General features: G+C 61.9%; 102 protein-coding genes, 5 pseudogenes and 1 riboswitch (1 of these 108 cut by a window edge). Of the genes and pseudogenes, 47 read left to right on the forward strand and 60 right to left on the reverse strand.

Going from position 1 to position 113,620, the window contains the following annotated elements:
• Positions 1-208 precede the first annotated feature (208 nt).
• Entirely contained in the window at positions 209-781 is a 573-nt protein-coding gene (locus AC0L2V_RS08460; RefSeq protein WP_473519896.1) for a DUF6931 family protein, read from the reverse strand.
• Positions 782-971: 190 nt separating this feature from the next.
• On the opposite strand from AC0L2V_RS08460, the gene AC0L2V_RS08465 reads away from it, so the two are divergent.
• Positions 972-1,502 carry an OmpA family protein gene (locus tag AC0L2V_RS08465; protein ID WP_473513104.1) on the forward strand — a complete coding sequence of 177 codons (531 nt, stop codon included), beginning with the start codon at positions 972-974 and terminating at the stop codon, positions 1,500-1,502.
• Between the two features lie 437 nt (positions 1,503-1,939).
• Here AC0L2V_RS08465 and AC0L2V_RS08470 read toward each other — a convergent pair whose 3' ends face one another.
• The 8 genes from AC0L2V_RS08470 to tagH (AC0L2V_RS08505) all read right to left on the reverse strand — a co-directional run bounded on the left by AC0L2V_RS08470 (position 1,940) and on the right by tagH (AC0L2V_RS08505) (position 15,201).
• On the reverse strand, positions 1,940-4,273 hold the full coding sequence (locus AC0L2V_RS08470) for a M23 family metallopeptidase (RefSeq protein WP_473519897.1): 2,334 nt from the start codon (positions 4,271-4,273) through the stop codon (positions 1,940-1,942).
• Positions 4,270-4,776 (reverse strand): DUF1036 domain-containing protein, encoded by a 507-nt coding sequence (locus tag AC0L2V_RS08475; protein WP_473519898.1) that lies wholly within the window; start codon positions 4,774-4,776, stop codon positions 4,270-4,272. The genes AC0L2V_RS08470 and AC0L2V_RS08475 overlap by 4 nt, the downstream gene beginning before the upstream one ends.
• A gap of 11 nt (positions 4,777-4,787) precedes the next feature.
• A complete protein-coding gene (locus AC0L2V_RS08480; RefSeq protein ID WP_473519899.1) occupies positions 4,788-7,394 on the reverse strand; it encodes a serine/threonine-protein kinase in 2,607 nt (868 codons plus the stop codon).
• Positions 7,395-7,399: 5 nt separating this feature from the next.
• Positions 7,400-8,167: a PP2C family protein-serine/threonine phosphatase gene (locus AC0L2V_RS08485; protein WP_236388281.1), complete on the reverse strand. Its 768-nt coding sequence runs from the start codon at positions 8,165-8,167 to the stop codon at positions 7,400-7,402.
• On the reverse strand, positions 8,164-8,346 hold the full coding sequence (locus tag AC0L2V_RS08490) for a hypothetical protein (RefSeq protein ID WP_473519900.1): 183 nt from the start codon (positions 8,344-8,346) through the stop codon (positions 8,164-8,166). The genes AC0L2V_RS08485 and AC0L2V_RS08490 overlap by 4 nt, the downstream gene beginning before the upstream one ends.
• A gap of 1 nt (position 8,347) precedes the next feature.
• Positions 8,348-11,905 (reverse strand): type VI secretion system membrane subunit TssM, encoded by a 3,558-nt coding sequence (gene tssM, locus AC0L2V_RS08495; protein WP_473519901.1) that lies wholly within the window; start codon positions 11,903-11,905, stop codon positions 8,348-8,350.
• Positions 11,906-11,927: 22 nt separating this feature from the next.
• Entirely contained in the window at positions 11,928-13,442 is a 1,515-nt protein-coding gene (tssL, locus tag AC0L2V_RS08500; protein ID WP_473519902.1) for a type VI secretion system protein TssL, long form, read from the reverse strand.
• Positions 13,443-14,148: 706 nt separating this feature from the next.
• Complete coding sequence (gene tagH / locus AC0L2V_RS08505) at positions 14,149-15,201, reverse strand: type VI secretion system-associated FHA domain protein TagH (protein WP_473519903.1); 1,053 nt, start codon at positions 15,199-15,201, stop codon at positions 14,149-14,151.
• 200 nt (positions 15,202-15,401) lie between these two features.
• Here tagH (AC0L2V_RS08505) and AC0L2V_RS08510 point away from each other — a divergent pair, with 200 nt between their 5' ends.
• Genes AC0L2V_RS08510 through AC0L2V_RS08520 form a run of 3 tightly spaced genes read left to right on the forward strand, consistent with a single transcriptional unit; the run spans position 15,402 to position 18,499 of the window.
• A complete protein-coding gene (locus AC0L2V_RS08510) occupies positions 15,402-17,729 on the forward strand; it encodes a type VI secretion system Vgr family protein (RefSeq protein ID WP_473519904.1) in 2,328 nt (775 codons plus the stop codon).
• Between the two features lie 9 nt (positions 17,730-17,738).
• The gene (locus tag AC0L2V_RS08515) at positions 17,739-18,164 is read left to right on the forward strand and encodes a DUF6484 domain-containing protein (protein ID WP_128172603.1); all 426 of its coding nucleotides are present in this window, start codon (positions 17,739-17,741) and stop codon (positions 18,162-18,164) included.
• Positions 18,164-18,499, forward strand: coding sequence for a hypothetical protein (locus AC0L2V_RS08520; RefSeq protein ID WP_128172604.1), 336 nt, complete (start codon positions 18,164-18,166; stop codon positions 18,497-18,499). The genes AC0L2V_RS08515 and AC0L2V_RS08520 overlap by 1 nt, the downstream gene beginning before the upstream one ends.
• A gap of 86 nt (positions 18,500-18,585) precedes the next feature.
• Here AC0L2V_RS08520 and AC0L2V_RS08525 read toward each other — a convergent pair whose 3' ends face one another.
• From AC0L2V_RS08525 to tssA, 17 genes are all read right to left on the reverse strand, one after another.
• Positions 18,586-19,485 (reverse strand): hypothetical protein, encoded by a 900-nt coding sequence (locus tag AC0L2V_RS08525; protein ID WP_473519905.1) that lies wholly within the window; start codon positions 19,483-19,485, stop codon positions 18,586-18,588.
• Between the two features lie 66 nt (positions 19,486-19,551).
• Positions 19,552-20,619: a PAAR-like domain-containing protein gene (locus AC0L2V_RS08530; protein WP_128172606.1), complete on the reverse strand. Its 1,068-nt coding sequence runs from the start codon at positions 20,617-20,619 to the stop codon at positions 19,552-19,554.
• On the reverse strand, positions 20,616-21,641 hold the full coding sequence (locus tag AC0L2V_RS08535) for a beta-ketoacyl synthase N-terminal-like domain-containing protein (RefSeq protein ID WP_128172607.1): 1,026 nt from the start codon (positions 21,639-21,641) through the stop codon (positions 20,616-20,618). Before AC0L2V_RS08535 ends, AC0L2V_RS08530 begins: the two co-directional genes overlap by 4 nt.
• Positions 21,638-22,735 (reverse strand): DUF2169 family type VI secretion system accessory protein, encoded by a 1,098-nt coding sequence (locus AC0L2V_RS08540; RefSeq protein ID WP_473519906.1) that lies wholly within the window; start codon positions 22,733-22,735, stop codon positions 21,638-21,640. The genes AC0L2V_RS08535 and AC0L2V_RS08540 overlap by 4 nt, the downstream gene beginning before the upstream one ends.
• On the reverse strand, positions 22,735-23,262 hold the full coding sequence (gene tagF, locus AC0L2V_RS08545) for a type VI secretion system-associated protein TagF (RefSeq protein WP_473519907.1): 528 nt from the start codon (positions 23,260-23,262) through the stop codon (positions 22,735-22,737). Before tagF ends, AC0L2V_RS08540 begins: the two co-directional genes overlap by 1 nt.
• Positions 23,259-26,798 (reverse strand): type VI secretion system membrane subunit TssM, encoded by a 3,540-nt coding sequence (gene tssM / locus AC0L2V_RS08550; protein WP_473519908.1) that lies wholly within the window; start codon positions 26,796-26,798, stop codon positions 23,259-23,261. Before tssM (AC0L2V_RS08550) ends, tagF begins: the two co-directional genes overlap by 4 nt.
• Position 26,799: 1 nt before the next feature.
• The gene (gene icmH / locus AC0L2V_RS08555; RefSeq protein ID WP_473519909.1) at positions 26,800-28,122 is read right to left on the reverse strand and encodes a type IVB secretion system protein IcmH/DotU; all 1,323 of its coding nucleotides are present in this window, start codon (positions 28,120-28,122) and stop codon (positions 26,800-26,802) included.
• A gap of 4 nt (positions 28,123-28,126) precedes the next feature.
• Complete coding sequence (gene tssK, locus AC0L2V_RS08560) at positions 28,127-29,461, reverse strand: type VI secretion system baseplate subunit TssK (protein WP_023801305.1); 1,335 nt, start codon at positions 29,459-29,461, stop codon at positions 28,127-28,129.
• A gap of 39 nt (positions 29,462-29,500) precedes the next feature.
• Positions 29,501-29,953: a type VI secretion system lipoprotein TssJ gene (gene tssJ, locus AC0L2V_RS08565; protein WP_473519910.1), complete on the reverse strand. Its 453-nt coding sequence runs from the start codon at positions 29,951-29,953 to the stop codon at positions 29,501-29,503.
• Positions 29,954-29,956: 3 nt separating this feature from the next.
• Positions 29,957-31,423: a type VI secretion system-associated FHA domain protein TagH gene (gene tagH / locus AC0L2V_RS08570; RefSeq protein ID WP_473519911.1), complete on the reverse strand. Its 1,467-nt coding sequence runs from the start codon at positions 31,421-31,423 to the stop codon at positions 29,957-29,959.
• Positions 31,420-32,505, reverse strand: coding sequence for a type VI secretion system baseplate subunit TssG (tssG, locus tag AC0L2V_RS08575; protein ID WP_473519912.1), 1,086 nt, complete (start codon positions 32,503-32,505; stop codon positions 31,420-31,422). Before tssG ends, tagH (AC0L2V_RS08570) begins: the two co-directional genes overlap by 4 nt.
• Complete coding sequence (gene tssF / locus AC0L2V_RS08580; protein WP_473519913.1) at positions 32,469-34,343, reverse strand: type VI secretion system baseplate subunit TssF; 1,875 nt, start codon at positions 34,341-34,343, stop codon at positions 32,469-32,471. Before tssF ends, tssG begins: the two co-directional genes overlap by 37 nt.
• A 1-nt stretch (position 34,344) precedes the next feature.
• Entirely contained in the window at positions 34,345-35,100 is a 756-nt protein-coding gene (gene tssE, locus AC0L2V_RS08585) for a type VI secretion system baseplate subunit TssE (RefSeq protein WP_473520029.1), read from the reverse strand.
• The gene (locus AC0L2V_RS08590) at positions 35,087-35,542 is read right to left on the reverse strand and encodes an Hcp family type VI secretion system effector (RefSeq protein ID WP_023801311.1); all 456 of its coding nucleotides are present in this window, start codon (positions 35,540-35,542) and stop codon (positions 35,087-35,089) included. Before AC0L2V_RS08590 ends, tssE begins: the two co-directional genes overlap by 14 nt.
• Positions 35,543-35,591: 49 nt before the next feature.
• Entirely contained in the window at positions 35,592-37,097 is a 1,506-nt protein-coding gene (gene tssC, locus AC0L2V_RS08595) for a type VI secretion system contractile sheath large subunit (protein WP_236378436.1), read from the reverse strand.
• A 2-nt stretch (positions 37,098-37,099) separates the two neighbouring features.
• On the reverse strand, positions 37,100-37,639 hold the full coding sequence (gene tssB, locus AC0L2V_RS08600) for a type VI secretion system contractile sheath small subunit (protein ID WP_027154109.1): 540 nt from the start codon (positions 37,637-37,639) through the stop codon (positions 37,100-37,102).
• A 6-nt stretch (positions 37,640-37,645) separates the two neighbouring features.
• Positions 37,646-38,842, reverse strand: coding sequence for a type VI secretion system protein TssA (gene tssA, locus AC0L2V_RS08605; RefSeq protein WP_473520030.1), 1,197 nt, complete (start codon positions 38,840-38,842; stop codon positions 37,646-37,648).
• A 333-nt stretch (positions 38,843-39,175) separates the two neighbouring features.
• Between tssA and tssH the strand changes: the two genes are divergently transcribed.
• The 3 genes and pseudogenes from tssH (at position 39,176) to AC0L2V_RS08620 (ending at position 43,608) form a co-directional block, all read left to right on the forward strand.
• Positions 39,176-41,941, forward strand: coding sequence for a type VI secretion system ATPase TssH (gene tssH, locus AC0L2V_RS08610; RefSeq protein WP_473519914.1), 2,766 nt, complete (start codon positions 39,176-39,178; stop codon positions 41,939-41,941).
• A gap of 263 nt (positions 41,942-42,204) precedes the next feature.
• Positions 42,205-43,286: pseudogene (locus tag AC0L2V_RS08615) on the forward strand (sensor histidine kinase).
• An 82-nt stretch (positions 43,287-43,368) separates the two neighbouring features.
• Entirely contained in the window at positions 43,369-43,608 is a 240-nt protein-coding gene (locus AC0L2V_RS08620; protein ID WP_473519915.1) for a hypothetical protein, read from the forward strand.
• 321 nt (positions 43,609-43,929) lie between these two features.
• Here the strand turns inward: AC0L2V_RS08620 and AC0L2V_RS08625 are convergent, their stop codons facing one another.
• Entirely contained in the window at positions 43,930-44,853 is a 924-nt protein-coding gene (locus tag AC0L2V_RS08625; RefSeq protein ID WP_473519916.1) for a glycoside hydrolase family protein, read from the reverse strand.
• A gap of 408 nt (positions 44,854-45,261) precedes the next feature.
• Here AC0L2V_RS08625 and AC0L2V_RS08630 point away from each other — a divergent pair, with 408 nt between their 5' ends.
• Together AC0L2V_RS08630 and glf are read left to right on the forward strand one after the other, a co-directional pair.
• Complete coding sequence (locus AC0L2V_RS08630; protein ID WP_473519917.1) at positions 45,262-46,434, forward strand: glycosyltransferase; 1,173 nt, start codon at positions 45,262-45,264, stop codon at positions 46,432-46,434.
• Positions 46,435-46,436: 2 nt separating this feature from the next.
• Positions 46,437-47,612: a UDP-galactopyranose mutase gene (gene glf / locus AC0L2V_RS08635; RefSeq protein ID WP_473519918.1), complete on the forward strand. Its 1,176-nt coding sequence runs from the start codon at positions 46,437-46,439 to the stop codon at positions 47,610-47,612.
• A gap of 83 nt (positions 47,613-47,695) precedes the next feature.
• Here the strand turns inward: glf and AC0L2V_RS08640 are convergent, their stop codons facing one another.
• Entirely contained in the window at positions 47,696-48,841 is a 1,146-nt protein-coding gene (locus AC0L2V_RS08640) for a glycoside hydrolase family 1 protein (RefSeq protein ID WP_473519919.1), read from the reverse strand.
• 705 nt (positions 48,842-49,546) lie between these two features.
• Between AC0L2V_RS08640 and AC0L2V_RS08645 the strand changes: the two genes are divergently transcribed.
• The 5 genes and pseudogenes from AC0L2V_RS08645 to AC0L2V_RS08665 all read left to right on the forward strand — a co-directional run bounded on the left by AC0L2V_RS08645 (position 49,547) and on the right by AC0L2V_RS08665 (position 55,049).
• Positions 49,547-51,007 carry a glycoside hydrolase 5 family protein gene (locus AC0L2V_RS08645; RefSeq protein ID WP_473519920.1) on the forward strand — a complete coding sequence of 487 codons (1,461 nt, stop codon included), beginning with the start codon at positions 49,547-49,549 and terminating at the stop codon, positions 51,005-51,007.
• Between the two features lie 1,261 nt (positions 51,008-52,268).
• Positions 52,269-52,628, forward strand: a complete 360-nt coding sequence (locus tag AC0L2V_RS08650; protein WP_473519921.1) for a hypothetical protein — start codon at positions 52,269-52,271, stop codon at positions 52,626-52,628.
• Positions 52,629-53,057: 429 nt separating this feature from the next.
• Positions 53,058-53,537, forward strand: a pseudogene (locus AC0L2V_RS08655) (chemotaxis protein CheB); the annotation flags it as partial.
• A 260-nt stretch (positions 53,538-53,797) separates the two neighbouring features.
• On the forward strand, positions 53,798-54,076 hold the full coding sequence (locus AC0L2V_RS08660) for a hypothetical protein (protein WP_473520031.1): 279 nt from the start codon (positions 53,798-53,800) through the stop codon (positions 54,074-54,076).
• A gap of 448 nt (positions 54,077-54,524) precedes the next feature.
• Entirely contained in the window at positions 54,525-55,049 is a 525-nt protein-coding gene (locus tag AC0L2V_RS08665; RefSeq protein ID WP_473519922.1) for a YciE/YciF ferroxidase family protein, read from the forward strand.
• 106 nt (positions 55,050-55,155) lie between these two features.
• Here AC0L2V_RS08665 and AC0L2V_RS08670 read toward each other — a convergent pair whose 3' ends face one another.
• The 3 genes and pseudogenes from AC0L2V_RS08670 to AC0L2V_RS08680 all read right to left on the reverse strand — a co-directional run bounded on the left by AC0L2V_RS08670 (position 55,156) and on the right by AC0L2V_RS08680 (position 56,722).
• Entirely contained in the window at positions 55,156-55,566 is a 411-nt protein-coding gene (locus AC0L2V_RS08670) for a hypothetical protein (RefSeq protein WP_473519923.1), read from the reverse strand.
• Between the two features lie 459 nt (positions 55,567-56,025).
• Positions 56,026-56,440, reverse strand: a pseudogene (locus tag AC0L2V_RS08675) (DUF983 domain-containing protein).
• A 129-nt stretch (positions 56,441-56,569) separates the two neighbouring features.
• Positions 56,570-56,722, reverse strand: a complete 153-nt coding sequence (locus tag AC0L2V_RS08680; protein WP_473509751.1) for a hypothetical protein — start codon at positions 56,720-56,722, stop codon at positions 56,570-56,572.
• 112 nt (positions 56,723-56,834) lie between these two features.
• Here AC0L2V_RS08680 and AC0L2V_RS08685 point away from each other — a divergent pair, with 112 nt between their 5' ends.
• From AC0L2V_RS08685 to AC0L2V_RS08705, 5 genes and pseudogenes are all read left to right on the forward strand, one after another.
• Complete coding sequence (locus AC0L2V_RS08685; protein WP_128247528.1) at positions 56,835-57,014, forward strand: DUF3606 domain-containing protein; 180 nt, start codon at positions 56,835-56,837, stop codon at positions 57,012-57,014.
• A gap of 275 nt (positions 57,015-57,289) precedes the next feature.
• On the forward strand, positions 57,290-57,793 hold the full coding sequence (locus AC0L2V_RS08690; protein ID WP_473509753.1) for a DUF2243 domain-containing protein: 504 nt from the start codon (positions 57,290-57,292) through the stop codon (positions 57,791-57,793).
• A gap of 97 nt (positions 57,794-57,890) precedes the next feature.
• Positions 57,891-59,286, forward strand: a pseudogene (locus AC0L2V_RS08695) (cytochrome B6).
• Positions 59,287-59,332: 46 nt separating this feature from the next.
• The gene (locus AC0L2V_RS08700) at positions 59,333-59,938 is read left to right on the forward strand and encodes a DUF4142 domain-containing protein (RefSeq protein WP_287216971.1); all 606 of its coding nucleotides are present in this window, start codon (positions 59,333-59,335) and stop codon (positions 59,936-59,938) included.
• 158 nt (positions 59,939-60,096) lie between these two features.
• Positions 60,097-60,591 (forward strand): hypothetical protein, encoded by a 495-nt coding sequence (locus AC0L2V_RS08705; protein WP_287216970.1) that lies wholly within the window; start codon positions 60,097-60,099, stop codon positions 60,589-60,591.
• A 69-nt stretch (positions 60,592-60,660) separates the two neighbouring features.
• On the opposite strand, the gene AC0L2V_RS08710 is transcribed toward AC0L2V_RS08705, so the two are convergent.
• Together AC0L2V_RS08710 and AC0L2V_RS08715 are read right to left on the reverse strand one after the other, a co-directional pair.
• Positions 60,661-61,353: a DUF899 domain-containing protein gene (locus tag AC0L2V_RS08710; RefSeq protein WP_473509758.1), complete on the reverse strand. Its 693-nt coding sequence runs from the start codon at positions 61,351-61,353 to the stop codon at positions 60,661-60,663.
• Positions 61,354-61,355: 2 nt separating this feature from the next.
• Complete coding sequence (locus tag AC0L2V_RS08715; RefSeq protein WP_473509760.1) at positions 61,356-61,646, reverse strand: hypothetical protein; 291 nt, start codon at positions 61,644-61,646, stop codon at positions 61,356-61,358.
• Between the two features lie 859 nt (positions 61,647-62,505).
• Between AC0L2V_RS08715 and AC0L2V_RS08720 the strand changes: the two genes are divergently transcribed.
• The 4 genes from AC0L2V_RS08720 to AC0L2V_RS08735 all read left to right on the forward strand — a co-directional run bounded on the left by AC0L2V_RS08720 (position 62,506) and on the right by AC0L2V_RS08735 (position 65,671).
• A complete protein-coding gene (locus AC0L2V_RS08720; RefSeq protein WP_473509761.1) occupies positions 62,506-62,742 on the forward strand; it encodes a hypothetical protein in 237 nt (78 codons plus the stop codon).
• 159 nt (positions 62,743-62,901) lie between these two features.
• On the forward strand, positions 62,902-64,188 hold the full coding sequence (locus tag AC0L2V_RS08725; RefSeq protein WP_473509763.1) for an SDR family oxidoreductase: 1,287 nt from the start codon (positions 62,902-62,904) through the stop codon (positions 64,186-64,188).
• On the forward strand, positions 64,188-64,661 hold the full coding sequence (locus AC0L2V_RS08730) for a DUF2269 family protein (RefSeq protein ID WP_287216964.1): 474 nt from the start codon (positions 64,188-64,190) through the stop codon (positions 64,659-64,661). The genes AC0L2V_RS08725 and AC0L2V_RS08730 overlap by 1 nt, the downstream gene beginning before the upstream one ends.
• 59 nt (positions 64,662-64,720) lie before the next feature.
• A complete protein-coding gene (locus AC0L2V_RS08735) occupies positions 64,721-65,671 on the forward strand; it encodes an NAD(P)/FAD-dependent oxidoreductase (RefSeq protein ID WP_473519924.1) in 951 nt (316 codons plus the stop codon).
• A 59-nt stretch (positions 65,672-65,730) separates the two neighbouring features.
• Here the strand turns inward: AC0L2V_RS08735 and AC0L2V_RS08740 are convergent, their stop codons facing one another.
• On the reverse strand, positions 65,731-66,348 hold the full coding sequence (locus tag AC0L2V_RS08740; protein ID WP_473519925.1) for a TetR/AcrR family transcriptional regulator: 618 nt from the start codon (positions 66,346-66,348) through the stop codon (positions 65,731-65,733).
• A 258-nt stretch (positions 66,349-66,606) separates the two neighbouring features.
• Here AC0L2V_RS08740 and AC0L2V_RS08745 point away from each other — a divergent pair, with 258 nt between their 5' ends.
• From AC0L2V_RS08745 to AC0L2V_RS08755, 3 genes are all read left to right on the forward strand, one after another.
• The gene (locus AC0L2V_RS08745) at positions 66,607-67,068 is read left to right on the forward strand and encodes a GFA family protein (RefSeq protein WP_473519926.1); all 462 of its coding nucleotides are present in this window, start codon (positions 66,607-66,609) and stop codon (positions 67,066-67,068) included.
• A 32-nt stretch (positions 67,069-67,100) separates the two neighbouring features.
• Positions 67,101-67,223 carry a hypothetical protein gene (locus AC0L2V_RS08750; RefSeq protein WP_473519927.1) on the forward strand — a complete coding sequence of 41 codons (123 nt, stop codon included), beginning with the start codon at positions 67,101-67,103 and terminating at the stop codon, positions 67,221-67,223.
• Positions 67,224-67,539: 316 nt separating this feature from the next.
• The gene (locus tag AC0L2V_RS08755) at positions 67,540-67,827 is read left to right on the forward strand and encodes a GIY-YIG nuclease family protein (RefSeq protein ID WP_473519928.1); all 288 of its coding nucleotides are present in this window, start codon (positions 67,540-67,542) and stop codon (positions 67,825-67,827) included.
• Between the two features lie 205 nt (positions 67,828-68,032).
• Here the strand turns inward: AC0L2V_RS08755 and AC0L2V_RS08760 are convergent, their stop codons facing one another.
• Positions 68,033-68,353, reverse strand: coding sequence for a hypothetical protein (locus tag AC0L2V_RS08760; protein ID WP_473519929.1), 321 nt, complete (start codon positions 68,351-68,353; stop codon positions 68,033-68,035).
• 182 nt (positions 68,354-68,535) lie between these two features.
• Between AC0L2V_RS08760 and AC0L2V_RS08765 the strand changes: the two genes are divergently transcribed.
• From AC0L2V_RS08765 to AC0L2V_RS08775, 3 genes are all read left to right on the forward strand, one after another.
• A complete protein-coding gene (locus AC0L2V_RS08765; RefSeq protein WP_473519930.1) occupies positions 68,536-69,357 on the forward strand; it encodes an SIR2 family NAD-dependent protein deacylase in 822 nt (273 codons plus the stop codon).
• Between the two features lie 85 nt (positions 69,358-69,442).
• On the forward strand, positions 69,443-69,691 hold the full coding sequence (locus tag AC0L2V_RS08770) for a hypothetical protein (protein WP_023801331.1): 249 nt from the start codon (positions 69,443-69,445) through the stop codon (positions 69,689-69,691).
• A gap of 145 nt (positions 69,692-69,836) precedes the next feature.
• Entirely contained in the window at positions 69,837-70,151 is a 315-nt protein-coding gene (locus tag AC0L2V_RS08775; protein ID WP_473519931.1) for a hypothetical protein, read from the forward strand.
• 18 nt (positions 70,152-70,169) lie between these two features.
• Here AC0L2V_RS08775 and AC0L2V_RS08780 read toward each other — a convergent pair.
• Positions 70,170-70,566, reverse strand: a pseudogene (locus AC0L2V_RS08780) (thiamine pyrophosphate-dependent enzyme); the annotation flags it as partial.
• A 627-nt stretch (positions 70,567-71,193) separates the two neighbouring features.
• Positions 71,194-72,516 (reverse strand): NAD(P)/FAD-dependent oxidoreductase, encoded by a 1,323-nt coding sequence (locus AC0L2V_RS08785; protein ID WP_473519932.1) that lies wholly within the window; start codon positions 72,514-72,516, stop codon positions 71,194-71,196.
• A 704-nt stretch (positions 72,517-73,220) separates the two neighbouring features.
• On the opposite strand from AC0L2V_RS08785, the gene AC0L2V_RS08790 reads away from it, so the two are divergent.
• Positions 73,221-73,466, forward strand: coding sequence for a hypothetical protein (locus tag AC0L2V_RS08790; RefSeq protein WP_128247512.1), 246 nt, complete (start codon positions 73,221-73,223; stop codon positions 73,464-73,466).
• Positions 73,467-73,482: 16 nt separating this feature from the next.
• The gene (locus tag AC0L2V_RS08795; RefSeq protein WP_473519933.1) at positions 73,483-73,698 is read left to right on the forward strand and encodes a hypothetical protein; all 216 of its coding nucleotides are present in this window, start codon (positions 73,483-73,485) and stop codon (positions 73,696-73,698) included.
• A gap of 204 nt (positions 73,699-73,902) precedes the next feature.
• Here AC0L2V_RS08795 and AC0L2V_RS08800 read toward each other — a convergent pair whose 3' ends face one another.
• Positions 73,903-74,607 (reverse strand): phosphoribosyltransferase, encoded by a 705-nt coding sequence (locus tag AC0L2V_RS08800; protein WP_473519934.1) that lies wholly within the window; start codon positions 74,605-74,607, stop codon positions 73,903-73,905.
• A gap of 223 nt (positions 74,608-74,830) precedes the next feature.
• Here AC0L2V_RS08800 and ku (AC0L2V_RS08805) point away from each other — a divergent pair, with 223 nt between their 5' ends.
• Together ku (AC0L2V_RS08805) and AC0L2V_RS08810 are read left to right on the forward strand one after the other, a co-directional pair.
• Entirely contained in the window at positions 74,831-75,634 is an 804-nt protein-coding gene (gene ku, locus AC0L2V_RS08805; protein ID WP_473519935.1) for a non-homologous end joining protein Ku, read from the forward strand.
• A gap of 41 nt (positions 75,635-75,675) precedes the next feature.
• The gene (locus AC0L2V_RS08810) at positions 75,676-76,716 is read left to right on the forward strand and encodes an ATP-dependent DNA ligase (RefSeq protein ID WP_473519936.1); all 1,041 of its coding nucleotides are present in this window, start codon (positions 75,676-75,678) and stop codon (positions 76,714-76,716) included.
• Positions 76,717-76,748: 32 nt separating this feature from the next.
• On the opposite strand, the gene ligD is transcribed toward AC0L2V_RS08810, so the two are convergent.
• Together ligD and ku (AC0L2V_RS08820) are read right to left on the reverse strand one after the other, a co-directional pair.
• Positions 76,749-79,298 (reverse strand): DNA ligase D, encoded by a 2,550-nt coding sequence (ligD, locus tag AC0L2V_RS08815; protein ID WP_473519937.1) that lies wholly within the window; start codon positions 79,296-79,298, stop codon positions 76,749-76,751.
• 3 nt (positions 79,299-79,301) lie between these two features.
• On the reverse strand, positions 79,302-80,171 hold the full coding sequence (gene ku, locus AC0L2V_RS08820; protein WP_473519938.1) for a non-homologous end joining protein Ku: 870 nt from the start codon (positions 80,169-80,171) through the stop codon (positions 79,302-79,304).
• Between the two features lie 177 nt (positions 80,172-80,348).
• On the opposite strand from ku (AC0L2V_RS08820), the gene AC0L2V_RS08825 reads away from it, so the two are divergent.
• On the forward strand, positions 80,349-80,564 hold the full coding sequence (locus tag AC0L2V_RS08825; RefSeq protein WP_473519939.1) for a hypothetical protein: 216 nt from the start codon (positions 80,349-80,351) through the stop codon (positions 80,562-80,564).
• A 6-nt stretch (positions 80,565-80,570) separates the two neighbouring features.
• Here AC0L2V_RS08825 and AC0L2V_RS08830 read toward each other — a convergent pair whose 3' ends face one another.
• Positions 80,571-80,951 (reverse strand): KTSC domain-containing protein, encoded by a 381-nt coding sequence (locus AC0L2V_RS08830; RefSeq protein ID WP_473519940.1) that lies wholly within the window; start codon positions 80,949-80,951, stop codon positions 80,571-80,573.
• On the opposite strand from AC0L2V_RS08830, the gene AC0L2V_RS08835 reads away from it, so the two are divergent.
• From AC0L2V_RS08835 to AC0L2V_RS08845, 3 genes are all read left to right on the forward strand, one after another.
• Entirely contained in the window at positions 80,945-81,592 is a 648-nt protein-coding gene (locus tag AC0L2V_RS08835) for an alpha-ketoglutarate-dependent dioxygenase AlkB (protein ID WP_473519941.1), read from the forward strand. The genes AC0L2V_RS08830 and AC0L2V_RS08835 overlap by 7 nt on opposite strands.
• Positions 81,589-82,026, forward strand: coding sequence for a GFA family protein (locus tag AC0L2V_RS08840; protein ID WP_473519942.1), 438 nt, complete (start codon positions 81,589-81,591; stop codon positions 82,024-82,026). Before AC0L2V_RS08835 ends, AC0L2V_RS08840 begins: the two co-directional genes overlap by 4 nt.
• A gap of 150 nt (positions 82,027-82,176) precedes the next feature.
• Complete coding sequence (locus AC0L2V_RS08845) at positions 82,177-83,451, forward strand: DUF763 domain-containing protein (RefSeq protein ID WP_473519943.1); 1,275 nt, start codon at positions 82,177-82,179, stop codon at positions 83,449-83,451.
• Positions 83,452-83,493: 42 nt separating this feature from the next.
• Here the strand turns inward: AC0L2V_RS08845 and AC0L2V_RS08850 are convergent, their stop codons facing one another.
• A complete protein-coding gene (locus tag AC0L2V_RS08850) occupies positions 83,494-83,937 on the reverse strand; it encodes a PPC domain-containing DNA-binding protein (protein WP_473509791.1) in 444 nt (147 codons plus the stop codon).
• Between the two features lie 226 nt (positions 83,938-84,163).
• On the opposite strand from AC0L2V_RS08850, the gene AC0L2V_RS08855 reads away from it, so the two are divergent.
• Positions 84,164-84,952, forward strand: a complete 789-nt coding sequence (locus AC0L2V_RS08855; RefSeq protein WP_473510082.1) for a TIGR02587 family membrane protein — start codon at positions 84,164-84,166, stop codon at positions 84,950-84,952.
• Positions 84,949-85,392 carry a TIGR02588 family protein gene (locus tag AC0L2V_RS08860; protein ID WP_473509792.1) on the forward strand — a complete coding sequence of 148 codons (444 nt, stop codon included), beginning with the start codon at positions 84,949-84,951 and terminating at the stop codon, positions 85,390-85,392. Before AC0L2V_RS08855 ends, AC0L2V_RS08860 begins: the two co-directional genes overlap by 4 nt.
• Positions 85,393-85,554: 162 nt before the next feature.
• On the opposite strand, the gene AC0L2V_RS08865 is transcribed toward AC0L2V_RS08860, so the two are convergent.
• Together AC0L2V_RS08865 and AC0L2V_RS08870 are read right to left on the reverse strand one after the other, a co-directional pair.
• A complete protein-coding gene (locus AC0L2V_RS08865) occupies positions 85,555-87,267 on the reverse strand; it encodes an HAD family hydrolase (protein ID WP_473509794.1) in 1,713 nt (570 codons plus the stop codon).
• 88 nt (positions 87,268-87,355) lie between these two features.
• Positions 87,356-88,327, reverse strand: a complete 972-nt coding sequence (locus AC0L2V_RS08870) for an SDR family oxidoreductase (RefSeq protein ID WP_023801357.1) — start codon at positions 88,325-88,327, stop codon at positions 87,356-87,358.
• 279 nt (positions 88,328-88,606) lie between these two features.
• Between AC0L2V_RS08870 and AC0L2V_RS08875 the strand changes: the two genes are divergently transcribed.
• Positions 88,607-90,139: an FAD-dependent oxidoreductase gene (locus AC0L2V_RS08875; RefSeq protein ID WP_473509796.1), complete on the forward strand. Its 1,533-nt coding sequence runs from the start codon at positions 88,607-88,609 to the stop codon at positions 90,137-90,139.
• 39 nt (positions 90,140-90,178) lie between these two features.
• Here AC0L2V_RS08875 and AC0L2V_RS08880 read toward each other — a convergent pair whose 3' ends face one another.
• From AC0L2V_RS08880 to AC0L2V_RS08895, 4 genes are all read right to left on the reverse strand, one after another.
• The gene (locus AC0L2V_RS08880; RefSeq protein WP_473509798.1) at positions 90,179-90,949 is read right to left on the reverse strand and encodes a TIGR01458 family HAD-type hydrolase; all 771 of its coding nucleotides are present in this window, start codon (positions 90,947-90,949) and stop codon (positions 90,179-90,181) included.
• A 98-nt stretch (positions 90,950-91,047) separates the two neighbouring features.
• Positions 91,048-92,001, reverse strand: coding sequence for a dihydrodipicolinate synthase family protein (locus tag AC0L2V_RS08885; protein WP_473509800.1), 954 nt, complete (start codon positions 91,999-92,001; stop codon positions 91,048-91,050).
• A complete protein-coding gene (locus tag AC0L2V_RS08890) occupies positions 91,991-92,986 on the reverse strand; it encodes a Gfo/Idh/MocA family protein (protein ID WP_473509802.1) in 996 nt (331 codons plus the stop codon). Before AC0L2V_RS08890 ends, AC0L2V_RS08885 begins: the two co-directional genes overlap by 11 nt.
• The gene (locus AC0L2V_RS08895) at positions 92,983-93,954 is read right to left on the reverse strand and encodes a Gfo/Idh/MocA family protein (protein WP_473519944.1); all 972 of its coding nucleotides are present in this window, start codon (positions 93,952-93,954) and stop codon (positions 92,983-92,985) included. The genes AC0L2V_RS08890 and AC0L2V_RS08895 overlap by 4 nt, the downstream gene beginning before the upstream one ends.
• A gap of 110 nt (positions 93,955-94,064) precedes the next feature.
• On the opposite strand from AC0L2V_RS08895, the gene AC0L2V_RS08900 reads away from it, so the two are divergent.
• The 7 genes from AC0L2V_RS08900 to AC0L2V_RS08930 all read left to right on the forward strand — a co-directional run bounded on the left by AC0L2V_RS08900 (position 94,065) and on the right by AC0L2V_RS08930 (position 101,303).
• Positions 94,065-94,814: a FadR/GntR family transcriptional regulator gene (locus AC0L2V_RS08900; RefSeq protein ID WP_023801363.1), complete on the forward strand. Its 750-nt coding sequence runs from the start codon at positions 94,065-94,067 to the stop codon at positions 94,812-94,814.
• Between the two features lie 40 nt (positions 94,815-94,854).
• Positions 94,855-96,441, forward strand: a complete 1,587-nt coding sequence (locus AC0L2V_RS08905; protein WP_473509806.1) for an ABC transporter substrate-binding protein — start codon at positions 94,855-94,857, stop codon at positions 96,439-96,441.
• Positions 96,442-96,523: 82 nt separating this feature from the next.
• The gene (locus AC0L2V_RS08910; protein ID WP_027154064.1) at positions 96,524-97,483 is read left to right on the forward strand and encodes an ABC transporter permease; all 960 of its coding nucleotides are present in this window, start codon (positions 96,524-96,526) and stop codon (positions 97,481-97,483) included.
• Positions 97,483-98,385, forward strand: coding sequence for an ABC transporter permease (locus AC0L2V_RS08915; protein ID WP_128247498.1), 903 nt, complete (start codon positions 97,483-97,485; stop codon positions 98,383-98,385). Before AC0L2V_RS08910 ends, AC0L2V_RS08915 begins: the two co-directional genes overlap by 1 nt.
• Positions 98,386-98,404: 19 nt before the next feature.
• A complete protein-coding gene (locus tag AC0L2V_RS08920; protein ID WP_473509807.1) occupies positions 98,405-99,322 on the forward strand; it encodes a dihydrodipicolinate synthase family protein in 918 nt (305 codons plus the stop codon).
• Positions 99,323-99,324: 2 nt separating this feature from the next.
• Positions 99,325-100,332, forward strand: a complete 1,008-nt coding sequence (locus AC0L2V_RS08925; protein WP_473509809.1) for an ABC transporter ATP-binding protein — start codon at positions 99,325-99,327, stop codon at positions 100,330-100,332.
• Positions 100,333-100,334: 2 nt separating this feature from the next.
• Positions 100,335-101,303, forward strand: a complete 969-nt coding sequence (locus AC0L2V_RS08930) for an ABC transporter ATP-binding protein (RefSeq protein WP_473509810.1) — start codon at positions 100,335-100,337, stop codon at positions 101,301-101,303.
• Between the two features lie 116 nt (positions 101,304-101,419).
• Here AC0L2V_RS08930 and AC0L2V_RS08935 read toward each other — a convergent pair whose 3' ends face one another.
• From AC0L2V_RS08935 to AC0L2V_RS08990, 12 genes are all read right to left on the reverse strand, one after another.
• Positions 101,420-102,184: a hydroxymethylpyrimidine/phosphomethylpyrimidine kinase gene (locus AC0L2V_RS08935; RefSeq protein ID WP_473509812.1), complete on the reverse strand. Its 765-nt coding sequence runs from the start codon at positions 102,182-102,184 to the stop codon at positions 101,420-101,422.
• Positions 102,175-102,780 carry a thiamine phosphate synthase gene (locus tag AC0L2V_RS08940; protein ID WP_473509814.1) on the reverse strand — a complete coding sequence of 202 codons (606 nt, stop codon included), beginning with the start codon at positions 102,778-102,780 and terminating at the stop codon, positions 102,175-102,177. Before AC0L2V_RS08940 ends, AC0L2V_RS08935 begins: the two co-directional genes overlap by 10 nt.
• Positions 102,777-103,550, reverse strand: a complete 774-nt coding sequence (locus AC0L2V_RS08945; protein WP_473509816.1) for a thiazole synthase — start codon at positions 103,548-103,550, stop codon at positions 102,777-102,779. The genes AC0L2V_RS08940 and AC0L2V_RS08945 overlap by 4 nt, the downstream gene beginning before the upstream one ends.
• Positions 103,551-103,554: 4 nt before the next feature.
• Positions 103,555-103,752 carry a sulfur carrier protein ThiS gene (gene thiS / locus AC0L2V_RS08950; RefSeq protein ID WP_023801373.1) on the reverse strand — a complete coding sequence of 66 codons (198 nt, stop codon included), beginning with the start codon at positions 103,750-103,752 and terminating at the stop codon, positions 103,555-103,557.
• Positions 103,721-104,722 carry a glycine oxidase ThiO gene (thiO, locus tag AC0L2V_RS08955; RefSeq protein ID WP_473519945.1) on the reverse strand — a complete coding sequence of 334 codons (1,002 nt, stop codon included), beginning with the start codon at positions 104,720-104,722 and terminating at the stop codon, positions 103,721-103,723. The genes thiS and thiO overlap by 32 nt, the downstream gene beginning before the upstream one ends.
• A complete protein-coding gene (gene thiC / locus AC0L2V_RS08960; RefSeq protein ID WP_473519946.1) occupies positions 104,719-106,548 on the reverse strand; it encodes a phosphomethylpyrimidine synthase ThiC in 1,830 nt (609 codons plus the stop codon). Before thiC ends, thiO begins: the two co-directional genes overlap by 4 nt.
• Before the next feature lie 101 nt (positions 106,549-106,649).
• Positions 106,650-106,766, reverse strand: a riboswitch (TPP riboswitch).
• 101 nt (positions 106,767-106,867) lie between these two features.
• Complete coding sequence (locus AC0L2V_RS08965; RefSeq protein ID WP_473519947.1) at positions 106,868-108,508, reverse strand: ABC transporter ATP-binding protein; 1,641 nt, start codon at positions 108,506-108,508, stop codon at positions 106,868-106,870.
• A complete protein-coding gene (locus tag AC0L2V_RS08970; protein ID WP_473509824.1) occupies positions 108,505-109,428 on the reverse strand; it encodes an ABC transporter permease in 924 nt (307 codons plus the stop codon). Before AC0L2V_RS08970 ends, AC0L2V_RS08965 begins: the two co-directional genes overlap by 4 nt.
• Positions 109,429-109,431: 3 nt before the next feature.
• On the reverse strand, positions 109,432-110,346 hold the full coding sequence (locus AC0L2V_RS08975) for an ABC transporter permease (protein WP_473509825.1): 915 nt from the start codon (positions 110,344-110,346) through the stop codon (positions 109,432-109,434).
• Between the two features lie 81 nt (positions 110,347-110,427).
• A complete protein-coding gene (locus tag AC0L2V_RS08980) occupies positions 110,428-111,936 on the reverse strand; it encodes an ABC transporter substrate-binding protein (RefSeq protein ID WP_473509827.1) in 1,509 nt (502 codons plus the stop codon).
• Positions 111,937-112,040: 104 nt separating this feature from the next.
• A complete protein-coding gene (gene kdgD, locus AC0L2V_RS08985) occupies positions 112,041-112,946 on the reverse strand; it encodes a 5-dehydro-4-deoxyglucarate dehydratase (protein WP_473509828.1) in 906 nt (301 codons plus the stop codon).
• 63 nt (positions 112,947-113,009) lie between these two features.
• Positions 113,010-113,620 carry the 3' portion of a FadR/GntR family transcriptional regulator gene (locus AC0L2V_RS08990; RefSeq protein WP_473509830.1) on the reverse strand. It continues 142 nt past the right edge of the window, so only the last 611 of its 753 coding nucleotides appear in the window; the start codon falls outside the window, past its right edge; the stop codon is at positions 113,010-113,012.

Genomic DNA, 113,620 nt, shown 5'->3' on the forward strand with positions numbered 1-113,620 from the left:
GAACTGGCGGGAGCGGCGGGAGCGGCGGCGGAGGCGGCGGCGGCTGGGGATAACGGTGAATGGCGGCTGCAGGTTAGCCAGGCAACTAATTCAGAGAATTCTGCAGCCAAGTGGAATCACTTGGCGTCGCAGGAATGCGAATCAAAGAGATAGAGCCGGATGCTCAGTTCAATTTGAACGTATCCCGCTCGAGGATCCGGGCCACGGTCTAATTCGCATCCGCTGATTGGCGCAGCGCCTCTGTCTCTGCCAACTGGATGCCCATTTCGACAAACGCGGTAAGAACTGAAAAGCGGTCCTCGAGCGCAACGCGTGCCAGTCCGGCCAGAACCCCCGCACTCACCGCGCGGGCGGCTGGCGGCAAGGCCGATAGTGCTGGCGCCTCCATGGCTGAACCGTTGCCATGCCGTCCTGCAGCCAGGGCAATCCAGGCGGCCGGCGTTGTTGGCGGCATTGCCGCAGCCTTGTCCACTTCCGGGCGATGGTGAGGGCTCTCCGGTTCGCTGACCCAGTCACGAACAACCGCGAGCAATTCCTGATCCCTGCTGTCGAGCAGAACGATGAGGTGGCTCAGGCATTCATGTGCCCACCACACCGCAGCCCGCTCGGGAAGCAGATAGGCACAGAACGTAATCGCCTCCTCTGGCACCCGCCCGGCCAGCAGGGCGCGGCAAAATTCGATTGAAGGCTGTTCGGTGGGGAGTGCCACCATGTCCATGGAAACAGCAGGGCAGGCCATGAAAAGATCCCGTGCCGTTTTGAATCGAAGCTCATTGGCCATGGCGCCACGCTCTCCCCAGGGAACAATCGACACTGAAGCCCTGGGCGGGGCGGGTCAAGTCTCCAGTCCCCGGCAAGATGCAACTGCCCTCCACCACTCGTATGCTTGACGTTTATTGACAGACAACCGCTTCGCAATTTGGTATTGTCCGCAGTCGATGAAATCGATGCTCAAGACAGGAGTAACCGTTATGCGGTTGGGCAGTTTAGCCTTCGTGTTTACGGTCGCGTTTTATTCGACCCACGCTTTTGCTGATCCACTTCAGAAATCAGAAGACATCGTGAAGTTTTTTGACGCGGCGAGCGAGCTCGGCCCGCCGCGTGGAATTTGCGTGGGCACCGAAGAAGAGTGCAACAGCAAGAGCAAGGCAGCGCCTGCCGAAAAAACCAGCCTCGACATGCTGATCAATTTCGGCCTTGATTCCGCGGAACTCGATGCGACTGCGCGTGCGGAACTGGACGAGTTCGCCAAGGCACTGAAGGACAGCCGACTGAGCACTCTGAACTTCGTTGTCGAGGGTCACACAGATGCAACCGGCTCGGAGCGCTACAACGAGGGGCTGTCGGAACGCAGGGCCAGATCGGTAACGACCTTCCTCACCTCCAACGGCATCGATCCTGCTCGCATCAAAGCGACAGGCCTGGGCGAAGCCAGTCCGCGCAACCCCAATCCGTTCGATCCGGTAAACCGCCGGGTGGAAATGCGGATACGGACCGAGTAGCTGGAGCAGGTGCGCTGGAGCATTTTGCAGCCAAAGCGATTTGGCTCCCCCTTCTCCCCTTGTGGGAGAAGGTGGCCGCGAAGCGGCCGGATGAGGGGTGTTCCAGCTTGGCACCGACAGCACTCCGGGCAACACCCCTCTTCCGTCTTGGCGCTGCGCGCCAATCCACCTTCTCCCACAAGGGGAGAAGGCAAGAGCGCTCACCGCTGCGGTTGCAAACTCCGGTCGCCGACGTAAGCGATTTGGCTCCCCCTTCTCCCTTGTGGGAGAAGATGGCCGCGAAGCGGTCGGATGATGGGTGTTCCAGCTTGGCACCGACAGCACTCCGGCCAACACCCCTCAACCGTCTTGGCGCTGCGCGCCAATCCACCGCCCGGGGCGAGTCACGGGCCTCGCCCGCCCTTCGGGCCCCACAAGGGGAGAAGGCAAGAGCTGGCTCACAGCGCATTCTGAACGGAACTCACCATAGCCGTGATCGCCTGCTTGTATTTTTCGAACTCGGGCGATGTCTGCCGGACTTCCGTCGTTGTCGTTGTCTGTTGGCTCACTTCAACCATCGCCGGGCTCAGCTTCCGCCCCATTTTCCTTTCGGCCCAGCTCACGACATAGCTGGCGGACTTGCCGGTGAGAAACGGGTTGGCTTGAATGACGCCCGATCCGAGCACGGCGCTCAATTGCGCCGAGCCCGGCGACGACAACACTTGATGGGCTCCTTCCATTCCCAGGAAATGACAGAGATAAAGCCGGCCGGCTGTGATCTGGTGGCCGCGTGCCCGAAGATAGGCTTCGCCTTCGCGCGCCAGATTGCTGACCATCTCGCGCGAGATGGTGGCGTCAAAACGCAGAGCGAGCAGGTCGGCGGTTGACAGTGTCCGTGCCAGTTCCGGGCGGTAGGTGTTCATCATCCGGATCCACGTCTTGGTTATGAACTGACCGGCGCCGGTCGCCGAAGAAAGCGGGTTCTTGGCGCGGGCCTTGCCGCCGCTTTCGACTTGAACGATACGCTCGGTCAGCGTTTCGACAGCGGAAGCGTCCGTCGCGATTGCCGTAACCGTGCCCAGCGGATCGATCGCCTGCCCATTGCGATAGAGTTCGAAATGCAGGTGCGGCCCGGTCGAAAGACCGGTGGTGCCGATATAGCCAATGATATCGCCTGCCTTCACCTTCGCGCCGACACCGCCCTTGTCCGCGAATTTCTGCATATGCGCATAGCGCGTCTCGCTGCCGTCCCCGTGCGAAATCTTCACCAAATTGCCGTACCCGCTTCCATCGCCCTGAAAGACGATTTCGCCGTCGAAGGCGGCGGCTATCGGCGTGCCCAGGGGCGCCGCCCAATCGACGCCCTTGTGGATACGAACGGTTCCGAGGATTGGGTGCTTGCGTGGGCCGAAAGTCGAGGTCATGACCCCGTTGACCGGGGTGACCATGCCGCTGGCCACTGTCAGCGAGCGAACCTGATCGTCGCCGCTGACGCATGCAAACTGGCCGTCGGCCTGCTGGAACACGAAACAGTCAAGGCTTTTCTCGCTACCCTGGACGCCGACATACAGCACCCGTCCGGCCGTCTCTTCCTTGCCACGTGGCTTTTGCGAATAGATCAGGACCAGACGCTGGTCTTCGCTGGCGAAGGCATCCAGATCCTGTCCTCGCGACAGATACATGATCGCTTCTCCGATCACGCCGGTTGGAACTTTGTTGCGCGCTGCTGTCGAGTAGATCGCGTCGAGCAGCCGGTATTGCCTTTTGTGCGTGCCTTGCGCCTGTGCGCCCGAGTAGTTGAACAAATCTTCGCGGACCCAGGGGTCGACACCAGACACAAACACACCGGCGGCATTGCGCGTCAGCGTGCCGACAAATACGTTCCTGGCGTAGATCGAAACCTGCATGAGGGACATGGTTGTCGTCTCGCGCGCCGGCCTGAAACCGCGCATGGCGACGACATGACCTGGCTCAAGGCTCTCCCGATTGAAAAGCGCCTTCAGGGCCTCGCCTGCCAGCCTGGCATCCTCGGCGGAGAAATGCGCATCGAGCGCAACGCTGTCCAGGCTGCGGTCGTTGAGGATCTTTACGAAAATGTCCTCGGTAGCCTGGTATCGTTGATGTTCACTGACGACATTTGCAACGCTTGTGTTGTTTTCGATCTGGGTTTTCTGGAACGCGGGAAGGGCTGCCTCGCCTGAATCGATTGTTTCGCCCCACCCTGCTTCGGCATCATCGACACCCCCCTGCGGGTCAGAAACAATCGGAGCCTCGTTTGGAACGGGCGGGGGCTGAACATCGTTTTGCAGCTCGTTGGATGGCGCCGGCGCGGTCTGCCGCTGCGCCTGGAAGAAGGCGAAATCTTCTTGCGTCGACGGTATCGTCGTCATGAACTTTTCGCTGGCACTAAGCATCACGTCGGACAGAATTTCGATCTGCGGAGAAACGCCGGCCTGATCGAGTTCTGCCGGCCGCGGGATCACTTGGCTTTTTGTTGCGCCGCCGGTGTCGGGCGCAAGGGTGATCCACATCGGGTCGCCTGCGAGATCAATGATGGCAGGCACATAGACAGATGCGTCGGCTGGCACATCGTCGGTTCCCTCGACGGCGTGCAACTCCTCGTCTTCGTCGCCAAACGACCAATAACCCGCGGTGAGATAGAAGCCGGCAGCGATCGACAACAGGACAGCCACAGCAAGACCGGCAAGAAGCCTGCGCCAGAGCCTGCGTCTGCGCAGGGCGGCGCGCGCCTGCTTTTTCAGCCTGAAGCTTGTGTCGATACTGTGCGTCACGGATTGCTTCCGGTCAGAAAAAAGGTCCACCGCACTTGTTCAAGCGTATCGACTTCGAGAAATCGTGCGGCGATATGGCCGCGCTGCCAGCATTCATCGATGCCGCGTATCGAGAAACGCCGCCGGTCGATGCACATTTCGGTCGACCCGGTCAGGGTCGCATGGCCAAAAACGTCGGTCGCATAGATGTAGATGTAGCGGTTGGTGAGTTCCTCGCGGATGACGTTCACGCACTGATTTGCGCCGATGGTCCACCAGCCATCGGTCTGGTCCGCATTGTCGACCTTTTGGCCGACAGCGAGATTGACGACGTCGAGCGTCTGATTGCAGACGGTGAATTCGGCGCGCACTTCGTGGGACGACAGGAGAGCCAGCAATGTCGCGCCCAATATCACCGTAAGTCTGATACGGCCTGTCAGGGCAAGCAGGCCGCGAAGCCAGTCACGCTGATTGTTGGGCGGGACAGCGGTCAGGAAGGAAAAACGCGAGCTGCGGAGGTCCATCGGCGTCCATGCTACCCGCCGAGCCGAAAATACTTTGCCGTGGCGGAGAACTCAGATCGGTTGGCGTCGATCTCGTCGAGAATTTTGGGCAACAGCAGCGCGGCTGGTGTCGGCTCGGAGAACGCCGCAGCCTGAATATCCTGTGGACCCGTGATCACCATTATGATCTGCGGCACGACCTTGCCGGCCGCCTTGTCGGCTGCGCCAAGATCGATCGGAATGTTGAAGGTCGCCTTGTCCGCTTGCGCCAGGATAAGATCGTCGAGGCTGAATGCCATGCCCCTGTGGTCGATCAGCAGCACGCTGGAAATAAGGCCGCGATGCGTCACCAGCGAGCCACCGATCGGCGAGCCGCTCGGCACCGTCGTTCGATCGAGAACAAGCTGCGGCTTGTCAGCCGGCATCTGGTCCAGAAAGCGCAGAAAGTTGGTGACTTCGCATTGAGCCGGCTCAATGAGGCGGACGCTGATGTCCGGTTCGACACGGAATCTTGCCTGGAAATCGGACAGCATTCGTTCGAACGGCTGGACCTCCGTGCCCAATCCTTCGATGGCGACGGCGGCCCCGGTTACCGACGTCAACGTCGCATAGAAACAGTCGCCGCCGTTGAAGTCCCGCACCCAGGAGACCCGTTGCGCAGCGGGGTCGAGGCCATTTTTCGGCGGCAATTCCAGGTCCGGTTTCGGCACGTTCAAGGCAACAGTGGCTTCGCCCGGCTGTTTGCCTGGCGCCGGCTCGTACTGCTGCCGTTTTGCGTTCGCATCATCCGCCTGGCTTTCGGCCCGCGCGTGCTGGCTGGCCGGCCGATCGGGCTTCCGGCTCTCCATCATTTCGGGCTGGACCGCTGGGGGTGAAGCCTTGTCGGCCGGCGGCATTGGCGCGACCTTGATGCGCGGCGCAACCGGTTCCGGGGGGTCCTCGGTTGGCGAAAGGACTTCGGCGGGCCGTGTCGGCTCCAACTTTTGATCCGCCGCGGCATCTGCCCGATTTTCAGCCGGCGATGGCGCCTCGGCTGCCGCCTGCTCTGAAATGTCCTCGGTTGGCGATAGGACTTCGGCGGGCCGCGTCGGCTCCAAGCTTTGATCCGCCCCGGCATCTGCCCGATTTTCAGCTGGCGGCTGCGCTTCTTCTGCCGCCGGCTCCGAGCTTTCCTCGGATGCCAACCGCTCCGGGGTTTCCGCGGATGGTGAGAGGACTTCGGCGGGCCGTGCCGGCTCCAACTTTTGATCCGCTACCGCACCTGCCTGGCTTTCAGCTGGCGGCGCGCTGGCTTCTGCCGGTGACTGCTCAGGTAAAACTGCCTTTGCCGGCTCGTCGCCCGGCGAATTTGCAGCGCTGTCCGTCGCGGCCGGTTTTGATATTTTTGGCGACAAAAGCGCTGTATCGTCGGCGGGCGGCGTGGAAGGCGTCATCACGCCGCTGAGATAAACGCCTGCACCCGACGCGACAGCCAGTGTCGCCAAGGCAGCGATCGCGATCGAACGGGTCCTGGCGGACTTTGCCGGGGCCTTTGGCAAGACCGCCCGAGCAGGACCGGCAACTGGCGCAGGCCTTGGCTCGGACAGAAGTGCGGGCCGGACATGCGGAACGAAGCGCTGCTCACCGGCAGCCGCCGGAGGCTGACTTGCCAGCTTGGGACCGGCCATCTTGGGACCGGCAAGCTTGGGGCCGGGAAGCCTGGGGCCAGGCGCGGCGGTTCCCCCCGTTCGCGGCGTCCGGTCGCGCGGTGTGATCGACGTTGGCGGCCTTGTCTCCTCGTCCGTGTCGTCACGTGTCGCCCTGGCGATATCCGCCATGCTGGTCGGCCGATCCTGTGGATCCGGCTGCAGCATTGCCTCGACAATTCCACGAAAATCGGCGTCGATGTCGGATAGGTCCGGAACGGTTCGGCGTTTTTCGATGATCTCGAACTGGGAGCCGCTCATGTCGATCGGTTTCCCGCGCAGGGCAGCGGCCAGCACCAGGCCCAGGCTGTAGATGTCGGATTGCTCGCTGACATCGCCGCTGTACAGCCCGAGCTGTTCTGGAGAAACGTAGTTGTACTTTCCCGCGAACTTTCCGCCGATCAGCGTCTCGCCGCCGACGGTCGCCGACCGCGCGATGCCAAAGTCGATGATCTTTGCGCGATCGACCCGGCCTCCCGGCAGGATGATGTTATCCGGGGAGAGGTCGCGGTGTATCGCTCCCGCCTGGTGCACGGCGCTCAGGCCGGAAGCCAGACGATGGCAGAGCTTGCGCACGTCTTCCGTCGGCATCGGGCCACGTCGCATGACATCGAACAGCGATTGGCCGTCGACGAATTCCATGGCGAGGTAGGGGCGTCCGATACCGGGGTCGATCGTGAAGACGTGATATCGCACGACCGCGTCGTGCGACAAATGATTGAGGATCGACGCTTCCTTGCGGAACAGCGACAGGATCGTCTGGTCACGGGCGAACTCGGGCAATACAATCTTGATGGCGACATGGTCGCCGGTCTGGATGTTGTGGCCACGGTAGACTTCGCCCATGCCACCGAATGCGATCCGCTCGTCCAGTTCATAGATGCCGCTGAGTTGCGTGCCTACGGCTGTGGTAGCCGCGTCAGGCGATATCCGCGTCTTGTCGTCGGCGCTCATCAGCCTCAGCCTTCCGCTCTGGAAGGACCGGGATAGGCCCCATTGCGCCCGTCTCCGATCTTGACGAGCACGATCGTGACATTGTCCGTTCCCCCGCGCGCCAGCACCATTTGCAGCAGGTTTTCACATGCCGCCTGAGGTGTCGCCGACACCGCCGCCGCCTCGATCTCGGCGTCTGTGACATGCGCTGTCAGCCCGTCGGTGCTCAGCACGAATATGTCGCCCGGCATGATTTCGCCTTGCTGGAAATCAATGACGATCTCATCGCTGACACCGACCGCATGGGTGATGACGTTGCGGCGCGGCCAGGCGAGCGCTTCGGCTGCGCTGATCATGCCCTTGTCGAGAAGCTCCTGGACTTCGGTATGGTCCTTCGAAATCTGCGAGATCGAGCCATTGCGGATCAGGTAGACGCGACTGTCGCCTGCCCACAGGCAGGCAAACCGGCCATCCATCGCCAGCAGGGCGGCGACAGTGGAGCCAATGGTCACCCCGCGGGATTGCGATATCCTGCGGATTTCGGCGTTGGCCCGGCTCAGCCGGTCCTCGAAGCGCGCGCGAAGATCCGGTGCAGAGCTTGCAATGCCGATCGTTGCCAGATGATCGACAATGCTGGCCGAAGCGACTTCCCCGGCATCATGTCCACCCATTCCATCGGCCACCACCCACAGGCCGGTTTCCGGCTCGACCAGGTAGCTGTCTTCGTTGAGCTCACGGACACAGCCTTTGTGGCTGACGCCGAAGCTTTCAAAGGGGAGGGCGACATTGTTCACTTTGCCACCAAGCGCTTCTCGAGCGTCCTCTGCGGCGCGCCGTCAGGCGCTCGCTCGCGCCAGTTTGCCACAGGCTCGAACGTTAGAGTATCGAAATAAACGTCTGCCCATCGGTTGCCGATGGACAGCCGCCCCATATTTGAAAATTCAAGGTCATCATTGGAAAATTCAAAGGTCATCTCAAAACGCCTTTGGACAGCTGAACCCGGAAAGCGCAGGAAGGAAGAGAGGGATCTGGTCCGAACTGGCCTGGATCGTATAGGCGACATCGCGTCCGCCGATCACGAAGCGGGCTTGCGTGTTGCCGCCGGTGCCGGTGATATCGGCCTTGTCCAGCAGGCGCTTCAGTGCCCACGGACCGTCGAACTTGATCGCGGATTCACGGCCCGGCATCTCCGGAATGAGGCTCAGGCTCGCCGACGCGGAAGCCATGCCGCTCGGCCAGGTCACCGTGCTTGGCGCGTTGCCGGCCTGGTTGCTTTGGACGATCTGGCCATCGACGTCGAGTACCGCCGTATCGGCATCGCCATGCAGTGAAAACGGCGTAAAGGTGATACTGACCGACGGCACCGAACCACCTGAAGGAAAGAAGGCATTGCGGATTTCCGCCGCCAGCTGGAAGCTTTTCAAGGTCGACTTCGACAGGTCACGCCCGAAACGCGCATCCTGTTTCCAGCTCCAGTCCTGGCCGGTCATGTCGATCAGCGATGCGAGATTCTGTGCGAAGAACCGGTCCATCAGGCCGCCTGGAGCGAACAGTTTCGCGAAATCCGCCATCGCAATATCCTCCGGGCCATCGCTGGCGAAGGGATAACGGCCCTCGACCATCTCCTCGCAGGCGCGCGTCACCGTCTGGTCGAGCAACTGGTTCAAATTCGTCTGCGAGGTTTCTGCGACGTTGCCGTCAAGCTCGTCGGCGGTCGCAGTAACCATTCGGGCGAGTTGCTTGGGCAGCCGCGAGACATTGGCGCGAAGCGTGGAAATCTGCAGCTGCAGATTCATGTTGGCGCGTTCCGTTTGCGAAGGGACATCGGCCGCCAATTGCAGACTTTGATGGATGTCGCGGAAATTCTGGGTCAGTGCATCGATGGGGCGGCGCCCAGTGGGACCGTTCACCAAAGCCTGGAATGATCTGAATTGCGCTTCGATGTTCGCCCCGGGGTTCTGGTTTTGCGCGCGAGCGGACCCCGTGCCGGCCCGGCTTTGCGATTTGCCGCTGGCGATTTGAATGCCGATGCGGGCCAATCCGCTGGCGATATCTGCAGCGTCTTGCGACTGGGTTTGAAGCATGCCGGCTTCGGCCTCCGAGCCCGACTCTTCGCTGGAACCAGCTCCTCGCGTCAGCGCTGTTTCGTCGGCTATTGCGGTAAAAAGCTGGTCGATTGGCGAGCTTGGTGACGCGGCGGCGGAGAGCGCGATATAGTTGTCCTCCAGCATTGGCTTGAACTTCAGCCTGTCGAGAACGCCGTTCCACGCCGCGGCGAACTCCCTGCCATAGCGCTCGACAAGTTCGGGACCGAGTTTTGGCAATTCCTGGTCGATGCCGCCTTGCTCGGCGCCGCCGCCGAGAACCCACTGGTCATCGAAAAGCATCTGCGCAATGCGCGAGAGTTGTCCGAGATAGAAGGTGTTGAAGCCGCCATAGGTGTAGATACCGGCAACGCGAAGGCCTGACAGATCGCCGCCATCGACACGCTCGAACAACAGCTGCGCTTCCGGGCCGCCTTTGACGGAGACGGAAAAATCGTCCAGCGCCGCGGCGTATACCGCCGACTTGACCAAGGCAGAGGCACGATCGGCAAGGCTCATGCGTCCGAGCGAGCGTTGGGCGGCTTCGACAAGTGGCTGGTTGAGTTCGAAAACCGGATCATAGGCGTCGTCCAGTGCAAGCATGGCCCGCAGATGCTTTTCGAGTTGCGCCCGTCCCTCGCGGTTGTTTTCACCCGGATACCGGTTCTGCTCCCAGTCCTGCCTCATCCAGGACACGATCAGCTCGTCGTCGACCTTGGGCGCCTTGCCGCCAAGCATCATGTAGATCTTCAGCGGTTCGTAGAGCGCGGTGGGATCAGCCATCCTGGCCTTGATCGTCCGTTCGGCCTGAAGCAGCAGGCGCGAGCGGAACATGCGCTCCAGCGCCTGCCGGTAAGCTGTCTTTGATGCCGAAAGAAGTCTTTGCCGCTGACTGAGGCCGAACGTCTCCTGGATCGGGGTCGGCAAGGCACCGGTGTCGAACCCGGCCGGCAGCTCACGCAACTGGTCGAGCGGGCCGATGACGTTTTCGAGATCGACATCGGCGACCGTGGTGCTTTTGAGGAGCGGGTCTGCCGTCTCGCGATACTGGCCTGCAGCTTGCGTGGTGGAAGCGATCAGCGACCTGTTGGCTGAAAAGCTCAGGGCCAAGGTGCCCAGAGCCGCGGCAGCCATCAATGCTATTGCGCCAAGGCCGCCGTACCTGGCGATCGCTGCACGCCTTTCAGCCGATTTGTCGTATGAAACCCAGCCGGATTCCGCGAAAATGACGCCGGTCAGCAGATCATGCAGGAAGAAGCTTTTGCCGGTGCCGGAAAGATGGGCGCGAGAAGCGCTGCCGAAACTGCGACCGATGGCGCCCAGCACCTGGTCGATCGGCGTGCCCTCCTGCGTGCCTGACGAAAAATAGAAACCACGCAGGCTTACATTCACCTGGCTGCGGGCCGGATCGAAGATGCTGGCGACGAAACCGGCAATACGGCTTTTCAGCGCGTCGAATTGAGCTGGAAAGCCAAAGATGGCTATGCGCGCGACCGGATCGGCCTCTTCCTGCAGGCGGTCGGCCATCTCCTCCGCCAGGCGCTTTGCCAATGCGTCGAATTCGGCCGGTGCCTCACCGGCCATGTTCCTGCTGCGATCGGCGGTCTGGAATGTCGCGCCCCACACTTTGCGGCGGCGCTGCTCGTCGAAACCGCCAAAACAATCCATGAAACCGGAGACAAGGTCGGCCTTGGTGAAGAGCAGGTACACCGGGAACTGGATTTTCAGTGTTTCGTGAATTTCGCGCAGACGGCTGCGTATTTCGACGACATGGGCGTCAAGCTGCCGATCATCGAGGCTGATGAGATCGGCAAGGCTGATGGCCAGGATAACCCCGTTTATCGGTTGCCGGGTGCGGTATCCCTTGAGCAGCGACAAGAAGGCGAGCCAGCTCTTCTTGTCGCTCTGCGCATTGGAATCCTGCGTGGTGTAGCGCCCGGCGGTGTCGATCAGCACCGCCTGGTCGGTGAACCACCAGTCGCAGGATCGTGTGCCGCCAACGCCGGCCACCGGCTGGGCGTCGCCCGAACCGGCAAGCGGAAAATTCAGGCCGGAATTGACCAATGCCGTTGTCTTGCCCGCACCAGGCGGGCCGATGACGACGTACCAGGGAACCTCGTAGAGGAAATTGCGCTTGCCGCTCGACCGCTTGAGCGCAGCGATGGCTTCATTCATCCGAGTCTCGAGCACCTGCGAGTCGTCGTCCCTGTCGTCATTGCGGGCGACTATCGTCTCGAGCGCCTTTTGCGCCTTTCGCTTTTGCCAGAAACGCACTCCGTAAAACAGCGTCGCGATCGCAACGATCACGCCGATGATCGTCACGCGCAGCCAGAGGGGCGCCAGCGGACGCGTGTCGGCAAAGCGGATCAATGGTCCGGCGAACCAGACGGCTGCCGCGAAACCGGCCAACGCGATCGCGCTGAATATCCGCAGCAGCCAGCGCGTCATGGGCGCTTCCAGATGGCCGTGCTCACAGTGTTTCCTCCTTGGGGATCATCAAGTCGACACGGCGATTCTGGGCGCGGCCTTCCGGCGTCGCATTGTCGGCGATCGGTTCGTCTTCACCCTTGCCGTCGACGGTGATCCGGGAAGGCTTGCTGAACCGTGGCGCCATGACAGCTGCGACGGCCTTCGCCCGGGCGATGGAAAGGTCGAAGTTGGATTTGAACTCGCTCGATTTCCGCGGCTTCACATTGTCTGTGTGGCCGACGATCATGATCGGTCCAGGCTCCGGTTCGAGTGCTGCGGCGATCTCCGCGGCGATTGGTCCAAACTCCGGTTTTATCTCGGCCCTGCCGGACGGGAACAGCAGGACATTGTTGATCTCCACGATGATGAACCTGCCCTGCGTGCCGACGCTCAGCCCGCCGCGCGCGATAGTCTTGGCCAGTGCGGCATGAATGCGATCGATCTGGGAACGGGTAGGGGCGACAGGCGGAGCGACTTTCACCGGCGCAGCCGACGGCACCACGCTGGCGCGTTCGATGGCGATCGGCGTCGACGGATCGAGCGCCAGCAGCCTGCCGGCAAGGGCATCGCCCTCGTTGGTGATGAAGACCCGCAATGCGAAGAATGCCGCCGTCAGCAGCGCCGACGCAGCCGCCGCAATTACCCAGAGCGGCAACCGGGCCGACGACTGTGGGCTGGACACCGCCAGGCTTTGCCAGTGGGGCGAGATGTCGTCGTCGGAGCGCGGCCTGAAGTAACGAAGCGTCTCGTAGACGTCGCGTCGAACGCGTTCGAGATTGTTGTCCTCGCGCGCAAGGCCTCGATACTGGCCTTCGAACCCCAGCGACAGGCAGGCATGCATCAGTTCAAGCAAATCGTAGTGTGCCTCCGGCGCCGCCAGTATCTTGTTCAGCGCTTGGTAGAAGCCTGAGCCGGTGGGCACGACGCGGAAGAACTGTGACAGCATGCTGTGCTGCGCCCAGGCGTCTGTCTTGGGCCAAGGCAGGTTGCCGATGAGGTCGTCAGCGGTTTCGCAGAGAGCAAATTTTGCGATCCGTGCATCTTCTTCGGGAACACCGGCTTTCTCCATTGACCGGTCGAATTTTTCGATCGCCTCGGCGACATGTTCCGCCAGCTGCTCCGCCTGTCTTTCGACAGCCATAAGCCTGAGCTGGCCAAACAGCATCAGCAAAGGCGCGGCCGCGGCGAGGATCTGATTTGCTGCGCAATATCTGACGCTGTCCGTGGCATGCAGCAGGATGTCCTGCTGAATGCCCGGCGCCGCCGCAACTGAGCCGGCTGTCGCCGCTGCGCCGGGGTCTGCGCCCTGATAAATCACGGTTCCGGAGGTCCAGCCCGGCGGTGCATGCCGACCGACACCGGGATCGAAAACCGTTGAATCCTTGACCGGCGAGGGACCGGGGCGCCCGCCGTCGGGAACGGCCTCCTGGGGATCGGGCGCTGATTTCTCAGCCCGGCGCGGTGCGCGAATAACGGTCTTGCCCGCTGGGCCGAAAGGATCGTCCTTCGAGCTCATCGCCAAACGTCCGTCCACGCGGGGGTGCCGCGTGTGCGCCACATCAGGGCAAGACGGTCCCCGGCCGGGCGCAGGGACTGCAGGCGCAGGAACTGCAGGCGCTGCTGACGAGGGCAGTGTCTGGAGGAAGATCGACTATATCTTTCTAACCCGCCGTAACATGACATGTGCCGCAGACCCCCAGGTCAATCAGCCTTACCCGCTGGCGAACTGTCGAAAATGATCGTAAGCTTAGAAACGGTCGATTGGAACCAGATGCAGCGCTGCGAAAGGATTTTTCTTCGCCAACGACAGCGCCGTATCTTTGGGCTCGCCAAGGACGCCCTAGTCCTCTGCACAGAGGACTTGGTTGAGAGCGAGCCTGAAAGGGATTGTCGACGGTCCAGCTGCACGAATCTCCAACGTCTGCGATTAGCCGCAGGCCACCACACCTTCGTCATCCCAGGGTCTGCGCGCGTCGCTTCGCTCCTTGCTTGCCCTGGGATGACGAAGTGGAGGGGTGTTTCGGCTAATCTCCAATGTTTGCGATCTGCCACTGAGATTTGCCACCGACGGGAATCATTGACGTTCGCTGACGATCGGCTCGACCTGTCAAAACTACTGTGTCGAGGAACGAGTACTTTCCACCTGGTACGTGATCCGCTCCGCAGCCGAAGCTAAGCGCAGCAACCGATCCGATTTTCGGGGCACCTGCCAGGTTTCCGGTCTACTTTTGCTTGTCGGCTTTGGCGTAGGCTTCGCTGAAATAGGCCAGGAATATGTCCAGCATGCCGTTTTCGTGTGCTTCCTCCATGGTCCGCCATTTGGCGACGAAGGCGTCCCAGGCCAGGCCCTTCTTCGATGTGAACGACGTCGGCGGGAGTTTTTTGCTGATCGCCTCAGGCGACAAATCGTCAAGCAGCCGGGAGAGCGCAGCTTGCATGGCTGCATAGGTGGCAAATTCGTGGGTCTTGAGATCGCGGAACGCGTCTTCGACACTGTGCCTGGCATCAAGGTAGCCGGATCTGCGCCGCGCAAACATGATTTCGAGGATGTCGTCGGTTCCCGGGACGAACTTCAGGGGATTGTTGTCGGCAGCGCTGATCATCGTCCGGTGCGTGCTCTTGGCCAGTATTTTCGCAGCCGCACGAGCCTTCAGCAGCTGGGCCAGTTCCTCGACAACCGTCCGCAGCACCGCGCCGATTTCGGCGCCCACTTCATGCGGATCACGCGATTGAAGCAGTTCCGGCGCGATGCCGGCTGCGATCGCGATGTCCCGCAGCACCTCGTCTCTGGTCGTAGCGAGAGGCGCGGGCGGCGAAGCCACCGGTGCTCTCTGCCCGGGCCGTTGCTCCACCGGCTCGAAGAAAGCCTGGTCTCCGAAATTCTGCGGCCGGCCGGTTGCGACAGGCATTTGTCGCTGCGTCGAACCGTGGCTGCTTCGAGGATCACTTGTCGCGGCGCGCTCGTCATCGATCGAAACCAGGACGACATAGCGGCCGATCAGCAACCGGTCGCCTTGACCGAGCCGGTGAGGGCCGGCCATGCGCTGCGTCGAGCCGTTGATGAATGTGCCGTTGCGCGAGATGTCGTGCAGCCAGAACGCGCCTGCCTGGTAACGCACTTCGCAGTGTCTGGCGGAGATGAACTTGTCGGGATCGGGCAAGGTCCAGTCACAGGCCTCGCGGCCGATTTCAAAGCTGCGATCACGAGCGGAGTAGCCGGTCGACATACCGGCGGGCAGGGAGACGACATTGTTGATCTGCAGCCTGATGAACATTCAAAATCGCCGTCGATCCTGTCGGGAAACTCGCCCAGGACACCCCATTATACCAGCAATTTCTGAGCGCGGCGGCACAGAAGCGTTCAAGTCGATGATTCCACAGGCGACCAGGCTGCAGCCGCCAAGGGTCCCCTTTGGTCGGTGCAAGACATGTGCTAGGCTCAGGCAGAAACGAGCGGCGGGAGGGGGCACGACCCATGCCGAACGAACGTGCCACGGTTGTGCAGACGCCGGTTGGCGCTGAGCTGTTGACCTTCACGCATCTTGTCGGGCGCGATGAGATCAGTCGTTGTTTGACTTATACGGTCGGGTTCGTCAGCAGCAGCCCCGATATCGATCCGCTGAAGATGCTGGGCGGCGCGGTTTCGATCGAAGGTGAATCCGACCCGAAACGCTGGTTCAGCGGCCTTGTCTCCGAGTTTCGGCTGACCCGGATCGAGGACCGTCTGGCTTACTACGAAGCCATCATCAGGCCATGGCTCTGGTTTCTCGGCAATACCACTGACTGCCGTATTTTCCAGAACATGAGCGTCATCGAAATCGTCGAGGAGGTTTTCTCGAAATACAGCACGGCAAAATTCGAGAAGCGCCTGCAAGGGTCTTATCCGCCGCGCGAGTACTGCGTCCAGTATGACGAGACCGATCTCGATTTCGTGCAGCGGCTGCTCGAGCACGAAGGCATCCTGTATTTCTTCGAGCACGACGAGGGCAAGCACACGCTTGTGCTGGCCGATGCCATGAGCAAGCTCAAGCCGGCGCCGGGCTATGAAAAGGTGCCCTATCACTTTGAAGGGCAGGGCTCCCGGCGCGATGTCGAATACATCACCGAATGGATTCCGGGCAGCTCGGTGCGGCCGGGCGCCTATGTCCATACCGACTATGATTTCGAGAAGCCGGGCGCCGACCTGATGGCCAAATCCGCCCAGCCGTTCGGTCACAAGCTGGCCGCGGGCGAGAATTACCGCCAGCCCGGTGCGCATCTCGACGTCGGTCGCGGCGACAGCCTGGCCGCGATACGGCGCGAGGAAATCCAGGCCGTGCACCAGCGCATCGCTGCAGTCGGCACCGTGCGCGGCCTGTATTCCGGCTGCACGTTCAAGCTGGACGGCTTCCCAAGGGAAGACCAGAACCAGGAATATCTGGTGGTCAGCGCCGAATACAGGCTGTTCGATCCGGGCTACAGAGCCCTTGCCGACGTCGAAAGCGAGAACTTCAAGGTGATCCTCGGCGTGGCGCCGACCGCCTTGGCCTATCGCCCGCCGCGGGTCACGACCCGGCCGATCATGCGCGGTCCGCAGACGGCGACGGTGGTCGGTCCGTCCGGTGAGGAAATTTTTACCGACAAATATGCCCGGGTGAAGGTCCAGTTCCACTGGGATCGTCTCGGCAAGAAGGACCAGAACAGTTCTTGTTTCGTGCGGGTTTCGCAGACCTGGGCCGGCAGCGGCTGGGGTTTCATCCAGATCCCGCGCATCGGCCAGGAGGTGATCGTCGATTTCATCGAGGGCGATCCGGATCTGCCGATCATCACCGGCCGCGTCTACAACGCCTCCCAAATGCCGCCCTACGGACTTCCGGGCAACGCCACGCAATCCGGCTGGAAGTCTGACTCGTCGAAAGGTGGCGGTGGCTACAACGAGCTGATGTTCGAGGACAAGGCCGGCTCCGAACTGGTCAATTTCCAGGCGCAGAAGGACCACAACCTTCTGATCAAGAACGACCGCACCAAGCTGGTGCAGCACGACCAGTCCGACCGCATCGACCACGACGCCAAGCACTCCGTCGGCCACAACCTCGACGAGGACGTCGGCAACAACAAGACGGTCAAGGTCGGCGTCGACCAGACCACGGATATCGGCAACAACGACACCGAGACGGTGGGGGTGAACAGGTCGCTGACGGTGGGGTCGAACGAGACGATCGGCATCGGCTCAAACTCCACTGAAACCATCGGCGCCAATCACACGCAGACGGTGGCCCTCGTTCAGACGGTGACCGTTGGCGCGGCTCGGGTCGATTCAGTCGGAGCATCCGAGACCCGAACCGTGGGCGGCCCTCAAGCGAACACGATAGGGGCAACGAGATCGGTCAGCGTGGGTGCGGCACAGAGCCATCAGATCGGTGCCGACGACAGCTGGAACATCGCTTCAAATCAGGACGTGACGATCGGCGGCGGCCAGACCTTTAACATCGCCGGCGACCAGAAGTCGAAGATCGGCAAGGGAAGGCGTACTGAAATCGCCACCGACGACGGAACCAAGGTCGGGGGCGCCTACGAGCTGCGGATCGCCAAAGCGAGCATGGTTCAGATCGGCGAGGACGGAAAGATCAATGTCGGCAAGACGTTCCTGATCGAGGCCGGCGACGCTATTGCACTGAAGTGCGGCTCTGCGAGCATTTTGATGAAAAAGGATGGAACGATTACAATCGAGGGCAAGGACATCAGTATCAAGGGATCGGGCAAGATCAACATAAAGGCCTCGAGTGACATCACGATGAAGGGGTCGGAAATAAAGCAGAACTGAGGGCCGGCGATGACACGGATTGCAGAACGAATAGAAGGCGTTGTGATCGGGATATTCCTGGGTTTCGGCGAGGACGGCCCGCTGGTTGTCTTTCCGGGGAATCCTCGGGAAACAGCGGTTTCGGCGCGCAGCCTTGCGGAGCTATCTTCGGACATGATTGGCTCTGAGGTGGCGCTGTTGTTTCAGGATGGCGATCCGGCCCGGCCGCTCATCGTTGGACGGATCGTCGAGCCGGCACGCCCTGCTTCTAAACCGCAAATCATCCGCGACGGCGAGCGAGTACGGATCACGGGCGACGAGCGGATCGAGCTTCGCTGCGGTAAGGCGACGATCATCATGGAGAAGGACGGCCGCATAACCATCCGCGGCACCTACGTTACAAGCCATGCCAGTGCCACGAACCGGATTCGTGGGGGATCGGTGAACCTGAACTGATGCCGAAGGTTATTCTGCGCGAGATTGTTCGACAGCATGCGGAAATGGCGGCATTTCTATGGACCGTCTACGATCACCATCTGCTGCATCCCGACGAGAATCCCGATATGGACGAAGAGCGCCTTGCGCGTCTCGTGGAGCGGCTGGACGCTCATCTTGATGGCCTTCGTATCGCCGGCGAAGTGGGACGTGAGATCGCGGGAGCGCTTTATGCGGAGTACCCGGAAGCCGGGGAAATGTTCGTGTTGCGCATGTTGGTGAACGGCGCGCCGAAACGGATTGCCGAACTCGAACTGGCTAGGGTACGGGCATATCTGTCGGAAAACGGGCATTAGCGAACAAAAACGGGCATTAGCGAACAGTTGCATCGGCCCTGCTTGTCGTTGGAGGGAATGGTGACCCGCTCGGCCAACCTGATATATCAAACAAGCCGAAGGCCATGGTCATAGACGAGCGTGAGTCTCTTCCATCTGTGGCTATCGAAGCGCCAAGCTGTGTCGATGCCGGCAACGTAAAGGAATTCCCCGTCGGTGCGGAGATCCGACGCGATGCCTGTATCCTCGAAATTCTGGAGCGCGTCGGCAGTCTCGACATTGACGCCGGCCTCGTCGCCCCAGTAGGCCCTGCCCTTGAAAGTGCGCACCGCGAGATATGTCATCTCAGTGGTGGCGGCGATCTCGGTCACTTCCTCATTCATGATCCGGAGACAGACACCTTCATCACCCGCGACCCGTATCTTGCCGTCAGGCGCCACGTCGATGCCGCGCAACCGATCGTGTCGATGTACTTCCAGCGGCTGCCAGCCTGTACCTACCAACTGGTGAATGGTGCCCATCTCACCGCAGGCGTAAATGCCATGCTTGGGGTGCCCGTGAACGTCCAAATACTCGGTAGATCCAAGCGGAGCGGTAGGTTGCCATTGCGACCTGACCAACCGGTAGGCCACGCCGTCAGTGCCAACCGCAATCGGTCCACCGGAATCCTCGGCCCAGACTTGCCTGAGGCTTTTCTGGCTGACCTTGTCCCGTGTCCAATCAGTGCCGGCGTGGCGCCAAATCCAAGTGGTGGCTTCCAGCGCGAACAGTTCGCCCGATGGTGCAGCCGAGAGTGCCATCAGCCATTCGGTGGTCACCAGGATGCCGCGCGCTGTCTTGGGGTCGAAATTGTCGACAATGAATATCACTGATACCGTGGTGGCATAATCCGCATCGCTGAGCAGGAACAGGATCGCCACCTTTGCACCACCCATAGGCGCGACCTGCAGACACTCGATATCGGTGTCCGGATCGGTTGCGAAACCCTCGAGGTCTTCCTTGTCCATATTCATCCGCTTCATCCTCTTGAGAGATATTGCTGCGGCCGTTGAGGTTTCACCTCGTCTGTTCGGCTAACAGGATACTTTCGAGGGGGCCACATCCGCTGCCGTCACGACGACGGGCTCCCCTCCCGCTGCTTTTCTCAGGCGTTTTTTTGCAACTTGCACGAGACGGGCCTGATCCTTCGCTTTCGGGCAACTCCCGTGGCAAGCCTTCTTGTCCTTCACCTCCTTTTCGGACTTGTTCATGCTCTTCTTCATGTATTCCATGTTCGCGGTCTTCAGGCATTCGGTGGCAGCGGACTGTACCGCTGGTGGAATTTTTGGATCGTCCAGGTTCTTTACCGTGCTGTTCACGCAGGTGTCGGAAAAATCGCCGAGCTTGCCTGCCGGATTGTCGCTGATCCAGTTGCGTGCATCCGCCGACTTGAGGTTGTGCGGGGTTTTGCGCTTCTTGCCGATTATCTTTTTGGTGGGCACGCCCGCCGCCTTGGCCTTCGCTCCCTCGCCGGCGAGCCATTTTGCCTTCATGCAAATACAGGGCGCTTCCTTGTCGTCATAGTCCTTGCAACAATCCAGCGTCAGGTCGCGAACCCCCTCGGCGGTGAAGAACTGTACCTCAACCGTATGTTCCTTTTCGTAGCCGTCCGGGCATTCGAGGTCCTTGTACGGCTTGATCTCGAGGTCGGAGCATTTGAAGGTCCCAGCCGTGGCTGAAGCGACCTTCGGCATCGGAGGTCCGCCAGCGGTGGGGGAAGCATGATCGTTCGACGAAATGTCGGAGAAACGGCTGATCGGCTCTGCGTCCATCTTGACGTTGCCCGACCAGGCGTGGGCGTATTCCTTGCCCCGGTTCACCGAGGTGATAATGTTCTTCTTGGGGGCGCAACCGGCCTCGTTGCCTGTGCACTTGGTATAGTATGACTTGTTCTTCTGAGTGACTGTCTTCCCGCCAATCTTGACTGTTCCGGTGCCGTTATCCGTGTCACTGTCCATCCCAAATGTCGGGTAGGGAACCGGGACGCCGGGCGGAGTCGCCGGAGTTTGAGGCGGTGTAAAGCAAACGTACGGGAAAGCAGCGATGACTTGGTTCGCCTGTGCCTTACAGGCGACCTCAAGGCCATTGGCAAAGACTGTCATGCTTTTCTCCTGGCAGCGAACACAGCGGCGCCACAGGCACCTGTATCGGATGAGGCCTCGATGAGCACAGGGTTGCCAGCGGCGTAACCTTTGGCGGCGGCGGTCCAAGCCATGCCAACCATGGTCGGAACGGCGGCAGCGCCGATATTGCCCAGGGACTCGGCAGGAGACCACAGATCCTGAAATTCATGACGGCCGCGGAGAAGGCGGATCGAGGCAAGTGCGGTCTGCTTGAACCAGTACTGCTCGCCGATCAGGTCAGCGATGCGGTAGCCGAGCCGGGTCATCTCGATGCCCGTTTCGCGGAACGCCGCACTATAGGCCGCGGTCATGCCGTCCGCCTGCAATGGCAGATCCTGCTTGTTGTAGATCGACGCTTCCTCGCGCGAGAGACCAAGTCCGAAAAGCCTCAACACGCCGCGTTCCGATCGCGTGCAGAGAACTGCGGCCGCAGCTTCGCCGGGAATGAAGCCGTTAGAGTTGTCGGCTGTCAGCAAGCGGCCCTTGCTGAGGTAGTGCGAAATTGTTGGCCCTGTCAGATAGCTGTCCACACCGGCAATCATCACGTACGGGGCTTCGCCAGATGCAATCAATCTGCGAGCCTGGTCGAATGCGATATGTCCGGAAGGACGACCGTGAGCCACGATGCGGGAACGCAGATGGGGCTTGATTTCAACGATCTCGCTGATCCGGCGGAGCAGGGCGGAGTTGTCCCTTACTGGGCGGCCAGGCCGATCCTCCTCCGACAGGCAGAGGATGAGAGCCGTTTGTTCTCGCGCCTGCGGGACGGTTTCGAACGCTTCTGAGATCGCGCCGCCGGCGAGATGGGCGATACGCTTCGCACCGATCCAGTTGCGCGGCAGCGGTACAGGCGCGCCCGTCAGCCATCCTGCAGGAGACCCCACGAAGCGCGTTTCCTGGAAGCCGTCGAGGCGGGCACGCATGGCCGCGCAAGCTGAAGGCGCGTCAAGACCGACGGCGGTCACCATGCCAATCGAAACGATGTCGATCGGTGTGGTCATGCTTCCTCCTCGTCTGGCGCTTGGCCGTTGCCGCGGATGTAGGTGCGCCCGGTAGCGCGGGCTCGCAGCATGGCTTGTGTCGGGGGGCCGACCCAGCACTCGCTGAAATCGAGGATGGTCCGATGGATACGCTGCGAGACGCGCCAGACCAGCGAGAAGCGATGCATCTCGGGGTCAAGAAGAACAGTGTCGGGGAAGACATCTCCTTCGTAGGCCTTCTCCCTTCCCTTGAACAACGTCATGGGCAGCGCCGTTGAAGGCAGCCGAAAGCTAACCCGCCCTTCCGGCGTCAAATTGATTAGCACCACGTCCTCGCCACCTCTCGGCGGGTCGATCTGCTGGTCAGGCGGCGCCATCTGGAAATAGCGCTCGTCGAAGTCCGGCGGCAGAAACGGAAAGATGTTCTTCGTCCAGTTGTCGTCATAGGTGCCGCCATATTCGATGCGGCCCGGCCAGCCGCGGCCCATCGGGCCGAAGCTCATCGGCTTGTATTCACCGAAGGGCGAGCGAACTTCTTCATCGACAGCTTGCGTGTTCGGTAGACGCAGGCCGGGAATGAGGCGCTGGTTCCTGGTTCGCGACCAGCCGGTTCCAACTGGATTGTATTTATAGCTGGCGGGGAGCTTGTCCTCCGGGTCCAGCCTGTCGACGCCACCCCAGGCAACATCATAGGAGATGGGCAGTTTCAGGAACGGCTGCGGCGGGGTGGAAGTGAACACCGGCCCGATGGCGCGCCACTCGCGGTGGCCGACGACCTCGAAGAGTTTCGACCAATTGCCCACCTTGATGCCGACGGGTACACGCTCGGCCGGGCGGCCGCCAGGCGCATAGGCGCAGCCATTGGCAACTACGTCACAGCGCGGCTTGCGGAATGCGAAGTCGGTCTCCCACAGCGTGGCCGAATAGCCAGGCGCGCCGGTGTGCGAGTCTGCCATCACCAGCGGAACCTGCTCGACCGATTTTTGCACCAGTCCGCCGGGTTTGTCCGGAAAGTCGAAAGTGCCCTTCACCACCATGACGAACCACTCATGCCCGGCCTTGTCCATGCCCATGGTGAATTGATGCGGATACCCCATCTGGTTCCAGATCTGCATCAACTGGTCTCCCAGCTTGCCACAAAAATCTGCTCCAGCGTTGCTTGCGGCGACAGCGGATCAATATCGAAAATATCGGAACGGTCGGTCCACATCACCATATCGCTGATGACCTCTTCGCCCGGCTCAACCGGCGGCACCGGCAGCACGCTCAAAGCGGCATCCAGTTCGTCCGGCGTCAGCTCGCCGCGCTGGGCCGCGATGGCCGCTTCTTCAATCCGGGCAAACCACGCATCGGCGTCGGCCAGCCGAACGGGCGCCTCAGGAAGCTGCGCGACGACGCTCAAAGGGAATTGTCGGCCGACCCTGTCGGCGCTCTGCAGAATGATGCCTGCCGATGGCCCGAACGCGGCCGGACCGGCCAGGAAGCGCAGGGCGGTGCTGCGCGGCCAAGATTCCGAACCCATCAGCGGCACGATGTGCTGCGCCAGCCAGCGGTCCCAGATGCGCACAAAATCCCCCGGCAGCCGCCGCGAGACGAAATCGCCGGTGGCAGGCATCTTGCCGTAGAAGCCGGGCAGGATCATATCTGCGGCGGACATGAGAATTTCTTGAACATTTGCAAATTATAGGGATTTTCGACGCTTGCCGCCTTGAGCTCGAAATCGGCGTACATGCCTTGCGTGCCCAGCCGCAGGCTGTAGACGTCGGACAGCGAGGTGCCGGTGAAGCGGCCGCTGCGCAGCAGCCTCAGCCACGCCCAGCTGCCGGTTTCGTTCAACATGACTTCGGGCGAGCCGTCGATCGGCTGGAAGGCGAGCGAGATGACGCCGGTGCCGTCCTTGCCGGGCCAGGTCATCGGTTGCGGCCGCGTCGCGTTGTTGTAATAGACGAGGTTCTGGCCATCGAGATTGAGCGTCACGCGCGTGACGTTGGGCGATAGGTCCTTCGGCTGCAGCGTAAAACTCATCACCGGGCCGGTACCGCCTGGAAACAGATCGTCGCGAATCCGCCTGGCCTGTTCGAACGCCGCCAGAGCCGCCGCATCGAGGCCAAAATCGGCGCGCCATTTCCATGGCTGGCTGGCGGTGTCGACATAGCTGATCAAATGGTCGTTGATGAAGGTGTCGATCATCCCGGCCGGCCCGAACAGGCGGGCGAAATCGCGGACATTGACGTCGACCGCGCTTTCGGGGCTGAACGGATAGCGGTCGTTCAGCGCCGCCTGGCAGAACGGCAGGATGTCGGCGCGCCAGATGGCGTTGAGCTCCGAGGTGACCGCCTTCTGTGTCAGGCCGCTGGTGTCGCCGGCAATGCCGCCGAGCCAGTCGTCGACCGGATCGGGCAGGATCTGCGCTTGCCTCGCGACCGCTCCCGTCAGTTCGGCCAGCCCACCCTGTTTCTTGATGGCGTCCTGCGGGTCGGGATTGGCCGTGACCGTCTGCAGCACGTTCGAAAGTGCGGTCAGCGCCACCACCGCGGCATCGAGTGCCGGCGGTTGGCCGTCGACCTCGGCGATCGCCCCCTTGAGCGGCTTGAAATGCTCGGCCACCAGAGTGCCGGTAAGATCCACCTCGTTGGCGGAGCCTGCGCGCGGCAGCAGTTTTGCCCCTGTCTTTACGATCTTTCCCAGCTTCCCCAGCTTGCCGAGAAGTTTCGATGTGCCCTTGGCTGCCGCCTTGTTGTCGGCGGCCGGCGCTTCATCGGATCGGGTCAGCTCGGTCTCCTGAACCACCGCCGTAAGCAGGCGTTTTAGCGCGGAGTCGGCGCTCGAAAGGTCCTTGAGGTTCTCGCTGGCGACATTCAGGTCGGCCAATGGCGCGAGCCTTATATCGCGCAGGATGCTGTCCCATTGCGCGATGTAGTCTTCGTAATAGAGTTTCAGGATATCCTCGGACAGCGCCGAGACCGAGGTTTCGGAATTTTCCGAACAGCCTCCGGCAAAGACCGCCCGATCCAGCGCGGCCTGGGCGGCGACGTCCTCGACCCGTTCGAGAATGGCATCGTGGAAGCCGGAATAGGTGAACGCGCCCGAAATGCCGACGCGCAGCGTTTTGTCGGAACGCCGTGCAAAGACCTTGGCGCCGTTGGGACCGGCGAAATTCGCCGGGATCCATTCCTTGAGGCCGGCCACCGCCGGGTCGGCCAGCAACTGCCTGTAGGCACGCGCCGGCAGCGAAATCGTGCAAACCGTTTTCAGCGCCTCGGCAACCAGCGCCTGATCCGCTGATATGTAGCTGTCGTCGACCGTCATGCGGCGGATCGCGGCAAGCTGGTGCTCTTCCGCGTCGGCGGTCGGAAACGGCGCCGCAGGTGCGAATTCCGGCAAGTCGTTGACCCACCAGCTCTGGACGTAATCGGTGTCCATCTGCGATAGGCCGGTCATCATGCGATAGGTTTTTAGCGCCCCCAGCATGAAATCCGGATCGCGGATCTGCCGCCACATCGTCGCCTCGAGCAGAGCGACCATGTGCGGCTCGAGGACATTGCGCAAAGCGTGCTCGTAAGTGTCGGCCTGCGCCCGCAGCAGCTCCGCCGATGCCGACGGCCCCAGCAGATCCTGTGCACTGCTCGGCGGCGCGGTCCGGGCGTTTGCGACCTCGGCCATCGCATAGAGCGCGCTGTCGATGGCGGGCTGCTCCACCGATGCCGGGCTCGCGGCTGCCGCGGTCAGCGGCGCCTGCAGCGCTTCGAACTGGCCCGCCTGCGCTGCGATCGCATTGCGGTTGTCATAGTAGGACCAGGTGAACATCGCACCGGCCAACAGGGCGGCGGCGGCACAGGCGGCCGCGGCGCCACGCCAGATCCAGGCGCGGCGGCGCTGCGCCAGCGGATCGAACGTCCCCAGGCCGGCTTCCCTGAAAATGACCTCGGTCAGCAGGTTCTTCAGGAAAAAGCTGCGTTTTTCAACACGCGGCGCCGGCATTGCCCGCCGCGGCGGAAGACCGAAGGATGACGACAGCGCCGCAGTCAGCCGGTCGATGGGCGCCCCTTCCTGGGTCGCCGACGTCAGATAGAGGCCGCGCAGCCAGGCGGCTTCCTCGTAGCGGCTTTCGCCGAACATCGCCTCGACCAGCACCTGGATCGGCTCGGACAGGCTTGTGAGCTGGGCGGGAAACCTGAAAATCTCGGCGCGGGCGGCGAGTTTGTCCTCGTCCTCCAGGCGCGGCACCAGCCGCCGCTCGAGTTGCGTCGCAAGGGTGGCGATTTCCCGTTCAATGGTCTTTGCGTCGACACGCGCATCCAGCGCGAAGGTCGTGCCCCAGACCTGCTCGCGCGAGGCCGTCGACAGGCCGCCGAAGAAAGCCTCGAAACCCTTGATCAGATCGGCCTTGGTCAGCATCAGATAGACTGGAAGGCGGATTTCGAGCCGGTCGTTGAGCTCGGCCAGGCGACGACGGATCTTGCGGCCATGCGCCTTGATGGCTTCGTCGCCCTCTGAAAGCACATCGATCGAAAGCGCGACGATCACGCCGTTCAGCGCCCGGCGGCCGCGATGTTTTTTCAACAGGTCGAGGAAGCCCAGCCATTCCGCCGCATCGACGTCGGGCTGGCTCTCCTGCTGCACGTAGCGGCCCGCCGTGTCGATCAGAACCGCGTGCTCGGAGAAAAACCAGTCGCAGTTGCGCGTGCCGCCAACCCCCTGCAGGTCGTCGGTGAGGTCGATCGGAAAGTTCAGGCCGGACTGGCGCAAGGCCGTGGTCTTGCCGGTGGCCGGCGGCCCGACGATCACATACCAGGGCATCTCGCGCAGGAACTTGCGTCCGCCGAGCTTGCGGCGCTTCAGTTCGACCATAACCTCGGCGAACTTGGCGCCGACGGCGGCGACGTTCTCTTCGCCGGGGCTCAGCGGTTTTTCCACCACGGGCGCAGCGATTTCGGCGACGAACATGCGGTTGGCCCGGATCGCCCGGCGCTGCGCGACGATCAGCCAGATCAGCCAAAAAATGACCAGCAGCGCAATGATGACGATGCGGACATTTTCCGAGGCGAAGGGTTCGTAAGCACCGACCCTGACGATCGGGCCGAACACCCAGATAACCAGGGAAAGCAGCGCGATGCCGATCAGCGTCCACAGCCAGCGCGATGTCAGAACCGCCCAGAGGAAGCGCAGGATGAACATCTCACAGCCTCTTTTCGACCAGCACCTCGACGCGGCGGTTCAAGGCCCGTCCCGCGCGGGTGCTGTCGTCGGCCACTGGATCGGTAGCTGCACGTCCTTCGAAACGAATGCGGTCCTGCGGCACGCCGTTCTGGACCAGCATCTCGGTAATGGTTGCTGCGCGCGCTTCCGACAGCCGCTGGTTGGTGGAAAGCGGATTGGACCGTTGCAAAGGAATACTGTCGGTATGGCCGACCACGGTGATGTTTCCGATCAGTTCCTGATTGGCGAGGATCACTTTGGCGATTGACCCGATCAGCGGTTCGAAGCCTTCCGTCAGTGTCGGCCGCGACGACTGGAACAGTTCGGGGTTGGAGGCCTGAATGATCAGCCTGGCCAGCGAAACGCTCTCGGTGCCGCTGAGCGCGGCCCTGAGGTTGTCCGGCGCTCCGGCCTGAAACTCCGGCACCAGCGCGAAATCCACTGCCTCCGGCGGCGGCGCGTCGACCTGTGGCGATGTCCGGCTGATCTCGCCGCGGGCCGGCGGCGGCAAAGCACGAACCAGCGTCGAAAGTTCGACCGCCTGACTGCTCAGTCCCATCGACAGCCCGAGATAGATTGCAGTGGCGAGAACCGCCGCGCCGAGCCCCATCACCCAGATCGGCACGATGAAGCGCTGCGGCTCGTCGGATGCGATCACGCCTTTCCAGTTCGGCGACAGCGGCGCGCCGTCGGCATCGGCATCGCGCAGAAAGCGCGCCGCAGCAACGCGAACCGCATTGAGCGAGCGGTCGCCCGACCGGCCTGGCACACGATATTTGCCGCGGAAGCCGAGCGCCAGGCAGTGATATTGCAGTTCGAGCAATTCGCGATCCCGGTTCGGATGCCGCTCCAGTTCGTCGAGACGCGTGAAGAACTGCGTGCCGGCATCGACATCGCCTCGCAGCATCACCACAAGCGGCTGGCGCGGCCATGCGCTGGCCCCGCCCCATGGCGTGTTCAGCGCCAGATCATCGAGCAATGCCGCCACCACCCAGGCTGCCTGGTCGGCGCGCTCGAGAGAGGACCCCGCCGCCATTGCCGCGTCACGCGCCCGAACCAGCTCATCGAGCAACCGGGTGCGCAACGCTTCCGGGTTTTCCGGCGCCAGCGCGCTTTCAAGCTCGGGCGCGAACTCGAGCAGCGGCGCGAATGCGTTGACGAGCGTGTTCGGATGGGTGCGCGAGCGTTTGATTGGCACGCCCGACAACAGTGGCGTCATCGGTCGCGGCATCGGCGCGCCGGTCAGTCGTATGCGCGTGCGTTCGCGATCCTCCGACAGTCCGAAAGGATCATCGCGGCTCATCATCTCACCTGTTTACCGAATAGCAGTCGACCTGCGGCTCGCTCGGCAGCACGCCCGACACGCCAATGACGAAGCCGGGGGCATCGAGCAGCGAGGCCCAGTGCTCGCTTTTCTGATCGAGCTCAAGGCACAGCCGATCGCCGTCGTAAGGGATTTCGCGCGGCTGCGAATGCAGCGGTTTCAGTGGAATTCCGGGCAGACGGGATTTCCACAGGCCCTCGAACTGATCGGCCGAACCGACTGTCGCCTGGTTGACGAAAATCTTGCGCAACGCATCTTCCGACAGCTCGGAGCCGACCCGGATGACGATCCGGCTGGCCACCAGCAGCTTCGGGTTGTCGATGCGGATTTTCCAGACATTGGTCGAATGCCGCATGACCGGCAGTGCGCGTGATTTAGGCTCGATGTAGCGCAGGCTCAGGATGAGCGAGCGCAGGGCGTCGGCCAGCGCCGAATAGGCGGGGCCGGGCGCCATGTGATCGTAGGCGGGCAACTCGCTTAGCCGTCGCGCGCTCGAGCCATAGGTCGCCATTGAACCGGCAAGACCGGCAAGCTCCAGGTAAAGCTCGGCCGGATGGAAAACATCCTGCGCCAGCATGTGCGCCAGTCGCGGACGCGCCGCATTGGCGAGATTGAGCATCAGCAGGTCTTCGACGCTGCGCCCTGGCCCGCCCATGACCATTTTGCCATGCGCCTCGGCGATCTGGTCGAGGCCGGTGACAACTTCCAGAAGCAGCTGCCGGTACCAGGCCACCGCTCCGGTAACCAGTGTCGGCGGCAGGAACGTCTCGTCCAGCGAGACGCCGCCGTCGGCTCGAACCCCTTTGATATCGGCTATCGGCAACGCGGTGTAGCCGCCAACCGATTTTCCCGGTGCAATCAGCAGCGCCTGCGGGCGGGCGATTTCGATTTCTTCAGGATCCGAACCGCCCTGGACGGCGTCACGCACCGAAACGATCCGCCCATGATAGCGCGCGCCTGTCGATGCGGCGTGCGCCGGATCGAAGCCGACACCGCCGGCAGGCTCGAGCGGCAGGGCGACCAGCACCGGTCCGGCGCCGGTATCGGCGGTGACCGGCAACGGTCGTGGCGCGTCCATCAGGTCCGGGATGGAGAAGGGGGTTCCATCCGGAAAGATGCCCCGTGCCGACAGGATCGAGACCTGGCCGGCATCGAGCATCGCCTGGTCCAGCGTCAGCTGCTGAAAGCCGAACGTATGCAGCTGCCCGGCCTGCAACGCGCCGCGCACGGTCGCCTCGAAAAAGCGATCCTGCTGCTGAAAATGCTGGGTCCGGAGAAACAGGCCCTCGGACCACAGCACCCTGTTTGCATCGCTCATGCCGCTACTTCCTGCATCGAGCACCCCTTGCCTTGGCCGCTAGGCGGAAATGCCGCCGCTGCCAAGCGTGACGTTGACGGTAACTGTTGATCCCGACGACACCGACTTGGTTGTACGCCAGGTCCGGCCGCCGGGCTCGCGAACGAGGGCAACGAAGCCCAGGGCAGCCGCGTCCGGCTCGACCGTGATGGTTTTGGATGCGGTCTTTCCAGGCCCGACGGAGATCTGGTCGGATCCGATGAGATCGCCTGAGAGTGCGGAGCCGGCATCTCCCTGCAGCGCGAAATAATCGGCCGAATTGAATTTACCGGTGCTACGCAGCCGCATCACCAGGACTGTCACCGGCCGGTCGCCGCCGCCTGGTCCCGGGTTCATGCCGGCCGCGCCGGTCAGGTTGACGGTCACCGCGGATGGTTTCGGCGGACCGCTCTGGCAAGCAGCAAGCAGCCCGGTTGCGCCCAGGGCAACGATAAGTTCGCGGCGATCGATCATGTTTCACTCCTCCTCATATGCATCCCGAAAATCAGCGCCGATTTCGCCCAAAAAGCTCGATTCCGCACTCTGGGCGATGTCACGATGGCGTTTCTGGTAAAGCTCCCACAGTTTTGCGCGGCGCCCGCCCGAAAGCACGGTGGCGATCGCGGAACTCGATTTGAGCTCTTTCTCGATCTCGGCCGGGTCAAAACGGTCGATCATTCGCCGCAAGGCGGACTGCACGCCTCGCCAGGCGCGCACATGATGTTGCGCGAGATCGCGGACCGCGTCGGCGATTGCCGCTTCACCGGCCAGAAATCCGGGGCTGCGCTCGGCGATGAGGGTCACGATGGCGTCGTCGACCGTCGGCAGAAATTTTAGCGGATTGACTTCAGAGGCCCCAACCACCGTCTGGGCGACGCGAGCGTTGCCCTTTTCCTCGGCCCGCTTGCGCAGCAGCTGCATCAGGCCTTCCATCATCAGCCGATACTCGCGACCGAATTTTTCCATTTCCGCGACGCTGTCGCGTCCGGGAAAATCGGCTTCCTCAATGCCCATGCCTCGCAAGAACGCGCTGCGAAGGGCCATGTTCGCCGGTTGCGCCGGGGAGGGGGCGGGCCTGGCGGCAACGCCAGCCCGTGGCGGAGCAGGGATAGCTGCCGCGGGGCCAGGCAAATCCCAGGGATTGGCCGGCTGCGGCTCTGGGGCGCTATGTTTGCGTTGACCGGTCGAGCCGGCGCCGTTTCTCAAATCGGGCGACGCGGCCGGCCCGAAACCGAAACCGTCATCGAATTCGGATGACTTTCTTGAAACGGGCTGGGCTGGGACGGGCTCGCTTGCACCGGAAGGCGCCGGATCGAAGCTGAATGGGTCTGCGGCGTCCGGCGCACCACGAGGTTCGGAATAGCCGGCGCCGTTCGGCGCCGGCGTCGCTACCGGGTCGAGGCTGAACGGGTCGTCGAAGGCAGGCGAACTGCGCTGGTTGGCGCGCTCGAACGCTCCTGGAACGGGTTGCTCGAACGGGTTCGGCAGATCGGCGGGACGCGGTCGGCGCGGCTCTTCTTCGACCGTGGCTGAAAAGAAGTCATCGCGGCCGATGCTTACCGGCGCTCGCGATGCCGGCGGTGACCGCTCTGCGAACGTTTGGCTGGCCGCTGGTGCGTGAGCGACCGGCGCCTGCAGATCGACGCAAACGATGTAGTCGCCCAGCCTCAGCCGCATGCCGTTCTGAAGACGGGCCGACGTGCCGGTGCCGAGCGGGCTGTCGGCCCCGTTTATGAACAATCCGCTGCTTGAGGTGTCGGTGACGAAATATCCATCCGGCCCGCCGGTGATCCTGCAATGGGCGCGTGAAACGAACATGTCGGGATCGTCGATCTGCCAGTCCGCGTCCGCGCTACGGCCGATCACCAGTTCACCCTCGTCCAGCCGGGTCTGCCGTACCGCCTGGGCGCGTGGCCCGTGCTCCAGCGTCAGCAGCAGACTCATGCCGCGACCTCCGCCATTTCCGGCCGCCATCCGACGATCGTCCGCAGCCGCATATCGTCAGCATCGCCCCTTTCGGCGGGCCGCGCAAGCCAGGTGGTTCGGCCGAGCTGTACCGCTCCGATACGCGGCGGCGGCACAGCTTCGCGCGCCAGCACGATCCGCAGATCGACGTCGAGCGATTCCCCGACCATGTCGCGAACCGCCTGCTTGAACAGCTTCAGACGTTGGCCGCCCGGCAGGAACGTCTTGAACTCCTCATAGCCGAGTGGGCCGACGCGCAGCTCGATCCTGCTTTGGCGGTTGAAAACGCGCGGGCCGATCGTCGCTCCGCGGCCCAGCACTGCGTAAGCCTGGGTAAGCCGGGTCTGCAGCGCCGCCGGTATGGTCATCCAGGTGGCGACGAACTCCTTGATCGCGACCGGCACCTTGAACGCTTCCGCCAGGAACAGCGTCAGCCGCTCCGGGCCGTCGACCTGGCTGGCGAGCGACGCAGCCTGGCGAAGTTTTACGGCGTCGAGATCGGAATTTTGGGTGCCGGGAAGTCCGGTTCCCGCCATGGCTTCAAGCATGGCCCTGACCCGGCCGCCGACCGCACGTTCGACCTGTACCGCCGGATGCGCGTCCGCCCAGGCCCGATAGTACAGGGCGATCATCCGGTGTTGGAGAATATTGACGAAATCCACGAACGTCGTGTCGACGGTCTGGTGTGCATCAGCGCCGGTGAACCAGCGCTGCGACAGACGATCGAGCACCCAGCGTGTCAAATGAAGCGGCATCGGGCCTTCCGGTCCCATCAGCCCGAGATTTGCAACGGTGACCCGGGCCGGTGTCCCGTCCGTCCCCGGCGTCTTGTCCTTCGCTTCGCGGAATTCAACCACGTCCTTGGCGGAAAAGCTGAGACGCACATGCTGTCCGAGCCTTGCCGGCTCGCGATCCGCGCGGCCGGAATAGCCGAACAGCCCGCCGCGTTGTTCGAGCCGGCGCAACAGTTCGAAAAAGTCGAACGTATCATCCAGCGCTTCGGCCCGGCCCGGGTCGAGCTTGCCTAGATCAGGTAGCGATTGCCGGGCGTCATCGGCCATGGCACATCCTCCTGCTTCTGCAGCAGCCGCGTGCGGGTCCGCACAAAGCCATTTATTCCGGCGTGACGGGCAAACAGCCGTGCAAGCAAGGCCGAAAGCAGCAATGTGCTTTGCCCGGCCAGGACCGATTGGTCCACATGCAATGTCACTTCCGTGCCCCGTCCGAAGCACATCGGCCCATCGATCTGCAGCCGTTCGATGACGGAGCGCGAGTCGATGCGAACGATCGAGTGCACGTTGCGAGCCAGGCTCGGATCTCCCCGGTCGGCGTAAAGATCGAGCAGCGCATGCAGCGGATCGACACCGCGGCCTTCCTTGGCGAGGCTGAGAAAGTTGAGGGCCAGCTGCGCCACAAGCCGCCATGCGAGATTGTCGGCTCGGGATTCGCCTTCGGCACCGGCGGGCAGCGCCGCCGGGATAGCCGGCTGCGGCGGGCGCAAAGCACCGGTAAGTCGGACCGTTTCGACCGGATCGCCCGTCTCCAGCGTCAGGGTAGGGTTGTCGTCGAGGATCGGCAGATCGCGGTTGGTGCAAAGCGCCATGATGTCGAGACGCTTCAGCGGCCGGTTCGCCGGGCTTCCGGCCGGCCGTGAAACCGAAAGGAAAACGTCGTCTCCGGTGTAAGAAGTCCGCGTCAGTCCGTCGCGCCGTTCATCTTCGGTGGCCCGGCGAGGGCGCCGTTCGGTGGAATAGACCCAGCCATTGCTGCGGTTTTGCCCCAGGCTGAAGAGTTCTGGAATTTCGGCGTCAGGACCCTCGGCATCGGCGTCCTCGACGCGGGTCACCCGATAGATTTCGAAGTCGCGCGCCCGCGTGCGGTCGGCATGCAGCACCTGCCGCGTTCTGCGCGGATCAAGTTCGATGACGTTGCAGTCACGCTCGAACAGGTTGATGATCGGCGTCGCGAAAAGTTCGAAATCCGCCGGCGTCACATCGGCAAGCTCGGGCACCGGGCGCCGGAACATGAAGATGATCTCGACCCCGGCCTCGCATCGGCGCACGACCGGTTGCAGTCCTGAAACCCGCACGTAGTGAAAGCGCTCGGGCATCATGAAATATTCACGCAGCAGGCGGTAGCCTTCGAATGTCGGCCGGGTACGAGGCATCAACGCCTCGTCGTCGCTGATGCCGACCATTTCGGGATCCGGCAACCGCGATAGCGGATTGGCCTTGCCCTCGGCGCGGGCGCCAACCGCCGAGCAGGCGCCGAAAATCGCGTCGAACAGCAATGGCGCCTTGGTGCGCCCGGCAAAATAGAAATCAAGCCGGTCGAGCGCCAATTCGCCGAGCTTGCCTTTTCCGGTTCGACCCAGCGTGATGCGCAGCGCCGCCTCGCCGGCTACGCCGCCGATCGGTGTTATGCCGGCCGCCGCCAACCCGCTGCGATCCTGGAAATAGCTGACCGAAATGATGGTTATCGGCCACAGCGTGATTTCCTGCGCGGTGGTGAATGTGCAGCGCGTCGACAGGCCGGGTTGCAGGCTGGACACCAGCCGCGTGTTCCGCTTGATGACATGGCCGGCAATCATCGACTGGACCTGCTGGCCGGGTTTCAGCACTGCCATCGCCGTTGCCGGCGCCGGGGTGACCAGATCGGGATAAAGCACATCCAGCACGCTGCGTGAAAACCGCGAACGCTCGGCGTCGACTTTCAACCGGGTGCGCGCTGCAAGGAAAGCGACGCCGTCAAGCAGCCGCTCGACATACGGATCCGGGCAGGGGACGGTATCGAGAGATAGATTGCGTGCCACCGCCGGATGCATGTCGGCAAATTCCGCCGCTAGGCCGCGGATATGGGTCAGTTCCTCCTCGTAATATTCTACGAAGACCCGATCCATCTCAGCTTTCCCTGAATTCGGTCCGCGCCAAACCGTTGTCGAGGTTGACTGTCGTGCGCAGGCGCATGCGTTCCGGCGTCGGCGTCATGATCAGCACAGCGTCTATCTCGATCTTCAGGCCCGCACTTTTGTCACCAAGGGTCACCGCTACCTTGGTTGCGCTTTCCTTGAGACGCGGCTCGAACGTGGCAAGAACCGAGCGGATCTCGCGCGCCAGCGCCTCGCGATCAAAGTCGCGCGACGAACGGCCCGAAAACGACGGCACGCCGTAGTTGACCACGCTTCGGCGCACTTCGGGAAAATCGGCCAGCGATGGCGGATTGTCCACAACCTGTTCGTTTTCGAAATCGGAAAGAAGCGGGACAGCTTCGAAGCGCTCGGTGTTGAACAAGGCCTCGATGTCGCGCCGCACCGCCTCCCTGAGGACGCGGGCCGATACGACCACGCCACGGCTTTCGATCTCGGCGCGGTGTTGGGTCTGAAAGCCCAGGCGGTGCAGACGCCGCTTCTGATCGGACGTCAGCTCCGCGTCGGCGTCGATAAGCCGCGCGCTGCCGGCAAGCAGCGTGTCCAGCCGGTCAGCGCCCAGCTCGTCCTGCAAGGTCTGGCGCAGCCCGTCGATCTCGGAGGTGACGCCCGGCAGGTCGTTGACGAGGCGGTCCCAAAGAGAGGGCTGGACCGCCTCGCGTTTCGCCCGCGAACTGCCGGTAACCTGCAGCTTGTCGGCGCCGGGCCGCCGCGCCTCACTTGCCGACATAGACATCCATTTCGATTTCGTCATCCTTGTCATAGACGAACTTGATCTTCTTGTAGGCGAAGCTGACCTCCTCCTCGATCAGGTCTTCCTCGTCCTCGGCCTGCGACATGTCGTATTCCATGATCGAGGCGTCGGTCAGGGTGACGACCAGATAGTCGCTGGTCTCGCCATCGATGGTCCGGCGGGCGGAGAACACCACTTCGTCCAGCGCCTTGTTGTCGAATAGCGCCTTTTTCAGATAGGGCGAGGACTTGTCATAATGCTTGGTGAACTTGATCATCCCCAGCGACACGCGACCGCGGCGTGAGAGCGAATTCGGATCGTATGGCGCGATTATCTTGTAATCGACCCCGTGGACTTCGATCTCGTCCTCATGGCCGTCTCGAACGCTTGGCCCTTTGATATCCGGAACTTTTAGAAAACCATCAATTTTCACGGGCATTGTCTTCCTCCAGCGTTTTCAAAACAAAACAGGATTATGTTGCTGCAAATCAAGCCTTTACGGACGGAAGTTCCGACACCAGCCGAAGCGAGGCGTTGATGCCCTCCAACTGGTAATGCGGGCGCAGATAGAAGCGGGCGTTGTAGTAGCCCGGCCGCCCCTCGACGCTGTCCACCTGGACTTCTGCGGCGGCAAGCGGGCGCTTGGCGCGCGCCTTGTCGTCGGCAAAGGCCGGGTTGGCCAGCACGTATCGGTTGATCCACTCGGTCAACCAGATCTGCATGTCCGACCGCTCCTTGAACGACCCTATCTTGTCGCGCGCGATAGCCTTGAGGTAATGCGCAAACCGGGAAACCGGGAAGAGATAGGGCAGGTTGGCGCTCAGCCGCTCGTTCGACTGCGCGTCGGGATCGACCAGCCGGCCGGCGCGGGTCTCGTCGTCCTGCAGCGAATGCGCGCCGATGAAAGCCGCCAGATCCGTGTTCTTGCGGTGCAGGATGGGCATCAGGCCGAGCTTGGCCAGTTCCGCCTCGCGCCGGTCGTCGATGGCGACTTCCGTCGGACATTTCATCGCCACCGATCCGTCGTCGGTGGGAAAGGAGTGCACCGGCAGGTTGATGACCGTGCCGCCATTCTCGACGCCGCGGATCTGCGTGCCCCAGCCATAGAGCTTGTGGCTGCGGTTTATGTTCACGCCCATCGGGAAGGCGGCGTTCATCCAGACATATTTGTTGTGGTCGCCCTGGACCTCTTCCTCGAAGGTGAAACCCTTCACCGGAACGGTATCCGTGCCGTAGGGAAGCCGTGCCAGGACACGGGGCATCGTGAGGCCGATATAGCGCGCATCCTCGCTCTCGCGCAGCGATTGCCACGAGGCGTAGGCGGCGTTGGAGACGATCTGCTGCAGATCCTGCGGGTTCGGCAGTTCCTGCCAGCTGTCCATGCGGAACAGGCGCGGCGAGGCCGCCGCGATGAACGGCGTGTGCGCCGAGGCGCAGACGCCCGAGATGTTGCGCAACAGGCCGACGTCACGCGGGTGGTTGGAGAATTCGTAGGCGCCGATCAGGCAGCCGATCGGCTCGCCGCCCAGCATCGAATACTCGTCCGTATAGACCTTCTTGAAGATCGGGCTCTGGTCCCACATCTGGCCTTCATAGTCTTCAAGCGTGTCGGCGAGCTGCTCCTTGGAAATGTTCATCACCCGGATCTTCAGCTTCTGATCCGTCTCGGTGTTGTTGATGAGATACCAAAGGCCGCGCCATGTGCCTTCCATTTCGCGCACTTCCGGCGCGTGCAGGATCTCGTTGACCTGCTCCGACAGCATCTTGTCGATGCCCGCGATCAGCGACTTGATCGACTTGATCGCGTTGGACGAGATGGTCGTGGTGTCGGATCGCGACTGTGCCGCCAGCGCGAGATTGCGAACGAGTTGCTGCAGCTTCTCGCTGTCGTCCTTCTTGACCTTGAAATCCTTTTCCAGGAGCCCGCTGAATTCTCCGAGATCGATGGTCTCCGCCTCGGCGGCGACGGCTGCGGTCTTTTGCTGTTCGGCCATGACTACACCTCAACCTTGTCTTCGTCCGACAATGCCTGGCTGGCGATTTTGCCAAGAAGCGGCTCGTTGTTCAAAAGCTGCGCTATGCGCTTTTCGGCGTCGACGCGGCCATCCATGAAGCCGAGCAGTTCTTCGAGCTGGCGACGCATCTTGAGGATCTCGGCCAGTTGCGGGACTTGCTCGGCAATCTTGTCCGGGGCGAAGTCGCCCATCTTGGTGAAGGTAAGATCGAGTGCCAGCTCTTCGTCCCGCTCGGCGCCCTCCGCCTGGGGCAGCGTATTCTTCACGCGGGCTTTGACGCGCGGCCCAAGCGCCTCCATGAAACGCGGGAAGCGGTTCGCGTCGGTCTCGACAAAGGAGCGGTCCAGCACCGACTTCATCGCTTCCTTGGTCTGTGAAGCGCCGGAAAGATCGGCCATCACTCCCATGACGAACGGCAATTCGATCGTCGTCGGGCTGCCATAGGTTTCCACGTCATAGGCGATCTGCACGCGCGGAGCGCGGTTCCGTTCGATGACTTTCGCTTTGCTTTCAGCTGCCATGGCTCGTTACCTTTCATCCTTCTGGGCCGTCTTCTTGGCATCGGGAACGCCGGCAAGCAGCCGGAATTCCTTCAGCCCCGACGGGGCGAGATCTTCCATCAGTTCAACGAAATCCATATGCACCATCCGGCGCACCCGGCGGGCCAGGTGCGGGATCGGGCTCGACGGTTCGGTGCGGTCATAAAAGGCGACGACGAGGTCGAGGCATTTCACGACGTCGTCGCGCGAGGAAATCCGCTCCGGCAGCCCCGTGCCCGGTTCCGCGTAACTCGCCATACTTGCCATAGTATCGGCTCCATGACCCTTTTGAGCAGGCATTTGACCGTTTCGAGCAGGCATTTCCGGATCTGCAGTCGTGGGGGCTGGCTCGGCCGCGCCGTTCGTCGCGGTCTCGATTGCCGAATTCCGTTCGAGGGTCGACAGCAAACGCTGCAGAAACCGTTTCAATTCCGGAACAGCGGCGCCACCGCCCTGCAGACGGCCGTTGAGAGCCGTCTCGACCGCATCAAGAGCCGTGATCGCCGCATGAGCATCGGCAATGAGCGACATCATCTCCGCATTGGCTTGATCGGCCTGCGCCTTGCACCCGCTATGAACCCGGTTCAGCAGTTGACCGTGCGCGCTGGCCAGCGTTGCCTTTTCCGCCGCATTCAGTCCCGAAGCCGCTTCCAGAAGCATGACCCGCTCGTCGAGTGCGGCTTGTTCCAGATCGCGTCCGCTGATCGGTCCCATAGGGCGCGGCGCGAAGAAAATCATTCGCCGCAAGTCCGCCAGCAGCCCGTCCTGGCCGTTCTGGAGGTCGAGCAGGGCGTTGATGCGACGCAAGGCGGCTTCGCGTGGTGAAGCACTGGGCCGCAGGGCCGGGTGCATGGTCTCCCAATGCTGATCGAAGCTCCGCGCAACAAGGGTCAGGCCATGTGCGAGCCCGGCGAGCCGCTGCTCATTGGCCAGCGCGCGCGTGACAATGACGAGCAGGCGCAGATCCCGGCCATGCGCACGCAATTCCTCCGCCTTGTCGAGGACGGCAGGCCAGTCGACCGGAATGGTGCTTTGCGACGAGGGCTGGTTGTGGCCGCCATGGACGACCTTGACCTGCGGCTCGGTGAGACGCTCCAGCTCATGAAAGGCTGGATCGTTGCGCAAATCCTCCCCTGACGGATTTTCACCGTCCAGCGGATTCAGCCAGAGTGCGAGATCAAGCACACCATCCCCCAGCGCGCGGCTCGTGGGCCGTGCCTGACCCAACGTTACCACGCTGCGACACTTTACCACAATTTAGTTGATGCTCAATCTTAATACGAGCCTGCAACCGGCGCGCTGGGCTCAAAAGTGCTGGCGGATTTGTCGAACCCTGTCGGTGAACGCATCGCCAACAGGCGCGGCGTTCGATGGCGTTGCAGCCGATGGCGCCGGCGCCTGCCGGGACGGAAGAAATCGACTGAATCGCACACCCGGACGCCCCGCTCATAAACGCTCTTTGTCAAGTCGCTGCTTATGTGGCAGTTTGTTGGCTGGCAGATTGGAGGGGCAAGTTCGATGGAACAGCGCCGGTCGTCGCAGAGCTTTAAACGCAAGGAACTGGTCGGCAAGCTCAACCCCATCTGTTTGCGCGCCTTCAAGGCTGCGGCCGACACCGCCAAGCTGCGCGGCAATCCTTATGTCGAGCTCGTTCACTTCATCGAGCAGCTGGTGCTTTCAGAGCGATCGGATGTGCAGCTGATACTGGCAGACGCCGGGGTGGATGCGAGCCGGCTCACGGCCGATATGACCCGCGCCGTCGACAAGCTGCCTTACGGCGCCACTTCGATCGAGGAATTTTCCGATCATATCTTTCACGCCATCCAGGAGGCCTGGGGCCTGGCGGGACTGGAATTCAGCGTCGAGGAAGTGCGCAGTGCGCATATTCTGCTCGCCTGCCTGAAGACGCCGGTGCTGGAAGGCCTGCTGTCGAAGATCAGCGGCGAATTCGACAAGATCGATGCGCAGGCCGTTATTGCGCGGTTCGCGGACGTCATGGAGGGTTCGCTCGAAGCCGGCGCCTCGACTGCGGTTGCCGCCGCCGAAACACCGCGGCGGGCTCCGGGCGCGGATTCGGCGCTGGCCAAATATGCCACCGACCTGACCCAGCGCGCCCGCGACGGCAAGATCGATCCGGTCGTCGGCCGCGATCCCGAGATCAGGCAGATCGTCGATATCCTGATGCGGCGCCGGCAAAACAACCCGATCCTGACCGGCGAGGCGGGGGTCGGCAAAACCGCGGTCGTCGAGGGCTTTGCCTTGCGCATTGCCGAGGGCGACGTGCCGCCGACGCTGCAGGGCGTCAGCGTGCGCATGCTCGATGTCGGCCTGATGCAGGCGGGCGCCAGCGTAAAGGGCGAATTCGAAAAACGGCTGAAGGCGGTCATTGACGAGGTGCAATCCTCGGAAACGCCGGTCATCCTCTTCATCGACGAAGCGCACACCTTGATCGGCGCCGGCGGCGCGGCAGGAACCGGTGATGCGGCCAATCTGCTGAAGCCGGCGCTGGCGCGCGGTGAGCTTCGCACCATTGCAGCAACGACCTGGGCCGAATACAAGCAGCACATCGAGAAGGACCCGGCGCTTACCCGTCGCTTCCAGGTCGTCAAGATAGATGAGCCGTCGGAAGCGGTCGCCGTTCTCATGCTGCGTGGTGTCGCCGGTGTTCTTGAGCAGCATCACAAGGTGCAGATACTCGATGAGGCGATCGAGGCGGCGGTCAGCCTCTCCCACCGCTACATCCCGGCGCGGCAACTGCCCGACAAGGCGGTGAGCCTTCTCGACACCGCCTGCGCCCGTGTCGCCATTTCGCAGCATGCCACCCCGGCCGAGGTCGAGGACATCATGCGCCGCCGCCAGGCGCTGGAGGTCGAGCGCGCCATCATCGGCCGCGAGGCAGCGATCGGCATCGACGTGGCCGACCGGCAGGCTCGGGTCGAAACCGGGCTTGCCGAGACCGAACTCACGCTTGCTGCCGCGCAGCAACGCTGGGATCGGGAAAAGGCGCTGGTTGGCGAGATACTCGAACTGCGCGCCAGGCTGCGCGGCGAGGGTGTGCCGCTCGACGCCGTGGAGCCTTCGGGGGCGGTGGCCGAAACCGCAGATGCCGAAGTATCTGAGATCAAAGCGCCCGAACCCGATGCGCCCGAAACCGATACGGAAGCAACGGCCGCTGCCGGTCCTTCTCCACCCGACCCGGCTGCCGATCTCGCGCGGCTGCGCGAGCTCATGGCCGAACTCGCAGAAGCGCAGGGCGAGACGCCGCTGATCCTGCCGTCTGTCGACCGCAACGCCGTGGCGGCGGTGGTGCAGGACTGGACCGGCATCCCGACTGGCCGGATGCTGTCGAGCCAGACCGAAAAGGCGCTGCGGCTCGCCGTCACGCTGTCCGAGCGCGTGGTCGGTCAGGATCACGCCATGGAAATGATTGCCAAGCGCGTGCAGACCAGCCGCGCCGGGCTCGGCGCGCCCGAAAAGCCGGTGGGGGTGTTTTTGCTCTGCGGTCCCTCGGGCGTCGGCAAGACCGAAACCGCGCTGGCCCTGGCCGAGACGCTCTATGGCGGCGAGCAGAACCTCATTTCGATCAACATGTCCGAGTTCCAGGAGGCGCATACGGTCTCAACCTTGAAGGGCGCGCCACCCGGATATGTCGGCTACGGCAAGGGCGGCATCCTCACCGAGGCGGTCCGGCGCAAGCCCTATTCGGTGATCCTGCTTGACGAGGTCGAGAAGGCGCATCCGGATGTGCACGAAATCTTCTTCCAGGTCTTCGACAAGGGAATGATGGACGACAGTGAAGGCCGCCGGATCGATTTCAAGAATACGCTGATCCTGCTCACCTCGAACGTTGGCTCCGAAGTCATCATGGACCGGACCAGCAGCGGCACCGTGCGGGCGGGGCTCGACGATCTCGACACAGCATTGCGCGCCCCGCTGCTGAAGGTTTTCCCAGCGGCCTTTCTTGGCCGGGTGGTGACCATCCCTTATTACCCGCTCTCGGACATGATGATCGAAGCGATCACCCGCCATCAGTTCGCCAAGATCGCCCGCCGCCTGCGCTCGAGCAACGATGCCGAGTTGGTGATCGGTGACGGTGTCATGGATCTGGTCAAAGCCCGCTGCACCGAGATCGAATCCGGCGGGCGAATGATCGACGCCATTTTGACTAACACGCTTCTGCCGGAGTTGAGCCGTGGCGTGCTGAACCGGTCGCTCGAGGGCGAGAAGATGACGAAGGTGACGGTTGGAGCCTCCGAAGGAGGTTTCACCTATTCCTTCGAATAGCTGGGCAGCAATCTCTGGCTGATCCGAGCCGTAGGACCCCGATTCACTCGGCGGACCGGAGCGGCTGCGCGGTGGGTTTCGCGGAGCCACTGGCCCGCCGTCAGCATGCCGGAGCCGCCGATCGGAAGATGTCGTTCTACCCACGGCCGTTGCGCGAGGCACGTCTTATGGTCAGATGCCTGACACCGTTCGATGCAGCTCCAGCTTTGGCGATGGCGGGCGCACTGCATTATTGATATTGTACGCCCAGAACAGGCGCGCAAATGACATCCACTTCAGAGAAGGCCGATGCGGTCGAGCAGTTGCTTGACACACCTGAACTCGCAACCGCACTGGAAAGCGAACAGTTTAAGAAATTCCTTGACCAGGTGCCGATCGCCATAGCCGTTGCGGATCTGGCCGCTGAGGAGCGTGTAGTCTACGCCAATCCGGAGTTCGAGAAACTGTCAGGCCTGACGGTCGCTAGGCTAACTCGAGAAAACTGGTCGGCCCTTTCGGGCACAGGCCTCTATCAGCAGAAGGACCGCCCGTTGGCCGAGGCCGTGGTCCGGGAGACCGATTTGGTCGGCACCTACAGGCTGGAGCACAACGAGGACAAGCTGCCGATCGTCGACGTTTATTCCAATGTCATCGAGGACGACAACGGCAAGATCTGCTTCCGGTTGGTGGCGCTGGTCGACGTATCCGCCCATGGCGAAGCGGCGGATCAGCCCTCGGTGGAGGAGCGTGTCAGCGAGAAAGACACGCTGCTGCGCGAACTGCAGCACCGGGTGAAGAATAACCTGCAGATGATCACCGCCCTGATACGGCTTGAAAGCCGCAATGCGACTGAGGCCGACCGGAGACGGTTTGAACGGCTCGCCGGTCGCGTCGACGCCCTGGCGATCCTCTACCAGACGCTGACGGCCGACGAGCAGAAGGAAGAGGTCGATCTTGGCGTCTATCTCAGCCAGATCGCGCCGCGGTGATGAGCTCGCATGCAGTCGAGGGGATCCGCCTCGATATGAGGGTGGACACATATCCGGTGTCAATCAACGTCGCCATGCCGGCTGGACTGGTGGTCAACGAATTGCTGACCAATTCGCTAAAACATGCTTTCCAGGGGCGCGAAGGCGGCACGATAACGCTGCACAGCATCGTCGATGGCGACGGCTGCCGGGTCATAGTGGCTGACGACGGAATTGGACTGCCGGAAGGCGAGACGTGGCCCAAGCCAGGCAAGCTTGGAGCCCTGATCGCGCACTCGCTGACCGAGAACGCCAAGGCGCGGCTCGCGGTCGACTCGAGCGCCGGCAAAGGGACGAAGGTCACCATCGTCTTTAAACGATCAGTGGCAGCAAGCTGAAAATTCCCATTTCGCGCGTCGGTTGCATCGCCGCCCCAGACACGCTACTATCACCTTCTCGCATTCCCGGGGGGGAAGGTGGATGAGCATCGTCCATAGGGTCGGCCCAGTTCTAGATCAGGCGATTGCCGCAGTCCTCAACAGGGCCGGCTATGGCGACACCGTCTCGGTCACAACGGCATTGAACCAGGTTCGGCAGGCTGCACCTGGATTGGTCGCATCCAATGACGATCTGACCGAAGCTATCCTCGAAGTCGCTGCTGCCCTGGGCCTGTTGGTGGCTTTCGATGAGCACGAGCAGTATCCGCTCAATCCCGCTTAGTAATCCGATCACCGCTCGGAAGGTCTAGCGAAATAATCCGCCCCCTAAGGGAACCCTTTAGCAATCGGCGAGTTGCGTTCAGAGCTAAAGGTGACCGTCATGGCAACTCGAGAGAGCGAACGCGGCTTCCGAGAGCTGGTCCGTTCGGAAGACAATCGTCGCAGACTACGCAAGCGATTAGGACTGGACGGAGATGAAACCCTGTCGCCGAGGCTTGCCGCACTAGCTTTGAAGCTTCAGAAGGAGCTTGAGCTGCGAGAGCAAGAGCTGGCCGACGAGAACCCCCAATCGCCCTGAAGTTCGTCATGGCACCTCGTCCTGCTAGGCCACTCGCGAAACCGCTTGCTGATCCAGGTCGCATCTAGCCAGTCCGAAACGCCAGCGATGGTTCGTTGCCTCACGTCTGCTCTGGTAGAACAAGGTCAGTTTCCCGCCCTCGATCATCACCGTCGAATGGCCGTTTTCCCCAGGCTCACCAGGATCGAGCACGGGGCCGATCGAGACGTAGGGACCCTGGACGTCCTCGGCTATGGCGAAGAATACGCGCTGACGACTTCCGCGCGGACCGTCGGGAAGGAAGCAGGTGGCGTTGAGAAGCACGCGACCGTCAGGCAATTCGACCAGTTGGGCGCCCTCGATCCCCCATTCGTAGTCCGGATGCTCGCGCGCATTGTGATGGGGAACGTCGAGATGATCCAATATCTTGCCGAGACGTCTCCATGGCCCGAACCAGGAATCGGATTGGCTGCGCGCCAGATAGACGTCAGGCTGCGGCACCCTGGTGAATTTAGGCATGCCTGAATAGACGATGTAGCGCCTGCCGCCGATAACCGCCGGATGGGGATCGTAGATACCGTCCTCATCGGTGTCCGGCAGCGACAATATTGCCGGATTCAGCACCACCCAGTTGAAGCCATCATTGGAAACCGCATGTTCGCAACGTCCGCCCGACTTCATGAATTCGGTCTGGATAAACATATGGAAGACGCCGCATTCATGAATAACGCCGGGTGCCGCTATGCCTGATCCGGTTACCGCCAAGTCGAGCGCCTCATGCTCAGTCCACGGCCCATAAAGGTCCGGAGCCGTGGCATGCAGTATCCTCCAGCTCTCGGTCGTGACGGTGCCGCTTGAGCCGAAGACATGCCAAAGCGTGCCGTCGAACACCGGACAAGGATCCTTCAGGTCATCCACGACCTGCGGGTGAAACAACGGAAAGACGTTGGTTTCGAAGTTAAATTTCATCTCTTGGCTCGCTCACGGTGTGTTTCGTCGGCGGTCGCGGGCCCGTGCGCCACTCGGCCGAATCGATTCACAGACAGTTAACTTATAGCTCCCCCGATTAACGCTTGTTGAACGAGCAAACGTTCTCAACCGTTTTGTGGCAACGCGCCACATTTGTTGAGTTCACGCGTGGCCGAGGCGCCCGCGTGGTCAGGATGGTTCGGGCATCTGTGGCTGGCCGCTCCATTCATCGGTGGATCAATCGCGCAAGTGCGGCGTCACTGCTCGGACACGCACGCAGTTCAACTCTGTGGAACAACTTACTTCAATGAAAGTTAGATGTGTGCCTACGGGCCTCAGGTCGAACGAGCCTCGATTAACATATGTTACTTCGAGTGGATAGCGCACTATAACGAAGGGATAACTTGTATGGAAATGGCGGGCGGAAAGCAAATAGCACCTAACATACTCGTAAAATCGTCAATCTTACTTTGCTTTTCTCACCTAAGATGGAATTTCGTACACCAACGCCCACAGCACATTCTGACGCTCGCTTCAAAACAGCAGCAGCTAATTTACTTTGAGGAACCGGTCTTCGAGGAAAGACACTACCCCTTCATGCGGGTGAAAGATGAGACGCCGATGATCCGAACCGTAACCCCGGTTCTTCCGGCCGGCATCTCCGCAACAAAGGCGGACGCCATCCAGCGCAGGTTCGTCGACCAGATCCTCACCTCAGCCCCGCACGACCGGCTCACCGTATGGTACTACACGCCGATGGCGCTGCGTTTCAGCGATCATCTTCGCTACGACGTTTGCGTCTATGACTGCATGGATGAACTCTCCGCCTTCAAGAACGCGCCGGCAGAGTTGACGCAGATGGAAAAGGCGCTGTTACAGCGCGCGGATGTCGTCTTCACGGGCGGACAGAGCTTGTACGAGGCCAAACGATGCCTCCACAAGTCGATTTTTCCGTTCCCAAGCAGCATCGACGTGGCGCATTTTCACAAGGCAAGACAGCCCGGCGATGACCCTGTAGACCAGGTCGACATACCTCACCCGAGAGTTGGCTTCTTCGGCGTGATCGACGAGCGGCTCGACATCGAGATGATCGCACAGGCGGCTGCGGCAATGCCCGACGTGCATTTCGTCATGCTCGGACCGGTGGTCAAGATCGACCCGCTCAGCCTGCCGCGCGCAGCTAACTTGCATTGGCTGGGTGCCAAGTCCTACGCCGATCTGCCTCGCTATCTCAGGCACTGGAGCGCCGGTTGGATGCCCTTCGCGCTCAATGAGGCGACACGCTACATCAGCCCGACCAAAACTCCCGAGTTCCTGGCGGCCGGACTGCCGGTGGTGTCCACGGCGATTGTGGATGTCGTGCGCACCTATGGTGCGGAAGGCCTGGTCGATATCGTCGACGCCGAAGATCTCGAACCCAAGCTTCGGTCTGTTTTATCGCGCCCGCGCGACTTCCTGCTGAACAAAGTCGACGCCTACCTCGCCAACATGTCGTGGGAGCGGACGTGGGAGGCAATGGCTGCCCACATCCAGCGCGCCTATGCCATGAAGAGCATTGTGCCGTTGCGCCGGGGAGCCTGACCATGTTCGAGTGGCTCATTGTCGGTGCCGGCTTCGCCGGCAGCGTGCTTGCTGAACGCATCGCATCGCAACGGCATGAAAGCGTTCTGCTCATCGACCGGCGAAATCACGTCGGCGGCAACGCTTATGACTGTTACGACGAGGCGGGAATTCTGATCCACCGCTATGGGCCGCATATATTCCACACCAACGCCCAATCGATCATCGACTATCTCTCGCAATTCACCGAATGGAGGCCTTACGAACATCGCGTACTGGCTTCGGTCGACGGAAAACTGCTGCCGATACCGATCAACCTCGACACCATTAATCGCCTGTACGGCCTTGAATTGACATCCGAGCAGTTGGAGGAGTTCTTCGTTTCTCGGCGGGAAACGGTCGAAGAAGTTCGCACCGCCGAAGACGTGGTTGTGAGCACCGTCGGCAGGGAACTCTACGAAAAGTTCTTTCGCGGTTATACGAGGAAGCAGTGGGGTGTCGATCCGGCCCAGTTGAGCAAGTCGGTGACGGCGCGGGTCCCTACCCGGACCAACCGCGATGACCGCTACTTTGGCGACCGCTTCCAGAATATGCCGGCTGGCGGGTATACACGCATGTTCCAGCGCATGCTGGACAAGCCAAAGATCAAGATCATGCTGCAAACCGACTATCGCGAAATTCGCGACACGATCCCCTTTCAGCGCATGATCTACACCGGGCCGATCGATGAATATTTCGATTGGAGCCTTGGTCGTCTACCTTATCGGTCACTGCGGTTCGAGCACGTGACGCTTGACTGCGAGCATTCTCAACCGGTCGCGGTAGTCAATTATCCGCAGACGGAAAACTATACCCGCATCACCGAGTACAAGCATCTGACCGGCCAGCAGAACCCGAAAACCAGCCTGACCTACGAATATCCAACCGATATCGGAGATCCCTATTATCCGGTGCCACGGGCGAAAAACGAGGCGCTATACAAACGTTATGAAGCACTGGCTGCCGCGTGCCCCGACGTCTGGTTCGTCGGGCGCCTGGCGACGTACCGCTATTACAACATGGATCAGGTCGTCGGCCAGGCCTTGGCGACGTTCGCGCGAATTCAACAAAGCCTGCCGGCAAATGGCGTGGCGCAGCTGCCAACGCAGCGAGCGACGCTCGAATCGTCGGGCAGGGCTCGCGGCGAACATCCATACTGATCTCGGATAGTGGTAGCCAAGGCGTGCCTTGCCGCGATCCGCCGCGAGAAGTGGCCAACGTCGCGCCTTTTTTTCGACGGCTACTAAACACCTGCCGTGAACAATGCGCGCTGGCGCTCCAATTCATTTGCAACCGGCTGGCGAAGACTGCGCGAACCGTCGGCATGTATCGTCGAGAACAAGCCAACTTCCGCGTGGCGCGAATTGTCCCAGCCGGGATACGCGGTCACCGGGTAAAGGCATATGCCCTGGACCGGCGTACCAAGGCTCATCGCGCCGCGGACCTCATCGCAAACATAGTGGAGCCATGCCGGCCGGCCTGATCCTTCAGCACCCGTCTCGGCGATAAACATAGGTTTCCTGTAGCGCTCAGCGACCTCGACCAACATGTCCGAAAGTGCCCGGTATTCGTGGTGACCCATTGGTATCGTTGGCCCCTGAAAGTACCATTGATTGTGGGGATAAAAGTTGAGCCCGATGACGTCGATACAGTCCTCGCTGCCGCCCAGTTCTGGCTCGGCACGGCCCGTCAGCATGTCATAGGCTTCAAACTGGCCCTGACGAACACTTTCTGCGCGCCGCTGCTCGGCGCGAGTGCGGTCGCGAGGAGCGACATGGATTAGCGGTTCAGCCCAGATGAACCTGCAATCAGGTTCGGCATCCCGCATGGCTTTAACGCCCGCAACCGCTGCCCTCACAAGCTGCCGCTTGAACCATCCCCGCTTCTTAGGCCCCACGCGCGGGAAATAGCCGACCTCTATCGCCCATGAAAAGAATGAGATTTCATTGATGGGACATACCAGGGGAGCTGTCCCTGCAACTGAGCGGTGAACCCGGACAGCCTCAGCGGCGAATCGCACATAGGCCTCGGTGAAGCCTGAGCCACCCTGGTCGACATGATCCGGCGAGCCGTAGTGAAAGATATCCCAGATGACCTGCACACCGGCGGCCTGAGCTGCTTCGATCATCGATATCCAACCCGACCAATCGAAAACTCCTGGCGCTGTTTCAATCAGGTGCCAGCGCAAGCCGTCGCGAATCGTGCGAAGTCCAAGGGCAGCACAACTGCGATAGTCGCCGAGGGCGTGCGTGTCGTGTGCAGTCGCGCGGATCAAATCGAGGCGCACTCCGTCGCCGCGCCGATGCGATGAGCACTCGAAACCAGCCATGAAGAAGCTGGCAAACACGGACCGGTACTCGCCTGGCGGACGCGCCGGATTGCTGCTCATACGTGCAACCCCTCGGCCAGGGCTCGCGCCGGCGCTCCCGCCGGGCGGCCGGCCATTGCCAGTCTCGACCGCCACAATTTCCTTCGGGCCTCCATCACGTCGTCCCCTGAGCGGTAAATGCCGTGCAAGCGTAGACTGTTGACCAAGCAAGCGTGAGCGGAGCCGAGTCCAGGTGTTGTCGGTGAGCAGACGTTGACCTCAGGATGAAAGACTGGCGCTCTGAATCCGCGCCTCGCCAATCCGTTGTCGGGCTGGATGATGGAATCCGAGGAAGGAGAAGATCGCACGCACGACAACTATAAAGCTGATGAAATGAAAGCACACGCAATCTCCCCCACAATCTTACCGAACTTGCCTGGGACCGTGAGGTTCCCCTTCGGCTGAAGTTTGTCTGGTCGGGCAGACGACCGCCAACCTGGAATTCTGCCCTTGTCGACGAAGCGACGCACGACACTTCCGCTCCCTCGTCATGTCCGCAGCGATGGTTCTCACATCGCTATCAGAACCGAGCGTGCGTTCTGCGCCTGCAACTTCTCTGGGTGATCGGTCGACATCACCAGCTCCGCGCCGCTCTTGAGGCAAGGCGCCGCTGCGTCGAGACAGGGCATCGATTTACTGCAAAATGGGGCGAAGCCTGCCAAGCCCGGCGAAACATTTTGCCACCGCGGCAGTTATACTGCTCCGCGGACGAAATTCGAGCATGCCTTGAACGACATTAGATTGGCGATACCGCTGGTCGGCGAAGTGGAAGACTCCGCGCCGAGATCGGCTGCGGGCCTGCCTTGGATCAAGATAGCCGGTTCCTATTTCGTCACCGAGGACGGCGAGGCATGGACGCCGATCGGGCAGAATGATGCGGTAAGCTGGCCCGAACTCAATGGTCTGTTCCGGCGCGCCGATATGGCCGGCGTGGAAAATCATCTCCGTTGGCTGAAGGAAAGCGGCGTCACATGCCTCAGGCTGATGCTGGAATATGCCCAGGTTCGCCACCGCTACTTCGAGAAGCCGCAGGGCCGCTTCGTGCCGGCGATGGTGCAATTGTGGGACGACCTCTTTCGTCTTTGCGAAAAGCAGGGCTTAAGAATCCTGCTCACTCCCTTTGATACGTTCTGGCAGTGGCTCCATTGGCGCCACCACCCCTACAACCGCAATAACGGAGGCGTGCTGGACCACCCGTCGCGATTCCTGGTCTGCGCCGAGACGCGCCGCGCGATCAAGGCAAGGCTGGAATTCGTGGTTCGCAGATGGAGCGGCAGCGGAGCCTTCTTCGCATGGGACCTCTGGAACGAGATCCATCCCGAGCAGGCTCAGGGCAGCGCGGATGGATTCGGCGCCCTCATCCATGATCTCAGCGATTTTGTGCGCCGGCTGGAAACGTCACTTTACGGTCGCTCTCACCCGCAGACCGTCTCGCTTTTCGGACCTGAGCTTCGCTGGCGGCCTCACATGCCGCTGCCCGGGCCGATCTTCCGCCACCCCGACCTCGACTTCGCCTCCCTCCATCTCTACGAGGAGGGCACGATCGACGACCCCAGTGACACGGTGGCGCCGGCGCTAGGCATGGCGCGAATCGTCGGACAGGCGCTTGGTGAAATTCTTGACGGCCGCCCTTTTCTCGATTCCGAGCACGGCCCGATCCACTCGTTCAAAGACAAGAAGATCACGCTCCCCGAACCTTTCGACGATGAATACTTCCGCCATTTGCAATGGGCTCACCTGGCGGCGGGGGGTGCCGGTGGCGGCATGCGGTGGCCGAACCGCTCCCCGCACGTGCTCACCCCCGGAATGCGGCGGGCGCAGCGTTCGCTGGCCGACTTCCTGCCTCTGATAGATTGGGTTTCGTTCCGGCGTGTCCATCTCGGCGACAAGATGCGGGTTTCCGGTCCCGACATCGCGCCGGTCGCCTGCGGCGACGATTCCCAGGCAGTGGTCTGGCTGGTTCGCAGCGACACGATCGGGCGAAACGGCATGCTGCGTGCCGGCACTGCGCCCATTCCTGCCGTCCTGGAGTTGCCCGGGTTGGCTCGCGGCACCTATCGCGTGATCGCCTGGGACACCGCGGCCGGCAGGCAAACAGCGGAATGGCAGGCGAATTCGGATGGCTGGCTGAAGCTTGATGTGCCGCCGTTCTCCGCAGATGTCGCACTTGCCGTCCGCCGGATTTAGGCAAGCAACTTCGCGCCGATGCCGATTTCAGTGATCTCCCAAGGCCTGGAGTCTCGTGCCGGCAATGCAGCCGGTCGCGAGGAAGGCGTGTTGCAAACGACGGAGTCGTTTAGGCGGTGAGCTCGCCTAATTGTTGCGCCGTGGTTGCGACCTGAGCCACGCGTATCCAAGGCGCAGGTAGGGCAGGGAAAACATGGCCGGGCCCGAAGTTGGGGTGCCAAAGGAGAGAGGGATGGCGACCACGGCGTCGCAGCATCGGCGTTTCCGCGCCCTCCGATATTCACGGCGCAGAAGGTAAGCGCCCGGCACGCTCGAGGCCGCCCGCAACCGCAGGATTTCGGTGACCGCAGCGGCTTCCCTCGGGGTCTTCAGTCTGCGCGGGGCCTTGCGCGGTCAGCCGCCCGCAGTCTGATCTGGTCGGCCAAGTCCTTTCTTTGTAGCGAGTTTTTGCTTTTCTTTCAGCAGCCGAACGATTGCGTCGACGGGCGGCGCAAGGTCGGGCGCCGACTTGCTGTTCGAGCGCCACAAGTATCCAAAGAATGTTCTCAGTATGCGCATTGTCGTTACCTCCTGGACCACCAAACTTGGCTTGGGCGTTGTTGTTCCTGAACGACGGGCCAAGTCCAAAGGCGAACTCACCACGTGGCAAGCAGGCGGCTGGAGTCTTGGACGGGATAGCCGTTCTGGAACTCGTTCCTCCAGAACTCAGCCGTGATCGCTCCCGGTTGCGGACGCTCTTTTATTCTTCCGACCTGGAATTCGGGGAGACGGTCGAGGAGGCTTGGCTGAATAGTCCGAGGGCAGGTTGTGGCGGTTGGCAGGGGCGCAGGTGCCTTGGCGATCACCGAAAGCTGAAGGAGCGGTGCGTCCCGCCCCTCCGAATGGCGCTACTGGGCCGCATGTTCGACTGGCCAAAGGTCGAGGCTCAATCTGGAAAACGACGTGAAGTGCTCGCGTCTCGGATTGTGGCAAATTGCATGGCAGAAGGGCGGACGAGTAGAGCTTCTTTGCGAGACGACCGTTAGGACGGGCTTGTCAGTGTGTCTTTCGTTTGGGTCGGGCAGCACTTTGACCTTGTGATGAACCCCTCTCCGATCAGCCCGCGTCCTTCCCATTCCCTCGGGGCGCGGGCTTCTTGTTTTTGTTGGGTGGCCCGTGGAGCGGCGCGGCTAAATGCGCGGCGGGCCTTTTTTGTTTCTGTGTGGAACTTCGGCGCGGACTGAAAGTTTCATTCGTGCAGCTGCGACATGGATGACTCCCGATGAGCCCGCGTCCTTTTTTCCCGAAGGGCGCGGACTTTCTTTCGTGCACAGACACCGGGCGGGTCACGTTTCGCGACATGCAGCGAAATGGCCGCTTGCGCGCCGCCTCAATCGCTCGCATTCCTCCGGAAAGTGCTGAGCAAAACGCACGATGGCAACTTGATGGCAAGTGTATCCCCTCACGAAGTTGCCGGCCGGTTGCGCCACTGCTGGACGAGGCTTATTGGGCGTCACTTCCGGTGATTATCGCGTGCGCTTCGCCCAGCCACAGCTTCCAACCTGTAGTGAATGGATTGGAACACAATCTTGCTGTCCTGGATGACGAAGCTGCCAGCGCCGTCGGTGGCGTCGAATCTTGACGAAGTGGCAGACCAGGTCAGCAGGGCAAAAGGACAACGAACTTATTTGAGACGTGGTTGAACTCACCTTCGGGCAATTGGTCGCGCAGGTAATGGATGACAGTCGGACGGCATCATGGCCAACCAGATTCGAATTGGCAGTCAAGAGGACGATCCTCAGCATGGTTGCGCCTGGGATCCTCCTCGAGATCGCCTGCGGCGCGGGGCCTCAGATGGTCTTCGAAAACCTGCTCTACGGATCGGGCAATTTAAACGCTCCGTTTGTCTCCGCTGTCAAACTGAAGGTGTTGCGGCTTGTTCCTTTACGTCGACAACGGAACGCAGTCACTCTCGGATTCGTTGCAGTGTATGAGCAATGTTGGACACAGGTCGGGTCAAGCTTCGAACGATCAGGGCCGCATTTCAGAATTGCCCGAGAAGATCGAAGGGATGAGCTCTCGAAATCGCTGCATCATCGTGGTCGGAGCCTCGGCCGGCGGCGTCGAGGCACTGAAGCGGCTCGCGACTTATCTACCGCCCGATCTTACCGCTGCTGTCTTCGTGGTGCTCCACGTGGGCCAGACGAGCTATCTCCCGGAGATCCTTGGTCGGGCTGGCCCTCTCAAGGCGATCAAGGCGAAGAGCGGGGAGCAGTTCGAGCGGGCGCGCATCTATGTGGCTTCACCCGGTTTCCATCTGCTGCTTCACCACGATCACATGCTGCTCCGGCGGGGCCCTCGCGAAAATCTCGCCCGGCCGGCGATCGATCCTCTCTTCCGGTCGGCCGCATGCAGCTATGGAGCTCGGGTCATTGGCGTCCTCCTCTCCGGCAGCTTGTCCGACGGCACTTCGGGTCTCCGGGCAATCAAGGCCGTCGGGGGAGTAACAGTGATCCAGGACCCGCAAGACGCGGCCGTCCCAGACATGGTTCGGAGCGCCCAGCGCCATGTCGAAATCGATCATTGCGTGCCGATCGTCGGAATGGGCGACCTGTTGGCCCGGTTGGCCTCCGAGCCCGCCGGCGAGACGCTTCCTATTCCACCGGGAGTCCGGCTGGAGGCGGCCGTTGCAGCTCAGGAGCACTCCGCTATGTCGAATGAAGATCGTCTCGGCGAACGTTCGTTGTTTGTTTGTCCGGAGTGCCACGGTCCTCTGTGGGAGATCGAGGACGGCGACATGCTTCGCTACCGATGCCACACTGGCATGCCTTCACGTCGGACGCGGTGCTCGAGGCCCAGTCGGCCGAGACTGACCTTTTATTGTGGAGCTTGCTGCGCGCGCATCAGCAGCGGGCGGCATTCACCCGGCGAATGGCCGACCGGGAAAGTGAGTTGGCGCGCGTTGACATGGCGGCAAAGCTGCAGGAACGGTCGAGAGAATACGAAGCGGACGCCGAAGTGATCGAACGAATTCTCGAAAGCAGGCGTGGCATAGTTGCAGAGAATGGCGCGACGACGAAGCAAAACTGATCCGGCCTCGCCAACACGCTGCAGGGAAGGATGCTCGGTGTCCCGTTTTGTCGGATAGGCGCATCGGCCGGCGGCATAGCCGCACTTCCGAAATTCATTCCCGACGCGCACCCGACAGCGGACTCGTCTATGTTGTCAGCATCCCGATGCCGAGCACAAGAGCGAACTGGCGAGCATGATTCAGTGTTGCGCACAGTTGGAATCGGAAGTCGTGAAGGCGATCAAACGGAACCGGATCTATGTGATCCCCGGTCAGCTCGCTCAATCGACCCGGGCGATTGGACCCTCCACCCGCTCGAAGACGGTTACTGCCGTGGTCTAAGAAAGTTTCGTGTTCGGCACTATGAGGACCGTGGATTGCCGATCGGCCCGAAGGAACAAACAGCACCCACTTTGGTTAAAGCTGCGCGTGCCACCAGACACGCGTTTCTCACACTCGGAGACGACGATGGCTACGAAAAAGGAATCGCAAAGCAAGGCCAAGGGCCTCGAAGATCTTTTCCACGACGGACTGAAGGACGTCTACTACGCAGAGCGCAAAATCCTGGCTGCGCTGAAGAAGATGGCGAAGGGTGCCGAATCCGACCAACTGACCGCCGCATTCGAAAAGCACCGCGACGAGACGGAGGCGCAGATCGAACGGCTGCAGCAGGTCTTCGAGATTTTCGGCAAACGGGCACAAGGCAAGACATGTCCCGCGATCGACGGCATCATTGAGGAAGGACAGGAGATACTGGAGGAATTCAAGGAAGCTCCAGCTCTGGACGCTGGTCTTGTGGCGGCGGCGCAAGAGGTTGAACACTATGAGATCGCCCGCTATGGCACCCTGATCACCTGGGCCGGACTGCTCGGCCTAAAGGATGCCGTGCCGCTGCTCGAGGAGACGCTCGAAGAGGAAAAGGCGACTGACGAAGCGCTAACGCAGCTTGGAGAGACCAGCGTCAACGAGAGAGCGATGCAGGAAGCTGCCTAGTTGAGAGAGAACGCGCCTTCGGACAACGGCGGCGCGCCTTTGTCGCCGGTGCTGGCCGGACGGGCGCCAAGCCCGCGGCAGCTCCTGTTCGAGCCTAACATCTCTGTCACGTGAAAATCGATTGAACGAAAGCACGATCGCGTTCGTGCGCTTTGGGAATGGATGTAGCCCGTGTGGGAGGAGGCGGCTGTTTTTTTGCTGTCCGGTGGAACCCGATCTGGCGACAATAGTTCGGTGCGGCAACAAAGCGCTGTGCTGTCGGATCGGGGAGATCAATGCGGGAAAGACAAGCATTCACCGACAAAGAAAAACAAGACAGAAAAGAGCGCACGTCGGATGCTGCGCGAGAATTGATCGAGGTCGAGCGCGCGGCACGAGACGCAAAGACGGCTCGGCTTCGGGAACAACGACTGAGGACTGAAACCGCTCTTCCTCCAGCACCGGCACCGAAACCGAAGAGGAATTGGAAGATCAAGAAGTCGTAATAGCTACGCTGCACCTGGCGCTCTTCAATCATCGGCGGCTGTCTCAAGACGCAGTTTGATTACAGGCTGCGGCGGCTGGTGCTCGGTCCACGACCACCCTGATCCGACCCTTCGATGTAGTCGTAGGCAGCGTCAGATAATTCGCCACGTTTGGTCCTCGCGAGCCCTGCCAATTGCTCTGGACTTCTCTGAGCGGCGGATGCGGATTGTTCCGAACGTGCCTACCCTGGTCTTCAGGAAAACCGATGCAGATTGGGCGCGCAAATACACTGCTCATCGAAACCGCCAGTGAACTCGAGATCGAGAATGCGACTATCGACGGTAAGGCTTCAGGACAACGCCGGTTTACCCAAAGAGTTGAAGAACGGCAAGGCGAAGCAGTGGGCCGGAGGCGGTGAAGCTGCATATCAAGCACCTCCGCGGCGAGCATGACCATATCCGACATGACATGATTCTGCGCTGTGTATCAGCTAGCTCCTGGCCAATACACTTCACGTGTTCGGCGGCTGCTGCCGTTGGCGCTCAGCTTCGGCTGCATGCCATTCTCGGTCGATGGAGCCTTCCTCAGCCTTGTGGAAGTACTGCGAGCAAACTAGCCAGCCTTTGAGCGGCCTTAGCAATGCAACACACGCTCCAACGGTGAGGGGTAAGGTTGTGAGCGCATGCATCCAGTAGGACGGCTCATACGTGAGCTGAAACCATAGTGCGAAAGCCAGCGCCGGGAATGCCACAATCGACATGGAAAAGAAGGCCGGGCCGTCAGCCGGATCGGCGAACGAGAAATTCAAGCCGCATACAACTCCGCGCCAGCTTGGGATAGGTGCTGAACAGATGCCCCTGTTGGCAGCGCGGGCAACGCCCCCTGATACCAGTTAGGACGGGGTTGGTCGTTTCGTTGTAGGTCATCCTCAAAACCACATCACCGCGGCATTGTTCCGAGGCAGGATGCGTCCTCGTTAAATTTCGGCGACGAGGAGTAACTGGTTTTGCTCGCGCCAATGTCGCGTAGATAGCGCAACCTTTAGGGGCTACCACTTAGGTCCGCTCGCCGAACTCTTTCCCGTTTCCAGGCGCCGGACGACGGTCGTCGGGTGGAATCTGGATGACCTGCGCTTCGGTGCGGCCGAACTCACGGCCAATTTGAAATGCCGCGTACAGCGCGCCAAGACTGATTAAAAGTCGAAGCATTGAGATCTCCTTCGGCGGTAGAACTACACGGCTGGCAGTTAGTTCCACAGGGGCGGAACCACAACGTTCAACATTCGTTGCCACTTACCTTGGGCCAAGGAGGACGCAACAGATGGCGGTCAAGAGTACGAGCGACGCGAGCCGAGTTAAGAAGGGTGCAGAACTGGAAGTTGAGCACCTCGCGGAGGTGACAGGCGTGACGCCCAAACAAGCGCGGGCATTGCTTCGCAAGCACGGCGCAGACTGGCAGCGGCTGAAGGACGAAGCTGAAGATTTGAAGAAGGAGGACTAGTCGGGTCGATCTTCGGCGCCACGCCCGCCCCCAAGCATGCAGTCGACAATCCGCCGCCCGATGTCTTTCAGTGATCTCCCAAGGCCTGAGTCTCGTGCCGGCGATGCAGCCTGTCGCGAGGAAAGGTGCGTTGCAAACGCTGAAGTTTAGGCGGTGAGCCCGCCGCTAATGATTGTTGCGCCGTGCTTGCGACGTGAGGCACGCATATCCAAGGCGCAGGCAGGGCAGGGAACACATGGCCTGGCCCGAAGTTGGGGGTGCCAAAGGAGAGAGGGATGGCGACCACGGCTTCGCAGCATCGCCGTTTTCCGACGTCCGCAGGTATTCTGCTGGGCCTTGGCCTGGGCGGGTTCTTTGATGGAATCGTGCTGCACCAGTTGCTCCAGTGGCATCATATGGCGACCAGCGCCGGCTATCCCGCCGACAGTGTTGAGAACCTTAGGTTCAACACGCTTCTCGATGGCCTATTCCACGCCGGCACATACATCTTCGTCGTGCTTGGTTTGGTCGTGCTGTGGCGCACCGCTCACAAATCTCATCTCTGGTGGTCGGGAAAGATGTTGCTTGGGACGATGCTGATGGGCTTCGGGTTATTCAACCTAGTCGAAGGGGTGATCAATCACCAGCTTCTCGGCATCCACCATGTCAACGAAACCGTCCCGCCGGACCAGTGGATCTACTGGGACATCGGGTTCCTGGTTTGGGGTGCACTGATGCTGATCGGCGGCCTAGCGCTGGCAAGGCGGGGCAAACGGGAGTCGCCAGGCGAGCCGCGCTAGTTTCCGGCACTGCACGCATGCACCGTACTGGTCAATCCCGGCTGTGGAACAAATCACGCGCAGCGCGGTTCGGGGCACTTCAGCCAGGGAGGGAAAAATGCGCAGAGTGTTGAATGCAGGCATTCCGTGCGCTCTTGTCGTTGTTGCCGTCAGTCTCAGCGCACTGTCGGATCCACTGCCGCCCGATACAACCTACCGACCGTTGCCCGCCCGTCCATTCTCCGCCGTCAAGGCTGACGACGAAGCGCAGAAGCCGCGCGTCATGGCACGCCAGAGGGCTTTGCTGGAGGAGCGATACGACCTGTCCGATCGCCCCATGCCAGGCACAATGATGTCGGGCGGGACAAAACCTGTCCAGGACGGCGTCCGGGTCAAGCTGGCGAACGACCAGACCTGGCAGGGCCTGGCGGAGATGAGCCCTGGCGAGATACGTGACCGCAAGCTGCTGCCCAATGGTCTTTTGCCGCTGCCCCACGTCAAACAGGCGACCGGAGGACAGGTTTTTCCGGAACAGGAAATTCGTGAGATCGGCCGGCAGGAGGGGCGCGATCTCCGACGCTTCGACGTCGATTTCGATCTTCCCGATCATCTTACGCCAGAGTTCCCGTCACCGATATTCCTGACCACCCATCCGGAGCTGGGCGACGTCTCCCGCGGCGAGTTGCTGACGATCCGCAACTATTATGAAATCATGAACGGCATCATCACGCCGGTTCAGATGGAAGGGCTGCGGCTACTCCTGACGCCATTCCCGCAAGAGGAATTCAACCAGACCGAGGACCGCAAGGTGGCGGCGCAAAGCCTGGGCGTAACCTGCCTCGATTGCCATGCCAACTTCAACACCAACGCTGCCTTTCATCTGACGCCCGATGTCAGGCCGCAGGCCGCGCGCTTCCGTCTCGACACGACCAGCCTGCGCGGTCTGTTCAACCAGCAGATCCATGGGTCGAAACGGTCGCTGCGCTCAGTCGAGGATTTTACCGAATTCGAGCAGCGCACCGCATACTTCAACGGCGATCATGTCAGCGCCACCAGGAAGGGCGTCAACCTGCCCGATCGCCCAAACCAGGTGGCGATGATGGCGCAGATGCAGAACATCATCGATTTTCCGCCCGCGCCGAAGCTTGACCCGTTCGGCCGGCTCGATCCCGCCTTGGCCAGCGAGCAGGAACTGGCGGGCGAGCGCGTGTTCATGGGCAAGGGCCGCTGCGCGCAATCATGTGCCGCAAACGTCGTTCATGGACAACAACATGCACGATCTGAAGCTGGAGCGCTTCTACAAGCCGGGGCAGACCTTCAACGACATGGTGGAATTGCCGGACGGGCCGATCAAGACGTTTACGCTGCGCGGCATAAAGGACACGCCGCCCTATCTGCATGACGGCCGCCTGATGACGCTCGCCGATACGGTAGAGTTTTTCAACCTGGTGCTCGGCACCAAGCTCACCCAAGACGAAAAGAATGACCTCGTTGCCTATATGCTCGCGCTTTGACCGAGGCAGGCCGACCGATCCCGGCACATCTTCGAAGGAGGTTCTCATGCGTCTTCTTGCAACTGCTTTGGGGTTGGTGCTGTTTTCCGCATCGCCCCTTATGGCCCAGATCGGAAACCCGGCCGGCATGGCCCCGGATACCAGGATGGAGGCGCCGGGCCAGCCGGCGCCTCACCAGACCAACTACCAGGACCGGCTGTTCGCGCAACTGGCCGCCGCCGGCGGCGCAGCCGAGGTCGAATTCGGCAAGCTCGCGAAAAAGTCCGGCAACTCCGCCGTCACGGCATTTGCCGGCCGCATGGTCGACGACCACTCGGCGGCGAACGCGAGACTGAAATCTCTCGCTGAGACCAACAAGATCCCGCTGCCGGAAGGGCTCGATGAGGAGCACAAGCGGCAGCGGGCCGAGCTTGAAAAGCTCGACGGGCTGAAGTTTGATATTGCCTATATCAGCGGGCAGATCACCGATCACCAGAAGACGGTGCAGCTGCTCATATGGGAGATAGGGTCGGGACAGGACGCCGACCTTCAGCATTTCGCCTCCGAGACTTTGCCGACCGTGCTCGAGCACCTGCAACTGGCGCGCGACATCAAGGCGGAACTGGCAAGCCAAGCGATCGCCGACGCCACCACGGCGCCGACCAGGCAGTAGCCCGCCCGCGGCAACATCAAGCTGTCTCCTGCATTGTTGCTCGGCCAGTCTCGTCGCGCTTTTCTTGCGGTGAGTGGCCGCCTACGACCCCGTGCGCAGCGGTAGTCGGGAACATCAGCGCCAAACTGCCGTTTGGCATATTATCGCGGGAGAAGGTGTTGCAGCGGATCGTATCAGGAGCTCTGGCAGGACTTGCGGCCACGCTGGCGATGACCATCGCCATGCGGCACCTTCATCCGTTGCTCGACGACCGGGACCGTTATCCTTTGCCACCGCGCGAGATCGTCGAGCGTGTCGCCACCGCCGGTGACGAGCAGGACGCGCGAACAAGCACGCTGCTTGCCCATTTCGGCTTTGGAGCGCTGACCGGCTCGATTTTTGCGCTTCTGCCCATGCGCCGTGGCAACGGCATCCTTTACGGCCTCGGCGTGTGGGCGCTCAGCTATCTCGGATGGATCCCCGCCGCCCATATCCTCGCGCCAGCCTGGCGGCACCCCGCCTACCGAAATCTTCTGATGCTGGCTGTCCATGTCGTCTGGGGCGCGACCCTCTCCAGATCTCTGAGCGAGCTCGAAGCCGCAAGCAGCGAAGTGTTTGGTCGGCCCGCCGGCCCAAGGGCGGCGATATCGGAAATTCGTGAGGAGCCAGGCTGATGGCTCCAGGGCAGCGGGCTTGTAGATGCCACGGTAATTTCTCGTTTTCCGTCCGGGTCATTCGCCGGCCTACGCGTAGCGGTCGTGGCGGCGCACCCAGTCCATTCCCTCAGCTTCGTTGCGCCCCATTGGCATGAGGTCGAGTATGGCGTAGGTGCCCATCATCACCTCCACACCGCGGCCGTAGGTGGAGTAGGTGTGAAAGACGGTGCCAGCCTTATCCTTGTAGAAGGCGCTCAGGCCAGGCCATTCCTCGCCGGTTTCCCGCCATTCGCCGAAGTTGTAGTCGATGTGCCCGGTGGCGACCTCTTCGGGCGTAAAACTGACCCGGAAATCGTAGTTGAACGGACTGCCGTTCGAGGACACCCATCGGAACTGCCAGCCCATACGTCTGCGATAGCGCTCGATATCGGCAAGCGGCGCGCGCGAGACGGCGATCATGGTTACATCGTGATGCGCCAGATGCTTGTTCATGCCGTCAGTGTGGTCAGCCATAAATGAGCAACTCGGGCACCCTTCCTTCCACCCCGGCGCGAACATGAAATGTTGCACGAGAAGTTGCGAACGGCCGTCGAAGAGATCGGCGAGCGCACGGGGACCATCCGGCGTGGCAAACAAGTATTCCTTCTCGATGCGCACCCATGGCAGGGCGAGCCGCTCGCGTGCGACCTTGTCGCGAAGATGCGTGAGTTCCTTCTCCGCTCGCAGGAGGTCCCGGCGGGCGGTCAGCCAGTTGTCGCGTGAAACAACAGCGTGTTGCATTGTCAGTCTCCTCTGGTTTGCTGGACGGAAGTGTTGCGGTGCCGCGAACGGGCGGAAAACAGCTTCAGCCACGGCGATACTTGAAAGAGGCTCATCAGCAGGTACATCAGGGCCATTTCGTTGATCGGCATGAAAGGCGAGGCGGCAGAGCACATTGTCATGCCTGGCGAGCCGACAGCAGAAATCCAGGACATCAGTGCAAAGGTCGGTGCGGCTGCGAGCCCGAGCCAGCGGCCAAGATGGACCTGCCCAAGCAACGAAGTGGCTTTCTCTTTTGCTGCAAACATCGTCATTTCCGGTCCTGCGGTCGAATTCGCCGTTTCCACGGTTTCGATAAAAAGACGCTATCTCGGGCAGCCGGAGAGGTGAGAGTTACAAGTGTGACGGGATTTCAATGTGGGGCTGCAAACGGACCTGCAGCAATCGCCTACCGCAATAATCGGGAGCGCGCATTAGCCCTAATCCAACGCAATCTCACCGCGATCGGCCGACACGGAAACGAATGAGACGACTCCCGGTTGTTGGCAGGGTTGACCCAATGCGGTCATTCAGCGCGAGCGTCGCTTGCTGGAACTGCGTTGGTCGGTCGGGAAGCCAATGGTGTTTCTAATGGAACGCTAATATACAATGGACGCTCGAACGAGCAGCGCCTGCCAAATACCTGGGGGAACGCCATGCGAAGCCTCGTGTTCACGATGTGTATCGCCACCGCAACTGCCGCCAGCGCCCATGATTGGTACGAGGACAGGATTGACCCACTGACGAAATTCAAGTGTTGCGGTGGCTCTGATTGCCGCGCCATACCTCGGTCGTCGGTACGGTCCAGGATAGACGGTGGTTACACTTACTTGCCGCATAATTTCAACATCCCACGGGACCGTGTGCAGGAATCGCCGGACGGCCAATACCACATCTGCGAGAGTACCTACGTCGTCACTAATCAGCTGTATTGGCGTTGCTTTTTCGCACCTCGCGCAAATGTCTCTCTAATTCTCCCACATTAAGATACTGTCTGAATTCCTTGCCGCCCGTACAAGTGGAGCTGGACCAGTCCCAGCGCTTCGGCCGGAGAAGCAGCTGTTGTGATCGATCATCCGGGGAACATTTTCGTCAGTCTTCTATTAAGCAGAGAAGCTGGTTTGGAGCAGATCAATGGGCATTTTTTCCGACCTTGATAAGAAATTGACGGAAAATCTCTACGCACACGGCAACGACCTCGTCGATCCTGCTGCGGATCTTCCCGGGAGCGTCGAGGAACGGGTCGAACTCTTGATGCCGTTCGTTCAGCCCGAGGTTCCGCCCCATCGCGTTAGAGACCGTGGTCATGCGGCGCCGGGAGGACAATCGTGTGGGAGCAACGCTGCAAGCGCGCACCATAAACAGCAGTAAACGTCGCCACCTTCGACTTGAATGCCTATGGTCATCAACCCTGAGCAGCTGGCCGAAAGACGTGTGCTTTCGCAGCGCCGGAAAAACACCGACGATGTGGAGGAGATACGCGCCGAATAGAACGGCGACGATCTCGTGGCTGCCGGAGATCGGGGTCCGATGAGAATTCTCGTTGTTGGAGCCACCGGCTTGATCGGCGCTTCGATCTGCGCCCGCCTCGTTTCCCAAGGACATGAGGTGGTCGGCATCGCCCGTAGCCCGCGGGCAAATGCCGCCCGTGATTACCAGACATTGGTGCTGGATATGGCAGCCGCACTACGCCCTGAAGATTGGCTGCCGCATCTGACTGGCGTCGATGCCGTGGTGAACTGTGCCGGCGTTCTGCAGGACAGCCCGCGCGAAAAGACCGGGCAAGTCCATCGCGATGCGGCGGCGGCTCTTTTTCTCGCCTGCGCGCGGGCAGGCGTTGCCAAGGTGATCCACTTCTCGGCAATGGGTGTGGATCGGGCACAGCCTTCGTCGTTCTCGGCGACGAAATATGCCGGCGATCAGGCGCTGATGGCGCTTGACCTGGACTGGATAATCCTTCGCCCTTCGGTGGTGCTCGGCCGGCCCGTGTTTGGGGCCAGCGCATTGTTTCGCGGTCTGGCCTCGCTGCCGATCCTGCCGTCAATGCCAGATACCGGCCGGCTGCAGGTCGTGCAACTCGAGGATGTGGTCTCGACGGTGCTCTTCTTTCTCAATCCCGGCAGTCCGTCTCGTCTGGCGCTGGAACTCGCCGGTCCCGAACAGCTGACCATGGATGAGATCGTCGGTACGTTCCGCCGCTGGCTCGGCTGGGCTCCTGCAGCCAGGCTGGTCTTGCCGGGCTGGGGCGCGCGGCTTCTCTATCGCCTCGGCGATTTTGCCGCGATGCTCGGCTGGCGGCCCCCAATGCGCACCAACGCCGCCAGGGAGATCGCACGGGGGGCGCTCGGAGATCCCTCGGACTGGATTTCCCTGACCGGCATGCGGCCACAAAGCCTGGCGCAGTTCCTCGCGCTCAATCCTGCGACGGTGCAGGAAAAATGGTTTGCCGGGCTTTATGTTACCAAGCCGGCAATCTACGTCGTGCTGCCGTTGTTCTGGATCATGACAGGGATTGTGTCGCTGACCACTGGCTACGGCAACGGCATCGGCCTCATGCAAAGCACGGGGGCTGGCATCTTGTCGGCGCCTGCCGTGATCGCCGGCGCTCTTGCCGACATCGTCGTCGGCGCACTCATAGCCTGGCGGCCAACGGCGCGAAAAGGCCTCTACGCCGGCATCGCGCTGTCGCTGTTCTATCTGGTCGTGGGCACTTTCCTGCGCCCGGACCTGTGGAACGAACCACTTGGGCCATTCCTGAAGGTCTTGCCGATCATCGTCCTTCACTTTGTTGCCTTGGCGATCCTGGAGGAGCGCTGATGCTCTATTTCGTGCTGAAGTTCCTGCACGTCATCGGTGCCAGCGTGCTGCTTGGCACCGGCGCCGGCATCGCGTTCTTCATGCTTCTCGCCCACAGGACCGGCAATGCGGCAACAATTGCGGCAGTGGCGCGCATCGTCGTGGTCGCCGACTTTCTCTTCACGGCAACTGCCGTCGTGGCGCAGCCGATAACCGGCGTCGCGCTCGCCTGGCTGGCGGGCTACTCGTTTTCCGAAGGCTGGATCGTGCTGTCCATTGCGCTCTATATCGTCACCGGCGTGTTCTGGCTGCCGGTGGTGTGGATGCAGATGGAAATGCGCAATCTGGCGTCCGAAGCCGCCAAAACGGGGGGGCCGCTGCCGGCCCGGTATACCAGGCTCTTCCGGCTGTGGTTCGCCTTCGGCTTTCCCGCCTTTGCTGCCGTCCTCGGGATTTTCTGGCTGATGATCGCGCGGCCGACGATCGAGTGGTGACGCCTTGCCGCGACAGATGCCGTGGCTTCGATTTCGGCGCTGGAACATCTTTCCCATGAATGCGTTCGGCGCGGATGGATCAATCCGCGCGCAAACGCCGACATTCAGCCTCGTCCGCGACTGAAGCGGATGTTCTCATCGTTGGCGGTGGACCTGCGGGGCTGGCGGCGGCTGTCTATCTCGCCAGGTTCCGTCATCGGGTCGTCGTGGTCGACGCGGGTGAACCGCGCGCGAGGCTGATTGCGGAAAGCCGCAACTGTCCGGGATTTCCGGAAGGGATCAGCGGCCCCGAACTTCTGCAGCGGCTTCGTTCCCAGGCCGCCAAGTTCGGAGCGACACTGATCCAGGATCACGCGTCATCGGTCGAGCCGACCGTAGGCGGGTTCGGCGCCGAAACCAACGGCGGGCGGATCCTCGCCCGAAAGGTATTCCTGGCGACAGGTATCGTCGATGTCGTGCCTGCAATTCCGCGTCTGCGCGAGGCCATCGCCAAAGGCAGCGTTCGCCTTTGCCCGGTTTGTGACGGCTACGAAGTCATAGATCGTCAGGTCGCGGTCATCGGTCACGAGGCGCAGGTGCTGCGAGAGGCCCTGTTCCTCAAGCAGTATACGCAGCACGTCACAATGATCGCACGCTATCTTCCAGATTTTTCCGCCAGCACACGACGCGTGGCCACGGAAGAGAACATTGCTATTTGCGACGCATTCAAAAAGTTTGTTCCCACCGACAGCGGCTACCAGGCCATCCTCAAGGACGGCGAGGTGCGCCATTTCAACGTCATCTATCCGGCGATGGGATGCCAGGTGCGTTCCGACCTTGCGCTGGCAATGGGCGTCAAATGCTGCGACGAGGGCTATGTCATCGTCGACAAGCATCAGCGGACTTCGGTCGAGGGGGTGTATGCCATCGGCGACCTGGTCAAGGCTCTGAACCAGATCGCAGTCGCCTTCGGCCAGGCTGCGATCGCCGCGACAGATGTTCACAATGACCTGGCCCTCGGCTACGAATAAGGCCCCTGAACATTAAAGGGCACAGATATACGGTAGGCGGGCGAGCGGGATGGCACCAGCTATTGTTGTGGTGCTGGGTTTCCCAGCCCCTCCAACAGTGTGCTCAAGGCCGCATCCAAGGGGGCCGATCCCACCTTCTCGGGCACCAGGAGTCCATCGATCGCAAGCATGGTCATGCCGTGGATGAGCCCCCAGCCGGCTGCCGCCTGACCTTCTATCGGCCGCTTGCGAATGCTCCCCGCGGCCTGGCCGCGCCGGAGGATTTCGACGAGAACGTCGAATACCGCCAGCGCCCGCTCATTGAGATGCATTCCCACCGCTTTTCCCTCCTCCGCGCTAAACATCAGGCGGTAGAGAGCCGGATTCTCCGTTCCGAACGCGACGTAGGCTCGAGCTATCGGCGTAATTTCGTCACGCAGAGTTTTCGGCGCTTCAGACTTCGCTGCCGACAGGGAATCGCGCAGTCGGTCGAACCCAATCATAGCGATCTCCGCAAGCAGCGCGGCCTTATCGGGGAAGTGCTTGTAGGGTGCGGCGTGGCTTACTCCAGCCCGGCGGGCGACTTCCCGCAGCGTGAACTGCCAGCCCTTCTCCTCCCGAAGCATATCCAACGCCGTCTCGATAACGGCACGGCGGAGATCACCGTGGTGATAGGGGCGGCTGGGTACGTCCTGCATGGCACCTCAAAGTTTCTTGTGAATACATTGTTGACAGTGGCTACTTAAGGGGCTACATCAAGGGCGTAAGTTTCTCCTGTCTACATCGGAGTGGACCATGAGCGCAATCGCAAAAATCAAAGGGATCTATGAGCGGGGCCGTTGGAACCTCTCCAACCTTCTGCGCGCGCCCTTTAGACAGCCAATCGATACCATCTTCAACATGATGCTCCGGTGACCAGCATGCCGTCATCAAATCGAGCTCAGGAGCATCAGCACATGACGACCGACCCATTGTTGCCACTGCACGGCTCCTGCGAATGCGGCGCTTGCTGGTTCGAGGTGCGTACTGCCCCGAAGGGTAGATTCCGGTGCCACTGCCTGATTTGCCAGGCGTTCAACGGCAAACCGTTTGCGGACGTGGCTGCCGTTCGCGCCAAGGGCGTCGTGCTGAAAAACGCCGGCAATATTTCATTCAAGAAATACCGTCCGCCGCTGAACTTCAATCGCGGGGCCTGCCGGACCTGCGGCAAGCCGGTTGTGGAGGTTGCGGGCTTTGGGCCGTTCAAGACGATGTTCATCCCGGCCAGCAATTTCGAGCCCGGGGCCCGGCTGCCGCCGGTTCGGATGGATATATTCTATCACCGTCGTGTGCTGGACATGCCCGGCAGCCTGCCCAAGTACAGCGGCTATTACCCGAGCCTTTTGGCAGTCGGGAAAATGATCATGAGTGGCTTGTGAATTGGTGAGTCGATTTACTTGGGTGCATCGACGTGATGGTCTCGGCGCTGTTCGGCATCTACCTGTCGTCATGCGGCATCATCGGCTCGATCTTCGGCAAGATCGGCCAGGTTCATCACGGCGCTCACCGAACTGAACTATGCTTTTGGGCGTGACATGGCGGCGCCTGGATCCGGCCAGATCCTTACGGAAGTTACGGGGGATGGCTCACGTATATCTGTGCCCGGAAACGTACCTCGCTAGCGGACCGATCGGCAGCGAACATAGACACTCCCCGCAAACGGGCCGATCTCAGGGCAGCGCGCACTTTCGAGATTAGCCGGAGCATCCCTCCACTTCGTCATCCTAGGTCGAAGCAAGGAGCGAAGCGACGCGGCGAAGAACCTAGGATCCATTCCGTGACATCAGCCGAAGAATGCAGCGGCTCTGAATGGCACTTGTATCCGCAACGGTGGCAGTTACCCTTCCACCATGACCGGCTATGCCTATATGACCGCGAGCCAGAAGCGCGGCACGATCTACATCGGTGTCACCAACGATCTCGGACACCGTATGCCGGAGCACAGATCCGGCCAGGGCTCGCGCTTCACCAGCCGCTACGGCGTGCAGCGCCTGGTCTGGTACGAAGAATATTTCGACATTCGTGATGCCATCCAGCGCGAGAAGTCGCTGAAGCGCTGGCCGCGCCAGTGGAAGATAGAGTTGATTGAGAAGACCAATCCGGAGTGGTTCGAGCTTTTTCGCGGGACCGGATGGTAGCATTCGGTTCTGCTCCGCTGCATTCTTCGGCGGATGTCACGGCATGGATCCTAGGTTCTGCGCCGCGTCGCTTCGCTCCTTGCTTCGACCTAGGATGACGAAGGCGTGGGTGGCTTACGGCTAATCGCAGACGTTGGAGATTGGCGGTTGCAGACCGGTCGTCAGCGGCCGTCAGTCAAAGAACCAAATCCTCTGTGCAGAGGAACTATCCCAGCATGGCTGCCAGCACGAAGGCCGCGGCCGCTACCAGAACGACTGCCGCAATCACCAGCACCGGCCAGTTCTTGCCAGGCTGAAGATCAGGCTCGCTTCCTGCCGGCCGCATCGCATCGCCGAAGCTTGCTTCATTCGTGAACTCTGGCTGTCGCCGTGGACGAGCCTCGGCGACAGGATTTTGCACATCTGCCGCTTCCGCGTCGGTCTCTTCAGGTGCGGCGGCAGGGTCGAACCCCGGGGTCTTATCCCTTGTCCCCCCGGCCTGAATATAGCCTCTCGCTTTGGTCTGATCTCGTCGTGCAGCCATCATGGTCTCTCCTTGGCAACCAAACTTCGATCTGCCTCAGCGGTTCCAGTGTGCGCAGCATTTGCCGAACACACCCGAGTTCTGAACAGACCCGATTTTCTGAACAGGTTTGGCGGTGATCCGGCTTCTCCGGAACAGAGGGCGCCGTTCGCAGTTGTGTTGGATCATCGCCTGGTGAGTTGGCCATGCCGTCTGCACTTGAGCAACTGGCTCAATCCGTGAAAGAGCGACGAGCGATCTTGTTCGTTGGGGCGGGGGTGTCGATGAGCGTCGGCCTGCCATCCTGGGAGAAGCTCATCGAGCATATGGTGGATGAACTCGGCCTCGATCGAGACGTGGTCGACAGGCCTGAGTCCAGTTACCAAGCTCTTGCCGAATATTACCGGCTGAAGCATGGCAGTCTCGGCCCCTTGCGCAGCTGGATGGATCGCGAATGGAGCGTCTCGCGGGAAAAAGTCAAGGGATCGGCGATCCACAAGCTGATCGTGTCACTCGATTTTCCGATCATCTACACCACCAACTATGATCGAAACCTTGAGGTTGCGTTCGAAGTCCACGACCGCGCGTTCGTGAAAGTGGCCAATGCCAAGGATATCCCCAAGGTGAACGGCGAGGTTACCCAGATAATCAAATACCACGGCGATTTCGACGACGACGCGTCTCTCGTCCTGGCGGAGTCCGACTATTTCGAGCGGCTGTCGTTCGAGTCGCCGTTGGATGTGAAGTTTCGCGCCGACGCACTGGGGCGCACTGTCCTGTTCATCGGCTACAGCATGTCCGACATGAACATCCGTCTGTTGCTGTATCGGCTTTGGGAAACCTGGCGCCGGTCCGGTTATGAAAAGAATCGTCCGAAATCATTCGTCTTCATGCCGCAACCGAGCGTCGTCCAGGAAGCGGTTCTCGGACGCTGGGGCATCGACATGCTGACCGAGGAGGCCGATCGGCCGGAGGATGCTCTGGTGGCGTTCCTGAGCAAGCTCAGAGACGCGATAGACCAGGTTTAGTGTGTATGCGTTCGGCCGGCCGGGAACATTGTAGATCGTTGCGACGTTCATAGCTGCGAAGGGATGCTGTTTGCGGAGGCCTATGATGGGCCAGTTCCAAATGATCGATCTCGTTTCCGTCATCGACGCCTGCACCACCGACCGCGCCGCAGGGCGATTGGTGTCGATGGCCAAAGCCGTCGAAGAGTTGCGGGTGCTGACCGGTGATTTCATCTCGCCGGACGAAATCGTGGCCAACGCACTGTCGCCGGTGGCGTGGGCGCGCGGCTGCGCGGTTCTGTTCGACGAGCAGCCGGGCGCCGACATCCTGCACGCGCCATGGCAGGACGCCTGACCGGCGCAGGACGCCTGAGCGTCGCCGAAAATCGGCAGCCGCGCCGGCCGGGCGCTGCACGCATCGCATATGCGCCGCCGGGAGCGCTGGCGGCGGTACCGCAACAGGAGTGTTTAGCCACAATCCGTGAAACCGGAGAAATGCTATGAACAAAAACGAGATCCGTTACGAACATGGCGCGACAAAGTACCCGGCAAAGAAAGATGCCGACGCGTCGGATCAATTCTCGCAGGAGGCAGCCGGCAACAAGAAGCCTGCCGGCGGCATGGGCCTGACCCGGTCAAGGGACGAGGTGGAGGACAAAACCCGTCAATCCGAAGGGCAGGAACCGCCCAGGCAGTCCACGCCCAGTACAGCGACGGAAAAGACATCCGGCGCCGGTCCATCGATGGCCGAACGTTCCAAGGACGCCAAGGCTCCAAAGAGCGGCCGCCAGCCAGGCGCCTACGTCAAGAATTGACCGCCAGGGAACCTGCAGTCAGCCCATCATCGTCTTCAGCGGCTCCCGAGCGAGGTTTGCTTCGATCTCCTTGCGGCCCGGCGTTTCCCGCAGCGCCGTGCGCATGTTCTTGCGATATTCGTTCGGCATGCGCGGCGGCAGCATAGGTTCATATGCGTCGACGACCGCCTCTATGATCACCGGGCCTTCCGCGGCAAACGCGGCATCAAGAACCCCATCGACGTCCTCAGGCCGGGTGACGCTGGTAGCCGATGCCCCCCATGACCTCCGCGGCAAGGGCGAAATCGATCGGCTGGAGTTCGCAGGCAAATTGCAGGTTGCCAAGGAACATCATTTGCTCCCAGGCGATCTGGTTGAGCATGTTGTTCTTGATCACCAGAAGCTTGAGCGGAATCCTGTAACGCACGGCCGTCGAAATGTGTCGACAAGGATCTCGGCGGTGTTGGGCATGGTTGCCTCCAGTGTGTTGTCCCGGGGCAATGACCGCCCCAGGCCAAGGACAACCGGGAGAAGCAGGGCGAGGGCGCTTGTAAAAAACGGCGCCGAGATTGACGCCTCCGGCGTGGACGAGGTGCGGGGCCGCTCCGCCTGTGGAAGAGCTGGGTGAGATAAAGCCGTGCGTGCCCCGCGCAGGGGGCGAGCACCCACAGGTTGGTTAAGACGTTGTCGACGACACCCCAGCGCCGTAGAAACCGGTCTCCCGCATGATGCCGCAATGCAGGGCCACGGCGTTGAAGTTGCGCTGCCACGTGTGTAGGTTGCGGCAAACATCCCGGTCGCTGGCGCGGCGTATGGGCCGAGCAATTCGCCTTACCGGCAGAAGCAGAAAACACTAGAATGAACTCCTGCGACGGTTCCAACTGGGCCAAAGACGAGCGCGATGAGCGCGGCGCTCTCCCGAGCGGATTCTGGTGGAACTCCTACCACGTTGCGCTCATGCACCCGGAGACTTGACTGCGAGGCAACGTGGGGATTCCGCTCACCCGTCTGCTGACACTTTGACCTCGCTTGGTGCGCGACAGGCCTGACTTCCGGCTGATCTTCAGATAGCGGCGATGTCCAGCTTCGAGCCGTCGACCAGACGCGACAGGCGGAACGGTGTAGGATCGACGCAAGGCGTGTCGTTTACGACAAGCTCTGCGGCCAGATAGCCAAGCCCCGGGCCCAAACCGAAGCCGTGGCCCGAGCAGCCCGCCGCGAGGACGAGGCCTTTCACCCCGTCCACCTGCGACACCACAGGCACTGCGTCCGGCGTGCAATCGACGAAGCCGCCCCAGGCACTATCGATCTCTATATCGCCGAGTTGGGGGAAGGTCTTCCGGACACTCTCCACCACTTGGCTTACCAGCCATTTTAAGGGTGGAGGATCCAGCACCCGATTCTGTTCGAAGATCCGATCGTCGCTGGTCAGCAGCGCCGGCATTGAATCCGGCCCCGAAAGGAACGATTGGCCGATGCCGAGCCTGACGTTCTTCAGGCGACGCAAGAATTGCGGCATGAATTCCCGGCTATACCGGATAGCCTGGGGCGTGATTTCGAGGTTCGCCTTGCCGCTGATCGCAAGCGTATAGCTGCCGTCCAGTCGGCGCGTGATCGTGCAGTAGGGTGTGGAGACCGCCTCGCCTATGTTGATTGTCGGGGTGGAACGCAGCGCGGTCTGCCGGATGCTCGCTTGGGGGAAACTGATCCCGAGCGGCCTAAGGAAGCGCGAGGACCAGGCGCCAGCGGCGCACAGCACCGCGCTGGTTCTGATGTAGCCCTTCTCCGTGTGCACGCCCGCAATCTTGCCATTGGCCAAGTCGAGCGCCCGCGCGGCGCATTCCTGGTGGATGGTGGCGCCCAGAGCTCTGGCCCCATCGGCGATAGCCGGCGCGGCGAGCGCAGGTTCTGCCTTACCATCCCGGTCCGAATAGGTCCCGCCGACCCATTTGTCGCGCGCTTCGGGGACGCGCTCGGCCACCTCCGCCCGGCTCAGCATGCGGGTGTCGACCTCGTACTCCCTGGCGACCTCGCGCCACCTTTCCCAGCCGCCGAGCACAGCCTCGTCGTGAGTGGCATAGACGAGACCGCAGCGTCGAAATCCAAGGTCCCGATTGATATCGCGCGTCAGCTCGTCCCACAGTCGCATGGAGATCACCGAGAGCGGCAGTTCGCGCCGATCGCGGTTCTGCTGGCGGCACCAACCCCAGTTTCGGCTCGATTGTTCACACGCGACGTGGCCCTTCTCGAGCAGAGCCACAGAGAGGCCACGCTTCGCCAGGAAATAGGCGGCCGTAGAGCCGAGGATGCCGCCGCCGACGATGACGACGTCGACCTCGGCCGGGAGACGCTCATCGCTGTGAATGCGTTCGACTCGGGACGACATGTTCCAACCAACCTCGGCTGCCAAGAATGCGGAAGCAAAGTTCCGATCAGCCCTTCATCGCATCGTGCGCTCGAAAGAATGTGCCGAAATCATCCAGGACTTCGCCAGATGTGCGGGTTTTTGATCCCTTGATCGATACGAGCTGCTCAAGCCCGACCGAGTTCCAGTTCGGCGCAGGGCGGCGTAACCTGCTCGCGAGTCCGTAGGATCGCGCTTGAGGGTCTTGAGCCTGCGAGCGAAGTTGTAGGCGGCAACGAAGTCGGCGAGGTGTTACCTGAGCTGATCGTGGCTCTCGTAGTAGAAGCGTTTGACCGTGGCGTCCTTGATCGTGCGGTCCATCCTCTTGCAGCTTTACGCGCTCGCTGCGGCGGGGCGTCAGATGTGGACATAGGCGATCAGTCGCCGAATGACGGAGATGCTCTGATGTTCCATCGGAACACCGCGGGGAGAAAGACTGACGGATCATGGCAGATGCGGATGAGCAGCCCGGAGCAGATGAGCGAATAGACGGTTTATTCGGCCGCCATCTCGGAACGATCCCGCCGCCCTGCCATTATCGCCATAAGGACAGGCTCAGTTCGTGGTGGCGCACGATTGGCCCGCTTCGGCAAGGACCATGGCCAACTGCAATCACCGGAAGTCGACGGTTCCGCCAGCGATCTGGGCCTCAAAAAATCGAACGCAAGGCACCTTGGAGGAAACCAATGGCTGGACGCAGAACCCATGAGCAGCAATTGCGCATCATTGAAAAGCGGGAGAACACGAAGGGCGCCGGCAAGGATTTCGACGCAGAGGCTGACCTGAAGCGATCAGCAGCGGAACGTGAAGCGCGGCGCAAGGGGTCGGAAATCAGGTCCAAGACACCCGACCTCGTTGACCCTGACGATCGCAACATCCTTCGCGGAGAAAATCAGGAGAGCGTTCATCACAAGAACCGTCCCGACGACTAAGAATTGGAGCAAGCCCATGGCAAAAGGTAGCAAGAAGCACATCGGAGCGGGTGCGCGGGGAAAGGGTTCCGGTGCAGGCGCCATGACCACCACCGCAAAGGACAAGCTCGAGGAAAACAAAGTCCTGTCCAACCGCGACAAGGCCCAGCACACGAAGCAACGCGGTCTGGATTCCAGGCAGATCGCGACTGAGCAGCGCCAGGATCACGCTGCCAATCGTTTGCGCGATTGACGGCTCAACCGCCGCTGGCGCGCGGTGGCGCGGCCCTGACCGGGGCCGCGCTTCAGGTCGGCTGCGAGCGCAAGGGGAGGGGCCGTATGGCTCAGGCCCATTCGCCACTGAAGAGCGGTTCTATCGGATGGCGCGATTTGGTCATTTTGAGTTCGCGCAGAAATATCGCCGCGCTCGACGATCTCCATCGGTTGTCGGTCCTTGCTAGCCGTGGCGTGCTCCTTCGGCAGATCGCGTCGACGATTTGCTCTCAAACTGCTCCGCCTCACGCAGCAGCCGGATCACCTCCGCGTCGGTGGTCTGCTCGAAATCCTCATAATACCGGCTCACCGCAACAAACGGCTCAGGCGTGGCGAGACAGACCACTTCGTCCACATCGGCTTTGATGAGGTCCAGCGTGTCCCGGGGTGCGACCGGGACGGCCAGGACGACATGCGCGGCGCGATCCTTTCTTAGCGCCTTGAGCACCACTCTGACCGTGCCTCCGGTCGCAATGCCGTCATCGACGACGATGACGGTCCGGCCCAGGACCGAAGCCGCAGGCCGGCTTCCGAGATAGAGGTTTCTGCGACGTTCGATTTCCAGCAGTTGCCGCCGCTTCTCTGCTTCGACGTATTCGTCTGACGGCCGGACCAAAGCCATCGCCTCCTCGTTGAGGACGAGCTGCGGATTTTCCCCGTCGACGACCGCGCCGATGCCATATTCGGAATGGCCCGGCGCGCCGATCTTGCGCACAAGCAGCACGTCGAGCCGGGCACCGAGTGCCTTCGCCACTTCGAAGCCAACCGGCACGCCGCCGCGCGGCAGCGCCAGCACCAATGGATCGGTTGCCGCTAACCTGGCCAAATCGGCGGCAAGCTGGCGCCCCGCATCCGTTCGATCTTTGAACCTCAAGGCGTCAAAGTGCATGGTCTTCACCTCCAAGGCCGAAACCCTGGCGTGGTGCTGCTCAGGCCTCCTCCTCGCCCAAATTCAGCTTGCTGGGGAAACGGCGATTGCGGGCAAATTGTTTCATCAACCCTTGGCAAAAATTGCCGAACCATGCGATTGGCCCCCGGTTCGCAAAAAAAGCTGCTGGAACAATCGATCGCCCTGCTGCGTTCGACTGTTTTACTCCTGCCGGGGGTGCTCGATGGCGCCACGTCCTTTCTGGAAAGGCTATCTGAAGCTTTCGCTGGTGACCTGTCCGGTGGCGATGACGCCCGCTACCACCGAGAGCGAGAAGGTCCGGTTCCATACGCTCAATCGCAAGAGCGGGCATCGGGTGGTCAGCCAATATGTCGATGCCGTCAGCGGCAAGCCCGTTGCTGAAGACGACGAGGTGAAGGGCTACCAGCGCGGCGAGGACGAATACGTCCTGCTCGAGGACGACGAGATCGAAGCGGTTGCGCTCGAGAGCACGCGCACCATCGATATCGACATGTTTATCGATGCCGACAGCATCGGCTGGATCTGGTACGACAAGCCGCACTATCTCACCCCTGACGACCCGGTTGGGGAGGAGGCATTCTCGGTCATTCGCGACGCGATGCAATCGACGGGGACGGTCGGAATATCGCGATTGGTCATGTACCGCCGCGAACGCGCCGTCATGCTTGAACCACGAGGCAAGGGCATCGTGCTGTGGACACTGCGCTATGGCGACGAGGTTCGCGACCCCGAGGTTTATTTCGGCAAGATCGACGACGTCAAACCCGACCCGAAACTGATGGATATGGTTTCGACCCTTATCGATGAGCGAACCAGGCAGTGGGATCCCGCCATGACTGGAGATCCCGTCCAGGCGCGGCTGCTGGAGATCATTGCCTCGAAGAAGAAGGGCAAGAAGGGTCCGGCCAAGGCGAAGGCCAAGGCCGAGCAACCGGCCAGCAACGTGATCAACATCATGGATGCGCTGCGCAAGAGCATCGGCTCGGAGGCCGGAAAGCGGAAATAAGCGCCTGGGAGCAGGCTGGGCTGGGGGACAAAGGCAGCACAATGAAGGTCATACCCCGCGATCCTGCTTTCGACAGCACCCGCCGATCCAGCGATTTCCTCCTGCCGCTCGATACGCCTCCGATGGAGGCAAAGGCGGCCGATGCCATTCCCGAAGGAGACGGATGGCAATACGAACGCAAATGGGATGGTTTTCGCTGCCTGGCATTCCGGCAGGATGATGCGGTGGAGTTGCGCGCAAAGTCAGGCAAGCCGCTAGGACGCTATTTTCCCGAACTCCTCGCGACATTGAAGGAACTGCCGTCGCGCCGTTTTGTCGTCGACGGTGAAATCGTCATCTCGGTCGACGGCAAGTTTTCGTTCGACGCACTCCAGATGCGGCTTCATCCCGCCGAGAGCAGGATCCGCAAGCTGTCCGCCGAAACCCCGGCTCGCATCGTCCTGTTCGACATGCTCTGCGATGAGCACGGAACCGTCTGGTTGGCGCGGACCCTGAAAAAACGGCGAGCGATCCTTGAGGCTTTCGTCGCTTCGGCAAACCGCAGGAACATCGTGCTTTCGCACTGCACGCGCGATGTGAAGGAAGCCCGCTCCTGGTTAGGGGATGCCGGACATGGGGCGACAGACGGCGTGGTCGCCAAGCGGCTGGACGGTCCGTACCAACCGGGGGTACGCGCGATGGTCAAGGTAAAGCGGTTGCGGTCGGCCGATTGCGTGGTCGGCGGCTTTCGCTATCTCAGCAACAGCCCGCAGGTCGGCTCTCTGTTGCTGGGTCTGTACAACCAGGCCGGCAAGCTCGATCACGTCGGGTTCACCTCGACCATTGCCAAGGATGACAGGGCCGAGCTTACCCGCAGGCTCCAAGCCATGCGCGAGCCACCCGGCTTCACCGGAAAGGCGCCGGGCGGGCCGAGCCGCTGGAGCACCGAGCGCAGCGGCGAATGGGAGCCGGTCCGGCCCGAACTGGTGGTCGAAGTACGCTTCGATCACGTCACCGGCGACCGTTTCCGGCACGGCACCAAGTTCCTGCGCTGGCGGCCGGACAAGGCTCCGGAGCAATGCACGTTCGAGCAAATCGCCTGACTATTCCGATGCATGCGCTTCGCAGTGCCGTCTCAAGCCGCTTTCTTGCGCCGCTTTGCGCGGTCTTCGATTGGCGCTGCGGCCGCGTGGAAATCCTGCCAGGGATCCGACGACAGCGAGGCAAGCCGCGTTGGCGTGTTCTCGACGGTAAAATAGGCCGGTCCGATGCTGGGGCCGAGTTCGTCCCAGGCAAGCGGCATCGACACCGCTGCACCCGGTCGTGCTCTTGTCGAATAGGCTGCGACCGCGGTCGCACCACGCTGGTTGCGCAGATAATCGACAAGGATTTTCCCGCGTCGTTTCGATTTGGTGATGGTCGAGACGTAGCGGTTGGGACTGTCGGCGGCCATCGAGTCGGCAATCGCCTTGGTAAAGGCTTTTACTTCTGGCCATTCGGCTTTCGGCTTCAACGGCGCCACGACGTGCAGACCCTTGCCGCCGGAGGTCTTGATGAAGGGGACAAGCCCTGCATCCTTCAGCCGGTCGCGGGTCTCGACGGCGCCTTCGATCACTGCCTCCCAGCTCACGCCCTCGCCGGGGTCGAGATCCATGATGATCGTATCCGGACGCTCCCAATCGCTCACCGTCGAGCCCCAGGGGTGGATCTCCAGCGCCGCCGACTGGACCAGACCGATGAGCCCGTCGAGATCATTGATGCTGATCAGCCGCTCGTCGGGCGGATCCTTGGGGTCGTGGACCAGCACGATGTTCGGGTTGAGCCCCTTCCAGGCATGCTTCTGGAAGAATTGCTCGCCCGAAATCCCATTGGGACATCGCACCAGCGCCAGCGCTCGGCCGACGATGTAGGGCGACGCATGGCGCCAGACCTCGGCATAATAGTCGGCGAGACCTTCCTTGGTCACGCCCTCGTCCGGCCAGTAGAGGCGGTCGGGATGGGTGAGCTTGACGGTCCGGCGCTGAGGTTTAGCCACCTCGTTGCTCGTTTTCGGCGTCTCGCGCACGATCTCCTTCGCCGGCTTGTCTTCGCGCAACCCGCGGAACGAGGCGTGGCGCAGATGGCCGTCGGCGGTCCACGCCCGGAACTCGACTTCGGCGACGAGGTCCGGCCTGACATAGCGGACTTGCCGAGCCTCGTCGGCGCTCAGCCGCTCGTCGAACGGGCTTGACGGAATGCGTAACCGCTCGAGCTTCTTGAACAGGCTCTCGGCGACCGCTGCCGTGTAGCCGGTGCCGACGCGCCCGACATGATGGAGCTTGCCGTGGTCATAGACACCCAGGACAAGCGAACCGATCGCCTTGCGCGAAATTGTCGAGGGGACATAGCCGGCCACGACAAATTCCTGCCGCGCCGAGCATTTCGACTTCACCCAGTTCTTGCTGCGGCCGGCGCGGTAGGGCGCATCGCGAAGCTTGGAGACAATGCCTTCCAGGCTCAGCCGACAGGCATGTCGCAGCACCAGGGCGCCATCCTCCTCAAAATGGCCGCTGTAGCTGATGATGCCGCTGTTACTGCCGATGATTTTTTCCAGCAATTCCTTGCGCTTGATCAGCGCAACGTCACGCAGATCGTAGCCGTCGAGATGAAGCAGGTCGAAAACGTAGAAGCGAAAGCGATCACTGCGGCCCTCGCTGAGATCGGCTTGCAGCGCGGAGAAATCCGATGCGCCGGCGGAGGTCTCGACCACGAGCTCACCGTCGATCAGCGCCGTCCCGACCGGGATATCGGCCAGCGCCGAAACGACCGCCTTGCCGAATTTCTTCGTCCAGTCGAGACCGCTTCGCGTCAACAGCTTGACACGGCCGGCTTCGATCCTGGCCTGCAGCCGGTAGCCGTCGAATTTGATCTCGTGCAGCCAGCGCTCGCCCGACGGCGCTGACGAGAACAGGGTCGCCAGTGTCGGCTCGACGAAATCGGGAAGCGCCGCCTTCTTGGCGCCCTTGATCTTTGACGGTTCGGGAACGGTTATGGTGGCAGGCTGGTCTTCCGCTGGAGTTGGCCTGGTGCTGCCGCCGCGGCGCTTGCGAATGCGCCCTGTCTTGGACGACCAGCCGGGCTCTTCGCCGGCGACGTCCTCGATCTTGCGGCCGGTCGCGACGGATTCCGGCCGCTCGTCCAGAATGTCGGGGTCAGCTTCGGTGCGCGCGGCGTCATCGTCGCCTTTGATCAGCAGCCAGTTCTCGCGCTTCTCCCGCGGCTTTCCGGCCATACGTACAAGATGCCAGCGGCCGCCAAGCTTCTCGCCGTGAAGTTCGAAATCGAGATGGCCTTTCGCATAGCCGCGATGCGCGTCGCCGATCGGCGTCCAGGTGCCTCTGTCCCAAAGGAGGACGGTGCCGCCGCCGTACTCGCCCTTCGGGATTGTGCCTTCGAAGCCGCCATATTCCAGAGGATGGTCCTCGACGTGGACGGCAAGGCGCTTCTCGCCGGGGATCAGGCTCGGCCCTTTTGTGACGGCCCAGCTCTTCAGGACGCCGTCCATTTCGAGGCGAAAATCATAATGGAGCCGGGTGGCATCGTGCTTCTGTATCACGAAGCTGTTGCCGGTCCTCGGCGCCCTGCGGCCCTGCGGCTCCGGGGTAACGGAAAAATTGCGCTTCTTGCGGTAGGTCTCGAGCGCCATCGGTCAGCCGGCCTTCCGACGCGGCGCTGTCTGCTTCGCCTTGGCATGGCGCGCTGACTTTGACTTTGCCGCGGGCTTTCTTGTCGAGGGCTGCTTGCCGCCAACGCCGGCACTCTGGCGCAGCGCATCCATAAGATCGACGACCTTCTCCCGCTTGGCCGGCTTCGGAACGGCGATCTTCTTGCCCTCGAGCTTTGCCTTCACCAGCTCGGCCAGCGCCGCCTCATAACGGTCGTCGAATTTGGTCGGATCGAATTTGCCCTTCTTGGTCTTGATGATGTGTTCGGCCAGTTCGAGCATCTCGCCCTCGATCTTCAAGTCGGGGACGTCTTCGAAGGCCTCCTCCGCCGAGCGCACCTCGTAGTCGAAATTCAGCGTCGTCGCGACCAGGCCTTCGTCATAGGCGCGCATGAGCAGGGTCCGGACGCGCCGGAACAGGACGGTCTGGGCGATCGCCGCGACTTTCTTCCTGCGCATGCCTTCGCGGATCAGCGCAAACGCCTCCTCCGCGTGTTTGTCAGACGGGGCCAGGTAATAAGGCTTGTCGAAATACACATCGTCGACATCGGAACAGCCGATGAAGGTCGAGACCGACAGCGTCTTGTCGCTCTCCGGGACAGCGGCTGCGACCTCATCGGGTTCGAGCACGACGTACTCACCCGAGCCGATCTCAAAGCCTTTGACCTGATCGTCCTTCTCCACCAGCTTGCCGCTATCGCTGTCGACGAAGGCGCGATGCACCCTATGACCGGTGGCGCGGTTTATCGTGTGGAAGGCGATCCGCTCGGAGGTTGAGGCAGCCGTGTAGAGCGCCACCGGGCAGCTGAGTTCTCCGATTTTCAGAAAACCCTTCCAATTTGCTCTCGGAGCCAAGACGATAGCCTCACTGTCACAAGCATTGCACAGGAAATGCAACGTGGCGGCGCCGAGATTTGTTCCTTTGGCGCCTGCGCGGCGATGATCAGAGGGGTCTTGGGCCAACAGACAAGCCATTCCGCTGCAACCAAATTCACCACCCGCCGTTGTCGAGCAGCAAGGGAGCGGTTGGCCATGACGAGACTGTCGTTGACGAGCCTATTATTTTTGGCGGCTCTGGCTTTGGCGGGTTGCAGCAACGAGACCGAACCGACACAGGGCAACACCAGCAGCACTGAGCCGACCCAGAGCAACACCAACACCGTCGACCAAAATCCCGAGGTCGACAAGGACCCGACGCCGAAGACGACCACGGGCGGCGATCAACCCGGAACCCCGCCGGCGCAATGACGGGATTTATCGAGTTTCCCTGCCGATCGGCCCCGACCTGTCAAAATCGCTGTGCAGAGGAACCAGATGGTAGCTGTACCGGTCTCGAATGAACGCGTTGAAAAACCGGCCTTTTGCCGACGCTTTGCGGAATGCTGCGTAGGTCTGGGGCGGCACGTCGTGGTAATCATAGCGATTTCCGCTTGGGACAAACCATACGGAGAGGGTCCTCGTCGCCGGATCGTAATTCATGCTCTGGATAGCAGTTGAAGGCATTTTCTCAACCCTCGATGCGTCCAGACAATAACCCGCCCCGGCAAGCCAGGTTCCGCCTCGTGCCACATATCGAGGCGATGATCCGGCCCCTTGCCGCCTTGGGCCGGCTTCACCAATTAGGGTTGATGCCATCGCTCAAAACCAGGCAGCCGCAATTCGCCGGACAAGGCGACCTGTTTCTCGCGCCCGACTTTCAGGCACGTGACGACCTGCCGGAAGGATTTTGTTACCAGCCGGAGCTGATCACGGCGGAGGAAGAGGCTGAACTGGTGCGCCAGCTCGAAAGTCTCTCCTTCCAGCCTTTCGACTTTCATGGCCATCTCGCAAACCGTCGCGTCGTTGGTTTTGGCCAGCGCTACGATTTTGACCAACGCAAGGTCGTCGAGGCGCAGCCGATCCCTGCTTTTCTGATGCCGCTCAGAGACAAGGTGGCAGCATTTGCGCGGCTGCCCGCCGATGCTTTCGTGCAGGTCTTGATCAACGAGTACCGGCCCGGCGCGGGTATCGGCTGGCATCGCGACAAGCCGCAGTTCGATGCCGTGGCCGGCGTTTCTCTTCTTGCGCCATGCAGCTTTAGGCTCCGCCGGAAGAACGGCACGAGATGGGCTCGCGTGACCGTCACCCTCGAGCCAAGGTCGGCTTACCTGATGAGGGGCCTGGCGCGCACCGAATGGGAGCACAGCATCCCGCCGGTTGCCGCGCACCGTTATTCGATCACCCTGCGGACCCTGCGGCCGCAACGGTCGCCTCGATCAGAAGCGATAGTTCGATGACCAGAATCGAGACCGGCTCCTGTTTTTGCGGTTCGATAAGTGCTGAGATGCATGGTGACCCGTTCTGGATTTGCTCCGATCACGATGACGATTGTCGCAAGGCGATAGGCAGCCCGTTGACCGTCTGGGTCGGCTATCGACCGGCCCAATTCAGATTGCTCACCGGCGCGCCAAAAAAATTCTCAAGGACCCGAGGCGTGCTCCGCACCTTCTGCGCCGATTGCGGGACATCCATAGCCTACCTCGACCAGGGGCTTCCCGAGGAACTTTATCTGACGATCGGCTTTTTCGACCACCCCGAGCGCTTTGCGCCGCAGGCTCATGCCTATTGGGACATGAAGCTGCCGTGGGTGGAATTCGGCGACGATCTGCCGCGTGTGGGAAGATATTCAAGGCGGCGCGATCCGACGGTCGGAAATCCGGCCGACCGGTAACCGGCAACGCCGCCGATGGGACCCGAGTGGCCCAGCTGAATTGAATTGCGATCAGTTTGTAATCCAAACGGACCGGCATCATCGCTTCTTCACGCCGCTTTCTATACTATCTGTTGAGCGCAAGGCATAGGTCGGAACAGGCAGAAAAATTTGGCACAACGATCGGGAAGCGCAGACCTTCCACTTCATGGCGGACGCGTGCCGAAATGGCTCGGCGACCGTATGACGCGCCTTGGAGCCGTCATGTGCGAGGCGATCATTCACCATTACGGTCGCGAAGAGCTGCTGCGCCGGCTGGCGCATCCCTTCTGGTTTCAATCGTTTGGCGCCGTCATGGGAATGGACTGGCATTCCTCCGGCATCACGACCAGCGTCATCGGCGCCCTCAAACGTGGTTTGGCTCCGCTTTCCGGCGAACTCGGTATTCACGTGTGCGGCGGCCGCGGCGCGCATTCGCGCAAGACCCCGCATGAGCTTGCCGCCATCGGCGAGCGCGTCGGCTTCGACGGAACAGGCCTGGCGATGGCCAGCCGGCTTGTCGCCAAGGTTGACAGCGCCGCCGTCCAGGACGGCTTCGACCTTTATCTGCATGGCTTTATCGTCACCGATGACGGCGACTGGGTCGTGGTACAGCAGGGCATGAACGGCGACAGCAAGGTGGCGCGCCGCTATCACTGGCTGTCCGAAGGCCTGAAGAGTTTTGTCGACCAGCCGCATGCCGCCATCGAAGGCGCCAACCAGGGCGAGATCGTCAACCTGACGGACCGCCGGGCCGATGCCTCGCGCAAGGGACAGTTGGATCTCCTGCAGGACCTCGGACCGGATCGCATTCTGAGGGAGTTCGCCGCGCTCGAACGTGACGTGGCTGCCGCACCGGAGCCCGACCAGCCAATGCTGCCGCACCTGGTCATGCCGGCGCACCACGACGTTCGCGAAACCGATGTCATCATGCGTCGTCTTCATGGCAACATGGCGGCGGCTGCCGAGCGTGGCCCCGCCGATTTCTCCGAACTTCTCCTGGTACCCGGCGTCGGTGCGCGCACGGTGCGGGCGCTGGCGCTGGTCGCCGAGGTTTTGCATGGCGCGCCATGCCGGTTTTCCGATCCCGGGCGCTTCTCGCTGGCACATGGCGGCAAGGACAGGCATCCATTCCCCGTGCCGCTGAAGGTCTATGACGAGACGATCGGCGTGCTGAAGTCGGCCGTCCACAAGGCCAGGCTCGGTCGCGACGAAGAAATCGGTGCCTTGAAGCGGCTCGACGACCAGTCACGACAGGTCGAACGCTATGTCACCGGCCCCAGTCTGAAGGAAATCGTTGCCGGAGAGTTCGATCAGTCGCATCTGCTCGGCGGCCGCAGCGTGTGCGGCTGGGAGACCGCACCCGAGGCGCCCGCGGATGCTAAACAAATCAAACAAAAGGGATGATCGGACCGGAACGCAGTTCAGCGGACCTGGCCTGATCCGTGTTCAGGCATCCAGATCAATCAAGGCGATGCCGAGTTCCGGACGTTTTCTGCGGCGCAGATGACCAGGCGTTTCCACCAAAGTGACTTCGAGTGTAGGCCGAACAATGCCATCGAGCAGATGTCCGCCCTTCGTGCTGCCGTCGCGCAATCCGAGCACCGCATGGACGTGAAGGCTGGGCTTGCCGTCGTCGCCGATCGCAATGTCGCCGATCGCGCTGAGCACCTCGCACTGCTCCAGCACCGGGATTTTCCGATAAGTTTTTTCCTCGATGTCGAACCAGCCGACAGTCGCCTTTTCGAAGGCGCCGAGCGCGGTCAGCGAGGCGCCGCCAATATCGTTATCGACAGCGAAAGATGTGAGCGCCGCGAACGCTTCCTCGCCGGGATCAAGCACCACAACGAACGTCCTTTGTCCGGCGCTTTCGGCGACGAGCTGCGATTTCATGATTTCACTCCAGACGCTGTGTCGGCTTTGGGTTGTCATTCGATCGAGATGTTGAACGGAAAGCTGGCTGGCGAGTTCCCATAGCGCCGTTCGAAGGTGGCGAAGATGCAGTGGCCGGAACAAGATTGCCCAGGAAGCATTGTTCCTCGCAGGCTATCTCAGAGGAGCGGACGTGGCGCCAACCGATATCATCGTCAGGCATGCGCCAACGCCGCGTGAGTTCTGGATTGGTCTTGGGCGTGCCTTTGCCGGAGCGTTGATCTTCGCCGTCCCGGTGCTGATGACCATGGAAGCCTGGGCGCTGGGCTTTCACCTTCACCCACTGCGGCTCGCCCTGTTCCTCGCTGTCACTCTGCCAATGCTGGTGCTGCTGCACAAGTACGGAGGCTTTCGCCAGACGGTGGCGCTCCGCGACCGCATCGCCGATGCTTTTGTGGCCATACTTGTGGCCGCTGTGGCGGCTACGGCGGTGTTTTTCATTTTCGGCATCGTGACCGTCGAAATGCCGCTACGGGAGGTGATTGGCAAAATTGCGGTGCAAATTGTCCCAGGCAGTCTCGGAGCATCCTTGGCACGCGCGCAACTCGGCCCGAGCTTGTTGGAGGAGGAGGACATTCCCGAGCCCGGCTACACCGGAGAGCTGTTCCTGATGGTGGTCGGAGCGCTGTTTCTTTCGGTGAACATCGCACCGACGGAAGAGGTCGTCCTCATCGCCTACAAGATGGAGCCCTGGCAGGAAATCGCCCTGGTGGTGGTCACCCTCGCTCTCATGCACGCCTTCGTCTATGAGTTCGAATTCCGCGGCTCGCACAGTCCCGAGCCAGGCGCTGGATTCGTCAGCATCTTCTTTCGCTATGCGATCGTCGGCTATGTCCTGGTGATGCTTGTGAACCTCTACATCTTGTGGACCTTCGGCAGGACCGATGGCGCCGGCTTTTCGGAGACACTCAGTGCAGTCGTGGTTCTGTCGTTTCCTGGCGCGCTCGGGGCGGCGGTTGCGAGGCTCATTCTGTGACAAGGAACCCCGTAAAAGGCGACAAGCAACAGAAGCAGTCCGACAACAAAGCAAAGACACGCAAACCCGGGACTTCCGTCACGGAGTGGGTCGTGGCGGGGATAAGCTCGGCAGTTCTGCTTGCGGTGCTCAGTTATCTTGTCGTCGATGGCGTGAGCACGCGCGATGGGACCGCCCGGATCATTGTGCAGCCGCTTGGCGTCGCGGTCACCGAGGGGGGCTACGTGGTCGAGTTCGCCGCTGCAAACAGGGCGGGGAAATCAGTTGCTGCTGTCGAGATCAAAGGTGAGCTCCGCAACGGCGATGAGGTCGTCGAGGATAGCAGCGCTACGCTCGACTATGTCCCACAGAATTCCCAACGCAAGGGCGCGTTGATCTTTCGTCGCGATCCCGAGGCCTATGACCTGCGCCTCTTTGCCATTGGATACAGTGAACCCTGACCAGTCAAAACGCCATGGATGAAAGGGAACTCGGCGTGGATGACGCGGTCAACCGGCCACTGCTTCGCCCTGCTGTAAAAGCGACATGGCTGCAGAGAACCAACACGGCCGGTGCCTCCGAGAATGATGTGCGTGGGCGATCCTTTCGCACCCTATTCCTCTCTATTCCTCCGGGGCGGTGGCAGGAGCCGTATAACGGCGACGCACCGCATCCAGAACGTGCTTGCGGCTTTCCTGCGCCGAGAGCATTTCGTCCTTTTCCGCCTCGGCGGTCTCGCGCGCCAGATCCTTGTCCCTGATCTGTCGGCGAAACCATTCGGAATAGTCGCCGGCGCGCAGGTGATGCTCCCAGGTTCTGTCGTCGATGCCCTCGGCAATCTGAGCGAAGATCATCAGGTTGTGGGCCCGGAGGTTCATCGAGTTGTCGGGACCTCTGAAATAGAAGCTGCCGGCCTCGTCGAGTTGACCTTCTGCATATTTGCGGCTGTGACGCTTGAGCGACTGGCGCGGCTCGATCGCTTTGACCATGGCAATTTTCTTGCGGGCTTGCGGCCGCCAGAACAGCACACGCTCGCCTTTTGGCGAGGGAATATCCTTTGGCGGCTTGGTGTCCGTCTCCTGACAAAAGGCCTTGATGACATTCTTGGCCTTGGGACCGAGCGCAATGACGGCAGTGACCAGACGCAGGGCGTCGGTCGAGATCGCTTCCGGATGAACGGTGATCAGGACAGTGCCCGGCAATTCCAACGACAGAATGGCGCGCGTGTCGTCGCGCTTCCTGGGCAGAAGATGATGCGCCTCGTCGATGACCAGCCAATGCGGCCTCGCCGTACGGTAGCGGAAATTGCCAAGACCGGGGAGCAGGTCGGCAAAGAAGCCTGGTCGCTCGTTGACCCGCAACGCCAGCCCGTTGACGACCACGTTGGTGTCGGGCTTTTCGATCAGGTCGAGCACTTGTGCCTTTGTCGGTTCGCTTGAGGCATCGCCTACCCGGACGGCGCCTTCGAGGCCATCATAGTCGCCTTCCGGATCGAAAACGCAGAATTGAAATCCGTTCTCGACGAAGCGTTCCGTCAGCGCGGTGGCCAAGGTGGATTTGCCGATGCCGGAGCTTCCGGCGATCAGAACCGTGTCGGTCGGCGTCAGATAGACTTCGTCGCCGCCGACCGAACCGAGAAGGATGCCGTCACGGGCTTTTCGGACAAATTCCCGATCACGCTTTACCAGCTTTTCGATCAGTTCCTCGACGCCCTTTCCACGTGCGCCGCGCGTTACAAGATCCGCTGTATCCTTGACCGCCGCAAGGGCGTTCTCGACAGCGACGCTGCAGCCGCAGGCCCGCAGGAACGCATGATCGTTTTCAGCATCGCCAATACCGACCACATTGTGTGGCGACAGCTTGAGGTCCTCAAGTGCGGCTGCCAGCCCGGCTGCCTTGTTGATGCCGGTGGGCAGCACCATCACCGCGCCCTTGTTGAAGATGATTTCCAGCTCCAGCCCGAGTTCCTTGATGACCTCAAGAACTGTTGCCTGGTGTGGTTCCCAGGTCGCGACGATCGACCGTCCGACTGAAAGCGGCTTGACGCCGCGTTTCTTCAAACTGGCAACAAATTTCGGCGCCGGCGCCGGTGAGATCGCACGTTCTTCCTCGCTGGCAGGCGTGTAGATCAACGCCCCATTTTCGGCGACGACCTTGTCGAACACGCCGAGTTCGGGAAAAACCCGCTTGAGGTCGGGCAGTTCGCGGCCAGTGACGAGGATGAGCTTGCGGCCACTTTTCTTGAACCGTTCGAGGGCTGCAAGCGTCTTTTCGACTACGATCCCATCGTGCGCCAGCGTGCCGTCATAGTCCGTCGCCAAGGCAATGAAATACATCTGTCGACCATTTCATATCTGAGATCGCCGCTACCTCCGCCACAGGCGAGAGGTCCACGATGATCGAGGCAGTGCGGGCGACACGTTCTCAGTAGCCGCCGATGATCGGCAATATCTCGCCGGTGATGTAGCTTGAACAATGCGGCGAGGCGAGGAACACATAGGCCGGCGCGATTTCCTCCGGTTGCGCCGGCCGTTTCATCGGCGTGTCTGCGCCAAATTTCGAGACGTCGCCGGCTTGCTTGTCCGACGGGTTGAGCGGGGTCCACACCGGGCCTGGCGCCACGCAGTTCACCCGAATTCCCTTTTCGATGAGGTTGCCGGACAGCGCGCGCGTGAAGGCATGAATGCCGCCCTTGGTCATCGAATAGTCGACCAGCTGCTTCGAGCCCTCGATGCCGGTTATGGAGCCGCTGTTGATGATCGCCGAACCAGGCTTCATATGCGGAACGGCCTCCTGCGCCATGTGGAAATAGCCGTAGAGGTTGGTCTTCAGCGTCGTGTCGAAATGCTCCTCGGTCAGCTCACTGAAGTCGCTGGAATGGACCTGGAAAGCGGCGTTGTTGACCAGCACGTCGATCCGGCCAAATTCCTTCACCACCTTAGTCACAGCCTTGTGGCAGTGGTCGCGTTCGCTGACGTCGGCCTTGACCAGCGTGCAGCGCCGGCCCTCGGCTTCGACGGCCCTCTTCGTTTCTTCAGCATCCTTGTCCTCGCACAGATAGACGATCGCCACATCGGCGCCTTCGCGCGCATAGAGCACGGCCACGGCTCGGCCGATGCCGGAATCGCCGCCGGTGATGACGGCCACTTTGCCGTCCAGCTTTTTTGATCCGATATAGAATGGCGCGTCGTAAAGCGGCGCCGGCTCTATCGCCCATTCATGCCCTGGCTTCGGCTGGTGCTGCTCGGGAAAGGGCGGCTCGGGATATTTGCGTGCTCCGGCCTGCATGGCGCCTTGTTGCTTGCCGTTGCCCTTCGTTTTGTCCTTGGCGTCGATGCCGCGCTGGATGTGGCGTTGCTTGGCGGCCTCGCCGGCGATTTCCGATTTCCTCTGCATGGCTGTCTCCTTGGCTTGGAGAACGAACAACGCATGTCCGGCGAAAAAGTTTACGCGACGGCGTCATTCCTTCGGCAACGAATCCAAACGCCAGGAAATCGACGGCGTGTACTGCGCAACTGGCAACGAATGACGCGGCCGGACGTTTGGGCACAAGCGGTGTCCGAGAACCTGAAGGCGCGCTGGCCAAGCAGAAGGTATTCCGAGGCTGGTGACCTGACGATTTCCCGCTTGTCGGCCGTACAGGCGATCTTCTGGATCGCGCCAACGGAGAGGAAAATGGCTGAAGATCATGCCAAACCAACCGGGCCGGATCTGGTCGAGGGTATCGCGTTATCCGACCTTGCCGACGGCGGAAAGCTCCTCGGCCATTGCGGCGATGAGCCGGTGCTGCTGGTGCGCCGCGGGGCCGAGATCTTCGCCATCGGCGCGACATGCACACATTATGGCGGGCCGCTCGTCGACGGTCTTGTGGCGGAAGACACCGTCCGGTGTCCCTGGCATCACGCGTGTTTTGATTTGCGTACAGGCGAGGCCTTGCGCGCCCCTGCTTTCAGTCCACTCGCGTGCTGGTCGGTGGAACAACGCGATGATCGGATAGTCGTGGGCGAGAAACGCAATCGGACGGTGTCCAAGCCGCGCCCTGGCGGCTCCAGCCAGGCTCCCGAAAAAATCGTCATTGTCGGTGGCGGCGCCGCCGGTTTCGCGGCGGCAGAAACACTGCGGCGCGAACATTATCAAGGCAGCATTGTCATGCTCAGCAACGACGAAGCGCCGCCGGTTGATCGGCCCAATCTTTCCAAGGACTACCTCGCCGGCAAAGCACCGGAGGATTGGATTCCGCTGCGCCGAGAAAGCTTCTATTCGAAGAACGGCATCGACCTGCGCCTCAATGCGGATGTCGCCAGCATCGATGCACGTTCTGGCGAGGTTGTGCTCGCGGACGGGGCCCGGACTGCCTACGACCGGCTACTCCTGGCGACCGGAGCCGAACCGGTTCGCCTGACCATACAAGGCGCCGACCAGCCACATGTTCACACGCTGCGCTCGTTCGCAGACTGCAAGGCGATCATCGAGCGAGCCACGACTGCGCGCCGCGCCGTCGTGCTTGGCGCCAGTTTCATTGGCCTGGAGGTTGCCGCGGCGCTGCGGTCGCGCGCGATCGAAGTTCATGTCGTGGCGCCGGAAAAACGGCCCATGGAACGGATCATGGGTCCGCAAATGGCCGACTTCATCCGCGCCCTGCATGAGGAGAATGGTGTCGTATTCCATCTCGAGGACACTGCGAGCAGCATCGACGCCAGCGAGGTGAAACTCAGCGGTGGCGACACGCTGGCGGCGGATCTCGTCGTCGCCGGCATCGGCGTGCGGCCGCGGACAGGGCTTGCCGAAACGGCGGGGCTCACCCTTGACCGCGGTGTCGTGGTAAACGCCTTTTTGGAGACGAGCGCACCAGGCATCTTCGCGGCCGGCGACATTGCGCGGTGGCCGGATCCTCACAGTGGCCAGAACATTCGGGTCGAGCATTGGGTGGTTGCCGAGCGGCAGGGGCAAACCGCGGCCCTCAACATGCTCGGCCATCGCCAGAAGTTCGTCGCCGTGCCGTTCTTCTGGAGCCAGCACTACGATGTTCCCATCAACTATGTCGGCCATGCCGTGCAATGGGACGAGATCGCGATCGATGGCGACATCGTTGCCAGGGATTGCCTGCTCCGCTTCAAGCGCGAAGGGCGCACGCTGGCTGTCGCTTCGATCTTCCGCGACATCGAAAGTCTGGGGGCCGAGGTGGAAATGGAGCGCCAGACGACCTAGCCCGGAGATCTCGAGCGAAGCGCACGCTGTGCGGCCGGTTCAGTCCCGGCGCGCAAGGATCCAGTCGGTCGCCGCCGCGAGATCGGCGACGGTTGCGGTCGGGGGCGGATCGAACCGTTTCTCGTCGCCGTGCCGGTATTTGCCGGTCCGCACCAGCAATGCGCCCGACAGTCCGGCGCGCAGCGCGCCAGCTATGTCGGCCTCGGCGTCGTCGCCGACCATGATCGCCTGGTCTGGCGGACAGTCCATGCTTGCCAGCGCCGACAGAAAGAATGCCGGCGAGGGCTTGCCGAGAACGGTTGCGCGTTTCAGCGAGGCAAATTCCAATGCCGCGACGAATGGCCCGGCATCGAGGCTGAGCTCGCCGTCGGCATCCCGAAACGTCCGGTTGGTGGCAAGGGCCAGCAATTCGGCCCCGGCGCTCAGCTCGCGGAACGCGTCATTCAATGCCGCATAGGTGAAGGCGTCTCCGGCATCGCCGACGATGACGGCGCGCTTGTCGCGATCCGGCAGTTCGCAAAAGTCCGGCGCAAGGCCGGGGTGAATCAGCAAATATGGCGCACGGCCATTGCGAAGCAGCCATTCGCGTGCAGCGTGCGCCGGGGTGAAAACATCTGCCTTGGTAACGACGAGCCCCATCGCCTGCAGACGTTCGAGAACGCTCTGTTTCGACGAGCGCGTGGTATTGCTTATGAAGCGTATGGCCAAGCCGGCCTGGCGCAAACGCGCGACGGCGTCGATCCCGCCTGGTATGGCGGTCTCGCCATCATAGATGACGCCTGCGAGGTCCAGCAGTACACCTCTTGTCATCGGTCCAGCATGACCACGAGTCCGTCAGGCGTCAAATCCGGAACAGGCCATGGTTGTTCCCCTTGGATCAGGGGGCAGGCACAGGCGATTAGCCGAGATCACTGCCACCATCCGGGGAGGGCCGTTCGTGCGGCTTGGGCCAGCGTCGCGATGACCTCGTCGGGAACCGAGCTGTAGGGCCAGAGCAGTCGCGGGCCAAGCGGCGCCCAACCGCCGGCCGCCGCCATCGCTTTGTCGAGCGCCGCATCGCTGACGTCATAGCGAGCGCGAAAGGGCAGTATGTGGGTGGCGAGAAAGGCCTGGATGCGCGTCTCGACCTCGGCAGCGGCCGCCACGTCGGTGCGGATCGTCTGCCACCACAGTACCGCGCCCTTGGGGTTGAGGCAGGCGACGTTCGAGTAGCTGCCATGCGCTCCCTGGGCAAATCCGGTCGCCAGCGTATGGCCGGGCACGAAGACCGAAAATCCCGGCAGTTCGCGGCGCATGTCGGCGTACCAGCCGGGGTCGCCGCCCGGCAGCTTGGCGCCGACCAGCGACGGCACCGCTGCACGCAGCCTGGCGATGGCTTCGAGCGTCAGGCGGCGCTTGGCATGCGGTGGGTTGTAGAGCACCAGCGGCATGTCGGGCGCGGCCTCGCACAGGCCGCCGACGAAGCGCATGACCTCGCCGTCGCTGGGCGGCCACCAGTCGGGCAAGGTGAATTGCACCGCCGCCGGGCGAAGCGCCGACACCCGCATCAGCCGCTCGCGCGCGACGCGCGGATTGGACTGGCTGATGCCGATCTGGAAGGGCAGGCGCGCGCGGCCGGCAATCGCGGCCACCAGGGCGCAAAGCCGGTCGAACTCGGGCTCGGTCTGGCAGTGGAATTCGCAGGCCGTGCCGTTGGAATAGATGCCGTCGACGCCTGATGCGCAGAGCCGCGCGATCGTTTCCTCCGTCGCTTCCCAGTCGATTGCCCCGCGATCGTCGATGGCCAGCATCACCGCCCCCCAGACGCCGCGCGGCACGTGTGCGGGCAAGTGGCTCAGGTGGTCGTCGAGCTCAGCGCGCACCGGCGATCTCGTGCTCGCGGCGGGTTTCGTTCGACGCAAAGGCGGCCTCGATGATGGCGATGATCTTGCGGCCATAGGCGCCGTCGACCGGCACCGGCTTGTCGTCGGCAATGGCATCGCGCATCGCGCTCCATTCGCGCACCAGCGCGGCATGCATCCAGTTCGGCTCGAACGAGCCGGGCAGGTCGGTCCAGGCCTTGTCGCGGCCAAGCATCGTGCCGCGGTCCATGTCGATGCGCAGCGTTGCCTGCTCGCAGACCAGGTCCATGGCGTAGCCGGCCGCCCCATTGCGATAGCCGACGCTCTGCACCTGGCCGAGCCCGCCGCCGGCGAAGCGCAGTCCGAGCAGGGCAGTGTCGTCGGCTTCCTGGTCATGAGACATGGCGCCAAGCATGGCGCTCACCGACACGACGTCGTCATCCATAAGCCAGACCAGGCGGTCGAGCGCATGGATGCCGGCCGTCAACAGCATGCCGCCGCCGGTGGCCTTGCGCAGATGCCAGTCGCGGCGATTGTGCTCCATCCATAGCTTGATGATCCAGCTCGATCCGACGAGCGGCCGGCCGAGCATTCCTTGCTCAAGCATTTGCCTGGCCGCCATGCAAGGCAGCGCGAAATGCATGAGATGGGCGACCATCAGCTTGACGCCAGCGGCGGCCACGGCGGCGTTGATCGCATCGCAGGCCGCCGCCGTCGGCGCCATCGGTTTTTCCAGCATGATATGCTTGCCGGCGTTCAACGCCCCGATGGCCATTTCGGCATGGAGATGGTGAGGGCTGGCGATGAGAACAGCGTCGACATCCTTGTCGTCGAGCAGCTTGCGCCAGTCGGTGTAGCCGCGACCACCATGTTCGCTGGTGAAGGCGGCCAGGGCATCGTTATTCCCGCGGCACGATGCAACGAGATGCAGGCCCTGCACCTGCCTGACTGCCCTTGCATGGGCGGCACCGAAATCGCCCGCTCCGATAATGCCTATTCCAATCATCGTCCTGCCTTTTCATACGCGGCGTCGATCAGCGACATCGCCGCAACATAGTCATCGATCGAAGTCGCCGGCGGCGCTTTTCGAGCCAGCCGGTCGAGCGTGTCGCTCATGCACAGGCGGTAGCGCGTCGCCGGCAATTCGATCGGCAATTCGATGATAGCGCCATCGTCGAGCGTCGCACAGAAGGCGCGCTCGCCATAGTCGATGAGGGTCGCATTCTCACTGACGATACGCCATTCGAAATCGCCGCCGGGGCGCATCGAAGCGAAAGTGTATCCCGCCTCGACGACGAACAACGCTCCGGCAGCGTCTTGCAGCACAAGCAGCGCATGGTCCTCGACCGGGGCGTGGTGAATGCGGTTCTCGATCGAAACGGTTTTTAGCCTGAGCGCGCCGGTTGCCAGGCCGAGCGCGGCATTGACGCCGTGTATGCCGAGGTTCCTCAGCGCGCCGCCGCCGCCGATCGCCGGATCCGCCACCCAGGCGACGCCGTCGGCCGCATAGCGCTGCGGCGGGCCATTGACCAGCCGGAACTGGCAATGCGCGACCGCACCGGCGCGGCCTTGGCTGCGCAGCCGTTCAAAGGCAGTGGCGGCCGGCCCAAAGCGGTTGGGCAGGGGAACGCTGACAAAGGCCTGCTGCTGCCTCGCCAACTCGCTGAGCGCGGCCAACGCTGCGGTGCTGCTGGCCGCCGGCTTTTCCAGGATCAGCGGTATGCCGGCTTCGATCACGGCACGGGCCCGCGCCGGCACCGTCGAAGGGTGTCCCATCAGCAGGATCGCGTCCGGCGGGCCGGAGAGGATTTTCGCAAAATCGGCGATGAACGGCAAATGATGGCGCGTCGCGAAGGCGCGCGCATGCTGCGCGTCCTCATCCCAGATGCCGGCAATCTCGGCGCCGCAAAAACGTGCAGCGTCGAGATGCATTTCGGCGTGCCAATGGCTTGAGCCGGCCAGGACGATCTTCATTCAGCGTGTAATCCTCTTGCTTGCAGGATATCCTACAAGTCGCTATGCTACAATCATCGACCGCTTTGCGACGCGCCATCGGCCGCAATTGCAGCGGCGCTGGGAGAAAAATGCCGGAACCCAAGTTGAGCTCGGAACCCAAGTTGAACCCGGACCAAAAATCGATCGAACCGCTGGCCCGACCGCCGCTGCTTCACGTCAGCGTGCAGGAAAGCCTCAGGAAATATATCCAGAGCAACCAGCTCAAGGCGGGCGACCCCTTGCCTCCGGAGACCTTCCTGGCGCAGCGGCTCGGCGTCGGCCGCAACTCGGTGCGCGAAGCGATCAAGGCGCTGGAGTCGATCGGCATTCTGGAGACGCGTCGCGGCATCGGCGTGTTCGTCAAGGAATTCTCGTTCAAGCCGTTGCTGGATAATCTGGCATACGGCCTGCAGGATTCGCTGCGCGACGTCGAGGAACTGCGCGAGATCCGCCGCGTCCTTGAGACCGGCCTGATCGCAAAAACCATCGAGATGATCAGCGCCGAAGACATCGCCGCGCTGCGCCAGCTGACCGAAAGCATGCGGCGGCGCGCCGAGCGCCAGGAGAGCTTTGCCGAAGAGGACCAGCAATTCCATCAGTTGCTGTTCCGCTGCCAAAACAATCACATGTTGAGCGCGCTGATCGACATCTTCTGGGTGGCGTTCAACAAGGCCTCGAATTTCACCAGCCTCGACAATCCGACGCCGCTGGCGACCTGGCGTGACCATCACGAGATCGTCGAGGCGGTCGCCGCCAAGGACGTCGACCGGGCGCGCGAGCGCCTCGACGACCACTACAGGGGTATTCAGCAAGTGATCGCCAAAAACCGGATTACCTGACCCAACGCCGAACTACCTGACAATGCCAAGGGAGGAAACCATGCGCATCAGAACTATAGCTCGTCATCTGGCCATCACCGGGCTGCTGCTCGGCGGCATCAGCCTTGCCACCAGCGTCCAGGCACAGGGCGCCAAGACCATCACCGGAGGCTTCGATGTCGGCCCCGGCGGCTTTCCCAAGAACTTCAATCCGTTGGCTGCGACCGGCGGCTTTACCTGGCTCAGCACCTATTTTGAACCGCTGGTCATCTACAACGCCGAACTGACCGAACTCGAAGGCGATCTGGCCAAGGACTACAAGGTCAGCGAGGACAAGCTGACCTACACGTTCAACCTTGCCCAGGAGAGCTGGCACGACGGCAAGCCGTTCACATCCAAGGACGTCAAGTTCACGCTTGAGCTCGCCAGGAACAAGGCCTCCGGCAGCCTGTTTGCCGCGCGCCTCGGCGACATCGCGTCGGTCGACGCGCCGGACGATCGCACCGTGGTCGTCAAATTGTCGAAGCCCAACGGCTCCTTCCTGTCGATTCTCTCGCAGGTGATGATCCTGCCGGAGCATGCCCTGGCCGCGATGCCGCCGGAAACGCTGGCCACGAGCACCTGGTGGTCCACGACGCCGGTCGGCACCGGCCCCTTCAAGTTCAAGCGCTATGTCAGCGATCAATATGTCGAACTGGCCGCGGATGACGACTATCGCGGCGGCAAGCCGAAGGTCGACGTGCTCATCAACAGGTATTTCGAGAGCCCGGCGGCGGCCGTTGCGGCGCTGCGCGCCGGCGAAATCCAGTTCACCTATGTCGAGCCCGACGACGCGGTAACCTTCAAGAGCGACAGCAATTTCAAGGTGATCGAGGGCGCCTCCTATGTGGTCAACTACATCGGCCTCAACCAGAAGGTCGAGCTCTTTAAGGATCTTCGCGTGCGCCAGGCGATCATGTACGCGATCGATCGCAATGCCATCATCGAGAGCCTCTATGGCGGCGCGGCCAAACCGGCCAATTGCGGCTACGTCGCGCCGCACCTGCTTCCCGAAGGTCTCGAACCCTATGCCTATGATCCGGCCAAGGCCAAGGCTCTGCTTGCCGAGGCGGGCTGGGACAAGATCAACGGCGACAAGCCGATCACCTTGCTGACCTATTACGGCTCGCCGCAAGCTGCCAACGTGATGGCTGCCATCCAGTCGATGCTGGCCGAGGTCGGGATCAATGTGGTGCCGCGCGTCGTCGATACGCCGACTTATAACGGCATCGTCTACAAGGAAGGCACGCCGGACTGGAACGCGTTTGCGATGGTCTATGCCGGCCTGCAGAACGGTCCCAATCCGGCCGGCATCAGCCCGGGTCTCAACAAGTCCCAGATTCCGCCGGCAGGCTTCAACACCATGCGCATCGAGTTCGATGATCTCAGCGCCGCGTTGGACGCTGCGCTCGCCCAGACCGATCCGGCCAAGATCGATCAATCCTGGCAGCAAGTCTGCAAGGTGATGAACAAGGATCTGCCCTGGGCGACGTTATGGGTGGCCAACCGCTATGGCGTAGCCTCCAACAAGCTACGTGACTTTGTCTGGACGCCGGCGCCGGGCGGCGGTCCTTATGCGGCTCACCCGGAACGCTGGGACATCCAGTAAAACGGCTGGCGGGCCATTCCGGCCCGCCAATGATACGGGCCGGCACGATGCCGGCTCCGCTCACCATCGCCACGGACAGCCAATGCTGAGTTTCATTGCCCGCCGCAGCGCTACAGGACTGTTGATGCTGGTCGCCCTGAGCGTCCTCATCTTCATCCTTCTGCGGCTGGCGCCCGGCGATCCGATCGATGCTTATATCAATCCGTCCAGCCCGATGTCGGCTTCCGACCTCGAAGTCCTGCGCGACCGGCTTGGGCTCGACCAGCCGCTTCCCGTGCAATACCTCGCCTGGCTTCGCGCTGCGCTCGGCGGCGACTTCGGCTATTCGATCCAGCGCAGCGGCGTTGGCGTGCTGCCGCTGGTCATGGAGCGCATCGGCCCGACCGCGCTGTTGATGGGCACCGGCCTGGCCATCGCCATCGTGCTCGGCATTTCCGCCGGCATCTTCAGCGCCGTCCGCCGTAACACGCTGCCCGACATCGCGCTGTCGGTGGTTTCCTTCGTCGGCATCTCCAGCCCGGCGTTTCTGACGGCACTTCTGGGACTGTACTTTTTCTCGGTGCTGCTGCGCTGGGCGCCATCAGGCGGCATGCAGACCGCCGGCGCGCCTTTTTCTGTAGCGGACGTGCTCGCGCACCTGGTCCTGCCCGCCTGCCTGCTGTCCATCGGACACGCCGCGCTGATCATGCGCTACATGCGCGCGTCGCTGCTGGAAGTGCTCAACCAGGACTATGTGCGGACCGCACGTGCCAAGGGCGTGCGCGAATTCTGGGTGATCATCAAGCATGCAACCCGCAATGCGCTTTTACCGGTCATCACCCTGATCGGGTCGACGGTCGGCATAGCGATCGGCGGCGCCATCTTCCTCGAAAGCGTGTTCAACTGGCCGGGCATGGGCCTGCTGCTAGTCAACGCCGTCGGCACAAGGGACTACCCGGTGATCATGGGCGCCACTCTGGTAATCGGCATCTGCGTCATTCTGGTCAATCTCCTGACCGATATCGTCTATGCCGTCGTCGACCCGCGCATCCAGGTGTCGTGATGACGATCACCGCACCAGCTCCGACAATCGACCCGACAGCCGGGCCGCAAACCAAGGGACCGCTTCGCCGCGCGCTCGGCCGGTTCTTTGAAAATCGTGCCGCGCGCGCCGGTCTGCTTATCGTCGTCCCCATTCTGCTGGCGGTCTCGACCTATTCCCTGTGGTGGCCGTTCAGCCCCAACGCCATCGATCTCAGGGCGATCAACAAGGGGCCGTCCGCCATTCATTGGCTCGGCAGCGACGGCGTCGGCCGCGACGTCATGGCCCGGCTGCTGCAAGGCGGACGGATCTCGCTGCTGGTCGCCGTCTGCTCGGTCGCCATCTCGATCGTCATCGGCTTCCTGGTCGGCGCTGTCGCCAGCTTCGGCGGGCGCCTTGTCGACGGCACGGTGATGCGCTTCGTCGACCTCGCAATGACGCTGCCGCCGGTGATCTTCCTGCTCGTACTCGCTTCGATCGCCGGCACCGGCATCGCGCCGACCATCTTGGTGATCTCGCTGCTCTCCTGGCCGGTGCTGTCGCGCATGGTGCGCGCCCGGCTGCTCGAGCTGCGCGAGCGCGACTTCGTCGTCGCCGCCCGTGGCATGGGGGCGGGGCTGCCGCATCTCCTGTTCCGCCACGGCCTGCCGAACTGCATCGACATTCTTGTCGTCTACGCCACGCTGCAGATCGCCAATGCAATTCTGCTCGAAGCCGGCCTTTCCTTCCTCGGCCTCGGCATCGCACCGCCCGAAGCCAGTTGGGGCAACATGCTCAATCTCGCCCGCTCCACCGTGGTGCTCGAGCAATACCCCTGGCAATGGATGTTTCCCGGCGCCGTACTCGTGCTCACCGTGCTGGCCATCAACTTCATCGGCGATGGCCTGCGCGATGCATTCGACCCTCGTTCCGATCTCAACTGACCTGAAGGTTTTTGAAAAAATGCCCCTGTTTACCGGTGTCGTGCCACCCGTCGTCACCCCACTCCATTCCGATCTCAGTGTCGATTTTGCGTCGTTCACGCGGACCATCGAAAACCTGCTCGACGGCGGCGTTCACGGCCTGTTCGTGCTCGGCTCGACCAGCGAGGTGGTCTTCCATGACGAGGCCGGCCGCCGGGCCATCATCGAGCACGCGGTCAAGGTCAACAATGGCCGCGTTCCGATCTTCGCCGGGGTCATCGACCCGACAACCGATCGCGTCATCAACCACGTCCTGACAGCCAGATCGGCCGGCGCTGACGCCGTCGTGGTCACCGCGCCGTTCTATGCCCGCACCAGCCAGCCCGAGATCGGCGATCACTTCCGCTACATCAAGGACGCAGTCGACATCCCGATCATCGCCTACGACATCCCGGTCTGCGTCCATGTTAAGCTGGAGCGCCAGACCACCGTCGGCCTTGCCAGCGAGGGCGTTATCGCCGGCATCAAGGATTCCAGCGGTGACGACGGCAATCTGCGTTATGTGCTCAAGGACATGGCCAACGACCCGAATTTTTTCGGCATGACCGGGTCCGAGATCCTGGTCGACAGCGTGCTTGCCATGGGCGCGCATGGGGTCGTGCCGGGCCTCGCCAATGTCGACCCGCACGGCTACGTCAGGCTGTGGAACCTGATGCAGGCGGGTCAGCACGCCGAGGCCCGCCTGGAGCAGGAGCGGCTGTTGAAGCTGTTCGAGATCGTCTGGATCTCGCTCGGCAGGACGAGCGCCGGCTCGGCCGGCGTCGGTGCCTTCAAGACCGCGATGAGGAGCCTCGGCATCATCGCCTCCAACACCATGGCGCGGCCGCAACGCAGCCTGAACGACGAGGAAGCCGCAAAGGTCGACATCATCCTTCGCGACGTCGGCTTGCTGCGCTGACCGTGGACGCTCCGATCCTCTCGATTTCCGGTCTGCGAGCGGTGTTCCGTATCGCCGGACGCGACATCGCCGCCGTGCAGGACGTCGACCTGGTGATAGGTTCGGGCGAGACGGTTGCGCTGGTCGGCGAGTCGGGATCGGGCAAGTCGGTCACCAGCCTGTCGATCATCGGCCTGCTGCCGAAGAAGGTCGGACGCATTGCCGAGGGCTCGATCGCGCTGCGGCGCAGGGACGGCACGGTCACCGAACTGATCGGCCTCGATCCCGAGTCGCTGCGCAAGGTGCGCGGCAACGACATCGGCATGGTGTTCCAGGAGCCGATGACCAGCCTCAATCCGGTCTACAGCATCGGCGAACAGATCGCCGAGCCGATCCGCATCCATCTCGGCAGATCGCACCGTGATGCGGCCACTGATGCCGTGCGGCTGCTGGCTCAGGTCGGCATTCCCGACCCTGATCGGCGGGCGCGGCAATACCCGCATGAGCTGTCGGGAGGGATGCGCCAGCGCGCCACCATCGCCATGGCCTTGTCGTGCGATCCGACCTTGTTGATCGCCGACGAGCCGACCACCGCCCTCGACGTCACCATCCAGGCCCAGATTCTCGACCTGCTGGCCGCGCTGCAGGCGCAACGCGGCATGGGCATTCTGTTCGTCACGCACAATCTCGGCGTCGTTGCCGAAATCGCCGACCGGGTCGCGGTGATGTATGCCGGGCGCATCGTGGAATCGGGTCCGGTGAGCGAGGTGTTCAACCGTCCGCGTCATCCCTACACCGCCGGGCTGATGCGTTCGGTGCCGCGGCTTGGCCAGGCCACTACGCTGAAGGCAGCAGGAACGCCGCTGCCGACCATCGCCGGCAATGTTCCATCGCTTGCCTTGCTGCCCAAGGGTTGCTCGTTCGCGCCGCGTTGCGCCCTGGCTGTCGATGCCTGCCGCACTGCTGTACCGCCATTGTTCGCGGCGACGTCGACCCAGCAAAGCCGCTGTTTGCGCTGGGAGGATCTCTGACAGTGGACGCTCCCTTCCTTTCAGTCAGGAACCTGACGAAGCATTTTGCGCCGACGGCGTTCTCGCGCGGTCCTGTCGTCAGGGCGCTGGACGATATTTCCTTCGACATCGCGCGCGGCCAAGTGGTCGGCCTCGTCGGCGAATCTGGGTCGGGCAAGACCACGATCGGCCGCTCGGTGCTGCGTCTCATCGAGCCGACATCCGGCGAAATAAGGTTTGACGGCGTCGATATCACCAAGCTGAGCGCCGGGCCTCTGGCTCGCCAGCGCCGCAAGATGCAGTATATTTTCCAGGATCCGTTCGCCAGCCTGTCGCCGCGCATGACCATCGGTCAGATCCTGACCGAAGGCCTCGATATTCAGGGCATCGGCAGCAGGCGCGAGCGGCGGGAGAAGGCTGAGAAGGCGCTTGCTGCGGTCGAACTGCCGGCCGATGCCTATGATCGCTACGCCCACGAATTTTCGGGCGGGCAGCGCCAGCGCATCGGCATCGCCCGGGCGCTTACGCTCGAACCCGAATTCATCGTCGCCGACGAGCCGGTCTCTGCCCTCGATGTCTCCATTCAGGCGCAGATCATCAATCTTTTGCGCGACCTGCAGGTCCGGCTCGGCCTGACCATGCTGTTCATTTCGCATGACCTGGCCGTCGTCGAATATATCTGCGACACGGTGATCGTTCTCTACCTCGGCCGCATCATGGAAGTCGCGCCCGCTGCCGCGCTCTATGCCCGGCCGCAGCATCCCTATACGCGCGCGCTGCTCTCGGCCATTCCGTCGCTCGACCCGCTGGCCAGGCAAGGCCGGCAGGTGCTGAAGGGCGACATTCCAAGCCCGGCAAATCCGCCGACCGGGTGTGTTTTCCGAACCCGCTGCCCGGTTGCCCTCGACGCTTGCGCCGGCATCGTCCCGCCATTACGGGCAACAACGTCCGATGGCCATTTGAAGGCCTGCATTCGCGACGACATCGCTTGAGACAAGACCCGACAAGGCGATTTACTTCGCGTGCTGTCTGAGAGACTCTCCGAAGGAAGGCGAAGAACCGGCCGCCAGCTTGCTGCCCAGAAAAGCCCCCGCCAAGCTCAACCGCCTCAATCCCGAGAGATCGATTTCCGAAACTTCTCGAAAACCAACAGCTTGCTTTTGCGCACGCCGTCTTCAAGCAGGCTTCCGTTTGCCAGGTGCGCGGCGATGGCGCTGGCCAGCGCGCAGCCCGTCCCGCGCATCGATCCGCCAAGACGCGGCGCATCGAAGCGGATGGGCTCTTGATCGGCGCGCAGCAGGATGTCCGTCGATCGACACCCCGCGGCGTGGCCGCCCTTGATCAGCAGGGCTTGCAATCCGGCGGTGAGCAATTTCTGACCTTGTTGCAATGCGCCGTCCTCGTCGATGGCCAGGTCTGAGCCGGCAAGGACAGCCAGTTCGATGAGGTTGGGTGTGACGAGACGGCAAAGCGGGATGAGTTCATGCTTCAGGACGCCGATAGCGCCTGTGTCCAGAAGGGGCCAACCCGAAGAAGAGACCAGCACCGGGTCGATGACTGCCGGTATCTGTGGGTTTTGGCGCAGCACATCCGCGACGGCGACGATGGTTTGCTCCGTCGCGAGCATGCCGATTTTGATCGCCCCGACCGCATTGGCTTGCAGCGCGGCACGCATCTGATCGGCCACCAGACCGGGTTGCAAATTGTGGATTTGCGTGACGGCTTCATGCGTCTGCACCGTCACGGTGGTAACGGCAAGGCAGGTGCGCAAGTCGAGGGCGGAGATCGTCTCAATGTCGCGGGCTATGCCGGCGCCGCCGCTGGAGTCCGAGCCGCCGACGACAAGCACATGCGGTTCGCGCCTCAACGCCATCGGCTCGTCTTTTCGATCCACTGGCGCGTTCGCGCATCCGGATCGGCATCCAATGTGATGTCGGTCACTACCGCGGCGCTGTCCGCACCGGCACCGAAGACGCCCTCGATCCGGTCGGGATTGAGGCCGCCAATCGCGACCAGAGGTGTCGGCGCGATCCGGCGCTTCCATTCGCCAAGCCGTTCGAGCCCCTGCGGCGCCCATTTCATCTGTTTCAGGATGGTCGGATAGACAGGGCCGAGCGCGATATAGTCCGGTCTGGCGGCAAGGGCTGTTTCGAGTTCGAGATGGTCGTGCGTGCTGAGGCCGAGACGGAGACCTGCAGCCCTGATCCGGGTAAGGTCCGCCGCTTGCAGATCTTCCTGTCCGAGATGAATGAAATCGCAGTCCTCCTCGATCGCCAGCCGCCAGAAGTCATTGATGATGAGCTGGCATTTGTATCGGGCGCACAAAGCCTTCGCCTTGCGGATCTCGGCGCGCAACGCAGCCTCGTCGAGGTTCTTGACGCGAAGCTGCATCAGCCTGACGCCGAGCGGCGCCAGCCTTTCAATCCAGGCGGCGCTATCGACGATCAGATAAAAAGGATCGAGTTTCATTGAAAGATTGCCCGGCCGATTGTCGGCGTCGATGGGACGGCGAGGTCGCGCGGCTCGAGCAGGCCGGAGCGATAGGCCTCACGGCCGGCATCGACCGCCTTGCCGAACGCGCGCGCCATGCCGATCGGATCGGCGGCCTTGGCCACTGCCGTGTTGAGGAGCACCGCGTCGAAGCCGAGTTCCATCACGAGAGCCGCGTGAGATGGGCGGCCGAGGCCCGCATCCACGATCAGCGGGACATCCGGGAAATGGCCGCGCATCGAGCGGAGCGCGGTGATATTTACCGGTCCAAGCGCAGAACCGATCGGCGCGCACCAGGGCATGAGCACCCTGCATCCGGCTTCCAGCAATCGCTCGGCGACGACGAGATCGTCCGTCGTATAAGGAAATACTGCAAAACCGTCTTCGCACAGGATCCGCGCGGCCTCGACCAAGCCGAAGACATCCGGCTGCAGCGTATCATGATTGCCGGTCACCTCGAGCTTGATCCAGTTCGTGCCGAAGACCTCGCGCGCCATCTTTGCGGTCGTGACGGCTTCCTTGACGGAGTGACAACCAGCCGTGTTGGGCAGGACATGCAGCCGCAGCGATTGGATAAGCGACCAGAATTTCTCGCCACCCTTGCCCCCGGCCATTTCGCGGCGCAATGAGACGGTCACCGCGGACGCGCAGGATGCCTTGACCGCATCGGCAAGAATGGAGGGCGAGGGGTACTGTGCGGTGCCGAGAAGCAGGCGCGACGGAAGCTTGGTTCCGTAAAGCTCGATCACGTTACTAACCTCCTTGCATGGGTGAGAGGATTTCGATCCGGTCGCCGTCCTTCAGCTGGAACAGCGCCCGCTCAGTCGCGTGCACAAGGTCGCTGTTTACGGCCGTTGCGAGCCAGTTGCCCTCGTAGTCAAGTGCTGCGAGAAGCTCCGCCAGGGTGGCGGCGGTGATCTCATGCGCTTCGCCGTTGACCGTCAGTTTCATCAGCAAGTTCCACCGGTTTGTCAGAATCGAAAACAAGGTCGGCCGCCCGACGCGCCATGGCGGGGGCCAGAAGGAAACCATGGCGGTAGAGCCCGTTGATCGCGACGGTCCTGCCATGCGCTTCGACGCGCGGCAGGTTGTCGGAAAACGCCGGGCGAATGCCGACGCCCGTCTCAACGATCGCGGCCTCGCCGAAGGCGGGATGAACCGAATAGGCGGCGTTCAGGAGTTCCATCATCGCCCGTACCGTGACCGGCTCCGTGGACAGGCTCTCGACCATCGTTGCACCCGCCATGAAATGGTGGTCGGCGCGCGGCGCCAGATAGAGCGGCAAACGCGGGTGCAGCAGCCTGACCGGGCGCGACAGCGAGATGTCCGGTGTACGCAGGATCAGCATCTCGCCGCGAACGCCGCGAAGCCTTTCATCGCTGGACGCCATTCCCATGCAGTCGATCTCGCGGTCGAATCCCGTCATGTGCAGGGCGTCCATTCCGAAGCGGAACTCGACGCTGCTTGCGGCGAGTTTTTCATGCAGCGCCGCCATTGCTCGGCGTGGGTCGAGATGGGCCTCGCCCGGAAAGAACAGCCCGCGACGGAAGCGGCCGGCGAGATCGGGTTCCAGGAGCGCGATTTCGTCTTCGTCGATCCGCCGATGACCCGACGTGCGGCTTGCAAACCGGTCGAGTTCGCCCGCATCCCGCGGCATTGCCAAAACGAGCGTTCCGGCCCGCGTGACATGGCCCGGCAGGACCGCATCCCACCAGTCGGCGGCATCGCGTCCGAGATCCAGCACCGGCTGCTCGGCGCTTTCGCGCTCGCACCAGGGCGCCAGCATGCCGCCGGCCATCCATGATGCGTTGCCGCCAAGGCCATGCCGGGTCTCGGCAATGGTTACCGCAGCACCGCGGGCGGCGAGTTCGAAGGCGGCGGTGAGGCCGGCGACGCCGGCCCCTTTGACCAGCAGCCTCATGACGGCTCCGGCATCTTCGGCATGGGCGGTTCGCCGTCCACCGGCATGTAAAGATTGCCGCCCTCGCGGTACTTCGCGGCCATCGCCGCCATGCCCTCTTTCTGTGCCTCGGCCCGAATGTCGTGGGAGATGCGCATCGAGCAGAATTTCGGCCCGCACATCGAGCAGAAATGCGCCAGCTTGTGCGCCTCCTTCGGCAAAGTCTCGTCGTGGAAGGAGCGCGCGGTTTCGGGGTCGAGCGACAGGTTGAACTGGTCTTCCCAACGAAACTCGAAGCGTGCGCGGGAAAGGGCGTCATCCCTGACCTTCGCCGTCGGATGACCCTTGGCGAGGTCGGCGGCGTGCGCGGCTATCTTGTAGGTGATGACGCCCGTTTTGACGTCGTTGCGGTCGGGGAGACCGAGATGCTCCTTGGGCGTGACATAGCAGAGCATCGCCGTGCCGTACCAGCCGATCATCGCCGCGCCGATGCCTGAGGTGATGTGGTCGTAGCCGGGTGCGATGTCGGTGGTCAGCGGCCCAAGCGTGTAGAAGGGCGCCTCGCCGCAGACTTCGAGCTGCCTGTCCATGTTCTCCTTGATCTTGTGCATCGGAACATGGCCCGGCCCCTCGATCATGACCTGGCAATCCTTGGCCCAGGCGACCTTTGTCAACTCGCCGAGCGTTTCCAGTTCGGCGAACTGCGCCGCGTCGTTGGCGTCGGCGATCGAGCCGGGACGAAGGCCATCGCCGAGCGAGAACGACACGTCGTAAGCGCGGCAGATGTCGCAGATTTCCTCGAAATGCTCGTAGAGGAAGCTTTCGCGGTGATGATGCAGGCACCACTTGGCCATGATGGAGCCGCCGCGCGACACGATGCCGGTGACCCGGTCGACCGTCAGCGGGATGTAGTGCAGCCGCACACCGGCATGGATGGTGAAATAGTCGACGCCCTGTTCGGCCTGTTCGATCAGCGTATCGCGGTAGATTTCCCAGGTCAGGTCCTCGGCGATCCCTCCGACCTTCTCAAGCGCCTGGTAGAGCGGCACGGTTCCGATCGGCACAGGCGAATTGCGGACGATCCATTCGCGGATGTTGTGGATGTTGCGACCGGTCGACAGGTCCATGACGGTGTCGGCTCCCCAGCGGATCGCCCAGACCATTTTTTCGACCTCTTCGGCCATCGACGAGGTGACGGCTGAATTGCCGATATTGGCATTGATCTTGACCAGGAAATTGCGGCCGATGATCATCGGCTCGCTCTCCGGGTGGTTGATGTTGGCTGGAATGATAGCCCGTCCGCGCGCTATCTCGTCGCGCACGAATTCCGGCGTGACGAAGTCCGGGATCGCCGCGCTGAAAGAGTTGCCGTCGCGCTGCATCCCGCCGCGTAAGCTCTCGCGGCCGAGATTTTCGCGAATGGCGACGAACTCCATTTCGGGGGTGATGATCCCGGCGCGCGCATAGGCAAGCTGCGTCACCGCTTGGCCCGTTTTTGCCTTTAGCGGCCGGTGGCGCACGGGAAATTCCGGCGTCAGGCGCTCACCTGACGCAAAGCCGTTGTCCTCCGGCCTGACACTGCGGGCATTGTGGAATTCGACGTCGCCGCGTGCCGTAACCCATTCATGGCGAAACCTGGCGAGGCCCTTTTCGATGCTGGTTTCGACAGTCGGGTCCGTATAGGGGCCGGACGGATCGTAAACGGTGACAGGCGGTTCGCCCGCCGTCGGATGGACGGCGATTTCCCGCATCGGCACCTTAATGTGAGGATAGAGGACGCCGGACTTGTGGATTTTCCGTGAGGCAGGCAGCGGTCCCGTTGAGACGGCTGGGGTCAGGGCATTCATATTGAGGCTCCTTTGCTCATGCATTGGAGACCCAGTTCTGTGCCGGAAGGATGAAAAGACGCTCTGGTTGGCCTGCTTACAGGTTTTCGGGCATGGACTCCCGCAAAGCGCTTGCACCGTCCCTACGCCAGTATGAACTGGATCAGGTTCAACGGGTCACTGCGCCGCGAAAGCCAGCAGTATCTCAGCCCCTTGCCGGGACCCCCCTGGTGAATGGGTCAAATTGAGCGGGCGATCGCCATTTTGTCAAGCGCATTCGGCCCATCAGTCGGCAACGCTAGCTGGGCGCGCGCGGACAATCGAGGCCGATATCCAGGAACTATTGAGCCTGCGTAAGCCATTTGGGCCTGGGCACAGCCTGCAGCAGGCTTTGCGTATAGTCGTGGCGAGGCGCCCCGAACAGCGCCGCGGTTTGGCCTTCCTCGACAATCCGTCCGTCTTTCATGACCATGATCCGGTCGGCGAAATGGCGCACGATCGGCAGGTCGTGGGTGATGAAGATATAGGAGAGGCTGAGCCTGGTCCTAAGGTCGGCCAGAAGGTCGATCACCTGCGCCTGGATAGAGACGTGGAGCGCCGAAACCGCCTCGTCGCAGACGATCAGTTCCGGCTCGCTGGCAAGCGCGCGCGCAATGGCGATGCGCTGTCGCTGGCCGCCGGAAAACTGGTGCGGGTAGCGCTCGGCGTGCTCCGGCAACAGCCCCACCAATTCCAGGAGCTCTGCCACGCGAGCCTTCCACCTGTCCTTCGGCAGGATATCGCGGTGGATCACCCAGGGTTCGGAAATGATCGAATAAACGCGCATGCGCGGATTCATCGATCCGTATGGATCCTGGAAGACCATCTGGACCTTGCGCCGAAACGCCATAAGGCGCGTTCCATTCATGTCGAAGATGTTCTCACCGGCAAAGACCGCCTTGCCGGCGCTTGGCGCGTTCAGCCCCAGCAGCATGCGCGCGACGCTCGATTTGCCGGACCCGGACTCGCCGACGATGCCGAGCGTTTCTCCTCTCCTGACCTCGAAGCTTATGTCATCCACCGCCTTGAACGTCCGCTTGCTGCTAAAAGCTCCGGAAGCAAGCTCATAGTGCTTGGTGAGATGTTCCACCTTGAGCAGCGTCTCGCCGGCGATCGCCGTCGAACGCCTGTTGGGCGCCTCCGCTGCGTTGCCGTGGGGCAGGGCGGCGATGAGGCGGCGGGTATAGGCGTGCTGCGGATTGCTGAAGACCTCCCTGGCGATGCCCGTCTCGACGACCTTGCCGCCGTTCATGACGATGATCCGGTCCGCCATGGACGCGGCGACTTCGAGGTCATGGGTGATCATGATCAACGCCATGCCGGTTTCGCGCTGGAGATCGCGCAGCAGATCGAGGATCTGCGCTTGCACGCTGACGTCCAGAGCGGTCGTCGGCTCATCGGCAATCAGGATGTCCGGTTTCAGCGCGATCGCCATGGCAATCATCACGCGCTGGCGTTGTCCGCCCGAGAACTGATGCGGATAGAAGTCGACGCGGTTTTCCGACTCCGGAATGCCGACGCGCCGAAGCAGCTCTATCGTCTTGGCGCGTGCGCCCTTGCCGGCTGCCGCACCGTGGCTCTCAAAGACCTCCTCGATTTGGCGCCCCACCGTGTAGACCGGGTTCAAATAGGCGAGCGGATCCTGAAAGATCATCGCAATCCTGCGGCCGTTGATGCTTCGGCGCGCCTCGGCGCCGAGGCCCGACAGTTCGACGCCGTCGAAGAAGCAGGAGCCGGCCACGATATCGCCTGGCGGGCAGTCGACGAGATCCATCACCGTGCTGGTGCTGACGCTCTTTCCTGAACCGCTTTCGCCGAGGATCACCAGCGTCTCGCCACGGCTGACGTGGAAAGAGACATCGTCGACGGCGCGTACCGGCCGATCATCCGAAAGAAAATCGACGGTCAGGCCCTCGACCTTGAGAATGGTCGCGTTGCTCATCGGGCAGCTTTTCGCAATGTCTGAAGGCGCCAGCGTTGCTGCGGATCGGCAACGGTGCGTGCCCAGTTCGAGAGGATGTTGAGCGACAGCGTCGTCAGCATGATTGCAAGGCCCGGCCAGAATGCGATCCACCAGGCGGTGGCAAGATAGCCGCGGCCGTTTGCCACCATCGCGCCCCAGGTGAAGTCGGGTGGCTGAATGCCGAGGCCAAGAAAACTCAACGCCGATTCCGACAAAATGACTGTCGCGAAATCAATGGCTGAAATCGTCACCAATGTCGGCAGGACCAGGGGCGCGATGTGCCGGATGATGATCCGGGCCGGCTTCGCGCCCATGGCTCGCGCGGCGCTGACGAACATGCGCTCGCGCAGCTCCAGCACTTCCGCGCGCGCCGTTCTGAGGTAGATCGGCATGCGCGTGACGGCGAGAACGATCACCAGGTTGGTGATGCTCGGACCCAGCGTGTAGAGCACGATGAGCGCCAGCAGCAGCGAGGGAAAGCTCATGACGACATCGGCCAGGCGCAGGATGAGATGGCTGTACCAGCGCTCCGAATAGCCCGCTAACAGGCCCAGTGTTCCACCGACCAGCATCGACGCGAACACCGCCGCCGCGGCAATGCCGAACGTGTTCTGCGCGCCGACAATCAGCCTGGCCAGGATCGGCCGGCCGAGGGTGTCGGCGCCCAGGACGTAGATCCAACCGCTGGCCAGCGAGAACGGGGCGAGGTTGCGCTGGCGCAGCCCCAGCCGCGAAGCGGCGTCGCCCACCAGCCACGGGCCAAGGACCGCTGCGATGACGACGATCGCCAGGAAAATAGCAGCGGCGAGCGCAAGCCTGTCGCGCTTCAAATAGGCAAAAATCACGCGACCGCTGCCTGGAACGGCCGCCGGCTTGATGTCGGGGGTGATGATCGTCATGGCTCAGTACCGGATGCGCGGATCGAGAACCGCGTAGAGCAGGTCGATCGCGATGTTGAGGATGAAGATGGCGGTTGCCGTCACCAGAATGGTCGACTGGACGACGGCAAAATCGCGCTGGATGATCGAATCGATCATCAGCTTGCCGATGCCGGGCCAGCCGAATATCGACTCCACGACGACGGCGCCGTTGACAAGGCTGGTCGCCAGGTCGCCGGCGACCGTGACGACGGGCAGCAGCGAGTTGCGAAGCGCATGGCCGAAGATGATCTTCTGCCGCGGCAGGCCCTTGGCCCTTGCGGTCTTGATGTATGGAGTGGCAAGCGCCGACAGCATGGTTCCGCGCACGACCTGCACCAGGAGACCGAAAGGGCGAAGCATCAGCACGAAGGTCGGCATGATCCAGTGGACCCAGGTGCCGGTGCCGGATGTCGGCAAAAGCCCGAGCCCCACGGCGAAGACAAGGATGCCGACGATGGCCACCCAGAAATCCGGCGCGCTTGCGCCGGCCAGCGAGACGAGGCTGGCGATACGGTCGAAGATGCTGCCCGGCCGCGCGGCCGCCAGCGAGCCGACAAGGATTGCCAAGGCGGTCGACAGCGTGATCGCGACGACGGCCAGCTTCAGTGTTTCCGGGAACGCCTCAAGCGCGACCTGCATCGCCGAGCGGTTCTGGCGCAGCGATTCACCGAAATCCAGCTGCAGCAGATCGCGCAGATATCCCAGAAACTGCCAATGGATCGGCTGATCGAGGCCGTTCAACCGCGCGAACGCGGCCCGAGCTTCCGCAGTCGAGTCCAGAGGCAGGTACAAGGCGGAAGGATCGCCGGTGAGCCGTGTCAGGAAAAAAACCAAGGTCAAAAGACCGATGACCGACAGGATGCTGTGCGACGCCCGGCGTCCAAGATAGCTTATCATTTCGGATGCCCTTCGGCGGATATCGACGGAGGCAACGGGTCGGGGGCGCAGGGCGACGACCGCCTGGCGCCCCCGTATCGCTCAGTCTTTGATGGCGATATTGGCCAGCGGTATTTCGCTGTTGGTGGTGATATCGGGCTTCCATTCCAGCCTGGTGCCAACCCGGGTGTAGCCGATCATGTGGAACATCGGGATGTCCGCCACCACTTCGTTGCGGGCCTTGCCGAAAATCGCCTTGAAGCTGTTGGTGCGGGCTTCGCCGGTCGCCGCCAGTGCCTCGTCTATCTGCTTGTCGAATGCCGGATCGGCCAAGGTCGAGTAGCTGCCACTCGATCGATAGAAGATCGGCACCGTGAAGGCCGCATCGCCCTTGTTGTTGTCATGCATCATCTGCAGGAGATTGGGGCCGCGCTCCGCCGGGAACGGCTTTTGCAGATAGCGCAGCCAGTCGGCGACATCGAGCATGGTAAGCTTGACGTTGAGGCCGGCGTCCTGCCACATCGTCATCATCGCCTCCATCGCTTCGGCGCCGTTCGGATAGATGCCGTTTCGCCCGATGAGCTTGATCTCGGTGTCGACCGCGACACCCGCCGCGCGCGCCTCTTCGATGAGCTTTTTCGCCTCTTCCGGATCATACGACCAAGGCTCGAGCGCATCGTCATGGCCGTTGATCCCGGAGACGACCATCTGCGACGCACGCTTGACGTCGTCGCCGAACAGCTGCGCAAGGCCTTCCCAGTCGATCGCCAGGTTGAGCGCCTTGCGCACGCGCAGGTCGTCGAGCGGCGGCTCGGCGGCATCGATGCGGATGGCGGTGGTTTCGGAGTTCAGGTAGGCGAAATCCGTCTCCGGATTGCTGGCGTCCTGGATGGCAATCGACGGTGTCAGGTCGGCTTCGCCGGTCTCCACCATGGCGGCTCGAATCGAGGATTCGGGTCGCCAGACATAGGTTGCCTTGGTGATCTGCGGTTTGTTGCCCCAATAGCCGTCGAACGCGTCCAGCACCACGGTCTGCGGGGAAAAGGTCGACAGCGTGAACGGGCCGGTGCCGACCGGATCGTTCACCGCCTGGTCGACCGGCGTCTTCGGCGAGACGATCATGACCACGCTCAACAGCGTCGGCATGATGGGCTCGGGCCTGTCCGACTTTATTTCGACGGTCAGCTTGTCGACCGGCGTCAGCGTCAGTTTGGCATCGCCGAATTTCGCAATGTTGCTGCAGGTAAGCTTGCCGCTGATCATCCTGTTGATGGAGAAGACGACCGCATCCGCATTGAGTTCGGTTCCGTCCTGGAATTTGACGCCCTCGCGCAGCTTGATCCGCCAGGTGGTCGGGTCCACGCTGGTCCACTCCGTCGCCAGTTTCGGCTGGGGCTGTCCGCTGACCGGATCGATGACGGTCAACGATTCAACCACGTTTTGGCTGAGTATCTGGCCGACATTGGTGATGATGGTGCCGCAGGGCTCCAGATTGGCCGGCTGCTCCGGCAGGACGATACGGATCTCCTGCGCCGCTTCCTGTGCGACGGCCGATGGCGCGGCAGCGGTCATCAAAACGATAGCTGCAATCGCATGAATGCTTCTGTTCATGTCACTCCTCCCTTGATCTTCCATTTGGGATCTTCCGTTTTGGCTGGCGCACGAGACGATCCTCCTCATCCCGTGCGGCCGACAATTTGCCGATCTCGCGGCAGCTAGGCGGCGATCTTCTCGATCAGTCCGCGCAGCACGTCTTTCTCCTGCGGCTTCAGATCCGTCAGCGGCGGCCGAAGCGGGCCGGGTGTCCGTCCGATGAGCTCGACGCCGGCCTTGATGATCGACACCGGATAACCTTGCTCGCGATCGCGCAAAGCCGCGAAGGGGAAGAAGAAGCTGTGCAGGATTTCTTCCATCACAGCGCGATCACCTGTCCGCATCGCCCTGTAGAAGCGCTGGGCCAATTCCGGCACGAAGTTGAAGACCGCGGAGGAATAAGTCGTCACGCCGGCGCCGTTGAAGCCCTCGGCGAACAGCTCATGCGTGGGCATGCCACCGATGTAGCAGAGCCGATCGCCGAGCTTTGCGGTGACGTGGCGGACAAGATCGACCTTGCCTGTGCCGTCCTTGAACCCGATGAGGTTTGGGCACGCGTCAGCAAGGCGGGCGACGGTGTCGGCATTGGCGACCGAGTTCGCACGGTTGTAGATGATGACGCCGAGGCCGGTGGACTGGCACACGGCTTTGACATGCCGAAAAATCCCTTCTTGCGAGGCCTCCATCAGATAGTGGGGCAGAAGCAGGAGACCGTCGGCTCCCGCAGCCTCGGCGCGGCGGGCGATTTCCGTGGCGAGCGCCGTGCCGTAACCGCAGCCGGCGATGATCGGCACGTCTCCCGAGGCATCCTTGGCCGCGCGGGTAACGTCGGCGACCTCTTCTGGCGACAGCGAGAAGAATTCACCGGTGCCGCCGGCCGCGAACAGGGCAGCGGCACCGAACCCCGACAGCCATTCGACATGCGCGCGATAGCTTTCGAGATTGAGGCTGAAATCCTCGTTGAAATGCGTGACCGGAAACGACAGCAGCCCTGAAGCGACCCGCGACTTGATTTCATCTGGCGACAAAGGAATTCATCCCACAAATTAATATGATGTCATCTAGATTCATATGATGAGTGTCCTGACGAGTCAACCGCCGGCGTTGTGCTGATTTGTCGGGCGCCGGACGGTCAGGGCGCGATAGCGCTTTATCCCGGTCACCAAATGGCGGCGCATCGCCTCACGCGCCTTTTCCGGATCGCGGGCGAGGATCGCATCGGCGATTTCCCTGTGCTCCTGCAGAATCGGATGGTCGCGATTGGGCAAGGGGTCGACGCCGCCCATCATCGTCTTGAACTTCACCCGCGGGATCATCCGCCGGCCGACATGTTCGAGGAAGGCCTTGAATCTGGCGTTGTTGGTTGCGGCGGCAATCGCCATGTGGAACTGGAAGTCGGCATCGTCCGTGGGTTGCCCTTGCGCCATGAGGTCGGCGAACCTTTCGACCTGGGCCTCGATTTCGGCCTCTTGCGCGGGCGAACTGCGGGCGGCGGCAAGGCCGGCTGCCTCGACTTCGATGCCGATGCGCAGCTCGAGCTCTTCGATGATGTCCGAGATCTTGTTCGTTTCGTCAGTGAACAGCTTCAATCCCTCGTCGACGGGTTTCGGGCCGAGAACGAAGACGCCGGCGCCTTGCCGCGATTCCACCAGCCCATCGGCACGAAGCGCGGCGATGGCCTCCCGGACCACGGTGCGGCTGA

The sequence above is a fragment of the Mesorhizobium sp. WSM4814 genome, from assembly GCF_055811595.1.

Excerpts from the sequence above, each read along its gene's own strand:
- AC0L2V_RS08515 (WP_128172603.1), top strand. The coding sequence starts at position 17,739 with ATGACACGGATTGCAGAACGAATAGAAGGCGTTGTGATCGGGATATTC.
- AC0L2V_RS08540 (WP_473519906.1), bottom strand. The coding sequence starts at position 22,735 with ATGCAGATCTGGAACCAGATGGGGTATCCGCATCAATTCACCATGGGC.
- tssG (WP_473519912.1), bottom strand. The coding sequence starts at position 32,505 with ATGGCCGATGACGCCCGGCAATCGCTACCTGATCTAGGCAAGCTCGAC.
- AC0L2V_RS08535 (WP_128172607.1), bottom strand. The coding sequence starts at position 21,641 with ATGACCACACCGATCGACATCGTTTCGATTGGCATGGTGACCGCCGTC.
- AC0L2V_RS08700 (WP_287216971.1), top strand. The coding sequence starts at position 59,333 with ATGCGTCTTCTTGCAACTGCTTTGGGGTTGGTGCTGTTTTCCGCATCG.
- thiC (WP_473519946.1), bottom strand. The coding sequence starts at position 106,548 with ATGAATGCCCTGACCCCAGCCGTCTCAACGGGACCGCTGCCTGCCTCA.
- AC0L2V_RS08775 (WP_473519931.1), top strand. The coding sequence starts at position 69,837 with ATGAACAAAAACGAGATCCGTTACGAACATGGCGCGACAAAGTACCCG.
- ku (WP_473519935.1), top strand. The coding sequence starts at position 74,831 with ATGGCGCCACGTCCTTTCTGGAAAGGCTATCTGAAGCTTTCGCTGGTG.
- AC0L2V_RS08520 (WP_128172604.1), top strand. The coding sequence starts at position 18,164 with ATGCCGAAGGTTATTCTGCGCGAGATTGTTCGACAGCATGCGGAAATG.
- tssM (WP_473519908.1), bottom strand. The coding sequence starts at position 26,798 with ATGTTCATCCTGCGCTTCCTCTGGGCGGTTCTGACATCGCGCTGGCTG.
- tagH (WP_473519911.1), bottom strand. The coding sequence starts at position 31,423 with ATGAGTCTGCTGCTGACGCTGGAGCACGGGCCACGCGCCCAGGCGGTA.
- AC0L2V_RS08475 (WP_473519898.1), bottom strand. The coding sequence starts at position 4,776 with ATGGACCTCCGCAGCTCGCGTTTTTCCTTCCTGACCGCTGTCCCGCCC.
- AC0L2V_RS08895 (WP_473519944.1), bottom strand. The coding sequence starts at position 93,954 with ATGAAGATCGTCCTGGCCGGCTCAAGCCATTGGCACGCCGAAATGCAT.
- AC0L2V_RS08715 (WP_473509760.1), bottom strand. The coding sequence starts at position 61,646 with ATGACGATGTTTGCAGCAAAAGAGAAAGCCACTTCGTTGCTTGGGCAG.
- tssF (WP_473519913.1), bottom strand. The coding sequence starts at position 34,343 with ATGGATCGGGTCTTCGTAGAATATTACGAGGAGGAACTGACCCATATC.
- tssC (WP_236378436.1), bottom strand. The coding sequence starts at position 37,097 with ATGGCCGAACAGCAAAAGACCGCAGCCGTCGCCGCCGAGGCGGAGACC.
- AC0L2V_RS08765 (WP_473519930.1), top strand. The coding sequence starts at position 68,536 with ATGCCGTCTGCACTTGAGCAACTGGCTCAATCCGTGAAAGAGCGACGA.
- tagF (WP_473519907.1), bottom strand. The coding sequence starts at position 23,262 with ATGATCCTGCCCGGCTTCTACGGCAAGATGCCTGCCACCGGCGATTTC.
- glf (WP_473519918.1), top strand. The coding sequence starts at position 46,437 with ATGTTCGAGTGGCTCATTGTCGGTGCCGGCTTCGCCGGCAGCGTGCTT.
- AC0L2V_RS08725 (WP_473509763.1), top strand. The coding sequence starts at position 62,902 with ATGAGAATTCTCGTTGTTGGAGCCACCGGCTTGATCGGCGCTTCGATC.
- AC0L2V_RS08825 (WP_473519939.1), top strand. The coding sequence starts at position 80,349 with ATGACGAGACTGTCGTTGACGAGCCTATTATTTTTGGCGGCTCTGGCT.
- AC0L2V_RS08850 (WP_473509791.1), bottom strand. The coding sequence starts at position 83,937 with ATGAAATCGCAGCTCGTCGCCGAAAGCGCCGGACAAAGGACGTTCGTT.
- AC0L2V_RS08530 (WP_128172606.1), bottom strand. The coding sequence starts at position 20,619 with ATGACAGTCTTTGCCAATGGCCTTGAGGTCGCCTGTAAGGCACAGGCG.
- icmH (WP_473519909.1), bottom strand. The coding sequence starts at position 28,122 with ATGAGCCGCGATGATCCTTTCGGACTGTCGGAGGATCGCGAACGCACG.
- AC0L2V_RS08755 (WP_473519928.1), top strand. The coding sequence starts at position 67,540 with ATGACCGGCTATGCCTATATGACCGCGAGCCAGAAGCGCGGCACGATC.
- AC0L2V_RS08840 (WP_473519942.1), top strand. The coding sequence starts at position 81,589 with ATGACCAGAATCGAGACCGGCTCCTGTTTTTGCGGTTCGATAAGTGCT.
- AC0L2V_RS08730 (WP_287216964.1), top strand. The coding sequence starts at position 64,188 with ATGCTCTATTTCGTGCTGAAGTTCCTGCACGTCATCGGTGCCAGCGTG.
- AC0L2V_RS08745 (WP_473519926.1), top strand. The coding sequence starts at position 66,607 with ATGACGACCGACCCATTGTTGCCACTGCACGGCTCCTGCGAATGCGGC.
- AC0L2V_RS08965 (WP_473519947.1), bottom strand. The coding sequence starts at position 108,508 with ATGAGCAACGCGACCATTCTCAAGGTCGAGGGCCTGACCGTCGATTTT.
- AC0L2V_RS08510 (WP_473519904.1), top strand. The coding sequence starts at position 15,402 with ATGCCGAACGAACGTGCCACGGTTGTGCAGACGCCGGTTGGCGCTGAG.
- AC0L2V_RS08790 (WP_128247512.1), top strand. The coding sequence starts at position 73,221 with ATGGCTGGACGCAGAACCCATGAGCAGCAATTGCGCATCATTGAAAAG.
- AC0L2V_RS08915 (WP_128247498.1), top strand. The coding sequence starts at position 97,483 with ATGACGATCACCGCACCAGCTCCGACAATCGACCCGACAGCCGGGCCG.
- tssB (WP_027154109.1), bottom strand. The coding sequence starts at position 37,639 with ATGGCAGCTGAAAGCAAAGCGAAAGTCATCGAACGGAACCGCGCTCCG.
- AC0L2V_RS08650 (WP_473519921.1), top strand. The coding sequence starts at position 52,269 with ATGAGCCCGCGTCCTTTTTTCCCGAAGGGCGCGGACTTTCTTTCGTGC.
- AC0L2V_RS08640 (WP_473519919.1), bottom strand. The coding sequence starts at position 48,841 with ATGAGCAGCAATCCGGCGCGTCCGCCAGGCGAGTACCGGTCCGTGTTT.
- AC0L2V_RS08590 (WP_023801311.1), bottom strand. The coding sequence starts at position 35,542 with ATGCCCGTGAAAATTGATGGTTTTCTAAAAGTTCCGGATATCAAAGGG.
- AC0L2V_RS08980 (WP_473509827.1), bottom strand. The coding sequence starts at position 111,936 with ATGAACAGAAGCATTCATGCGATTGCAGCTATCGTTTTGATGACCGCT.
- tssJ (WP_473519910.1), bottom strand. The coding sequence starts at position 29,953 with ATGATCGATCGCCGCGAACTTATCGTTGCCCTGGGCGCAACCGGGCTG.
- AC0L2V_RS08900 (WP_023801363.1), top strand. The coding sequence starts at position 94,065 with ATGCCGGAACCCAAGTTGAGCTCGGAACCCAAGTTGAACCCGGACCAA.
- AC0L2V_RS08690 (WP_473509753.1), top strand. The coding sequence starts at position 57,290 with ATGGCGACCACGGCTTCGCAGCATCGCCGTTTTCCGACGTCCGCAGGT.
- AC0L2V_RS08490 (WP_473519900.1), bottom strand. The coding sequence starts at position 8,346 with ATGACCTTTGAATTTTCCAATGATGACCTTGAATTTTCAAATATGGGG.
- AC0L2V_RS08880 (WP_473509798.1), bottom strand. The coding sequence starts at position 90,949 with ATGACAAGAGGTGTACTGCTGGACCTCGCAGGCGTCATCTATGATGGC.
- AC0L2V_RS08710 (WP_473509758.1), bottom strand. The coding sequence starts at position 61,353 with ATGCAACACGCTGTTGTTTCACGCGACAACTGGCTGACCGCCCGCCGG.
- AC0L2V_RS08905 (WP_473509806.1), top strand. The coding sequence starts at position 94,855 with ATGCGCATCAGAACTATAGCTCGTCATCTGGCCATCACCGGGCTGCTG.
- AC0L2V_RS08625 (WP_473519916.1), bottom strand. The coding sequence starts at position 44,853 with ATGAAATTTAACTTCGAAACCAACGTCTTTCCGTTGTTTCACCCGCAG.
- AC0L2V_RS08465 (WP_473513104.1), top strand. The coding sequence starts at position 972 with ATGCGGTTGGGCAGTTTAGCCTTCGTGTTTACGGTCGCGTTTTATTCG.
- AC0L2V_RS08760 (WP_473519929.1), bottom strand. The coding sequence starts at position 68,353 with ATGATGGCTGCACGACGAGATCAGACCAAAGCGAGAGGCTATATTCAG.
- AC0L2V_RS08835 (WP_473519941.1), top strand. The coding sequence starts at position 80,945 with ATGCCATCGCTCAAAACCAGGCAGCCGCAATTCGCCGGACAAGGCGAC.
- AC0L2V_RS08890 (WP_473509802.1), bottom strand. The coding sequence starts at position 92,986 with ATGATTGGAATAGGCATTATCGGAGCGGGCGATTTCGGTGCCGCCCAT.
- AC0L2V_RS08875 (WP_473509796.1), top strand. The coding sequence starts at position 88,607 with ATGGCTGAAGATCATGCCAAACCAACCGGGCCGGATCTGGTCGAGGGT.
- AC0L2V_RS08630 (WP_473519917.1), top strand. The coding sequence starts at position 45,262 with ATGGAAATGGCGGGCGGAAAGCAAATAGCACCTAACATACTCGTAAAA.
- AC0L2V_RS08910 (WP_027154064.1), top strand. The coding sequence starts at position 96,524 with ATGCTGAGTTTCATTGCCCGCCGCAGCGCTACAGGACTGTTGATGCTG.
- AC0L2V_RS08665 (WP_473519922.1), top strand. The coding sequence starts at position 54,525 with ATGGCTACGAAAAAGGAATCGCAAAGCAAGGCCAAGGGCCTCGAAGAT.
- AC0L2V_RS08935 (WP_473509812.1), bottom strand. The coding sequence starts at position 102,184 with ATGGCGTTGAGGCGCGAACCGCATGTGCTTGTCGTCGGCGGCTCGGAC.
- AC0L2V_RS08525 (WP_473519905.1), bottom strand. The coding sequence starts at position 19,485 with ATGGACAAGGAAGACCTCGAGGGTTTCGCAACCGATCCGGACACCGAT.
- AC0L2V_RS08940 (WP_473509814.1), bottom strand. The coding sequence starts at position 102,780 with ATGAAACTCGATCCTTTTTATCTGATCGTCGATAGCGCCGCCTGGATT.
- AC0L2V_RS08620 (WP_473519915.1), top strand. The coding sequence starts at position 43,369 with ATGAGCATCGTCCATAGGGTCGGCCCAGTTCTAGATCAGGCGATTGCC.
- tagH (WP_473519903.1), bottom strand. The coding sequence starts at position 15,201 with ATGTTCATCAGGCTGCAGATCAACAATGTCGTCTCCCTGCCCGCCGGT.
- tssK (WP_023801305.1), bottom strand. The coding sequence starts at position 29,461 with ATGAGCGATGCAAACAGGGTGCTGTGGTCCGAGGGCCTGTTTCTCCGG.
- tssM (WP_473519901.1), bottom strand. The coding sequence starts at position 11,905 with ATGACGCGCTGGCTGCTGCGGATATTCAGCGCGATCGCGTTGGCCGGT.
- AC0L2V_RS08830 (WP_473519940.1), bottom strand. The coding sequence starts at position 80,951 with ATGGCATCAACCCTAATTGGTGAAGCCGGCCCAAGGCGGCAAGGGGCC.
- AC0L2V_RS08735 (WP_473519924.1), top strand. The coding sequence starts at position 64,721 with ATGCGTTCGGCGCGGATGGATCAATCCGCGCGCAAACGCCGACATTCA.
- thiO (WP_473519945.1), bottom strand. The coding sequence starts at position 104,722 with ATGAGGCTGCTGGTCAAAGGGGCCGGCGTCGCCGGCCTCACCGCCGCC.
- AC0L2V_RS08865 (WP_473509794.1), bottom strand. The coding sequence starts at position 87,267 with ATGTATTTCATTGCCTTGGCGACGGACTATGACGGCACGCTGGCGCAC.
- AC0L2V_RS08660 (WP_473520031.1), top strand. The coding sequence starts at position 53,798 with ATGCCACACTGGCATGCCTTCACGTCGGACGCGGTGCTCGAGGCCCAG.
- ligD (WP_473519937.1), bottom strand. The coding sequence starts at position 79,298 with ATGGCGCTCGAGACCTACCGCAAGAAGCGCAATTTTTCCGTTACCCCG.
- tssE (WP_473520029.1), bottom strand. The coding sequence starts at position 35,100 with ATGTCGGCAAGTGAGGCGCGGCGGCCCGGCGCCGACAAGCTGCAGGTT.
- AC0L2V_RS08975 (WP_473509825.1), bottom strand. The coding sequence starts at position 110,346 with ATGATAAGCTATCTTGGACGCCGGGCGTCGCACAGCATCCTGTCGGTC.
- tssH (WP_473519914.1), top strand. The coding sequence starts at position 39,176 with ATGGAACAGCGCCGGTCGTCGCAGAGCTTTAAACGCAAGGAACTGGTC.
- AC0L2V_RS08720 (WP_473509761.1), top strand. The coding sequence starts at position 62,506 with ATGGGCATTTTTTCCGACCTTGATAAGAAATTGACGGAAAATCTCTAC.
- AC0L2V_RS08480 (WP_473519899.1), bottom strand. The coding sequence starts at position 7,394 with ATGAGCGCCGACGACAAGACGCGGATATCGCCTGACGCGGCTACCACA.
- AC0L2V_RS08970 (WP_473509824.1), bottom strand. The coding sequence starts at position 109,428 with ATGACGATCATCACCCCCGACATCAAGCCGGCGGCCGTTCCAGGCAGC.
- AC0L2V_RS08810 (WP_473519936.1), top strand. The coding sequence starts at position 75,676 with ATGAAGGTCATACCCCGCGATCCTGCTTTCGACAGCACCCGCCGATCC.
- AC0L2V_RS08785 (WP_473519932.1), bottom strand. The coding sequence starts at position 72,516 with ATGTCGTCCCGAGTCGAACGCATTCACAGCGATGAGCGTCTCCCGGCC.
- tssL (WP_473519902.1), bottom strand. The coding sequence starts at position 13,442 with ATGAGCTCGAAGGACGATCCTTTCGGCCCAGCGGGCAAGACCGTTATT.
- AC0L2V_RS08670 (WP_473519923.1), bottom strand. The coding sequence starts at position 55,566 with ATGATTGAAGAGCGCCAGGTGCAGCGTAGCTATTACGACTTCTTGATC.
- AC0L2V_RS08770 (WP_023801331.1), top strand. The coding sequence starts at position 69,443 with ATGGGCCAGTTCCAAATGATCGATCTCGTTTCCGTCATCGACGCCTGC.
- AC0L2V_RS08800 (WP_473519934.1), bottom strand. The coding sequence starts at position 74,607 with ATGCACTTTGACGCCTTGAGGTTCAAAGATCGAACGGATGCGGGGCGC.
- AC0L2V_RS08680 (WP_473509751.1), bottom strand. The coding sequence starts at position 56,722 with ATGCTTCGACTTTTAATCAGTCTTGGCGCGCTGTACGCGGCATTTCAA.
- thiS (WP_023801373.1), bottom strand. The coding sequence starts at position 103,752 with ATGAAACTGACGGTCAACGGCGAAGCGCATGAGATCACCGCCGCCACC.
- AC0L2V_RS08920 (WP_473509807.1), top strand. The coding sequence starts at position 98,405 with ATGCCCCTGTTTACCGGTGTCGTGCCACCCGTCGTCACCCCACTCCAT.
- AC0L2V_RS08740 (WP_473519925.1), bottom strand. The coding sequence starts at position 66,348 with ATGCAGGACGTACCCAGCCGCCCCTATCACCACGGTGATCTCCGCCGT.
- AC0L2V_RS08870 (WP_023801357.1), bottom strand. The coding sequence starts at position 88,327 with ATGCAGAGGAAATCGGAAATCGCCGGCGAGGCCGCCAAGCAACGCCAC.
- AC0L2V_RS08460 (WP_473519896.1), bottom strand. The coding sequence starts at position 781 with ATGGCCAATGAGCTTCGATTCAAAACGGCACGGGATCTTTTCATGGCC.
- AC0L2V_RS08685 (WP_128247528.1), top strand. The coding sequence starts at position 56,835 with ATGGCGGTCAAGAGTACGAGCGACGCGAGCCGAGTTAAGAAGGGTGCA.
- AC0L2V_RS08795 (WP_473519933.1), top strand. The coding sequence starts at position 73,483 with ATGGCAAAAGGTAGCAAGAAGCACATCGGAGCGGGTGCGCGGGGAAAG.